General features: G+C 60.5%; 113 protein-coding genes and 4 tRNA genes (1 of these 117 running past the window's edge). 34 read left to right on the forward strand and 83 right to left on the reverse strand.

The genetic code is table 11. The features are described 5' to 3' along the window. Positions 1–303, reverse strand: a 303-nt coding sequence (locus HMPREF9463_RS08070; RefSeq protein WP_035138444.1) for a helix-turn-helix domain-containing protein, incomplete at its 3' end; no start/stop codon positions are given. A gap of 211 nt (positions 304–514) precedes the next feature. On the opposite strand from HMPREF9463_RS08070, the gene HMPREF9463_RS08075 reads away from it, so the two are divergent. After that, positions 515–587, forward strand: a tRNA-Ala gene (locus HMPREF9463_RS08075). A gap of 210 nt (positions 588–797) precedes the next feature. Here HMPREF9463_RS08075 and HMPREF9463_RS08080 read toward each other — a convergent pair. Then, a tRNA-Ile gene (locus HMPREF9463_RS08080) sits at positions 798–873 on the reverse strand. 628 nt (positions 874–1,501) lie between these two features. On the opposite strand from HMPREF9463_RS08080, the gene HMPREF9463_RS08085 reads away from it, so the two are divergent. The 26 genes from HMPREF9463_RS08085 (at position 1,502) to HMPREF9463_RS08210 (ending at position 24,017) form a co-directional block, all read left to right on the forward strand. Then, positions 1,502–1,574: transfer RNA gene (locus tag HMPREF9463_RS08085), tRNA-Ala, on the forward strand. Positions 1,575–1,649: 75 nt separating this feature from the next. Next, positions 1,650–3,677, forward strand: coding sequence for an ABC-F family ATP-binding cassette domain-containing protein (locus tag HMPREF9463_RS08090; protein WP_035138445.1), 2,028 nt, complete (start codon positions 1,650–1,652; stop codon positions 3,675–3,677). Beyond that, positions 3,664–3,960 (forward strand): hypothetical protein, encoded by a 297-nt coding sequence (locus HMPREF9463_RS08095; RefSeq protein ID WP_035138446.1) that lies wholly within the window; start codon positions 3,664–3,666, stop codon positions 3,958–3,960. Before HMPREF9463_RS08090 ends, HMPREF9463_RS08095 begins: the two co-directional genes overlap by 14 nt. 9 nt (positions 3,961–3,969) lie before the next feature. Beyond that, a complete protein-coding gene (locus HMPREF9463_RS08100; RefSeq protein ID WP_035138448.1) occupies positions 3,970–4,653 on the forward strand; it encodes a site-2 protease family protein in 684 nt (227 codons plus the stop codon). Positions 4,654–4,737: 84 nt separating this feature from the next. Continuing rightward, positions 4,738–5,550, forward strand: a complete 813-nt coding sequence (locus tag HMPREF9463_RS08105) for a segregation and condensation protein A (protein WP_035138450.1) — start codon at positions 4,738–4,740, stop codon at positions 5,548–5,550. 11 nt (positions 5,551–5,561) lie between these two features. Next, the gene (gene scpB / locus HMPREF9463_RS08110) at positions 5,562–6,281 is read left to right on the forward strand and encodes an SMC-Scp complex subunit ScpB (RefSeq protein WP_035138451.1); all 720 of its coding nucleotides are present in this window, start codon (positions 5,562–5,564) and stop codon (positions 6,279–6,281) included. Continuing rightward, entirely contained in the window at positions 6,268–7,242 is a 975-nt protein-coding gene (locus tag HMPREF9463_RS08115) for a pseudouridine synthase (RefSeq protein ID WP_052044179.1), read from the forward strand. The genes scpB and HMPREF9463_RS08115 overlap by 14 nt, the downstream gene beginning before the upstream one ends. 66 nt (positions 7,243–7,308) lie before the next feature. Continuing rightward, the gene (cmk, locus tag HMPREF9463_RS08120; RefSeq protein WP_035138453.1) at positions 7,309–7,995 is read left to right on the forward strand and encodes a (d)CMP kinase; all 687 of its coding nucleotides are present in this window, start codon (positions 7,309–7,311) and stop codon (positions 7,993–7,995) included. A gap of 3 nt (positions 7,996–7,998) precedes the next feature. Further along, positions 7,999–8,727 carry a lysophospholipid acyltransferase family protein gene (locus HMPREF9463_RS08125; RefSeq protein WP_035138454.1) on the forward strand — a complete coding sequence of 243 codons (729 nt, stop codon included), beginning with the start codon at positions 7,999–8,001 and terminating at the stop codon, positions 8,725–8,727. A 2-nt stretch (positions 8,728–8,729) separates the two neighbouring features. After that, positions 8,730–9,629 carry a 4-hydroxy-3-methylbut-2-enyl diphosphate reductase gene (locus HMPREF9463_RS08130; RefSeq protein WP_052044180.1) on the forward strand — a complete coding sequence of 300 codons (900 nt, stop codon included), beginning with the start codon at positions 8,730–8,732 and terminating at the stop codon, positions 9,627–9,629. Positions 9,630–9,631: 2 nt separating this feature from the next. Next, on the forward strand, positions 9,632–11,074 hold the full coding sequence (locus HMPREF9463_RS08135) for a DUF512 domain-containing protein (RefSeq protein WP_035138457.1): 1,443 nt from the start codon (positions 9,632–9,634) through the stop codon (positions 11,072–11,074). A gap of 10 nt (positions 11,075–11,084) precedes the next feature. Continuing rightward, the gene (gene der, locus HMPREF9463_RS08140) at positions 11,085–12,419 is read left to right on the forward strand and encodes a ribosome biogenesis GTPase Der (protein ID WP_035138458.1); all 1,335 of its coding nucleotides are present in this window, start codon (positions 11,085–11,087) and stop codon (positions 12,417–12,419) included. Then, positions 12,412–13,095 carry a glycerol-3-phosphate 1-O-acyltransferase PlsY gene (gene plsY, locus HMPREF9463_RS08145; protein ID WP_052044181.1) on the forward strand — a complete coding sequence of 228 codons (684 nt, stop codon included), beginning with the start codon at positions 12,412–12,414 and terminating at the stop codon, positions 13,093–13,095. Before der ends, plsY begins: the two co-directional genes overlap by 8 nt. A 9-nt stretch (positions 13,096–13,104) precedes the next feature. Beyond that, positions 13,105–14,112 carry an NAD(P)H-dependent glycerol-3-phosphate dehydrogenase gene (locus HMPREF9463_RS08150; RefSeq protein ID WP_035138461.1) on the forward strand — a complete coding sequence of 336 codons (1,008 nt, stop codon included), beginning with the start codon at positions 13,105–13,107 and terminating at the stop codon, positions 14,110–14,112. Positions 14,113–14,130: 18 nt separating this feature from the next. Continuing rightward, a complete protein-coding gene (gene rpe / locus HMPREF9463_RS08155; protein WP_035138464.1) occupies positions 14,131–14,802 on the forward strand; it encodes a ribulose-phosphate 3-epimerase in 672 nt (223 codons plus the stop codon). Positions 14,803–14,808: 6 nt separating this feature from the next. Beyond that, positions 14,809–15,987: a cysteine desulfurase family protein gene (locus HMPREF9463_RS08160; RefSeq protein ID WP_035138467.1), complete on the forward strand. Its 1,179-nt coding sequence runs from the start codon at positions 14,809–14,811 to the stop codon at positions 15,985–15,987. Beyond that, on the forward strand, positions 15,984–16,793 hold the full coding sequence (locus HMPREF9463_RS08165) for a Nif3-like dinuclear metal center hexameric protein (RefSeq protein WP_035138468.1): 810 nt from the start codon (positions 15,984–15,986) through the stop codon (positions 16,791–16,793). The genes HMPREF9463_RS08160 and HMPREF9463_RS08165 overlap by 4 nt, the downstream gene beginning before the upstream one ends. After that, entirely contained in the window at positions 16,790–17,509 is a 720-nt protein-coding gene (locus HMPREF9463_RS08170) for a zinc ribbon domain-containing protein (protein WP_035138469.1), read from the forward strand. The genes HMPREF9463_RS08165 and HMPREF9463_RS08170 overlap by 4 nt, the downstream gene beginning before the upstream one ends. Positions 17,510–17,512: 3 nt before the next feature. Then, on the forward strand, positions 17,513–18,724 hold the full coding sequence (gene coaBC / locus HMPREF9463_RS08175) for a bifunctional phosphopantothenoylcysteine decarboxylase/phosphopantothenate--cysteine ligase CoaBC (RefSeq protein WP_232219784.1): 1,212 nt from the start codon (positions 17,513–17,515) through the stop codon (positions 18,722–18,724). 81 nt (positions 18,725–18,805) lie between these two features. Continuing rightward, a tRNA-Pro gene (locus HMPREF9463_RS08180) sits at positions 18,806–18,882 on the forward strand. A 285-nt stretch (positions 18,883–19,167) separates the two neighbouring features. Further along, positions 19,168–19,872: a CDP-alcohol phosphatidyltransferase family protein gene (locus HMPREF9463_RS08185; protein ID WP_035138471.1), complete on the forward strand. Its 705-nt coding sequence runs from the start codon at positions 19,168–19,170 to the stop codon at positions 19,870–19,872. A gap of 66 nt (positions 19,873–19,938) precedes the next feature. Next, on the forward strand, positions 19,939–20,373 hold the full coding sequence (locus HMPREF9463_RS08190) for an FHA domain-containing protein (protein WP_084591850.1): 435 nt from the start codon (positions 19,939–19,941) through the stop codon (positions 20,371–20,373). A gap of 3 nt (positions 20,374–20,376) precedes the next feature. Continuing rightward, the gene (locus HMPREF9463_RS08195) at positions 20,377–21,255 is read left to right on the forward strand and encodes a transcriptional regulator FtsR (RefSeq protein WP_035138472.1); all 879 of its coding nucleotides are present in this window, start codon (positions 20,377–20,379) and stop codon (positions 21,253–21,255) included. A 40-nt stretch (positions 21,256–21,295) separates the two neighbouring features. Continuing rightward, positions 21,296–21,826, forward strand: a complete 531-nt coding sequence (locus tag HMPREF9463_RS08200) for an adenine phosphoribosyltransferase (RefSeq protein WP_035138474.1) — start codon at positions 21,296–21,298, stop codon at positions 21,824–21,826. 32 nt (positions 21,827–21,858) lie between these two features. Next, positions 21,859–22,986, forward strand: coding sequence for a coiled-coil domain-containing protein (locus HMPREF9463_RS08205; RefSeq protein ID WP_084591851.1), 1,128 nt, complete (start codon positions 21,859–21,861; stop codon positions 22,984–22,986). A gap of 164 nt (positions 22,987–23,150) precedes the next feature. Further along, positions 23,151–24,017: a DegV family protein gene (locus HMPREF9463_RS08210; RefSeq protein ID WP_035138476.1), complete on the forward strand. Its 867-nt coding sequence runs from the start codon at positions 23,151–23,153 to the stop codon at positions 24,015–24,017. A 73-nt stretch (positions 24,018–24,090) separates the two neighbouring features. Here HMPREF9463_RS08210 and HMPREF9463_RS08215 read toward each other — a convergent pair whose 3' ends face one another. Together HMPREF9463_RS08215 and HMPREF9463_RS08220 are read right to left on the reverse strand one after the other, a co-directional pair. Next, on the reverse strand, positions 24,091–24,702 hold the full coding sequence (locus HMPREF9463_RS08215) for a DUF1836 domain-containing protein (RefSeq protein ID WP_171021459.1): 612 nt from the start codon (positions 24,700–24,702) through the stop codon (positions 24,091–24,093). Positions 24,703–24,857: 155 nt separating this feature from the next. Beyond that, on the reverse strand, positions 24,858–25,796 hold the full coding sequence (locus tag HMPREF9463_RS08220; RefSeq protein WP_035138479.1) for an NAD(P)/FAD-dependent oxidoreductase: 939 nt from the start codon (positions 25,794–25,796) through the stop codon (positions 24,858–24,860). 117 nt (positions 25,797–25,913) lie between these two features. Here HMPREF9463_RS08220 and HMPREF9463_RS08225 point away from each other — a divergent pair, with 117 nt between their 5' ends. Beyond that, positions 25,914–27,215, forward strand: coding sequence for an MGDG synthase family glycosyltransferase (locus tag HMPREF9463_RS08225; protein ID WP_232219785.1), 1,302 nt, complete (start codon positions 25,914–25,916; stop codon positions 27,213–27,215). Between the two features lie 392 nt (positions 27,216–27,607). Here the strand turns inward: HMPREF9463_RS08225 and dut are convergent, their stop codons facing one another. From dut to HMPREF9463_RS08240, 3 genes are read right to left on the reverse strand one after another with little or no spacing between them, the layout of a single operon-like run. After that, positions 27,608–28,051 carry a dUTP diphosphatase gene (gene dut, locus HMPREF9463_RS08230; RefSeq protein ID WP_035138481.1) on the reverse strand — a complete coding sequence of 148 codons (444 nt, stop codon included), beginning with the start codon at positions 28,049–28,051 and terminating at the stop codon, positions 27,608–27,610. Between the two features lie 4 nt (positions 28,052–28,055). Continuing rightward, the gene (gene nrdR, locus HMPREF9463_RS08235) at positions 28,056–28,499 is read right to left on the reverse strand and encodes a transcriptional regulator NrdR (RefSeq protein ID WP_022093781.1); all 444 of its coding nucleotides are present in this window, start codon (positions 28,497–28,499) and stop codon (positions 28,056–28,058) included. A gap of 51 nt (positions 28,500–28,550) precedes the next feature. Beyond that, positions 28,551–29,000, reverse strand: coding sequence for a LysM peptidoglycan-binding domain-containing protein (locus HMPREF9463_RS08240; RefSeq protein WP_035138484.1), 450 nt, complete (start codon positions 28,998–29,000; stop codon positions 28,551–28,553). Positions 29,001–29,163: 163 nt separating this feature from the next. Between HMPREF9463_RS08240 and lexA the strand changes: the two genes are divergently transcribed. Beyond that, positions 29,164–29,808 carry a transcriptional repressor LexA gene (gene lexA, locus HMPREF9463_RS08245; protein WP_035138488.1) on the forward strand — a complete coding sequence of 215 codons (645 nt, stop codon included), beginning with the start codon at positions 29,164–29,166 and terminating at the stop codon, positions 29,806–29,808. Beyond that, positions 29,808–30,512, forward strand: a complete 705-nt coding sequence (locus HMPREF9463_RS08250; RefSeq protein ID WP_035138489.1) for a heparan-alpha-glucosaminide N-acetyltransferase — start codon at positions 29,808–29,810, stop codon at positions 30,510–30,512. The genes lexA and HMPREF9463_RS08250 overlap by 1 nt, the downstream gene beginning before the upstream one ends. Here HMPREF9463_RS08250 and hflX read toward each other — a convergent pair. The 42 genes from hflX to pyrR all read right to left on the reverse strand — a co-directional run bounded on the left by hflX (position 30,497) and on the right by pyrR (position 76,278). Then, positions 30,497–31,786, reverse strand: coding sequence for a GTPase HflX (gene hflX / locus HMPREF9463_RS08255; protein WP_035138491.1), 1,290 nt, complete (start codon positions 31,784–31,786; stop codon positions 30,497–30,499). The genes HMPREF9463_RS08250 and hflX overlap by 16 nt on opposite strands. Beyond that, positions 31,786–32,724, reverse strand: a complete 939-nt coding sequence (gene miaA, locus HMPREF9463_RS08260) for a tRNA (adenosine(37)-N6)-dimethylallyltransferase MiaA (RefSeq protein WP_035138493.1) — start codon at positions 32,722–32,724, stop codon at positions 31,786–31,788. The genes hflX and miaA overlap by 1 nt, the downstream gene beginning before the upstream one ends. After that, positions 32,724–34,094, reverse strand: coding sequence for a tRNA (N6-isopentenyl adenosine(37)-C2)-methylthiotransferase MiaB (miaB, locus tag HMPREF9463_RS08265; protein WP_035138495.1), 1,371 nt, complete (start codon positions 34,092–34,094; stop codon positions 32,724–32,726). The genes miaA and miaB overlap by 1 nt, the downstream gene beginning before the upstream one ends. Positions 34,095–34,139: 45 nt before the next feature. Next, positions 34,140–34,457 carry a stage V sporulation protein S gene (locus HMPREF9463_RS08270; RefSeq protein ID WP_006235982.1) on the reverse strand — a complete coding sequence of 106 codons (318 nt, stop codon included), beginning with the start codon at positions 34,455–34,457 and terminating at the stop codon, positions 34,140–34,142. Positions 34,458–34,531: 74 nt separating this feature from the next. After that, on the reverse strand, positions 34,532–35,617 hold the full coding sequence (locus HMPREF9463_RS08275) for an ATP-binding protein (RefSeq protein ID WP_035138498.1): 1,086 nt from the start codon (positions 35,615–35,617) through the stop codon (positions 34,532–34,534). 1 nt (position 35,618) lies between these two features. Continuing rightward, positions 35,619–37,169: a ribonuclease Y gene (rny, locus tag HMPREF9463_RS08280; protein ID WP_035138500.1), complete on the reverse strand. Its 1,551-nt coding sequence runs from the start codon at positions 37,167–37,169 to the stop codon at positions 35,619–35,621. 257 nt (positions 37,170–37,426) lie between these two features. After that, positions 37,427–38,119, reverse strand: coding sequence for a regulatory protein RecX (locus tag HMPREF9463_RS08285; protein WP_082437769.1), 693 nt, complete (start codon positions 38,117–38,119; stop codon positions 37,427–37,429). 11 nt (positions 38,120–38,130) lie between these two features. Next, positions 38,131–39,279: a recombinase RecA gene (recA, locus tag HMPREF9463_RS08290; RefSeq protein WP_022094695.1), complete on the reverse strand. Its 1,149-nt coding sequence runs from the start codon at positions 39,277–39,279 to the stop codon at positions 38,131–38,133. Positions 39,280–39,536: 257 nt separating this feature from the next. Further along, on the reverse strand, positions 39,537–40,067 hold the full coding sequence (locus tag HMPREF9463_RS08295) for a CinA family protein (protein ID WP_035138501.1): 531 nt from the start codon (positions 40,065–40,067) through the stop codon (positions 39,537–39,539). Positions 40,068–40,079: 12 nt separating this feature from the next. Next, positions 40,080–40,628, reverse strand: coding sequence for a CDP-diacylglycerol--glycerol-3-phosphate 3-phosphatidyltransferase (pgsA, locus tag HMPREF9463_RS08300; RefSeq protein ID WP_232219795.1), 549 nt, complete (start codon positions 40,626–40,628; stop codon positions 40,080–40,082). Between the two features lie 99 nt (positions 40,629–40,727). Beyond that, on the reverse strand, positions 40,728–42,077 hold the full coding sequence (rimO, locus tag HMPREF9463_RS08305) for a 30S ribosomal protein S12 methylthiotransferase RimO (protein WP_035138503.1): 1,350 nt from the start codon (positions 42,075–42,077) through the stop codon (positions 40,728–40,730). A gap of 27 nt (positions 42,078–42,104) precedes the next feature. After that, positions 42,105–42,602, reverse strand: a complete 498-nt coding sequence (locus HMPREF9463_RS08310) for a YajQ family cyclic di-GMP-binding protein (protein WP_035138505.1) — start codon at positions 42,600–42,602, stop codon at positions 42,105–42,107. Positions 42,603–42,628: 26 nt separating this feature from the next. Next, complete coding sequence (locus tag HMPREF9463_RS08315) at positions 42,629–44,140, reverse strand: helix-turn-helix domain-containing protein (RefSeq protein WP_052044183.1); 1,512 nt, start codon at positions 44,138–44,140, stop codon at positions 42,629–42,631. Continuing rightward, positions 44,140–46,920 carry an FtsK/SpoIIIE family DNA translocase gene (locus tag HMPREF9463_RS08320; protein WP_232219786.1) on the reverse strand — a complete coding sequence of 927 codons (2,781 nt, stop codon included), beginning with the start codon at positions 46,918–46,920 and terminating at the stop codon, positions 44,140–44,142. The genes HMPREF9463_RS08315 and HMPREF9463_RS08320 overlap by 1 nt, the downstream gene beginning before the upstream one ends. Position 46,921: 1 nt before the next feature. Continuing rightward, positions 46,922–48,592 (reverse strand): ribonuclease J, encoded by a 1,671-nt coding sequence (locus tag HMPREF9463_RS08325; protein WP_006235967.1) that lies wholly within the window; start codon positions 48,590–48,592, stop codon positions 46,922–46,924. A 640-nt stretch (positions 48,593–49,232) separates the two neighbouring features. Beyond that, the gene (locus tag HMPREF9463_RS08330) at positions 49,233–51,479 is read right to left on the reverse strand and encodes a polyribonucleotide nucleotidyltransferase (protein ID WP_035138507.1); all 2,247 of its coding nucleotides are present in this window, start codon (positions 51,477–51,479) and stop codon (positions 49,233–49,235) included. A gap of 149 nt (positions 51,480–51,628) precedes the next feature. Continuing rightward, entirely contained in the window at positions 51,629–51,907 is a 279-nt protein-coding gene (rpsO, locus tag HMPREF9463_RS08335; protein WP_035138510.1) for a 30S ribosomal protein S15, read from the reverse strand. 138 nt (positions 51,908–52,045) lie between these two features. Continuing rightward, the gene (gene recO, locus HMPREF9463_RS08340) at positions 52,046–52,795 is read right to left on the reverse strand and encodes a DNA repair protein RecO (RefSeq protein ID WP_035138511.1); all 750 of its coding nucleotides are present in this window, start codon (positions 52,793–52,795) and stop codon (positions 52,046–52,048) included. A 15-nt stretch (positions 52,796–52,810) separates the two neighbouring features. Then, positions 52,811–53,878 (reverse strand): GTPase Era, encoded by a 1,068-nt coding sequence (era, locus tag HMPREF9463_RS08345; protein WP_198019964.1) that lies wholly within the window; start codon positions 53,876–53,878, stop codon positions 52,811–52,813. Positions 53,879–53,890: 12 nt separating this feature from the next. Beyond that, complete coding sequence (locus HMPREF9463_RS08350) at positions 53,891–54,268, reverse strand: diacylglycerol kinase family protein (protein ID WP_035138512.1); 378 nt, start codon at positions 54,266–54,268, stop codon at positions 53,891–53,893. Between the two features lie 9 nt (positions 54,269–54,277). Further along, positions 54,278–54,787 (reverse strand): rRNA maturation RNase YbeY, encoded by a 510-nt coding sequence (gene ybeY, locus HMPREF9463_RS08355; RefSeq protein ID WP_035138513.1) that lies wholly within the window; start codon positions 54,785–54,787, stop codon positions 54,278–54,280. Then, a complete protein-coding gene (locus HMPREF9463_RS08360; protein WP_035138514.1) occupies positions 54,784–55,770 on the reverse strand; it encodes a PhoH family protein in 987 nt (328 codons plus the stop codon). The genes ybeY and HMPREF9463_RS08360 overlap by 4 nt, the downstream gene beginning before the upstream one ends. Then, positions 55,751–57,043 (reverse strand): MiaB/RimO family radical SAM methylthiotransferase, encoded by a 1,293-nt coding sequence (locus HMPREF9463_RS08365; protein ID WP_035138515.1) that lies wholly within the window; start codon positions 57,041–57,043, stop codon positions 55,751–55,753. Before HMPREF9463_RS08365 ends, HMPREF9463_RS08360 begins: the two co-directional genes overlap by 20 nt. Positions 57,044–57,052: 9 nt before the next feature. After that, a complete protein-coding gene (gene dnaJ / locus HMPREF9463_RS08370) occupies positions 57,053–58,201 on the reverse strand; it encodes a molecular chaperone DnaJ (protein WP_035138517.1) in 1,149 nt (382 codons plus the stop codon). 81 nt (positions 58,202–58,282) lie between these two features. Next, positions 58,283–59,386 carry a DnaJ domain-containing protein gene (locus tag HMPREF9463_RS08375; RefSeq protein WP_198019965.1) on the reverse strand — a complete coding sequence of 368 codons (1,104 nt, stop codon included), beginning with the start codon at positions 59,384–59,386 and terminating at the stop codon, positions 58,283–58,285. Between the two features lie 58 nt (positions 59,387–59,444). Beyond that, entirely contained in the window at positions 59,445–60,677 is a 1,233-nt protein-coding gene (gene hemW, locus HMPREF9463_RS08380) for a radical SAM family heme chaperone HemW (protein ID WP_035138519.1), read from the reverse strand. 2 nt (positions 60,678–60,679) lie between these two features. Further along, the gene (gene dusB, locus HMPREF9463_RS08385; RefSeq protein ID WP_052044184.1) at positions 60,680–61,723 is read right to left on the reverse strand and encodes a tRNA dihydrouridine synthase DusB; all 1,044 of its coding nucleotides are present in this window, start codon (positions 61,721–61,723) and stop codon (positions 60,680–60,682) included. Positions 61,724–61,727: 4 nt separating this feature from the next. Beyond that, positions 61,728–63,539 (reverse strand): translation elongation factor 4, encoded by a 1,812-nt coding sequence (gene lepA / locus HMPREF9463_RS08390; RefSeq protein ID WP_035138522.1) that lies wholly within the window; start codon positions 63,537–63,539, stop codon positions 61,728–61,730. A 96-nt stretch (positions 63,540–63,635) separates the two neighbouring features. Next, positions 63,636–63,902 (reverse strand): 30S ribosomal protein S20, encoded by a 267-nt coding sequence (rpsT, locus tag HMPREF9463_RS08395; protein WP_022094714.1) that lies wholly within the window; start codon positions 63,900–63,902, stop codon positions 63,636–63,638. 134 nt (positions 63,903–64,036) lie between these two features. After that, on the reverse strand, positions 64,037–64,999 hold the full coding sequence (holA, locus tag HMPREF9463_RS08400; RefSeq protein ID WP_035138526.1) for a DNA polymerase III subunit delta: 963 nt from the start codon (positions 64,997–64,999) through the stop codon (positions 64,037–64,039). Between the two features lie 78 nt (positions 65,000–65,077). Further along, positions 65,078–67,324: a DNA internalization-related competence protein ComEC/Rec2 gene (locus tag HMPREF9463_RS08405; protein WP_198019966.1), complete on the reverse strand. Its 2,247-nt coding sequence runs from the start codon at positions 67,322–67,324 to the stop codon at positions 65,078–65,080. A gap of 53 nt (positions 67,325–67,377) precedes the next feature. Continuing rightward, the gene (locus HMPREF9463_RS08410; protein ID WP_232219787.1) at positions 67,378–68,010 is read right to left on the reverse strand and encodes a ComEA family DNA-binding protein; all 633 of its coding nucleotides are present in this window, start codon (positions 68,008–68,010) and stop codon (positions 67,378–67,380) included. A 294-nt stretch (positions 68,011–68,304) separates the two neighbouring features. Further along, a complete protein-coding gene (thiI, locus tag HMPREF9463_RS08415; RefSeq protein WP_006235944.1) occupies positions 68,305–69,549 on the reverse strand; it encodes a tRNA uracil 4-sulfurtransferase ThiI in 1,245 nt (414 codons plus the stop codon). Further along, positions 69,550–69,831, reverse strand: coding sequence for a DNA-directed RNA polymerase subunit omega (locus tag HMPREF9463_RS08420; RefSeq protein ID WP_035138532.1), 282 nt, complete (start codon positions 69,829–69,831; stop codon positions 69,550–69,552). Between the two features lie 5 nt (positions 69,832–69,836). Next, the gene (gene gmk, locus HMPREF9463_RS08425; RefSeq protein ID WP_006236131.1) at positions 69,837–70,406 is read right to left on the reverse strand and encodes a guanylate kinase; all 570 of its coding nucleotides are present in this window, start codon (positions 70,404–70,406) and stop codon (positions 69,837–69,839) included. Continuing rightward, positions 70,407–70,715 carry an integration host factor, actinobacterial type gene (gene mihF / locus HMPREF9463_RS08430; protein WP_006236130.1) on the reverse strand — a complete coding sequence of 103 codons (309 nt, stop codon included), beginning with the start codon at positions 70,713–70,715 and terminating at the stop codon, positions 70,407–70,409. A 239-nt stretch (positions 70,716–70,954) separates the two neighbouring features. Beyond that, on the reverse strand, positions 70,955–71,671 hold the full coding sequence (gene pyrF, locus HMPREF9463_RS08435) for an orotidine-5'-phosphate decarboxylase (RefSeq protein ID WP_035138533.1): 717 nt from the start codon (positions 71,669–71,671) through the stop codon (positions 70,955–70,957). Beyond that, entirely contained in the window at positions 71,665–72,573 is a 909-nt protein-coding gene (locus HMPREF9463_RS08440; RefSeq protein ID WP_006236128.1) for a dihydroorotate dehydrogenase, read from the reverse strand. The genes pyrF and HMPREF9463_RS08440 overlap by 7 nt, the downstream gene beginning before the upstream one ends. Before the next feature lie 14 nt (positions 72,574–72,587). Next, complete coding sequence (locus HMPREF9463_RS08445; protein ID WP_035138534.1) at positions 72,588–73,355, reverse strand: dihydroorotate dehydrogenase electron transfer subunit; 768 nt, start codon at positions 73,353–73,355, stop codon at positions 72,588–72,590. A gap of 116 nt (positions 73,356–73,471) precedes the next feature. Further along, a complete protein-coding gene (locus HMPREF9463_RS08450; RefSeq protein ID WP_035138535.1) occupies positions 73,472–74,761 on the reverse strand; it encodes a dihydroorotase in 1,290 nt (429 codons plus the stop codon). After that, positions 74,745–75,689: an aspartate carbamoyltransferase catalytic subunit gene (locus tag HMPREF9463_RS08455; RefSeq protein WP_035138537.1), complete on the reverse strand. Its 945-nt coding sequence runs from the start codon at positions 75,687–75,689 to the stop codon at positions 74,745–74,747. Before HMPREF9463_RS08455 ends, HMPREF9463_RS08450 begins: the two co-directional genes overlap by 17 nt. A 4-nt stretch (positions 75,690–75,693) precedes the next feature. After that, complete coding sequence (gene pyrR / locus HMPREF9463_RS08460) at positions 75,694–76,278, reverse strand: bifunctional pyr operon transcriptional regulator/uracil phosphoribosyltransferase PyrR (RefSeq protein WP_006236123.1); 585 nt, start codon at positions 76,276–76,278, stop codon at positions 75,694–75,696. A gap of 452 nt (positions 76,279–76,730) precedes the next feature. Between pyrR and rpmB the strand changes: the two genes are divergently transcribed. From rpmB to HMPREF9463_RS08475, 3 genes are all read left to right on the forward strand, one after another. Further along, the gene (rpmB, locus tag HMPREF9463_RS08465) at positions 76,731–76,919 is read left to right on the forward strand and encodes a 50S ribosomal protein L28 (protein ID WP_022094725.1); all 189 of its coding nucleotides are present in this window, start codon (positions 76,731–76,733) and stop codon (positions 76,917–76,919) included. Between the two features lie 503 nt (positions 76,920–77,422). Further along, positions 77,423–80,071 (forward strand): bifunctional acetaldehyde-CoA/alcohol dehydrogenase, encoded by a 2,649-nt coding sequence (adhE, locus tag HMPREF9463_RS08470; RefSeq protein WP_035138541.1) that lies wholly within the window; start codon positions 77,423–77,425, stop codon positions 80,069–80,071. Positions 80,072–80,159: 88 nt separating this feature from the next. Next, a complete protein-coding gene (locus HMPREF9463_RS08475) occupies positions 80,160–80,924 on the forward strand; it encodes an aminoglycoside phosphotransferase family protein (RefSeq protein ID WP_035138543.1) in 765 nt (254 codons plus the stop codon). A 178-nt stretch (positions 80,925–81,102) separates the two neighbouring features. On the opposite strand, the gene HMPREF9463_RS08480 is transcribed toward HMPREF9463_RS08475, so the two are convergent. The 26 genes from HMPREF9463_RS08480 to rpsP form a co-directional block, all read right to left on the reverse strand. After that, on the reverse strand, positions 81,103–82,824 hold the full coding sequence (locus HMPREF9463_RS08480) for a proline--tRNA ligase (RefSeq protein WP_035138545.1): 1,722 nt from the start codon (positions 82,822–82,824) through the stop codon (positions 81,103–81,105). Continuing rightward, positions 82,825–83,907 carry a flavodoxin-dependent (E)-4-hydroxy-3-methylbut-2-enyl-diphosphate synthase gene (ispG, locus tag HMPREF9463_RS08485; RefSeq protein WP_148334217.1) on the reverse strand — a complete coding sequence of 361 codons (1,083 nt, stop codon included), beginning with the start codon at positions 83,905–83,907 and terminating at the stop codon, positions 82,825–82,827. 13 nt (positions 83,908–83,920) lie between these two features. Continuing rightward, entirely contained in the window at positions 83,921–85,282 is a 1,362-nt protein-coding gene (locus HMPREF9463_RS08490; RefSeq protein WP_035138549.1) for a M50 family metallopeptidase, read from the reverse strand. 25 nt (positions 85,283–85,307) lie between these two features. Continuing rightward, entirely contained in the window at positions 85,308–86,495 is a 1,188-nt protein-coding gene (dxr, locus tag HMPREF9463_RS08495) for a 1-deoxy-D-xylulose-5-phosphate reductoisomerase (protein WP_052044185.1), read from the reverse strand. Then, positions 86,495–87,394, reverse strand: a complete 900-nt coding sequence (locus HMPREF9463_RS08500; protein ID WP_232219788.1) for a phosphatidate cytidylyltransferase — start codon at positions 87,392–87,394, stop codon at positions 86,495–86,497. The genes dxr and HMPREF9463_RS08500 overlap by 1 nt, the downstream gene beginning before the upstream one ends. A gap of 2 nt (positions 87,395–87,396) precedes the next feature. After that, positions 87,397–88,191: an isoprenyl transferase gene (locus HMPREF9463_RS08505; RefSeq protein ID WP_035138554.1), complete on the reverse strand. Its 795-nt coding sequence runs from the start codon at positions 88,189–88,191 to the stop codon at positions 87,397–87,399. Position 88,192: 1 nt separating this feature from the next. After that, the gene (frr, locus tag HMPREF9463_RS08510) at positions 88,193–88,729 is read right to left on the reverse strand and encodes a ribosome recycling factor (RefSeq protein WP_006236112.1); all 537 of its coding nucleotides are present in this window, start codon (positions 88,727–88,729) and stop codon (positions 88,193–88,195) included. A 2-nt stretch (positions 88,730–88,731) separates the two neighbouring features. Beyond that, entirely contained in the window at positions 88,732–89,454 is a 723-nt protein-coding gene (gene pyrH, locus HMPREF9463_RS08515) for a UMP kinase (protein WP_035138557.1), read from the reverse strand. A 118-nt stretch (positions 89,455–89,572) separates the two neighbouring features. After that, entirely contained in the window at positions 89,573–90,442 is an 870-nt protein-coding gene (gene tsf, locus HMPREF9463_RS08520) for a translation elongation factor Ts (RefSeq protein WP_035138559.1), read from the reverse strand. Between the two features lie 45 nt (positions 90,443–90,487). Further along, positions 90,488–91,216, reverse strand: a complete 729-nt coding sequence (gene rpsB / locus HMPREF9463_RS08525) for a 30S ribosomal protein S2 (RefSeq protein ID WP_006236109.1) — start codon at positions 91,214–91,216, stop codon at positions 90,488–90,490. A gap of 219 nt (positions 91,217–91,435) precedes the next feature. Then, positions 91,436–92,356, reverse strand: coding sequence for a tyrosine recombinase (locus HMPREF9463_RS08530; protein WP_035138562.1), 921 nt, complete (start codon positions 92,354–92,356; stop codon positions 91,436–91,438). Further along, positions 92,353–93,690 (reverse strand): methylenetetrahydrofolate--tRNA-(uracil(54)-C(5))-methyltransferase (FADH(2)-oxidizing) TrmFO, encoded by a 1,338-nt coding sequence (trmFO, locus tag HMPREF9463_RS08535; protein WP_035138564.1) that lies wholly within the window; start codon positions 93,688–93,690, stop codon positions 92,353–92,355. The genes HMPREF9463_RS08530 and trmFO overlap by 4 nt, the downstream gene beginning before the upstream one ends. Before the next feature lie 14 nt (positions 93,691–93,704). Next, complete coding sequence (locus HMPREF9463_RS08540; RefSeq protein ID WP_035138565.1) at positions 93,705–94,640, reverse strand: DNA-processing protein DprA; 936 nt, start codon at positions 94,638–94,640, stop codon at positions 93,705–93,707. Next, entirely contained in the window at positions 94,637–96,160 is a 1,524-nt protein-coding gene (locus tag HMPREF9463_RS08545) for a YifB family Mg chelatase-like AAA ATPase (protein ID WP_035138568.1), read from the reverse strand. Before HMPREF9463_RS08545 ends, HMPREF9463_RS08540 begins: the two co-directional genes overlap by 4 nt. Further along, positions 96,160–96,645, reverse strand: coding sequence for a YraN family protein (locus tag HMPREF9463_RS08550; protein ID WP_035138570.1), 486 nt, complete (start codon positions 96,643–96,645; stop codon positions 96,160–96,162). Before HMPREF9463_RS08550 ends, HMPREF9463_RS08545 begins: the two co-directional genes overlap by 1 nt. A 189-nt stretch (positions 96,646–96,834) precedes the next feature. Next, entirely contained in the window at positions 96,835–97,623 is a 789-nt protein-coding gene (locus HMPREF9463_RS08555; RefSeq protein WP_035138573.1) for a ribonuclease HII, read from the reverse strand. Positions 97,624–97,716: 93 nt separating this feature from the next. Further along, positions 97,717–98,058 (reverse strand): 50S ribosomal protein L19, encoded by a 342-nt coding sequence (gene rplS / locus HMPREF9463_RS08560; protein WP_006236098.1) that lies wholly within the window; start codon positions 98,056–98,058, stop codon positions 97,717–97,719. 212 nt (positions 98,059–98,270) lie between these two features. Beyond that, on the reverse strand, positions 98,271–101,021 hold the full coding sequence (gene ppdK / locus HMPREF9463_RS08565; protein ID WP_035138574.1) for a pyruvate, phosphate dikinase: 2,751 nt from the start codon (positions 101,019–101,021) through the stop codon (positions 98,271–98,273). Positions 101,022–101,270: 249 nt separating this feature from the next. Then, complete coding sequence (locus HMPREF9463_RS08570; protein WP_035138575.1) at positions 101,271–102,137, reverse strand: pyruvate, water dikinase regulatory protein; 867 nt, start codon at positions 102,135–102,137, stop codon at positions 101,271–101,273. 34 nt (positions 102,138–102,171) lie between these two features. Continuing rightward, positions 102,172–104,268 (reverse strand): glycine--tRNA ligase subunit beta, encoded by a 2,097-nt coding sequence (gene glyS, locus HMPREF9463_RS08575; protein WP_035138577.1) that lies wholly within the window; start codon positions 104,266–104,268, stop codon positions 102,172–102,174. A 3-nt stretch (positions 104,269–104,271) separates the two neighbouring features. Next, complete coding sequence (locus HMPREF9463_RS08580; protein WP_006236091.1) at positions 104,272–105,183, reverse strand: glycine--tRNA ligase subunit alpha; 912 nt, start codon at positions 105,181–105,183, stop codon at positions 104,272–104,274. Positions 105,184–105,242: 59 nt separating this feature from the next. Further along, positions 105,243–105,806, reverse strand: coding sequence for a signal peptidase I (gene lepB, locus HMPREF9463_RS08585; RefSeq protein ID WP_035138578.1), 564 nt, complete (start codon positions 105,804–105,806; stop codon positions 105,243–105,245). Between the two features lie 2 nt (positions 105,807–105,808). Next, positions 105,809–106,567, reverse strand: a complete 759-nt coding sequence (gene trmD / locus HMPREF9463_RS08590) for a tRNA (guanosine(37)-N1)-methyltransferase TrmD (protein WP_035138579.1) — start codon at positions 106,565–106,567, stop codon at positions 105,809–105,811. Positions 106,568–106,577: 10 nt separating this feature from the next. After that, positions 106,578–107,099 (reverse strand): ribosome maturation factor RimM, encoded by a 522-nt coding sequence (gene rimM / locus HMPREF9463_RS08595; protein ID WP_052044186.1) that lies wholly within the window; start codon positions 107,097–107,099, stop codon positions 106,578–106,580. Between the two features lie 4 nt (positions 107,100–107,103). Beyond that, complete coding sequence (locus HMPREF9463_RS08600; protein ID WP_171021534.1) at positions 107,104–107,349, reverse strand: KH domain-containing protein; 246 nt, start codon at positions 107,347–107,349, stop codon at positions 107,104–107,106. Positions 107,350–107,391: 42 nt separating this feature from the next. After that, positions 107,392–107,733, reverse strand: coding sequence for a 30S ribosomal protein S16 (rpsP, locus tag HMPREF9463_RS08605; protein ID WP_022094749.1), 342 nt, complete (start codon positions 107,731–107,733; stop codon positions 107,392–107,394). Positions 107,734–107,934: 201 nt separating this feature from the next. Between rpsP and dinB the strand changes: the two genes are divergently transcribed. After that, positions 107,935–109,188 (forward strand): DNA polymerase IV, encoded by a 1,254-nt coding sequence (gene dinB, locus HMPREF9463_RS08610; RefSeq protein WP_084591853.1) that lies wholly within the window; start codon positions 107,935–107,937, stop codon positions 109,186–109,188. Positions 109,189–109,284: 96 nt separating this feature from the next. Here the strand turns inward: dinB and rsfS are convergent, their stop codons facing one another. From rsfS to HMPREF9463_RS08650, 8 genes are all read right to left on the reverse strand, one after another. Then, on the reverse strand, positions 109,285–109,740 hold the full coding sequence (gene rsfS / locus HMPREF9463_RS08615) for a ribosome silencing factor (RefSeq protein ID WP_035138582.1): 456 nt from the start codon (positions 109,738–109,740) through the stop codon (positions 109,285–109,287). Between the two features lie 27 nt (positions 109,741–109,767). Next, the gene (yqeK, locus tag HMPREF9463_RS08620) at positions 109,768–110,301 is read right to left on the reverse strand and encodes a bis(5'-nucleosyl)-tetraphosphatase (symmetrical) YqeK (protein ID WP_196025487.1); all 534 of its coding nucleotides are present in this window, start codon (positions 110,299–110,301) and stop codon (positions 109,768–109,770) included. Between the two features lie 87 nt (positions 110,302–110,388). Further along, the gene (gene nadD, locus HMPREF9463_RS08625) at positions 110,389–111,066 is read right to left on the reverse strand and encodes a nicotinate-nucleotide adenylyltransferase (protein WP_035138584.1); all 678 of its coding nucleotides are present in this window, start codon (positions 111,064–111,066) and stop codon (positions 110,389–110,391) included. A 3-nt stretch (positions 111,067–111,069) separates the two neighbouring features. Further along, a complete protein-coding gene (gene obgE / locus HMPREF9463_RS08630; RefSeq protein ID WP_198019967.1) occupies positions 111,070–112,536 on the reverse strand; it encodes a GTPase ObgE in 1,467 nt (488 codons plus the stop codon). A gap of 84 nt (positions 112,537–112,620) precedes the next feature. Then, on the reverse strand, positions 112,621–112,878 hold the full coding sequence (gene rpmA / locus HMPREF9463_RS08635) for a 50S ribosomal protein L27 (RefSeq protein WP_006236075.1): 258 nt from the start codon (positions 112,876–112,878) through the stop codon (positions 112,621–112,623). Positions 112,879–112,911: 33 nt separating this feature from the next. Further along, the gene (rplU, locus tag HMPREF9463_RS08640; protein WP_035138585.1) at positions 112,912–113,286 is read right to left on the reverse strand and encodes a 50S ribosomal protein L21; all 375 of its coding nucleotides are present in this window, start codon (positions 113,284–113,286) and stop codon (positions 112,912–112,914) included. Positions 113,287–113,353: 67 nt separating this feature from the next. After that, positions 113,354–114,166, reverse strand: coding sequence for a TIGR03936 family radical SAM-associated protein (locus HMPREF9463_RS08645; protein ID WP_035138586.1), 813 nt, complete (start codon positions 114,164–114,166; stop codon positions 113,354–113,356). Further along, a protein-coding gene (locus HMPREF9463_RS08650; protein WP_035138587.1) for a TIGR03960 family B12-binding radical SAM protein crosses the window boundary here: on the reverse strand, positions 114,163–115,343 show its 3' portion. Its footprint extends 697 nt past the window's final position; only the last 1,181 of its 1,878 coding nucleotides appear in the window; the start codon falls outside the window, past its right edge — the gene reads right to left on this strand; its stop codon occupies positions 114,163–114,165. The genes HMPREF9463_RS08645 and HMPREF9463_RS08650 overlap by 4 nt, the downstream gene beginning before the upstream one ends.

The raw sequence follows: 115,343 nt of genomic DNA on the forward strand, positions 1-115,343 counted from the left end.
CCTGGGCCTCCTCGAGCAGCCGTAGCCCCTCCTGTGCGAGCAGCCGTTGCAGCACCTCGGCCACGCGGAGAGCCTGGGGCAGGCCCCCGACAGGTCCGCGGGCGCGGGCTCGCCGTAGCGCGAGCGCGGCGCGGTGACGTAGCGGTGCGCCGCCACCTCCCTGGTCACGGTCGAGGGCGACCTGCCGAGCTCCGCGGCGATCTCGCGGGCGCTGCGGTTGCGGTCGAGCATCCTCTCGACCGTGTTCCTCTCGTGCCTCGTGAGCCTCCCGTACGACCTTCCGGACGGCTTGGGTCTGGACATGCCGGCCTCCCTCCATCGCGGGCCGGGGGATTCCGGCCCCTCTGGGGTTGCCTACCCGGATTCGCGCCTCAGGACTCAGCGCAACGCGTTGCGCTGAGTCCTGAGGCTGTTGCGTTGAGATTGAAAATCAACCCTTTCCACGCACCGTAAAATCTTTTCCAAAATTGTCCTTGCATCGGCGGGGGAGTTCCCGTATAGTACTTTCTCGCACGGGGGCGTAGCTCAGCTGGGAGAGCGCTTGACTGGCAGTCAAGAGGTCAGGGGTTCGATCCCCCTCGTCTCCACCCGAGCATTGAATGAGGCTCCAACGCAAGTTGGGGCCTTTTTTCATATCTATCGATTTACACCATGTGTTGACTGGGCAGCATCTTGGCGACATACCCATTGTTAATTACGAATATGAATGTTAATAACTTTACGTTTCTGGATAGCAAACCTAGTCTGCAGCGCCAATAACAAAGAGGCCGGGCGTAATGCCCGGCCTCGAAATACTCTGGTGGGCCCTCCGGGATTCGAACCCAGAACCCAGGGATTATGAGTCCCCTGCGCTAACCGTTGCGCCAAGAGCCCTTATGAACGGTGAATGCAATTCTAGCAAAGGCAACTCAGGCCTAATTTCTTCGCTTCACGTCGTGAAATACTACCATGCACGAGCAAGTCGCACAACGCAAGATCAAGTTCGATGCTAAACAACAGCTAATCTAGGCCCGTCGCAGATAAGAAGTGTTTTATAAAAAGTTAAGGCCTTAAAATCAGGGCTTCAAGACATTTCAGCGTGAAATCAACCTGATGCCATTTCAAAACCATGCTGGTTTACTACGACGGATTGGCGACCTTCAACCACCGCGTGTTCTCAGTTTGCAAAACCGCAGGTAGAGAGTCCGACGGTTACACGAAAAGGCGTGCGTGGTCGAACATTCAAGATACATCGTAGTAAACCGGCATAGTTCTGAGGCGCAGATGAGGGACGGCTCGCAATCGGACCCGATAATGGGACTGGCGACGCATAGGAAATCCGGTTGCGCGGAGAGGGTCGCGTTCCGCGCGCCAAGTCGGCCGGCGTAGGGGCCGTGCGGGGGCCAGGCGCTCCGCAGGCTGGCCCGGCCCCGCGGGACTCCGGCGCCCGCCCCCCCCGGAAAGTTTTTCCAAAATTGTCCTTGCATCGCCGTCCGAGTTCCCGTATAGTACTTCTTCGCACGGGGGCGTAGCTCAGCTGGGAGAGCGCTTGACTGGCAGTCAAGAGGTCAGGGGTTCGATCCCCCTCGTCTCCACCCGAGCATTGAATGAGGCTCCAACGCAAGTTGGGGCCTTTTTTCATATAGGAACACAAGGTCAAAGGCGGCAGCATGATCCTCCTGGTCGACAAGATCGAAAAAAGCTTCGGCGCGCGCGTCCTCTTTAGCGGCGCGTCCTTCCAGATCAACCCCGGCGAGCGCTTCGCGCTCGTGGGCCCTAACGGCGCCGGCAAAACAACCATGCTCAAAATCATCATGGGCATCGACAGCCCAGACGCCGGCCAGGTCCAGTACGCCAAGGACTGCCAGGTGGGCTACCTAGAGCAGGAAACCAACCTGGAGCAAAAGGACACCACCATTCTCGCCGAGGTCATGGCCGCCGCCAAGGAAATCCGCCGCATGGGAGAGCGCGCCAACGAGCTGCAGGCTCAGATCACCGAGCTCTCCGAACAGGGCAAAGACGTCGACGCACTCCTCAACGAGTACGGCATGGTCCAGGACCGCTTTGAACACCTGGGCGGCTACGAGCTCGAGAGCAACGCCCGCAAGATCCTGTCCGGCCTGGGATTTAAGGTCACCGACTTTGAGCGCCCGTGCTCCGAGTTCTCGGGCGGCTGGCAGATGCGCATCGCGCTCGCCAAGCTCTTCCTGCGCCACCCCGACCTGCTGCTTCTGGACGAGCCCACCAACCACCTGGATCTCGAAAGCGTCCAGTGGTTGCGCGGCTTTATCGCCAACTACGACGGCGCCGTGCTCATCGTCAGCCACGACCGCGCCTTCATGGACGCCTGCGTCGACCACGTCGCCGCGCTCGAAAACCGTCGCGTGACCACCTACACCGGCAACTACAGCAGCTACCTCAAACAACGCGAGGACAACCTGGAGCAGATGCGCGCCAAGCGCGCCGCCCAGGAGCGCGACATCGCCCACATGCAGGTCTTCGTCGACAAGTTCCGCTATAAGCCCACCAAGGCCGCCCAGGCGCAGGAGCGCATCCGCAAGATCGAGCAGATCAAAAAGGAGCTCGTCATCCTGCCCGAGGGCCACAAGCACATCGACTTTAAGTTCCCTGACCCGCCGCGCTCCGGCGACATGGTCGTGGGGCTCGAGGGCGTCTCCAAGTCCTACGGCGAAAAGCACATCTACAGCGACATCGACCTCAAGCTCTACCGCGGCGAGCACGTGGCACTCGTCGGCCCCAACGGCGCCGGCAAGTCCACGCTCATGAAGATTATCGCCGGACTGGAGCCGCCCACCACCGGAACCCGGGACCTGGGAACCAACGTGGGCGTGGCCTATTACGCCCAGCACGCGCTCGAGGGCATGACCGAGTCCAATACCGTCCTGCAAGAGATCGACACCGTTATGCCCAAGTGGACCGTGCCGCAGCAGCGCAGCCTGCTGGGCGCCTTCCTGTTTAGCGACAACGATTCCATCGAGAAGCAGGTTCGCGTCCTCTCCGGTGGCGAAAAGGCGCGTCTGGCCCTGGCAAAGATGCTCGTGGCCCCCGAGGCACTCCTGTGCCTGGACGAGCCCACCAACCACCTAGACATCGACTCGGTGGACATGCTCGAGAATGCCCTGCAAAGCTTCCCCGGCACCATCGTGCTGATCAGCCACGACGAGCACCTGGTACGTGCCGTGGCCAATCGCGTAATCGACATCCGCGATGGTAACGTCACGGTCTACGACGGCGACTACGACTACTACCTCTACAAGCGCGAGGACCTCGCGGCCCGCGCCGCCGCCGAGGCGGCAGGGGAGAGTGCGCCAGCGGCGGGCAAGCCCGCCTGCGCCGCCCAGGCCAACACCCCCGTCGTAGCACCCAAGCCCGCCGAGGGCAAAAAGACCAAGGAGCAAAAGCGTGCCGAGGCTCAGGCCCGTGCCGCGCTCAACAAAAAGCTCAAGGGCGTGCGCAACCAGCTCAAGAAGATCGAGACGGAGCTCGATAAAAAGCGAGCCCGCTATGACGAGCTTATGGAATTGATGGCAAGCGAAGAGCTTTATGCCGATCAGGACAAGTTCAACGCCGCGCTGGGGGAATATAACGGCCTTAAGCAAGAGCTGCCCAAGCTCGAGGACGAATGGCTGGAGCTTTCCACCCAGATCGAAGAGGAGACCGCACGTGAACTCTCGTAAGGCCGCTGCCGTGGCGATGAGCATCATCGCCATCGCCTGTCGCATCTGCGGCATTTTTATGAGTGCGATGACCGTGCTGTTGTGCTTTAGCGGCCTCACCGCCAAGCTGCAGATCGTGGGCTTTATCGTTGAGCTTTCGCGCGCGCTGCCGAACGCCATCGCCGGCTACGGCGTCATCACGTCGCCCTTTGGCGGTGTGTTCCGCCTGGATTATGCTATCGTCGCCGTCATTCTGTTTGTAATTGACCACCTGCTCACGCGCGCTTCGCGCCACGTCCGCTAGGGGAGCGCCATGTCCAGCAGCTACATCATGAACCTGCTCGCCAGCGCCGTCGCCGTCATTGTGGGCATCGTCATCCACGAGAGCGCGCACGCCGCCGCGGCCTGGGCACTCGGCGATAAGACGGCCCGTTCGCGCGGTCGTGTCTCGCTCAACCCGCTCAACCATATCGACCCATTCGGTACCATTCTCCTGCCGCTGCTGATGCTCGCCGCCGGAGGCCCGGTGTTCGCCTTTGCCAAGCCGGTGCCTGTCTACCTCAACAACCTCAAGCACCCCAAGCGCGACGAGGTCCTGGTGAGCGTTGCCGGCCCCGCATCGAACATCGCGCTCGCCTGTCTTGCCGCGGTCCTCATGCGCCTAGCCTATGGCAGCCTCTACACCAGCATGTCCTTTGCCCTGGCGTCACAGATCATGAACTTCGGAGCCACCTTTATCGTGGTCAACCTGTCGCTCGCGTTCTTCAACCTCATCCCGATCCCGCCGCTCGATGGCTCATCGATCATCGTGCCCTTCCTCAAGGGCAAGGCGCTCAACAACTATTACCGTCTGCAGCAATACGCTATGCCCATCCTCATCCTGGTGCTGTACCTGCTGCCCATGTGGACCGGCATCGATGTAATCGACCGCTATTTCGACGTTACCGTGTATCCGCTCGCTGAGCAGCTGCTCAACTTCGCAATCGCCGGCATCTAAGGTAAACTTACAGGTCGACCGTGCAAAACGGTCGTAACATGCACTCAAACCGCGCCGCGAAGGCGCCGTCAAAGGAGGTCGAAGATGTCGTATCGCGTGTCGACGCAGGTCTACAGCGGACCGTTCGACCTGCTGCTGCAGCTGGTAACCCGCCAAAAAGTTGATATCGGCGCCATCTCGATCAGCGAGGTGGCCGAGCAATACCTGGCCGAGGCCGAGCGCATCGAGGCGCTGGACCTGGACGTGGCGAGCGACTTTTTGCTGGTCGCGGCAACCCTTTTGGATATCAAGGCCGCCTCTCTGGTGCCGCAGGAGGCCCCGCGCAAAGTCGATGACGACGATGACGAGTTCGACGAAGACCTTGAGGAGCTCAGCACGCTTGACGGCGACGCGCTGCGTGAGGTCCTGATCCAGCGCCTGATTGCCTACAAGCAGTTTAAAGGCGCGGCTGCGGCCCTCGGTGCGCGCATGCAGGCCGAAAGCCGCATGCATCCGCGCGTGGCCGGCCCCGACCCCGAGTTCCTAGGCCTTATGCCCGACTATCTTGCCGGCATCACGCTGCGCGGTCTCGCCGTCATCTGTGCCGACCTGGATGGCAAGCGACAGACCTTCCTGCTCGAGGCCGAGCACGTGGCGCCGCATCGCGTACCGCTCGACTTGACCGTGGCCTCAGTCGACCGCTTTACCATGACGCACCAAACCTGCACCTTCCGCGAGCTACTGGACGGCGATGCCACCACCGAGCAGCTCGTCGTCACCTTCCTAGCTATGCTTGAGCTCGCCAAGCGCGGCTCGCTCACGCTGAGCCAGGACGAGATCTTTGGAACCATCCGCATCAACCGCGTCGAGGGCGCCGAGGCCTATGTGCCCGGCGAGGGCCCCGAGCTCACCGAATAGGAGCCGCAACCATGTCAACCCTTTCCACGCTGGAGGCAAACAGCCTCAAAGGCGCCCTCGAGGCGCTGCTGCTGGTGTCGAGCGACCCCGTGAGCGCACCCGCGCTGGCAGGTGCGTTGGATATCGCCCCGGGCGAATGCGCGTCGCTGCTCGCCGAGCTCAAGGTTGAGTATGAGGAGGCCAACCGCGGCTTTCAGCTGCGCGAGGTCGCCGGCGGCTGGCGCCTGTTTACTCACCCCGCCTACCACGACGTGGTCGAGGCCTACGTGCTGAGCTGGGACACGCAAAAGCTGTCGCAAGCGGCGCTCGAAACCCTGGCCGTCATCGCATACCACCAGCCTGTGACGCGCGAGGTGGTCAAGGGCATCCGTGGCGTCAATTCCGACGGCGTCATTGCGTCACTCGTCGACAAGGGCCTGGTGCGTGAGCTCGGCCGCGACCCCCAGCGCGGTCAAGCCATCATCTACGGCACGACCAACGCCTTCTTGGAAAAATTCGGCCTGCGCTCCACCCGTGATCTGCCCGATCTGGAGCAGTTTGCCCCCGACGAGCAGTCGCGTCAGTTTATCCGCGAGCGCCTGAGCGGCCGCAGTATTCAGTCCACGCTCGAGGAGCAGGCCGAAGACCTGGACGAAGAGCGCGAACTGCTCGATACCGATGTTGAGGACACCGATGAAGAGGAGCTTCTGCTCACAGGTGCTACCTCGGAGGATATACATGACGAGGACTAACGAAGCAGGGGAGACGCGCGTCGCAAGCGCCACGGACACCGCAGCGCCCGTAGGCGACGCGGTGTCCGTCTACCCGCACACCATGCGCCTGCAGCGCTTTTTGGCGCGCGCGGGCGTGGCGAGCCGCCGCGGCTCGGAGGACCTGATGACCGCCGGTCGCGTGACCGTCAACGGCCAGGTCGCGACCGAGCTGGGCACCAAGGTCGACGTCGACCGCGACCACATCGAGGTCGACGGCATGGTCGTCAAGCTCAACCAGGGCGCCGTGTACTTGATGCTCTACAAGCCGACCGGCTACCTCACCACCATGAGCGACCCGCAGGAGCGCCCTTGTGTGGCCGACCTGGTCCCCCGCGACCGCTTTCCGGGACTTTTCCCGGTGGGTCGCCTGGACCGCGACACCACGGGCCTTTTGCTCTTTACCACCGACGGCGACCTATCGCAGGACCTGCTGCACCCCAGCAAACACGTCTACAAGACCTACCAGGCGCTCGTGGACGGGCGACTGACCGACCGCGATCTAGAACCGCTCCGCCGTGGCATCGAGCTCGACGACGGCCTGTGCCAGCCGGCAATCTGCCGTGTCATTAACGCGCGCGAGGCCGAGGCAGTGGCGCCGCAAGGCGTCAAGCCCGGCACCACTGCCGTCGAGGTCATCATCCGCGAGGGACGCAAGAATCAGGTCAAGCGCATGCTGAGCAAGATTCATCATCCGGTGATCCGTCTGCACCGCTGCAACTTTGCCGGCCTGGAGCTCAAGGACGTGGCCAAGGGCTCGTGGCGCGAGCTCACCGACCGCGAGGTGCAGATCCTCAAAAGCGGTGGCATCCCGCCCAAACAGGCGAGCGCAAAGCGCAACGGCGACAAGCCCCAAGACACGCCCGCCAGCCGCACGCGTCACCACGGCAGCCACGGCTCCACACCCAAGCGCAACACCTACCGCGAGCGATACACGGGCTAGGCAACCCGCCGCGCCCCAACGCCCGCGAACCATACCAGCACGTCAATCATCGAAAGGAAGCATTGCATGATCGTCGCCATCGACGGCCCCGCCGGATCCGGCAAGTCCACCATCGCCAAGGAGATCGCCCGCCAGCTGGGCTTTAACAAGCTCGACACGGGCGCTATGTACCGCGCCGTCACCTTCGCCGCGCTCGACCGCGGCATCGACCTGGACGACGAGGCGGCCATCGACGCCCTCGCCGAGCAGATCGAGATCCGCTTTACCAACGGCACCGGCGAGGACACGCGCCTGACCATTGACGGCCAGGACGCTTCGGCCGCCATCCGCACCCCGCAGGTCGACGCCAACGTGTCCAAGGTCTCGGCCTACCCGGGCGTGCGCGCCGCCATGCTCATCCACCAGCGCCGCGCCGCCGAGGACCGCGATATCGTCGCCGAGGGTCGCGACATTGGAACCGTCGTGTTCCCTAACGCGCAGGTCAAGGTCTTCCTGACCGCCAACCCGCGCGAGCGCGCCCGCCGCCGCGTGCTGCAGCGTCACCAAAACGATGCTCAGCCGCTCACGTCCGAGCAGCTCGAAGCCGAGGTCGACGAGACCCTCGACGCCCTTAAGCAGCGCGACAAGCTTGACAGCAGCCGCGAGGTCGCCCCGCTCGTGCCCGCCGAGGACGCCGTGCACGTCGACTCCACCGCCCACACCATCGACGAGGTCGTCTCGATAATCGAGGACCTTATCAACCAAAGGAGGTAGCCCATGCGCCTGTTTCAGCAGACGCCCGAGGACTATTACAACGCCCCCTACGCCGAGTTTCCAGCGCTCATCCGCGGCACCGTCGTCGTAGTCATGGCCATCCTTTGGGCCTTCTCCAAGCTCATGTGGCGCTGGAAGGTCGAGGACGCCGATCTTCTGTTTGAGCGCCAGGAAGGCCGCGGCAGCGTGGTCATCTGCAACCACACCTCGATGGCCGAGCTCTTGGGCGTGGAGACGGCGCTGTTCTTTGGGGGCCGCCGCATTCGTCCCATCTTTAAGTCCGAGTTCGCCAAGAGCAAGATTGTGCGCTGGGCCTTTAGCCGCGTTGGCGGCATCCCCGTCGAGCGTGGAACTGCCGATATGAAGTGCCTGCGCGCCGCCCAGCATGCGCTGCAGCGCGGCGAGGACGTCCTGATCTTCCCCGAGGGCACACGCATCCGCTCGCGCGAGATCAAGCCCGAGGTCCACGGCGGCTTTGCGCTCATCGCCCAGATGGGCAAGGCGCCCGTCAACCCGCTCGCCATCTGCGGCTGGTCCGACATCACGCCCGCAGGCAAAAAGCTCATGCGTCCCAAGAAGTGCTGGATCCGCGCCGGCAAGGCCGTCTCGCTTTCCGACGCACCGGCTGGGCTTAAGCGCACGGAGCGCCTGGAATGGTTTGAGTCCGAGGCCATGAACCGCGTCTACGCTATGCGAGACGAGCTGTGCGCCGAGCATCCGGGCAGGTTCTAGCCATGAGCGAGAACGTTACGAACACTGCCGCGACCGCGTCCGACCAGGCAACAGCGACTACCATCGAGATTGCAGCCCACGCCGGCACTTGCTACGGCGTACAGCGCGCGCTCGACATGGCGCTGGCCGCCGCGCCGCAGGCAGGGGAGAGCACTCAGGTCCATACCTTGGGTCCGCTCATCCATAACCCCATCGTGGTGCGCGAGCTTGCTGAGGCAGGCGTTGGCCTGGCCGAGACCCTGGACGACGCAGCATCGGGTACCGTGATCATCCGCGCACACGGCGTAGTGCCGCAGGTGATCGATGCTGCCCGCAAGCGCGGCCTCAACGTGGTCGATGCCACCTGCCCCTACGTGAAGAAGGTCCATGTGGCGGCCGAGCGCCTGGTGCGCAAGGGCTACCGTGTGATCGTCGTGGGCGAGCCGGGGCACCCCGAGGTCGAGGGCATTCTAGGCCACGCAGGCGACGATGCGCAGGTCGTGAGCTGTGCCGCTGACGCCAACGCCTTGTCGCTCAAGGGCAAGGTAGGCCTCGTCGTGCAGACCACCCAGACCGCGCAGAACCTCGCCGAGGTCGTGGCGGCTATCACCCCGCGCGTGCAGGAGCTGCGTGTGATCAACACCATCTGCGCCGCCACGAGTGAGCGTCAACAGGCAGCAGCCACACTTGCCAACCGCTGCGACTGCATGGTCGTCGTGGGCGGCAAGAACTCGGGCAACACCCGCCGCCTGGCTCAAATTTGCGCAGACGCCTGCGAGCACACGCATCACATCGAGGAAGCTTCCGAGCTCCAGGGCGCGTGGTTTACCGACGCTCACCACATCGGCATCACCGCCGGAGCCTCCACCCCGCAAGAACACATCGAGCGCGCCGTCGAGCGCATCAAGGAGCTTTACCGCTAACCATGGACCAGACCGTACCCGCATACGCCGCCGAGGTGGCCGATTACGGGCGCAGCCGCGACCCCGAACCGGGTGAGGGCGCGCTCGTAAAGAACGTGCGTCCCGAATCGCCCGCATGGGATGTGGGTATCGAGCCGGGCATGCGCGTGCTCACGGTCAACGGCGAGCAGCTCACCGACATGATCGTGTGGCTCTGGGAGGCAGACGACGACACCGTCGACCTCGAGGTTTTCGACCCGCGCGACAACAGCGTCACCCCCGTCGAGCTCGACCGCTTCCCGGGAGAGGACTGGGGCCTTGAGTTCGATGGCCCCATCTTCGACGGCATGCGCACCTGTGTAAACGCCTGCGTGTTCTGTTTTATGACGATGCTGCCCAAGGGCGGCCGCTCCACGCTCTACATTCGCGACGACGACTACCGCCTGAGCTTTTTGCAGGGCAACTTTGTCACGCTCACGAACCTTACCGACGAGGACGTGCAAAACGTCATCCAACGCAACATGAGCCCCATGAACGTGTCGGTCCACGCCGTGAGCCCCGATGTCCGCCGACGCATGATGGGCCGCAACGCCCAGCGCGGCATGGATGTGCTCGAGGCCATCATGGCCGCCGGCATCGAGATTCACGCGCAGATCGTGTTGTGCCCCGGCATGAACGACGGCGAGGAGCTGGAAAAGACCCTGCGCTTTTGCGAGGAGCACGAGCAAATCACAAGCCTGGGCATTGTGCCGCTCGGTTTTACCAAGCATCAGAACCGTTTTAGCTGGTCCTACAGCGACAAGCCCGAGCTAGCACGCGAGACCATTGCCATGATCCGTCCCTACCAGGATCGTGCCTACGAACGCTTTGGCCGCCACACCTTCCAGATGAGCGACGAGTTCTATCTGGACGCCGGCATCGATCCTCCCGAGGCAGACTTTTACGACGGTTACCCGCAGTACTACGACGGCATCGGCATGATCCGCTCGTATCTGGACGAGACCGACGACGTGCTGACTACCGACGCCGAGCGTCTGGCCCGCGTCCGCGAGGCCGTCGCCGCCCGCAACCAGCGGCTTCTATGTCTCTCAGGCGCCAGCGCACGCGACACCGTGGCGCGCTTTGTGGAGTCGCCGTATGGTCTCGCCGGCACCGTCACAGCCATCAAGAACCGCTACTTTGGCGGCAATGTGGACGTGACCGGCCTCATCGTCGCGTGTGACATCTTGGAGCAGCTGCCCCAAGACCTGTCGGGGGTTATGCTCTTTGTGCCTAAGCTCATGTTCAACGCTGACGGCATGACGCTTGACGAGTATCATCGTGACGATTTACTCGCAAGCCTTACCAGTCGCGGCGCCGAGGTTCATGTGGTGTCGACCATGCCGCATGAGCTGCTCGATACCCTGGAACACATCCTTGGCATTGTGCCCGCAGACTCTAACACTTCCACTGACCCTACCCATTAAAGGAGAGCAGATGAAACCTATCGTCGCCGTCGTCGGACGCCCCAACGTGGGCAAGTCCACGCTCGTTAACCGCCTGGCCCAGACCTCGGACGCCATCGTCCACGAGTCCCGCGGCGTCACGCGCGACCGCTCGTATCACACGGCCGATTGGAACGGCCGCGAGTTCACCATCGTCGACACGGGCGGTATCGAGCCGCTCAAGAGCGATGACGTCTTCGCCACGTCCATTCGCGACCAGGCCCTCGCCGCCGCCGAGGAAGCCGCCGTCATCCTGTTTGTGGTCGACGGCCGCACCGGCGTTACCGAGGAGGACGAGTCGGTCGCTCGCATGCTCAAGCGCTGCGACAAGCCGGTCTTTCTGCTGGTGAACAAGCTCGACAACCCCGATCGCGAGAACGACAGCATCTGGGAGTTCTATTCGCTCGGCATCGGCGAGCCCACGCCGCTCTCGGCCCTGCACGGCCACGGCACGGGCGACCTGCTCGACGACATCGTGGCCCTGCTTCCCGAGGAAGAGGACGAAGTCGCCGACGAGTTCCCCGACGCGCTGAACGTCGCCATCATCGGCCGCCCCAACGCCGGTAAGTCTTCGCTGTTCAACCGCATCCTGGGCGCCGACCGCTCCATCGTGTCCAACATTGCCGGCACCACGCGCGACGCCATCGACACGGTCGTCGAGCGCAACGGCAAGCACTACCGCATGGTCGACACCGCGGGCATTCGCAAGAAGAGCACCGTGTACGAGAACATCGAGTACTACTCCATGGTTCGCGGCCTGCGCGCCATCGACCGCGCCGACGTGGCGCTGCTCGTCGTCGACGCCTCCGTGGGCGTTACCGAGCAGGACCAGAAGGTCATGGGTCTTGCCATCGAGCGCGGCTGCGCCATCGTTGTGCTGCTCAACAAGTGGGATCTGCTCGACGATGACCGTAAGCGCGAGGCCTGCATGGAGACCATCGACCGCCGTCTGGGCGTCATGGCTCCCTGGGCCCAGTACCTGCGCATCTCTGCCCTCACTGGCCGCAGCGTCGAGAAGATCTGGGCGATGGTCGACGCCGCCGAAAAGACGCGCTCGCAAAAGATCAGCACCTCGCGCCTCAACACGTTCCTCACCGATCTGCGCGAGTTCGGTCATACCGTGGTGGACGGCAAGCGCCGCCTGCGCATGCACTACGTGACCCAGACGGGCGTCAACCCGCCGACGTTCACGTTCTTCGTCAACCACAGCGATCTGGTCAACGACACCTATCAGCGCTACATCGAGAACCGCATGCGCTCGACCTTCGATTTTGCCGGCACGCCCATTCGACTCTTCTTTAGGAAGAAGGAGCAAAAGGATGCATAATCCGATTCTGCTGACCGCCATCTGCGCCGTGGTCTCGTTCTTTATCGGGGCGATTCCGTTTGGCCTGATTCTGGGCCGCGTGTTCAACCACACCGACATTCGCAAGGCGGGCTCCGGTAACATCGGCACCACCAACGCCCTGCGTGTGGCCGGCCCCAAGGTGGCCGCGCTCACGCTGCTGCTCGACTGCCTTAAGGGCGCCATCTGCGTCCTTATCGCGCGTCCGCTCATTGCCGACTTGGGCTATGGCTTCCCCGTGAGCATTATGGCCCCCGGCGCCGCCGGCGACTGGATGCTCGGCGTCATCTGCCTGGCAGCCGTGTGGGGCCATATCTTCTCGCCCTATCTCAACTTCCACGGCGGCAAGGGTATCGCGGTTGGTCTGGGCGTCATCCTCGCTTGGTACTGGCCTATTGGCCTGTCGCTGCTGGGCATGTTTATCGTGGCCGTCGCCATCACCAAGTTCGTGTCGGTGGGCTCGCTCGCCGCGGCCATCGGTCTTCCCATTGCCGTCTGCGCGGTCTTTCCGTACAGCAGCCTGGGACTTAAGTTTTGCATGGCGCTGATCGGCATCACCGTGGTGTGGGCCCATCGTGCGAACATCAAAAAACTCATGACGGGTAAGGAGTCCAAGCTCTCGTTTACCAAGCGCGTCACCGAGCCCGACGATAAGTAGGAGAGAGTCATGAATGTTGCGCTGATTGGCTCCGGCTCCTGGGGAACCGCCGTCGCCGGCCTTGCCGCCGCGCGAGCCGAGCGCGTGACCATGTGGGCCCATAGCGAGCAGACGGCCGCCGGCATCAATGGCGAGCACCGCAACCCCCGCTACCTTGTGGGCTACGAGCTGCCCGGCAACGTCGTCGCCACGACCGAGCTCGTGCAGGCGCTCGACGGCGCCGAGGCCATCATCTTTGCCGTTCCTTCGACGCACCTTCGCAGCGTGTGCCACCAGGCCGCGCCCTTTATCGCCGCCGATACCCCGGTGCTCTGCCTCACCAAGGGCATTGAGCCCGAGTCCGGCCTGCTCATGAGCGAGGTCATCGCCAGCGAGATCGGCAACGAGGCGCGCGTGGCGACCCTCTCGGGCCCCAACCATGCCGAGGAGATTTGCCGCGGCGGACTTTCTGCCGCCGTCATCGCCAGCGAAGACCCACAGGTAGGGGAGACCTTTAAGGACCTGCTCCTATCCACGGCCTTCCGCATCTACCTGTCGCAGGACATGACCGGCGTCGAGGTTTGCGGCGCCATGAAAAACGTCATCGCCATCGTGTGTGGCATTTCCGCCGGTTCCGGCGCGGGCGACAACACGCTCGCCCTCATCATGACGCGTGGTCTGGCCGAGATCAGCCGTCTGGTACACGCCCGCGGCGGTCAAGCTATGACCTGCATGGGACTTGCCGGCATGGGCGACCTCATCGCCACCTGCACCTCGGAGCATTCGCGCAACCGCACCTTTGGCTACGAGTTTGCCCACGGCGTGTCGCTCGACGAGTACCAGACGCGCACGCATATGGTTGTCGAGGGCGCCGTCGCGGCCCGCAGCGTGAGCGAGCTTGCCCGTTCACTGGGCGTAGACATTCCGCTCACCTTTGCCGTGGAGCAAACGCTCTACAACGGTGTTACTTTGGATAGGGCGCTCGAGATTCTTACCGATCGCGTCCCTTCTCAAGAGTTCTACGGACTCACCGACTAGCGCAGAAAGGCTTCTACCATGGGTTCCATCAAAATCGCTCCGTCTGTCCTTTCGGCCGACATGGCCAACCTCAAGGGCGAACTCGACAAGATCGCCGGTGCCGACTACGTGCACTTCGACGTCATGGACGGCCACTTTACCGGCAACCTCACCTTTGGCGTCGACATCCTTAAGGCCGTCAAGCGCTCCACCGATGTACCGGTCGACGCACACCTGATGGTGTCGAACCCCGACGAGACGGTCGATTGGTACGCCGACGCCGGTGCCGACATGATCACCGTGCACTACGAGGCCTCCACGCACCTGCACCGCACGCTCACGCACCTGCAGCAGCGCGGCGTCAAGGCCGGCGTGGTGCTCAACCCCGCCACCCCCGTGTGCGTACTCGAGAGCATCATCGACGTTGTCGACATGGTGCTGCTGATGAGCGTGAACCCCGGCTTTGGCGGCCAGAGCTTTATCCCGGGCACTCTGCCTAAGCTGCACGAGCTCAAAGCCATGTGCGAGCGCCACGGCGTGTCGCCCCTGATCGAGGTCGATGGCGGTATCTCTTCCAAGAACATCGCCGAGGTCGTCAAGGCCGGCGCCAACGTGCTCGTAGCCGGCTCCGCCGTATTTAAGTCCGAAGATCCCGCCGCCGAGGTTGCGCTGCTGCAGAAGCTGGGCAACGAGGCTGCACAGGAGGCATAAACCCTTATGACCGCAGGTCAAAACCGCATACCCGTGAATCTTGACTATGCCGCCTCGACGCCCATGCGCGCCGAGGCGCTCCTTGCGCAGCGCGAATATGACGACAGCGAGCTTGCCGGCGTCAACCCCAACTCGCTGCATTCGCTCGGCCGCAAGGCCGCCGCGCGCCTGGAGGTGGCACGTCGCGAGATTGCCCGTAGCTTTGGCGCGCGCGTTCGCCCGTCCGAGATCATCCTTACCAACGGCGGCACCGAGGCCAACCAGCTGGCGCTCCTCGGTCTTGCCGAGGGCGCTCGTCAGCGCGACCGCAAGCGTAACCGCGTTATCGTATCCGCCATCGAGCACGATTCGATCCTGGACAACCTGCCGCTGCTGCGCGCCGCCGGCTTTACCGTCGACCTAGTGCAGCCCTGCCGTGCGGGCTACATCGAGCTTGCCGCGCTGAGCGACTTGCTCGGCGACGACGTCGCGCTCGTGAGTATCATGGTCGCCAACAACGAGACCGGCGTGGTGCAGCCTATCCGCGAGCTTGCCGCGGCTGCGCACACCGCAGGCGCCCTGTTCCACACCGATGCCATCCAGGGCTATCTGCATATTCCGCTCGATGCCGCCGAGCTGGGTGTCGACGCCATGTCCGTCGCCGCCCACAAGATTGGCGGTCCCGTTGCCTCCGGCGCGCTCTACGTTAAGACTCGCACGCCGCTGCGCCCCCGCATCTTTGGCGGCGGACAGGAAGCCGGACGTCGCGCCGGTACGCAGGACCTGCGCACGCAGCTGGCCTTTGCTGCTGCCGCCCGTACGCTGGTGCCCCATGTGGCCCATGAGCGCGAGAAGCTGCAAGCCCTTTCTGACAAGCTCTACGCCACGCTTACGGCCCATCCGCGCATTCACGCCACCATGGGCGACTACGCGCAGGCAGATCGTCTGCCGGGTATGGTTTCGATCTACGTCGACGGCATAGACTCCGAGGAGCTCATCATCAAGCTCGACGCCGCCGGTTTTGAGGTGTCGGCCGGATCGGCTTGCTCGAGCGGCAGCATGGACCCGAGTCACGTGCTCAGCGCCATGGGCATTGGTCGCGAGCAGGCGCTGGGCGCACTGCGTATTTCCTTCGATGACCGCGTGAACCCGAGCGATCTGGACGAGTTCGCCCGGACGCTGCTCTCGATCGTGTGTGCCGCATGATCGTCGCCGAGCTTGAGCGCGCGCTGCTGGCACGCTATCCCAAAGCGGACGCCGAGGGCTGGGATCACGTAGGACTCTCCGTTGGCGATCCGGCCGCGGAGATCACCGGCGTTGCCTGCGCACTCGATGCGACCGTGGCTAACGCTCGCCGCGCCCAAGAAGCCGGCGCCAACGTGCTGCTGACGCATCATCCCATATACATCAAGGCACCCGAGGCCTTTTGTCCGGCGGATGCCACACGACCCCAGTGCAGCGCGGCCCTCTACGAGGCTGCCCGCTGCGGCGTGAGCATTATTTCGCTCCACACCAATCTGGACCGCTCGCACGAGGCGCGTGCCTGCCTAAGTGAGCTGCTGGACGCCGTGCCCGTGAGCTCGCTGGAGCACGTAGACGACCCCGAGTCGACCGGCCTTGGCGCGCTTGCGACGCTCAACGACCCGTGCACGCTGCGCGATCTTGCCGCCCGTGCTGCCACGGCCTTCGGAAGCGACCCGCGTGTATGGGGCGATGCCGAGCGCTCGTGCCGCACCGTCGCCATTCTGGGCGGCTCCCTCGGTGACTTTGGCGAACTTGCCATCGCCGCCGGTGCGGATGTTGTCGTGACGGGCGAGGCAGGCTATCACGTGGCGCAGGACCTTGCCTTGCGTGGGCTACCGGTGATCTTGCTCGGCCACGACCGCTCCGAGGAGCCGTTCGTTGATATATTGATGAACTCTGCAGTTGACGCCGGGGTCGACCCCCGTCATGCGATTAAAATACTGAACCCTTGCCAATGGTGGACTGTGACAAAAGGAGAGAACTTATGAGCGCCGGCGCTACGCTACTCAAGCTGCAACAGATCGATTTGGAGCTCGCCCGCAACAAGAGTGAACTTGCCAATATGCCGGAGCTCAAGGAGCTCGCTTCCAAGCGTAAGACCTACGTTAAGCTCAAAGCCGAGATGACCAAGCTCTACGCCCAGCGCAAGGACCTGGACATTGAGCTCGACGATCTCAACACCACCGAGATTCAGACCAACAACGCCATTGAGGCTGCCAAGAAGCGCCACGTCGACGGTTCCGACTACCGTGAGGTTCAGGACCTGGAGAATGAACTCGCAACCCTGGCCAAGCGTCTGGACAAGATTGAGCACACCCGCAAGGACGTCGTTGTCGCCCATAAGGAGGCGCTCGACCGCGAGGCCCGCGCACAGGCAATTATCGCCAAGTTCGAGGAGGGCGTGAAGGCCGATACCAAGGCCGCCCGCGCTAAGGCTGCCGACCTGCAGGCTCAGATTGACGCCGCCACTAAGGAACGCACCGCGCTTGCCGCCACGCTGCCGGCCGACGTGCTCACCGACTACGAGCGTCTGCTCAAGCAGTTCCGCGGCCTGGCCGTCGAGACCATCCAGGGCAACATCCCCACAGTCTGCCACACCGCGCTGCAGGCATCGTCCATGAGCGACCTCAACCACGACGGTAGCGAGATTACGCACTGCCCGTACTGCCACCGCCTCCTGGTACTCCCGAGCAAGGAAGCTTAAACGATGGCGGCATCCAACAATTCAATGCAACTTGAGGGAAAAACGATCCTGCTGGGCATTACCGGCGGGATCGCCGCCTATAAGTCGTGCAATATCGTGCGCCTGCTGCAAAAGCGCGGCGCGCGCGTCAAGGTCGTTATGAGCGAGCATGCCACGGAGTTCGTGGGGCCGCTAACCTTCCGTGCACTCACAAACGAGCCCGTTGCCGTGGGCCTATTCGACGATCCCTCCGACCCCATCCACCACATTTCGCTGGCGCAGGAGCCCGATCTGGTGGTCGTGACGCCCGCGACGGCCAATATCATCGCCAAGATGGCCAATGGCATCGCCGATGACCTTATCTCCACCACGCTGCTAGCGACGCCGCGACCCATCGTGATCGCACCCGCTATGAACAACGGCATGTGGAAGGCGCCGGCGACACAGGCCAACATGTCCACGCTGCGCGAGCGCGGTGTCCATGTGGTGGGACCCGGCAGCGGCTACCTTGCCTGCGGCGACGTGGACACGGGACGCATGAGCGAGCCCGAGGACATCGTCGAGGCTGTCTGTGAGGTGCTCAACCCGGCACCTCAGGACCTAGCAGGCAAAAGCATCATCATTACCGCCGGCCCCACGCACGAGCCGATCGACCCCGTGCGTTTTATCGGCAACCGTTCATCGGGCAAGATGGGTATCGCCCTGGCGGGGGAGGCCGCACGCCGCGGTGCCGCCGTCACGCTCGTGTTGGGCCCGACATCACTCGATGTGCCCCGCGGCGTGGCGTGCGTACGCGTGCAGACCGCCGCAGAGATGCTCCAGGCGGCCCTGAGCGCCTTCCAGACGGCCGATGCGGCCATTTGCGCGGCCGCCGTCGCCGACTACACCCCCGCGGCCCCTGCCGACCATAAACTCAAAAAGTCCAACGAACGCTTGGATCGCATCAAGCTTGTCGAAACGGTCGATATTTTGGCCGAGCTCTCGCGCCAGAAGGGCGAGCGGTGTGTGATCGGATTTGCGGCCGAGACCGATAACGTTGTCGAGTACGCCGAGCGCAAATTGGCCCGCAAGGGCTGCGATGCCATTATCGCCAACGATGTCTCGCGCGCCGATTCGGGCTTTGGAACCGACACTAACAAGGCCTGGATTGTGAGCACAACGGGTACGCAAGAGCTTCCCGTGCTAACAAAACCCCAGCTCGCAGATACAATTTTGGACTTGCTTCAAAATTTGTAAAAAAAGTTCTTGCACAAGTCTAAAGTTTCGGGTTAATATACTTCCTGTTGTGAGCGAGAGCAGAGCAACAAACAAAAGCTTCGGGACGTGGCGCAGCTTGGTAGCGCACTTGACTGGGGGTCAAGGGGTCGCTGGTTCGAATCCAGTCGTCCCGACCAGAAGTTTGTAGGTCAGGCACCTAATGCCTGACCTTTTTTGTTTTTAATCACCATGATTATTTTGCTTAAAGCAACAACGTTCCCGCTCGATGTAATCACAGAATCAAAACGTGTACATCAGCCACCAAAATCGACATGTTTGGAGGCTGATGTACACGAACGCGAAATCCCCCGCCGCCTAAAAGCACCTTCCACATGTCTGGACTCTCTATGGCTGCGCTGGATAGACATCGCCGGAACGGGTATAGTATCGACAGTTTTGTCGTTTACCAGCGGGGGAGTCCTGTGGGCATCAAAAAGAAGATCAAAAAGGAGCTTATCGGCACTTCCGATTACCCGTCGAATAAGATCTTTACGATCTCCAATTTCATCACCTTTACGCGCCTGATCCTCACCCTGGTATTTCTGTACCTGTTTGTGACGGATAACAACCGCGTCATCGCCATCGTTATCTACGCCGTTGCCGCCTCCACCGACTGGATGGACGGTCAGATCGCCCGCATGACTAAGACGGTCTCATGGCTCGGCAAGGTCATGGATCCCATCTGCGACCGTGCGCTGCTGTTCACCGGCGTGCTGGGACTGGTGGTTCGCGGAGAGCTGCCCATCTGGGTCTGCGTGCTCATTATTGGCCGCGACATCTATCTGGGCATCGGCACGCTTATCGTGCGTCATTATCACCGTCGCCCCATCGATGTCGTCTTCCCCGGAAAGATTGCCACAGCGCTGCTCATGACCGGATTCTCGCTCATGCTGCTCGGGTTCCCCGTTGTTGACGGCCTGCAACTTTTACCTTCAACCCTTACGGCCTTCCCGGGCCTCAACGGAAGCTCGGTGCCCCTCGGCATCTTCTTTGTGTACGGCGGCGTGATCTTCTCCATGCTCACGGCTGTCATCTACTCCATTAAGGGCGGAGTGGCCATTAAACAGGCTCTCGCGCATCCCGAGGACGAGGACATCGACTTTCTGAACCCTGAAATCGAAGACTGATTCGTTGGGGTATGATTACGTACGGTTCATTATTTGCGGCACGTCCGCGATAAGTTAGGGGTTGTCATGGACAACATGGTTAACAATATGCCTCAGAATGATAAGACTGCTGACGCTACCTGCGTATTCCGCGTGCCTTCAAGCGACGTCACCGTTCCCGACCTCATGGCCAACGTGCGCATCACCGCCCCCGTTCTGTCCATCGTCAAGGGTCCGCAGACTGGTGCCGCCTTTGAGCTCGAGGACGAAGTGACCACCATCGGTCGCGATCCTGCAAACGGCATCTTCCTCAATGACATGACCGTTTCGCGCAGCCATGCGCGCATTATTCGCGAGGGCCTCGGCGCTCGCATCGAGGACTTAGGCTCGCTCAATGGCACCTGGGTCGACGGTGCCATCGTCAATGCAGCCCCGCTGCACGACGGTTCTTCCGTCCAGATTGGTACGTTTACGCTCATCTACCACGAGAGCACGCCGGAGCGCATCGAAACCGGTGAGTAGGGCATGGCCGAACGCAACTATCTGAGTATCGGCCAAGTCGTCAACCTACTTCGAGGCGCATACCCCGATCTTTCGAACTCAAAAATTAGATTTCTAGAGGATGAGGGGCTCATTACCCCTCATCGTACGCCTAAGGGATACCGTCAGTACTCCAAGGAGGACGTTGATCGCCTGGAGGTCATTCTGCACTTGCAGAAGACTCGCTATATGCCGCTCAACGTAATTAAGCAGCGCTTGGAAAACGCCACGGACCTGTCGACGCTCGCCTACGAGGTGGGCTTGCTGTCCGATGTTCCGCTCAAGACGGAGCCCAAGGAGACTAAGCAAAAGTTGCATCCCATCGAGACCATTCCCGATATGCTGGGCGTCGAGATTTCGTTTATCCGCTCGCTCGCCGAGAACGACCTCATTCGCATCATCAAGAGTCCGCAAAATCGTGAGCTCGTCGATGGTCGCGATTTCCCGATCATCCGCTACTGCTCCGAGCTGTCACGCTTCCATATCGAGCCGCGCAACCTGCGTCAGTACGTGTCTTCCGCCAACCGCGAGTCCTCGATGTTTGAGCAGGTGCTCGTGAGCATGCTCGGAATGGATACCTCCGATGACGAGCGCGACGCCAAACTCGAGCGTGCGTTTAAGAAGCTTCACGACCTGACAGAAGGTGTGCACACTGCGCTGCTCAAGAACCGCGTTTTTGAGTCGCTCAACGCCGTGGTCGAGGACGCCGACATCGATGCACTCGATGAGGAAATCACTCGCTCCGAGTCCACCAAGGCCAAAAACGAAGAGACAGCCGCGCCGGCTTCGCACGAGGATTCTCTCGTAAAGCCGCTCAAGGTCGTCGCCCCTTCGCAATCCGGCACCGCCACCGCGGGCATATAACCGCTGCTGAAATTTCGGCAACCCATTGAAAGGTCATGCAATGTACGACTTCGAATCTCAAATCGTCGATATCCCCGACTATCCCGAGCCCGGAGTCATCTTTAAGGACATCACGCCGCTCTTTGGCAATCCCGAGGCGCTCAAAGCCATGACCGATGCCCTCGTCGAGCACTTTGCCGGCATGGGAATCACCAAGGTCGTGGGTCCCGAGGCTCGCGGCTTTATGGTTGGCGTACCGGTGGCTGTAGCCCTTGGCGCCGGCTTTGTTCCCGCACGTAAACCTGGCAAGCTACCGCGCGAGACCGTAAGTCAGAGCTACGAGCTCGAATACGGCACCGATTCAATTGAGATCCATGCCGACGCTATCAGCTCTAAAGATACCGTGTTGATTCTGGACGACTTGGTCGCGACGGGCGGAACCGTCGAGGCAACAGGTAAACTGGTGCGAGATATGGGCGCAAAGCTTGTCGGTTATGGTTGTATCCTTGAGCTTGCGTTTCTCAACCCGCGCGAGAAGCTCACGCCGTCTGATGACGATGTGGAGCTCTTTAGCCTGGTGACGGTGGACTAGCCGTTACCCTTAGTTACTGGAAAGGAAGCTACATGCGCACAGCAAACACGCATAGAAACATGGCACGCTGCGCTGCTACGGCAACCCTCGCTTGTGTTTTGGGCTTGGGCCTCGCGGCTCCTGCCTACGCCGATACCGCATCCGACCTTGCCGCTGCTCGTACGAAGCTCGAGCAGATCGGTACCCAAACCCAGCAGATTTACGATGAACTCGCCACGCAGACGCAGGCGCTCGATCAGACTGCTGGCGAGATCACGCAAAAGCAGCAGGAGATCGCCGATGGTCAGGCCAAGCTCTCGACCTATGTCGCCGGCGAGTACAAAACCGGCGGTCTGAGCCTGCTTCAGGTTCTGACGGGCGTCGATGACCTGAGCGATATGCTCAACCGTCTGTTCTACTACGGCAAAGTTTCCGATAAGCAGGCTCAGACCATTCAAGAGGTCAAGGAGCTCAAACAGCAGCTCACCGATAAGCAGGCCGAGCAGGAAAAGAACGTCGCCACCACGCAAAAGAAGGTCGACGAGCTTAACGCCCAGCAGGCTGAAGCACAGAACGTCGTAAACTCTCTGGATTCACAGCTGCAGGCTGAGCTTGCCGCTGAGGCCGAGGCCAACGCCGCGCTGCAGGCCGGCATCAACGCCAGTACCGCCGAGAAGGCCACGGTGAGCAACGAGACTGCCGGTGCGACCGAGAACACCAACAACGGTGGCCAGACCAGCAATAACAACAACCAGGGCGGCAACACTCCGGCTCCTACGCCGGCACCTGCTCCGACACCGCAGCCCTCCACGCCTGCCCCGGCTCCGACGCCTTCTGCTCCGAGCCAGTCCGTCGATGGCGGTTCTGTTGTCTCGCGTGCATACAGCAAGCTTGGTTGCGCCTATTCCTGGGGCGGAATTGGCCCGAACAGTTTCGACTGCTCTGGTTTTGTTAGCTATTGCCTCACTGGTCGCTATTGCCGCCTGGGCACCACGGGCACCTTTATGGGCTGGACGCGTGTGTCCGATCCGCAGCCCGGTGACGTTGTGGTCAACTCGTACCACACCGGCATTTACATCGGTGGTGGTCAGATGATTCATGCTTCCGACTACAACACGGGTGTTATCATCAGCTCCGTTGCCGCCGGCATGAACAACAACTACATTTTCGTGCGCTACTAAGTATTCAGATAAAGCAAACGGATATGGACCTCGTGGCTTTGAGTCATGGGGTCCATTCTTTTGCCTTTAGTGCAGTCCGCTATCTAGTTTTGAATACTAGATAGCGGCCCAATCGGTCTGCAAGATGGCTATAATTGAATGGGAACGATTAGAAAGGACCCTCTATGAGCTGGGCACTTATCTCCGATTCAAGCTGCAACCTCCGCGATTGGCAACCGATCGCACCCCATACCACCTTTGCATTTGCTCCCCTCAAAATTCGAGTGGGGGAGCGTGAATTCGTCGATGACCTTTCGCTCGATGTTCATGAGCTCAACTGCGCTGTTCAGGCGGAGACGAATGCCTCTTCGAGCGCTTGTCCCAGCGTGGGGGAGTGGGCCGAGCTCTTCAAATTGGCAGACAAGACCATCTGCATGCCGATCTCTGAGGGCGTGTCGGGCAGCTACAACGCGGCAGCCACGGCTCGCGATATGGTTCTTGCCGAGGAGCCCGACCGACAGATTCATCTAGTCAATTCACGCGCAGCTGGCGGCAAAATGGACCTCATTTTCTTGCTGTTCGACCGCTATCTTGCAAGCAATCCGAATGTCTCATTCGAGGATGCTTGCGCATACTTCGATAGCCTTGAACAGAACAGCAAAATCCTCTTCAGTTTGTGCAATTACGAAAACCTCGCCAAAGCCGGACGTATCCCTAAGGCAGCCGGCGTCATTGCCAACAAGTTCAATATCCGCATTTTGGGCACGGCGAGTGAGGCCGGTAAAATCGAACTCGTCGGGCACACGCGTGGCGAAAAGAAGATGCTCAACAAGATCATCGACACTATGGAAGCCGAGGGCTTTACGGGCGGTGAGGTCATCATCGATCACGTTGAGAACGAAGCTGGAGCCCAGGCGCTTACTGATCGCATAGTCGAACATTGGCCCGGCTCCAAGACCATCATCATGCCCTGCAACGGCCTGGATTCCTATTACGCCGAGATGCACGGCCTGATCATCGGCTACGGCATGGGCGTAGCTTCGGGCAAATAAAGTCCAACCAAGCAAAAAAACGGGCGGGACAAAGCGACAGATGGCTCTTTGTCCCGCCCGTTTTATACGTCGGCTAGCTATTAAACCCGTTGAACTTGAGATAGCTCATCAAGTAAGCCTTCGAAACAAAGGATGAAACCGCGCTGCGCACAAGCAGCGACTCACGCGTTACCTGATGCGCCGTATCGGGAACCGGCGTCTGCTCGACGGAAAACGCCGAACGAATCGATGCCTCGAGCTGATCGACCACATAATCAAAGGCCGTCGGGGCATCGTAGCTCAAACGCTGAATGTTAAAGAGTGCCTGCACCGCAGCAATAGGTAGCACCTGCTTAAAGATGCAGATAGCGATCAGGCGGGCAATCTGCTCGCGGCCATATTGCTTTTTGACCGGAGCAGGCACCAGGCCGACCTTCACGTAGTTATTGATCATCGATGGCGTAATGACAGGCTGCTCAACGCAAATGGACAGCGGCTCCATCCACAGCGCAACATACTCAATAACCTGGTCGCGGTAGAGCGTCACATTGGGCAACTGGTTATAGCGCGGCAGACTCAACGTATTAAGTTTGCGCACGATATCGGACTGAATAAATGCATCGGGCAGCACAGTGGGCTGAATATCCTCAGGCTTAATGCTGACCGATGTATCGGACATCGGGATAACGCGTTTGGCGTGGTTCATAAGGATCCTCCGTTCATTAGCTATATTGTATTCTAGGTTATCTAGTTTTGCATACCATATAGCCGGCAAGTAAAAGTGGTTGGACAGCACATTGATGCACCGTCCAACCACTTTGTTTTAAAGATAGCAACCTTACATAAGATATATTATCGTACTTATCCGCGGAGAAACGCGTATGCGCTCGTTGCTGCTATGGCTCCGTCAGAAACGGCGGTCACAACCTGACGTAAGCGCTTGGAACGGATATCGCCAGCAGCAAATAGACCTGGCGTGCGGGTCGCCATGGATTCATCAGTCAGAATGCCGCCATCAGGCGCCAGGTCGACAAGATGCTCAACAAGCTCGGTATGGGGTTGCGTCCCGGTAAAGACAAAGATGCCAAACGAGCCAGGCTCAAAGGTCTCAGCATGCGTCTTGCCGCTTGCATTGTCCTTGAACGTAATTGTCGTGGGCATCGCTTCACCAGAAAGCTCAACAATACTAGTTTGGTACCTAACTGTAATATTGTCCTTTTTGAGTACTTTCTGAACAACACCATCAGGCGCACGGAACTGGTCGCGGCGCAGCACGATGGTCACACTGCTGGCAATGTCTGACAGGAACAGTGCCTCTTCGCATGCCGAATTGCCACCACCGATTACAAAGACCTGTTTGCCGCGGAAGAACATGCCGTCACATGTTGCGCAATATGAAACGCCACGACCGCGATAGGTATCCTCGCCAGCGAAACCTGCCGGACGCGGCGTGGCACCCATGCAAGCGATAACGCTCGAGGCAAGCGTATCGCCCATATCGTGATGCACCGTAAACAGCGCTGCATCGGCATCGTAATCGATACCCGTAACCATGCTCCATGTAACCTGCGCTCCCAGCCCCTCTGCATGTTGCTGAAAACGCTCGCCGAGTTCGGCGCCACTCAAGAGCGGAATGCCCGGATAGTTCTCGACCTCATTGGTCGTGGCGATCTGTCCACCCGACATGCCCTGCTCAATCACGGTCGTCGTCAGGTTGGCACGCGCAGCGTAAATGGCGGCAGCATAGCCCGCGGGGCCTCCACCGATAATCGCAACATCAATCGGCTGATCGGTAGTCATGAAGAATCCTCTCGTCGAAACGTTGTCGTTCTTTGCGCTCATACCCAAATTTACGTGAACATGACACTCATGCACTACAATGATAAATCGCGTAACAAAGCTGAAGGGGAGTTATCGATGGATCAAACGCAGACGAGCAATAGCGCTCCCCTGCCCATGCAAGCCACTCCCCAACCGGAGCAAATGACCGTTTTACCTGCACAAAAACCCCTGGTAACCATTGTGCACGCATCAGTTGGATCGGGCCACAAAGCCGCCGCCAACGCGATTGCACAAGCATTTGACCTTATCCGCGGCACCAAGGGAATCCCTGAGGATATTGAAATTGAAGTGCTCGATATCCTTGATTTTGGACGTATTAAATTCGACGGCAATAAGACCGCGGCTTCTTTTACGGGAGCCACACGCCCCATTTACGACCTGACCTGGCGATATACGCTTACGGGGCATCTTCTCTGGGGTGGCGGCACGGCATGGTCGCGAATTATGTTCCCCGCCTTCAACGAATATATTCGTCGCCGCAGGCCTATAGCCGTGGTCGCAACGCACATCACAGCAGCCAATGTTGCCGTGGGTGCCCGCGTTATTACGGGTATCGATTATCCGGTCATCTGCGTACCAACAGACTATGAAGTCGAAGGCTTTTGGCCCCACAAGGACACCGACCTGTTCTGCGTGGCCAACGAGTTTATGGCCGAAACGCTGCGCCCCCGCAAAGTTCCCGAGTCAAAGATCCGCATAACGGGCATCCCCATCCGAGCCGGTTTCGATTCAAATTACGATCGCGAGGAAGAGCTGAGCAAGTTCAATCTCCCCGTAGACAAAACCGTCGTATTGGTGATGGCCGGCGCCAGTTTGCCCCAACCATACGTGCGTTTCCGTGCCGCGATGGACCACACGCTCCCCTTCTTACGCAGCTTTGAGGACATGCACTTTGTCTTTTTACCGGGCAAGGATAAGGAATACGCCGCCCGACTCAAGACGCTCTTCGACGCCATGAAGCTCGACAACGTCACGGTTCTGGACTACGTGGACGACATGGCGGCCCTCATGCACGGCTGCGACCTGGCAATCCTCAAATCGGGCGGACTCACGGTCACCGAGTGCCTGTGCGCTCATCTGCCGATGATCCTGCTGGGCAAATCATACGGTCAGGAAAAGGCCAACACCACGATGCTTACCGGCATGGGCGCCAGCATGCACGTCACCACCGCACGTGAACTCATCGTAACCCTACGTCACTTGCACGACCATCCCGAATCACTCAAAGCCCTACTCATCAACGGCGAAGTACTACGCCGCCCCCACGCAGCCGAAGACATAGCCATCGCCACCATGGAGCTCGTAGGCAAACCCCAAAAGCGCAAACGAGCCTTCTGCCGCTTCTACTGGGGAGGAAAGCCCGCGCATATCCGCTAGTCGAATGTCCGCCGCTCTGCCGGAGCCGCCCTTATATCATTCCATGCTCAAACATTCTCGCTTCGCTGCGAAACTGCGCGTGGAACGATATAAGGGCGGCTCCGGCAGAGCGGCTGCGTTTACTTACTAGCAGCTACTTCGGTATCCCCTCCATTAGAACCTGCAAAGGTAAAACAGGAAAATATAAATACAGTAAGCCGATGCGACAAAGGGACAGCCCCTTTGTCGCATCGGCTTACTAGAAAAGTAAATATTGTTTCAAGCGAGTAGCCGCCCGCCCGGGGCTTACCTATATCGTTCCACGCGCAGTTTCGCAGCGAGCGAAGCGACGCGAGAATGTTTGAGCATGGAATGATATAGGTAAGCCCCGGGCGGGAGGGATACGAGCGCCCCTAGGCGACGCCGCTGGAGCCGAAGCCTCCGTTGCCTCGGTCGGTTTCGTCTAGTTCTTCTACTTCTATGAGGTTGACCGTGGGGACTTCTTGGATGACGAGTTGGGCTATGCGGTCGCCTTTGTTGATTTGGATGTTGTTGGAGGGATCCAGGTTGATGAGGATAACCTTGAGTTCTCCTCGGTAGTGGGCGTCGATGAGGCCCGGCGTATTGACTATAGACAGGCCCTGCTTGATGGCCAAGCCGCTGCGGGGCTGGACGAAGCCGGCGTAGCCATCGGGCAGGGCGATGGCCAGCCCGGTAGAGACCAGACGACGTTCGAAGGGCTTCAGGACGCAGTCCTCGTTGGAGCGCAGATCCAAGCCGGCATCGGTGGGATGGGCGTATTTGGGAAGCTCGACGGTGGGGTCGAGACGCTTTATGTTGACGGTAATGCAGGACATGGAATCACCTTAGCTTGTCGAGCTCTTGCAGAAACTCATCGACGTCTTTGAAATCGCGGTAGACCGAGGCAAAGCGGATGTACGCCACCTTATCGATCTTGGCCAAGCGCTTGAGCACCATGTCACCCAACTCATGCGACGTGACGGCCGTCAGCGTGCGAGAGCGCAGCTCGACCTCGATATCGTCGATAATCTCATTGAGCTTCTTAGTGTCGATATCGCGCTTGATGGTGGCACGCATCAAGCCGACGAGCAGCTTATTGCGATCGAACCGCTGCTTAGTTCCGTCCGACTTAATGACCTCAATTGGGTCTTCGCATCGCTCGAACGTTGTAAAGCGGTAGTTACACGAGCAACATTCGCGACGGCGCTTAATGGTGTTATTTGACTCCTGCATACGGGAATCAACGACGCGGGTATGTGCCTTGCCGCATTTAGGACAGCGCATGGTACCTCCTCTTAAACGATAACAAGAGTACCATGCGCAGCGCGATAATGATTACGAACGAGCAGGAACCTTAAGATGCGCACTGGCGGCGAGCGAACCATGCTCCAGATGATTGACGTTACGGATCATGTCGGAAGTCTCTTGCGTGGAAAGGCCTTCGATTGGATATTCCTCGGCAAGCGACCAAAGAGAATCACCAGGCTGAACGCGAATGGTCTCGTAGGTAACGTTGGAAACGGACTCGGCATACGCGGCGTGACGAGCGCTAAAGACCGACGTAGCGAGGACAAAAAAGAGCGTGAGCGCAACGGCGACGGCAACAATCGTCGAGACCTTCAGGGCAGCGGGAGTCGGCGCGGCAACAGCATACTGAGTGCGAGCAGACTTTACGGGCAAAGGCTGATAACCGGAACGTCCACCCTTGACAACAGTAAAAGCGGGCGCGGCAGGCGTCTCGAGCTTAAGGGCGAGGTTTCCCTGGACCATATTCGTTGCGTTCATCATGTTCTCCTCTCGCGTGTTTTGCTGAGAACAGTTTTATCAAGCCGCGCGGACAAAAATGTCTAGCGCGAGAACGAATGTTCGGTTATTATTATCTTCGAACAGTTGTTCCTGTCAAGCAAAATTCGAACATTTGTTTGACATGGGTAGAGAGGATGCCCTGATGGCTCGCAAAATTACCAAGCGTCAGCAGCAAATTTACGACTTCATCAAGGAATATCAGCAGGAGAAGGGTTATCCGCCCAGCGTGCGCGAGATGGCTTCTGCCGTGGGCCTATCCTCTCCCAGCACCGTGCACGCCCATCTCTCTGCCCTGGAGGCGCGCGGGCTACTCAAGCGCGATGCCACCAAACCGCGCGCCCTGGAACTCTTTAACGAGGACGGTTCCTCTGTCTCAATTTCTAAATCTGACGAGCCCACCGCACCTCGCGGAACGGTCTCGCTACCGCTCGTTGGTCGCGTCGCGGCTGGGATTCCCATTCTGGCCGAGCAGAATATCGAAGACACTTTTACTATCCCGACCGAAATCGCCACTGATCAGGGTTCCTTTATCCTTGAGGTGCATGGGAGCTCAATGATCAATGTCGGCATCTTCAATGGCGATTACATCATCGTCCGTGAACAAAAGAGTGCCATGAACGGCGAAATTGTCGTGGCCATGATTGATGGTTCAGCGACCGTCAAGACGTTCTACAAGGAGCAGGGACGCGTACGCCTGCAGCCCGAGAATGACACCATGGAGCCTATCTATGCAACGAATCCCATCATCTTGGGCAAAGTCGTCGGCTTAATGCGCCGGTTCTCGTAATGCAAAAACGCATCACCATCTTTGATACCGTCCGCGGGTTTACGATGATTTCAATGGCAGGTTTTCACGCTTGCTACGATCTCGCCTACCTGTACGACTGGGATATGCCCTGGTTTACCCAGACCGTCTTTCAAGACATCTGGCGCGCCAGCATCAGCTGGGTATTTTTGTTTATCGCGGGTTGGATGTGCACCCTTTCGCGCAACAATATCAAACGTGCCGCCAAATACGCCTTAGCAGCACTCGTCGTCTGGCTGGCAACAACACTTGTCTCAGTCGACGATTCGGTTAATTTTGGCATCATCTACTGCATGGCCGCATGTACCGGCATCGTGGCGTTGACCGATCCCGTCCTTAAGAAGATATCGGCGAGATGGGGCATGTCGCTATGCCTTGTGTTGTTCGCCCTCACCTGGAGTATCCCCAAAACGATCTACCCTGTCCCCTACCTGGCGTGGCTGGGATTTCCGAGCCTTGGGTTTGTTTCAGGTGATTACTACCCCATCATCCCGTTCATCTTTATGTATCTTGCAGGATACTTCGCCGCACATATAGCGCAGGGAATCGATAAGACCGCCCTAAGCTGGGCCTACGCCAACCCCCTGCCGGCGCTCGCCAGCCTTGGACGTCATGCACTCCCCTTTTATCTGCTGCATCAACCCATTATTCTGGGCTTTTTGGAGCTCGTCTACTCGGTGCGATAACGCTTGAGCCGCGGCGCGATACGGGCCGGCAGCTTCGCCACAATACGAACGCCGTCCACAAGATATTCCTCGTGCAAAAGGGTTCCCTGCTCATGCACCAGCGTGATGAGGGCGCCCTCGCGATACGGGATATCAGCAGAGAGCAACACATCGGTAGCAGCCGCCTCACGAGCAATACGGTCGACGAAATCGTCGAGTCCCTCGCCCGTCTGGGCCGAGAACAGCACGGCCTCGGGATAGCGACGACGGAAGCTCAGACGATCAACGCTATCGAGAAGATCGATTTTATTGAATACGGTCAGCGTTAAACGCTCTCCAGCGCCGATCTCATCAAGAACGCGGTCGACAGCCTCAAGCTGCCGCTCATAGTCCTCGTCAGACGCATCTACGACTTTGAGAATTAGATCGGCACCCAACACCTCGGACAGCGTCGATTTAAAGGCATCGACCAGACCATGCGGCAGCTTTTGAATAAAGCCGACGGTATCAGTAATCGTCATGCCGCGACCGCCGGGCAGGCGATACGAACGCGTCGTCGGGTCGAGCGTAGCAAACAGCTTGTCCTGCGAAAGTACCGTAGAGCCGGTCAGGCGATTGAGCAACGTCGATTTACCGGCATTGGTATAACCGGCTAACGCGACGCGAAACGCCGGTGACTCAATGCGGCTCTTGGACTGGACATCGCGACGCTGTTCAACCTGCTTGAGCTCACGACGAAGCGCGGCAATCTTATTGCGAATCAAGCGACGGTCAACCTCGAGCTGGCTTTCACCCTGGCCAAAGCGCGAACCGATGCCGCCGCGCGTCTGCTCCTTGGCAAGATGGCTCCACATGCCACGCAGACGAGGCAACAGATATTGAAGCTGCGCCAGCTGCACCTGTAGACGACCCTCGCGCGTCTGGGCATGCAGGCCGAAAATATCAAGAATGAGCGCCGTGCGATCGATGATCTTAACCGGTTCGCCCACGGCCTTCTCCAGATAGGACTGCTGTGAAGGCGTCAGATCGTCGTCAAAAATAACGACATCGGCATCCATGCGATGCACTAAGCCGCACAGCTCTTCAACCTTGCCGGAACCGATAAACGATTTAGGATAGGGTTTAACCAGTCGCTGCGACAAACGAGCAACACACCGGGCGCCAGCCGTGTGCGCCAGGCGCTCAAGCTCATCGAGCGAGCGATCGAGCGGCCACGCATTGTCGCGCCACTCGACGCCGACAAGAATGGCACGCTCAGGCTCGGGTGCTGTGGGAACGAGGGGAAACCGGGCCATCAGGCAGCCTCGATGCGATGCAAGATATCCTCAACGACCTCATCGACCGTATATTCGTCCATATCGAACCACACAATACGATCGTCGCGCTTAAACCACGAAAGCTGACGCTTGGCATAGCGACGCGAACGCATCTTAATGAGTTCACGAGCCTCATCCATAGTCATCACACCGTTAAAAGCATCAATGATTTCTTTGTAGCCAATCGCCTGCATCGAAGTGAGCGCATCTTCAAGCCCCTGGTCCATAAGGCCACGGACCTCATCAACAAGACCCTGCTCAAACATGAGGTCAACGCGCAGGTTAATGCGCTCGTAAAGCAGCTCACGATTGCGTGTCAAGCCAAACCACAAGGCATGATAATGCTCACATGGAACACTAAACTGTGACTTTTGCTGTGCGTAGGAAACGCCGTCATCATGCATTTCGAGCGCACGAATCACGCGGCGCACATTATGAGGATGAATGACCGCGGCAGACTCAGGATCGCGCTCGGCAAGCAGCTTATGCAGCGCTTCCTCACCAATGCGCTCGGCAAGTTCCTGATAACCCGCACGGCGATCGTCCTCAAGTTCTCCCGAGGGAAAATCCATCTCATCGAGGGCGGCCTTGAGATACAGGCCCGTACCCCCGCAAAACACCGGAAGACGTCCAGACCCGAGCAGGCGCTCAACATGCGCGCGAGCGTCTGCCTGGTAAAGCGCCGCAGAGTACGCGACGCCCGGCTCTACGATGTCAACGAGACGCAGAGGCGCCGTACACTCATCGGGCGTCATCTTTGCGGTGCCGATATCCATACCGCGATAGATTTGCATCGCATCGCACGACAGCACTTCAGACGAAAGGCGAGCGGCCAAACGGTCAGCGACGTCACTTTTACCAACCGCCGTCGGACCGACGATCGAAACGGCGGAAAGACCTGCCCCGGGAGAAATCATTAGCGCGGCTCACCCACAACGGAGCCTGACAAATACCACGTCTTAGCAACGTCGACGTCAACATCAACGATCTTACCGACAAGCTGGTCGATGCTATATCCCTCGGGAATGGGCGCATGAACGGTCTGATTCTTGGGGCTCTTGCCCAGCAGCACCGCATCGTTCTTTTTACTCGTACCCTCAATGAGCGCCGGCACCACGGTATGGAGCTCACCCTGGTTGTACTCGTGCGCTGTCGTCTCGATAACCTTGACCAGACGGTTAAAGCGCTCAAGGATGACCTTGTGCGGTGTGGGATCATCAATCTCGGCGGCCGGGGTACCAGCGCGCTTGGAGTAGATGAAGGTATAGGCCTGGGCATAGCGGACCGTCTCGGCAAGCGAGAGCGTCTGCTCAAAGTCTTCTTCAGTCTCGCCTGGGAAGCCAACGATAATGTCGGTCGAGAGCGCGATATCGGGCATACGGTTGCGAATGCGATCGACCAGGCCCAAATAGTCCTCACGTGTATAACGGCGATTCATCTCTTTGAGGATCCGCGTCGAACCTGACTGGACGGCCAAGTGCAGCTGCGGCATAACGGCAGGCGTCTCGGCCATGGCGTCGATGGTCTCGGGCAACAGGTCCTTGGGATGCGAAGACGTAAAGAAGATGCGCTCCACACCCGTATCGCCCACGGCACGCAGCAGATCGGCAAAACGCGACTTGCCAAACAGATCACGACCATATGAGTTAACGTTTTGGCCCAGCAGCGTAATCTCACGCACGCCCTGGCGCACCAAACCGGTCACCTCGTCGACAATCTCCTCGAAGGGGCGGCTCTTTTCGCGACCGCGCACGTACGGCACGATGCAATAGGTGCAGAAATTATTGCAGCCCGTCATGATGGGCACCCAAGCGTGATACTGGGTCTCTCGATGCCACGGCATGCTCATGGCATCCGTATCCTCATGCTCATTGGTGCGGATATGACGCTTGCCGTCAAGGAACGCCTCGGCAATGAGCTCGGCCACATGTGCGATAGAATGCGTGCCAAAGATGACATTGACGTTATCGACGTTGGTGAGCAGTCCCTCGCCATCACGCTGCGCGATGCAGCCGCCCACGGCAACCACACGCTTGCCCGAAGGCGAAGGCGGCAGGCTTTTGCAGGAATTGCACTGACCGTACAGGCGAGTATCGGCGGCCTCGCGCACGCAGCATGTCATGAAGACAACGATATCGGCATGCTCAAGATCGAGCGCCATGAGGCAACCATACGAATCGAGCAGACCGCTCACGCGCTCAGAGTCGTGCTGATTCATCTGGCAGCCAAAGGTGCGGATAAAGTAGGTTTTACCGGCAAGAATATCGCGTACGGAACGCTGATCCATGTGCATAAGTCCTAACGTTGGGGAGCGAAACGAGGCTAGCAGAAGCTATGCCACAGGCTTAACATCATCCATGACGACGTTATCCATAGCAGCTCGATTGATCTGGTGAACGTAGATAGAAAGGCGGATGGCCGTGCGCGACTCCCCGTTAATGAGAATGTCGGAGAACACGGGCGCGCAGGAAATATCAAAACCGGTTGGGATCAAAAAACCGCGCGCGATGGCAACGGCCTTAATGGCCTGGTTGACAGCACCGGCGCCGACACACTGGATGTTGACGGGTACACCATCCTTGACCATGCCGGCGATGGCGCCGGCAACGGACGCGGGCGATGATTTGCTTGATACCTTCAGGCAATCCATGAAGAAACTCCTGCGTTTAAAAGTACGTTTTAACTGCAATAACTGTATCGTACCGAGAGGACTCGGTAAAGGCACTATTCCTCTTTGGCAAGATCGAAGGTCACAGTGATTCGATCACGCGAAACACGAATCTTTGGGTCGCCGCAAAGGTTGAGATAGTACCTGGCGGCAAGGTCATTGAAGTCCCGCTCCACAGCACGCGAAAACTGTGCCATGTCATCCTTGGCAATACGTAGCCCGCGACGATCCTTCGCGAGATCGACAGGAGCCGGCGCATGCGAGGACGAATCACGCTCGCGCAGCAGACGCGCGGTCACACCGCGAACGGGCTTAATCTGCCCTGCCAAAATGCGATGTGCCGTGCGCTCGGACATCCCAAGACCCAAACCCGAGCAGATACGGATAAAGTCCTCGGCATCAGAGGCAAGGCCTAAACGATCGACAACCGGAAGCTCGCTCTCGTCATCAATAAACAGGAGACGAGACGTATCGAGCCGACTTGACGCCTGAGCATAAAGGGTCGCGGCAATCTCAGACGGAGAACCAAGATAGACATCGCAACCACGCAGCTCCTCGAGCGCAAACTCACAGGCAGCGCGAATAATATTATGCGGGCCGCGAGCACAGACATAACGTCCGTCCTCATCCTTGACGGCCTGGGGCCAGCTGGACTGATCGGCACGCTCACTGAGGCGGTCGGCTGCAACGCTCACCTTAAAGGCTGAACCAAGATCGACGCCGGACGTGACCACACGGGCCTCGTCGGTGTTCTGCTTGATCGAAAACAATGCCATGCCACGACCGTGAACGCCCCAACGGTCCATCTTCATGCTCTCGAGCTTGGAGGTAACGCGGGCATCGAAGATTCGCTCTTGCATATCCTGCGGAACGCCCGAACCGTTATCCAGAAAGACAAGCGTGCGGACGCCATCTTCCTTGGTCGTGGCGAGATAGACCTTGTCGGCGCCGGCATCGCGAGCATTACGGAGCATTTCGATGACGATATCCTCGACATGCTGAATGTCGTGTTTTGCCTGGCGCCGCTCGGCCTCCGAAACGCGGAGGCGGACATACCCCTCGCCAAGGTTCTCCTCGACGCGAAGGTTGCCCTCCCCCGACATCGACGCGATAAATGAGATGAGCTCGTTCGCGTCGCTCATGTTATTTAGCGATATCGACAGCGCGGCTCTCGCGAATCACGACGACGCGCACCTGACCGGGATACTCCATCTCTTCCTCGATCTGATGGGCGATATCGTGAGCCAGGACCGTGGACTGGGCATCGGAGATCTTGTCCGGCTGAACCATGACGTGGACCTCGCGACCAGCCTGCATGGCATAGGTACGCTCGACGCCTTCATGGGAGTTGGCAATCTCCTCGAGCTTCTCGAGACGCTTGATGTAGTTCTCGGCAGACTCGCGACGGGCACCGGGGCGAGAGGCGGAGACGGCATCGGCGGCCTGTACCAGGACATCGAGCACCGTGTTGGGGTCGACATCGGCATGGTGAGCCTCGATAGCGTGGACGATAACGGGCTTCTCACCATAACGGCGGGCAAGCTCGGCGCCGATGACGGCATGCGGGCCCTCGACGTCGTGGTCGATTGCCTTGCCAAGGTCGTGCAGCAGGCCGGCGCGCTTGGCGGTCACAACGTCCAGGCCAAGCTCGGAAGCCATCACGCCGCACAGGTCAGAGACTTCGAGGGAGTGCTGAAGCACGTTCTGACCAAACGAAGTACGGTAGCGCAGGGCACCAAGGGTCTTGACGATCTCGGGATGCAGGTCGTGAATGCCGGTATCGAAGGCAGCCTGCTCGCCAGCCTCGCGCACGCGCTGCTGAACCAGGTCGGCAGCCTTGTGATACATCTCCTCGATGCGAGCGGGGTGAATGCGGCCGTCGGCGATGAGGTTCTCGAGGGCAACACGAGCGGTCTCACGACGGACCGGGTCGAAGCTCGAAAGAACGACGGTCTCGGGCGTATCGTCGATCACGAGGTTGACACCGGAAACCTGCTCGAAGGTCCGGATGTTGCGACCCTCGCGACCGATGATACGGCCCTTGAGGTCATCAGAGGGAATGTGCACGGAGGTAACGGTGACCTCGGCTGTGTGGTCGGCAGCGCAGCGCTGAATCGCCAGGGACAGAATCTCCTGGGCGGTCTTGTGGCACTCGGCGCGAACCTGCTGCTCGGACTCGCGAATGATCGTGGCGGCCTCGTGGGTGACCTCGCCGCGAACCTTATCGAGGAGCTCCTTGTGGGCGTCCTCGCGGGTAAGGTCGGCAATACGCTCGAGCTCGGAGGTCTGCTTAGTGCAGAGCTCCTCAAGCTCGCGGGAGCGCTTCTCGACCTGACCGGCCTGGCTGGACAGCTGGTGCTCACGCTTGTCGAGAGCGTCGTTTCGGCGATCAAGGGACTCCTCGCGCTGCATCACGCGGTTCTCAAGCGTACGAATCTCGCTCTTACGCTGCTTGTCCTCGGCCTCGGCGGCCTGCTTGTTCTTGATGATCTCCTCTTTAGCCTCGAACAGAGCCTCTTTTTTGAGGGTCTCGGCCTGACGCTTAGCATCACCGATCAGGGACTCAGCCTGTGCGTGTGCCGACTGGATCTTTTCGTCGGCCTCGTGAAGACTACCCTGCTTGGCGGTGCGCATGTAGGCAATGGCGGCGATGGCACCCAAAACGATGCCAACGAGCGCTGCGATGATAGGCATGCTCACTCCTTTTTATGGATTCGTTACACAACAAAGCGAACCGTCCTTACGAACGGCTCGCGACATTTGAGTAATATGGGCGCAGCTTATGCGGGTCGGATACAGATAAACATATAAACAAACTCATCACAGATGAGCACATATCACAAAGCAAATGACAGTGTTTATCGTACGTTGAACCACAACAACTGTCAAATAAATGGCCCCAGCACGGCGGCTAAAACGCGGTGAACGGCAGGGCAACAAAGCGCATACGCCTAAACTGCACATTCCTCGCGTTCGGCATCGAGACGTGCCTTAACGGCATCGGCGGCGATGTGATACGAGAAGCCCTTGCCCATCAAAAACCGAACCAGTTTTTCGAATCCGCGCGTCTCTGGAACACGACGCTTGGCGAGCAGGGCTGACGCACGCGTCAAATCGTCTTCGACGGCAAAATAATCCTCGGGATAACCGGGAATGTCATCGAGCACGACATGACGGCGCTTGAGCTCGGTCTCGATTTTGCGCTGTCCCCAACCGCGCCGCTTGCGCTCCTCGATAAAGTACGAGCAAAAGCGGCTCTCGTCTAAAAAGCGATACTCGGTGGCGCGCTCGACGGCGAAATCGATCGCAGGCTGGTGAAAGCCGTAGCGAGCCAGCTTGTCACGGACCTCACCCGTTGCATGGTCGCGGCGCGATAACATCTCGGTCACCATGGTAAGTGCACATTTACGCTCAATGAGCTGCACCGCCTCACGGAAGTTGTCCCAATCACAGGGAAGATCGGGGCGGTTTTTGACATACAGCCGCGCGACCCGCACGGGAATCCAAATGGACCGCTCAAAACCGCCCTCAAGCTCACAATCGATATGTGCGCAAGGCTTTTTGGACGCATACCCGCTCGAGAACGAGGAGGCCGCCTTCTTATCGGGAAAGACGACCGTGGCCTCGGTCACCGTATACGACATGAGCGTAACCGCTACTCGTCGTCATCATCGAGCATGGCGGAACCATCGATGGCGTAAAGCTCGTCAAACTCCTCAGGCGCAGGCTGATCGGTCAGCTCGACCTCGGACGGAGCATCGTCATCAAACTCAAGTCCGCAGGCAAGGCGGACCTTATGCTCAATCTCGTCAGCGCAATCGGGGTGTTCGCGCAGGAACGCCTTGGCGGCCTCGCGACCGTTGCCGAGCTTGTCCTCGCCATAGGCAAACCAGGAGCCCATCTTCTTGCAGATGCCGCACTCGACAGCCATGTCCAGAATCGAGCCCTCCTTAGAGATGCCCGTACCGTACATGATGTCGAACTCAGCAGAACGGAACGGAGCTGCCACCTTGTTCTTAACGACCTTGGCGCGCACGCGGTTACCGATAACCTCGTCCTTAAGCTTAATGCTGTCGATACGGCGAATGTCGATACGCACCGAAGAGAAAAACTTAAGGGCGCGGCCGCCCGTCGTAGTCTCGGGGTTGCCGAACATGACGCCGATCTTCTCACGCAGCTGATTAATGAAGATGCACGTCGTGTTGGACTTAGAAAGCGAGCCGGCGAGCTTACGGAGCGCCTGGCTCATCAGGCGAGCCTGAAGACCGACCGTAGTGTCGCCGATTTCTCCCTCGATCTCGGCACGCGGGGTCAGCGCGGCGACAGAGTCGACGACGATGGCATCGATGGCGCCGGAACGCACGAGCATGTCAACGATCTCGAGCGCCTGCTCACCCGTATCGGGCTGGGAAATCAGTACCTCGTCGATATCCACGCCAATGCGCGCGGCATACGTGGGATCGAGCGCATGCTCGGCATCGATAAATGCCACAACGCCACCCATTGCCTGGGCCTCTGCCAAAATCTCGAGCGAAAGCGTCGTCTTACCGGAGGACTCAGGACCGTAAATCTCGACGATACGGCCGCGCGGCACGCCGCCGATACCCAGCGCGGCATCGAGGGCCAGGGCGCCCGTGGGAATGGCCTCGACCTCGAGCTCGGGACCACCGTCGCCGTACCTCATGATGGAACCCTGGCCGAATTTCTTCTCGATCTCGGCCTTGGTGGTGGCGATCATCTCATCGCGCTCTTTACCCGTCGTGCGAGCATGAACGGTACGTACGGGACCTGAATTCTTGGCCATGAATAGCCCTCCTCTTAACAACCTGCATCGATAATAAACGAACGGCTGTTCGTGGTCAACCGTTCAGGCCAATCATATGCAGGCGGTCTTTCCAAAACCCAACCAAACGCCGACCAAACACTGACCAAATGCTTGACCACAAAGGACCAAATATGAACAAGGCAGGCAAAAATACATCTACAACCAGCACAAACGCCAAATGAGCCTAAGGTCCCTATCTCCACAATTAAGGGGCTCGAAGGCCCCTTAAAACACGTCTATACCATAGAGTTGAGCACAAGGGCAATGCGACCCAATGCCTCCGTGACCGCATGGGCACGAACACACGAACGGTCGCCCTCATAGTGGCAGCGCACAGAGTCCACAACCGGCACGCCCCCATCGGCGGAACGATGCGCCCAGCCAATATAGAAAGTGCCCGCCGGATCGTCCTCAGTGCCACCGCCGGGGCCGGCATAACCCGTTGCGCTCACTGCAATATCGCTCTGGTACAGCTCCAGCGAACCCACCGCCATCTCGCGCGCGGTCTGATGCGACACCGCGGTATAGCGGTCAAGCGTCTCCTGCTCAACACCAAGAACGCGATGCTTAATCTCATCGCAATAGGTCACCGCACCGCCACGCAGCACCGCCGAGGCGCCCGGGATATCGGCAATCGTCGAGGCGATCATACCCGCCGTCAGCGACTCAGCCGTCGAAACCGTCACGCCCCGAGCGCTCGCGCGCTCGACAATATCACGCGCCAGCTCCTCGTTATGTGCGGAAATCTGCTCAAAAGAGTCCGTCATACCCACCAGGACCTAGACCGAAAAGACGATCTTGCGGCAGTTCCAGAAGTACTGGGCGCCCGAGATAACGGTCAGGACAACGGCAACGGCGTACAGGAAGCGCGAAACCGAGTAGATGCCGAGCGTTAGCGCCACCGGGCCAAGGTGCAAGCCGGCCATAGCAAAAACGCACAGGTAACCGCAAATGGAGACCATCGTGGTTGCCGTCTTGTACTTGCCGAGCTTATCGGCCGCAACGACCACACCGGCCGCACTCGCGACCATGCGAAGGGCGCTCACCAGAAGCTCACGGAACAGGATAATGAACACGGACCACACGGTCACTACGCCAAAATCCAAGAACAGCAGCAGGGCCGAGAACACGAGCAGCTTATCGGCGATGGGGTCCAAGAATTTACCGAAGTCGGTGATCTCGTTGCGCGAACGCGCCAGATAACCGTCGACCTTATCGGTGCACGACAGGATCACATACAGAATGAAGGCAGCGGCGGCGAGCGGGCCGTCGAAGGTGCTCCAATCCGTACCGGCAACACTCGTTTGAGAAAGCGCCGACACGATCATGAACACCGGGATAAAGACGATGCGAACGCACGTCACGATGTTGGCGGGCGTCCAGACACTCGTCAGTTCCTTATTACTCTCGTTAGCCACGACGCTCTCCTACTCCACAACATGACCGATAAGCTCGTAGCAGAAGCTATCGGTAAACTCGACGGTCAGAATATCGCCCACGGACGCCTCGCTGGCGTCCAGATGCACCGCGCCATCGGAATCGGGCGCCTGGAACCAGGCATGGCCGATCAGCTCGGCGCCATCCTCGGTCTCTTCGATACCGTCGACGATTACCTGGGCTCGCTCGCCCACATGGGCGGCGGTGGCGGCAAAACCGAGCGACTCGGCCAGGTCCATGGCCTCCTGGGCGCGCTCGAGCTTAACCTCCTCATCGACCTGGCCCTCCATCTTGGCGGCCAGGCTACCTTCCTCACGCGAGTAGGCAAAGACACTCGTGTAGTCAAAGCCGACGGTGTCCATAAAGTCGATAAGGTCGCGGAACTCGTCGTCGGTCTCGGTCGGGAAGCCGACCATGGCCGTGGAACGAATCACGATGCCGGGGATGCGCTCGCGAAGGTCGCGGAACAGATCCTCGAGCTCCTGGCGCGAACCGGAGCGACGCATGGCCTTAAGAATGCGCGCGTCGCAGTGCTGCACGGGGATATCGATATAGGGCAGCACCTCGGGCGTATCGCGAATCGTCTCGATGAGTTCGTCAGTCATGCCCTCGGGCTGCAGATAGAGCACGCGGACCCAGACGTTGTGCGGGTGTACGGCCTCGGCGACGGCACGCAGCAGCTGCGCCAGATTGCGCGGCGAGCCATCGGCGACGTCCTCGTCGGCAAAGTCGGTACCCCAGATGCCCGTGTCCTGGCCGATCAGCACGATCTCGCGCACACCGCCGGCAACCAGGTCGCGCACCTCGGAGATGATGCTCTCGGCATTGCGCGAATGATAGCGGCCGCGGATGTAGGGAATCATGCAGAAGCTGCAGAAGCGGTTGCAGCCATCGGAAATCTTGACGTAGGCGACAGCACCCTCGACGGTACGTTTGACCTGCGGGATATAGGCTGCAATCTCACGCTCGACACCCAGCACGCCATCGATGACCGCCACGATGCCATCTTCCTCGTCGGCCTTCACAAAGGCAGCGACCTCGGGCAGCTCGTCAGGCAGGTCATCGCCATAGCGCGACGGCACGCAGCCGCACATGACGATGGGGCAAGAACGAACGCCGTCCTGAACCTCGTTGGCGAGCTCGAGCGTGGTCTCGATGCTCTCGGACGTTGCGGAGGCGAGGAACGAGCAAGTATTGACGATGGCGATATCGGCATCCTGCGGGTCGAATGCCTCCTCGTAGCCCGCGGCGGTCAAAAGAGAACGCATGCGGTCGGTGTCAACCTCGTTCTTAGCGCACCCGAGGGTGATGTAGAGCACGGAGCCCAACGGTGTATCCATGTTGGAGAGCAGTCCTTTCGATTGATATTAGCGGTAGTTGGTGAACTGCAGCGGCTGGCCGTAGTCCTGGTCGCGCAGGAACTGAATCACGGTCTGCAACGCGTCCTTCGAAGCAGAGGAAACACGCAGCTTGTCGGCCTCGATGGTCACCTTGACCTTGAGCTTTTGATCCTTGATGTCCTTGTTGATCTTTTTGGCGGTCGCCTGGTCGATACCCTCGACGATATGGCCGAGCACGCGCACGGTGCCGCCCGATGCCGCCTGCGGAGCATCCCACGAGACAGCCTTGAGGTCGATGCCGCGCTTGATGAGCTTGGAGCTCAGCACGTCGACAATCTGTTTGGAGACAAAGTCGGCCGGGGCGTTGATCATAAAGAGCTTGTCGCCCTTCGAAAGCTCGATCGTGGCGCCGGAATCCTTAAGGTCATAGCGCTGGGAAATCTCGCGCGTGGTCTGCTGGAAGGCGTTGTCGACCTCTTGCATGTTGACCTCGGACACGACGTCGAAGCTGGAATCTTTAGCCATAATGTTTCCTTTCGCGTACGAGCGGCTTAGTAGCTATCGTACGAATAGTCGGTAGAATCGCTGGGCGTCTGACCGTCAGTTGCGGTATCGGCGCCATCCGTGGACTGGGCATCGGTACCGTCGGTGGTATCGGTACCATCGGTGGTGTCGGTACCATCAGAACTTTCACCATTCTCGGAATCAGACGTCTCCTTCTTGGGAACGGTGATCGTCACACGCGCCACGCCCGAGGTCTTGGTATCGTAGCGGACCTTTTCACCGTTCTTGGTAACGGTGACATCGGAAGGCTTGGACGTGGTGATCTCGATCGAAGACTCGGGCGTGTACTCCTGCTCAAAGGGGCCAGTCGCCTGGGCGCCATAGACCGACTTGCCGTCAACCTTGACCTCAATCCACGCGGTCTTTCCCTTGGCAACGGAGACTTTGACCTTCGTGACCTCGTTCTCTTCCTTCTTGGCCGTCGTCTTGGTAGCGTCCGAATCAGTCGACTCATCCGTCGCCTCATCGGTGTCTTCGTCCTCGTCGACCGTTTCGGTCTTCTTAGAAGACTTCTTGGTCGTCGTCTTGGTAGCAGTGGGCGTCTCGGGCATGTTCTCGGGCGCCGAAGATGCGCAACCGCGCAGAAGCACCACGATGAGCACAATCAACAGCAGCGCAACGGCGCCGATGCCGGCGTAGACGATACGCGGATCGAGCCCGTTGTTTTGAAGAGTACGTGATCCGCCGCGTCCACGACCGGAACTGCTGCGGCCGCATCCCTGAGGCATACGACCGCGATTGCTATCGGAACGGCCGCGATAGCCGCCCTGGCCCTGAAGGCTGCGCTGACCCGAGCGGGGTGCAAGTTCACCGCGGCCTTGATAGCCACGCTGGCCCGAACGCGGAGCCGAAGAGCGCTGGCCATACGGCTGTGATTGAGAGCGAAGACGCGGCGTCACCTGCGTGGTATCGGCATCCGCATAGCCACCGCGAGAGCGTCCCATAGAGGCACCACGGTAACCGCGATCGGAATAGCCGCCGTCGCCATAGCCGACACGAGGGTCACGCGCCACACCGCGGGCAGCGGGAAGTGCACGGTCCTCGGGCATCGGCGTACTGCGGAACCGGTCACGCTGCGAGCGAATCTCCTCGCCCGAACCCGTCTCGGTAATATAACCGGCCTGCTGAGGACGCTGTCCATAGCGGGTCGAACGACCGCCCTGAACCATCAGGAAGCGCCCGTTATCGACCGAGGAGCGCGAATTGACGTAGCCGGCGGCGTCCTGAAAACGACCGCCCTGCTGGGACGTTTCGCGTTCGTATGCCATCAGGTCGTCAAAATAGGCATTGACGACCTCGCGCGGATTGAGGCCCAAAAAACGAGCATAGCTCGAAATCATGCCCTGTGCATAGCCGCGCGGCGGCATCGAAGCAAAGTTACCGGTCTCGAAAAACTCGATGATCTGCGGCCTGATTTTGATGGTGTTGGCGACCTGCTGAATGGAAAGGCCCATTCGGCGACGCTGCTCGAGCAGCATGTCACCAAAGCGTGCAGCCATCAGAATCCTCCAAACTCACGATCTTCACGTGCCATCTCGGCGTCGACAGACTCCAGCGCGGCAAGCCCCTCCTCGTCCAACAGGACCTCGCGCGGCTTGGAACCGTCGGGCGGGCCGACGACACCCTTTTCTTCCAGCATGTCCATAATACGCCCGGCACGCGCATAGCCAACCTTCAGACGACGTTGCAGGCCAGATGTGGAGCCAAGCTGCGATTCCACCACAATATGGGCGGCTTCCCAAATGAGCGGATCATCGTCTTGCGGCTCGGCGACTCCGGTGCGGACAATGCCACCGCCACCCGCCATGGACATGGAAGCGGGCGTCACGGCAGACAGGATCTCCTCGTGGTAGTCGGGCTCGCTCTGCGACTTGACGAAATCGACAATCTCGTTGATTTCATCATCCGAGACAAAGCAGCCCTGGATACGGCGGGGCTTGCCCCAGTCGACCTTGGAGAACAGCATGTCGCCCAAACCGGTGAGCTTTTCGGCGCCCATCTGGTCGATGATGACGCGCGAGTCGATGCCCGTGGCGACGTTAAAGGCGATGCGGTTGGTGATGTTGGCCTTGATGAGGCCCGTCACCACGTTGGAGCTGGGGCGCTGCGTGGCCACGATAAGATGAATGCCAGCGGCACGGCCCAGCTGTGCAATACGTACGATCGAGGCCTCGACATCCTTACCGGCGACCATCATCAGGTCCGAGAGCTCGTCAATGATGATGACCAGGTAGGGCATCTTTTGCGGCGGATTGTCGTAATGCTCAAACTCGCCGGCGGCCTGCTTTTCGTTGTAGGTCGAGATCTTACGCACGTTAAGACGCTCGAAGACCTTCAGGCGACGCTCCATCTCGGACACGGCCCATTGCAGAGCGCTCGCGGCCTGCTTGGGCTCGGTCACTACAGGCACGTAAAGATGCGGCAGACCGTTATAGCCCGCAAGCTCGACGCGCTTGGGGTCGACCATGATCAGGCGAACGTCCTCGGGAAGAGCGCGCATGAGCAGAGTCGTGATGATGGAGTTGATCATGACCGACTTACCGGAACCCGTGGTACCGGCGATCAGCAGGTGGGGCATCTTGGCAAGGTCGGCGACGACCGGCGTGCCCTCGGCATCGCGCCCGATTGCGAGCTCAAGCGGACCGCCCTTCACATAGGGCAGCACGTCGCCCAGGTTGACGTTCTGGCGCTTGCGATTGGGAATCTCGATGCCCACGAGCGAGGTGCCGGGGATCGGAGCAAAGATACGTACCGACTGGGCAGCGAGCGAAAGCGCGATATCGTCCTCGAGGCTCGAAATCTTGCTCACGCGCTCGCCCTCACCAGGCTGCAGCTTAAAGGTCGTCACCGTGGGGCCGGCGATCCAGCCGACCACGCGGGCACTGCGGCCAAACTCAAGCAAGGTGGATTGCAGTGACTCAGCGGTCTGCTCCAGCTCCTTGTCCGAAGACGCGGCGGACGCCGACTGCGGGTTGGCGTGCAGGATCTCGAGCGGCGGAAGCTTGAGGCCGTCCTCTTCTTCGCCCTCGTTATCTGCGGCGCCGCCGTCCGCTCCCCCATCGCTAGCCGCAGCCGATTCGACAGCACTCGAGGCAGACGCATCGGCAACCTTGGGATGCTTCAAGAAGTCGGGGATCTGAGGTGCTGCCGAAACAGGATTCACGGCAAACGGCGGCTCGGACTCGTCGATCTTATCGGGGTCGTCTTCCATCGAAAGCTGACCGGTTACCTGGTCGCGCTTTGTATGGCGGCGCGGCAGCAAAGTTGTCTTTGCGGTCTCAATCGGAGCCTCGTCATCCTCGTCATCGCCCTCGGTGAGCTCAATCTCGCTATCGGACCAAGACGGGTCGGGCTCGCTTGTATTGAGCTTAGGCGCAGCCTTGCCCTTCTTGGCATGGCGGCGCGGCAGCAGCGTCGTCTTAGCGCGCTCAACCTCAACCGACTCGGACACGTCGACAAACGGATTCTCGTCCTCGTCGTCATCGTCCAAAACCGGGTCCACATCGTTGCCCATAACCGTGGTCACGGCAGCATCGGAGCCCTTTTGACGAAGAATGCTCAAGTGCGGACGGGCAACGCCGGGCACCGACAGGGCTTCGTCGTCACCCCACGGGCTCGCGTTGACGTCGGCACGACGGCGCTCGGCAAAATCGGCCGCACGGTCGCGAGCAGAGCGCAGCACGCCACCCACAGAAAAGCCGATGATGACAAAACCAACGACGGCCAGACCCAACAGGACCACCATCGCGATAGGCTTACCCAGGGCATTCTGCAGCGCACTCGCAATAAACGCACCGATGTAGCCACCCGAGGCGGACAGATTTTGCGGCGTAAACATAAGGTCACACGAGTCGCTCGTACCCGGCACCATCAGCGAAAGAATAGAGACGACGGCGATAAAGACCAAGGCTCCGCCCGCGACCGAGCGAATGTTGAGCGGCGAGTCCTCACCTAAAAAGAGCGTGGCGGCAAACAGCAAAATGACGATCGGCAGCACGTAGGCGCCCAGGCCAAAGCCCAGGTGGTAGAAACCGGCAACCGCAGCCGTAACGGGTGCAGTCGCCGGCGAAATCACGGCAATGAAGGACGCAATCGCCAAAACGGCGATGACCACGCCGGCGATATCGCGGTTGGCCGAAGGCTCGACTAGGGGCTCGAAATCGTCGAAGTCGGCCTCATGGCCCTTATTGGCACGCAGATGGGAACCGGCACCCTTAGCAGATGCCGGTTGGTTGTTGGCTTTATTGCCTTTGGCGTTTTGTGCAGATCCGCGCGCCAAACTAAACCTCCATGACGACCGGGATGATCATCGGACGAGTGCGCGTACGGCTCCAGATAAAGTTGGAGAGCGAGTCGCGCACGGCCTTGCGAATGGCATCGGAACCGCTGCTCGTAAAGCTAAACTTGCCCTTCTCGATCGTCTTCATAATGGACGCGGAGGCATCCTCGGAGAACTGGTCGTCGATGGCAAACGAGACGCCGCGGCCCGAGAACTCGATGGCCTCGATCTTCTTGTGCTTGAGCGAGACGATAGCAACGGCCGTGACCATACCGTCGTTGGCGAGCTTCTGGCGATCGCGCAGGACGATGGGGTCGGTATCGCCGATACGCAGGCCGTCGACGTAGACGACACCGGACTCGACGGGCGTACCGCGCTTGACGATACCGCCGCGCATCTCGAGCGTATCGCCGTTATCGAGGATAAAGATGTGATCGTCCTTGATGCCCATCTTGCGGGCCAGCTGGGCATGGGCGCGCAGATGCACGGCCTCACCGTGAACCGGCATAAAGTACGTGGGCTTGGCCATGGCCATCAGGAGCTTGAGTTCCTCCTGGCTACCGTGACCGGAGACGTGGACGAGAGCGCGGTTCTTATCCCACACGTCGCAGCCGAGCTTGGCCAGGCTGTTGACGACCTGCTGGACGGCCTTCTCGTTGCCAGGAACGGGAGTTGCCGAGAGGATGACGGTATCGCCCTCGTGAATAGAGAGCGTCTTGTGCTCACCGTTGGCCATGCGGGACAAGGCCGACAGCGGCTCGCCCTGCGAACCGGTGCACATGACGACGATCTTGTCGTCGGGCAGGTTATCGATATCGAAGGCATCGATGATATCGGCATCGTCGATGTTGAGGTAGCCCAGCTCGCGCGCGACGCGGGTGTTCGTGAGCATGGAGCGACCGGTCACAACGACCTTACGGCCGCACTTGCGGGCGGCATCGCAGATCTGCTGCAGGCGATGGATATGGCTCGAGAACGACGCGACGAACACGCGACCCGGGGCGTTCTTGATGGCGTGCAGCAAGTTGGGACCAACCTCGGCCTCGGACTTGGTAAAGCCGGGAACCGTAGCATTGGTGGAGTCGGAAAGCAGCAGATCGATGCCCTGCTTGGCAAAGCGGCTGATAGCGGCATAGTCGGGCGTGACGCCGTCGATGGGCGTCTGGTCGAGCTTAAAGTCGCCGGTGTGCATAACGGTGCCCTGATTGGTGCGGATGAACACGCCCAGAGCGCCGGGGATGGAGTGCGTCATCGAGAAGAAGTCGAGCGAAATGCCGCCGAGGTTGACATGGCTGCCGCCCTTGACCTCACGGAACTTGGGTGCGCGGATGCGGAACTCGGAAAGCTTGCCCTCGATAAAGCCAAGCGTCAGCTTGCTCGAGAAGATGGGCACCTTGTTGTTGAGGTCCTGCAGCAGGTACGGAAGCGAACCGGTGTGGTCCTCGTGGCCGTGGGTGACGACGATACCGCGGAGCTTCTCCTCGTTCTCCAGAACATAGGTGTAGTCGGGAAGCACCAGATCGATACCAGGCTGGGAGTCATCCGGGAACATGAGACCGGCGTCGACGAGCACCATGTCGTCGCCACACTCGAAGACCGTCATGTTCTTGCCGATGCCGTCAAGACCGCCGAGCGGAATGATCTTCAAGGGAGATGATTTTTTAGCTGCCATAGGTTAGTGTGGTTTCCTTTCTTCGAAACGGGTCTGGAACAACCGACGGGGCGCTTCTGGCAAACCGACCGCCGGGAACGTACAAACATGCATCACAGAGTCGACGCAGTAACCACAGTATGATACCCATTTGCCCACCAACAGACCACCCATGCATCAAAGCCCCATCTGAACTGGTCCATCCCGCCGGTTTCCCGTGGGGCGGGCACTGATGAAGTTTCCTGCTCTACAGTCCTGCTCACGACGGAGGCCACATTAAGTGGCCTCCTGTTCGTGCGGAACTCGCGATAAACTTCATCAGTGCCCGCCCCACGGGAAACCGGCCAAATAGAGACAGATTTATTTTGGTCGGTTTTATCTGGGAAGATGCTGCTGCGGCTATCTACAGATCTGTAATCTGACTACTGAATAGACTGTCTAACTAAATAGCGAGCGGCATTAACCAGCCCTTTTGCTTGCGCCCGGGAGGGACGCATATGAAGTTTATCGCGAGTTCCGCACGCAAAGGAAAGCACTTAATGTGCTTTCCGTCTTGCGCAGGACTGTAGAGCAGGAAACTTCATATGCGTCCCTCCCGGGCGCAAGCAAAAGGGCGACCCCATTGCGGAGTCGCCCTTGTTGAACTGCTTATGTGGAGCTGCTACTCGGCGTCGTGGTGACGGCGGGGCTTGCGGCCTCCGTTGTCGCCGGGACGACGCGGACGGTCGCTGCGCTCGGAGCGCTCGCGACGCGGACGCTCACGGCGCTGGAAGTGCTCGCCGTCGCCCTCGGAGGCACCCTCGGCGCGAGCCGGGGCCTCGGGCTTGTCAAGACGATCGAGCGAGATCTTGCCACGATCGTCGACCTCGATGACGACGACCTTGACCTCGTCGCCAACGTTGAGGACGTCCTCGACCTTCTCCACACGGCCCTTGGCGACGCGGGAGATGTGCAGCAGGCCATCCTTGCCGGGCAGCAGGTTGACGAAGGCGCCGAAGGGCTGGATGGAGACCACGCGACCGGTGTACTCCTCGCCCGGCTCGGGAACCTTGATGATGAGCTTGATACGCTCGACGGCCTGGTCGACGGACTCGCCGGTGCCGCCGACAAAGACGGTGCCGTCCTCCTGGATGTCGACCGAGGCGCCGGTCTCGTCCTGGATACCGCGGATGACCTTACCGCCGGAACCGATGACGTCGCGGATCTTGTCGGTCGGAACCTGGATGGAGACGATGCGCGGGGCGGTGCTGCGCGTGGAGTGGCGCGGCTCGGGGATCACATCGAGCATCTTCTGCAGGATGAAGGCGCGACCCTCCTTGGCCTGCTGCAGGGCGCGGGCCAGGATGTCGAAGGTGAGGCCGGTAGCCTTGTTGTCCATCTGCAGGGCGGTGATGCCCTCGGTGGTGCCGGTGACCTTAAAGTCCATGTCGCCCAGGAAGTCCTCGAGACCCTGGATGTCGGACAGGACCACGGTCTTGCCCTCCTCCTGGATCAGGCCCATGGCGATACCGGAGACCGGGCGCTTAATGGGCACGCCGCCGTCCATAAGGGCGAGCGTGGAGCCGCAGGTCGAAGCCATCGAAGAGGAGCCGTTGGACTCCATGACCTCGGAGACGACGCGGATGGCGTAGGGGAACTCGTTCTCGTCGGGAAGCACCGGAAGCAGAGCGCGCTCTGCCAGGTTACCGTGACCAATCTCGCGGCGCTTGGGGCTACCCATGCGGCCGGTCTCGCCGGTGCAGAACGGCGGGAAGTTGTAGTGGTGCATGTAGCGTTTGCCCTCGGTGGGCTCGATGGTATCCAGACGCTGGCCCTCGTTGAGCATGCCGAGCGAAAGAACCGAGAGCACCTGGGTCTGGCCGCGCTGGAACAGGCCGGAGCCGTGAACGAGCGGCAGGTAGTTGTCCTTCACCATGATGGGACGGATCTCATCGGCGGCACGACCGTCGACGCGCTCACCGGTCTCGACGACCATGGTGCGCATGGCCTTCTTCTCGAGCTTCTTGAGCGCCACGGGGATCTCGCGCTCCCAAGCGGCCTGCTCCTCCTCGGTGAACTCGGCACGGATGGACTCCTTCAGAGCCTCGACCTTGCCGATACGGGAGAGCTTGTCGGCGTCACGAAGGGCGGCTGCCATCTCGTCGTAGTGGGCGAAGATGCGCTCCTGGACCTCCTCGACGGGCTGGTCGAGCGGGTACTCCTTCTTGACGATGGGGCCGTTGACCTGCTCCCACTCGGCAACGAACTCGTCCTGAGCCTGGCAGAAAGCAGCAAGGGCCTCCTGGCCAAACTTCATGGCGGCGAGCATGTCGTCCTCGGAGATCTCCTCGGCGCCGGCCTCGACCATCGAGATGAAGTCGGCAGAGCCGCCCAGCTCCAGGTCCAGATCGGAGTTCTCGCGCTCCTCGTAGGTGGGGTTGACGATAAACTCGCCGGTCTCCACGTTACGGCCGATGCGCACGCAGGCAAGCGGACCCTCGAAGGGCACGCCGCCGAGCGTCATGGCCAGAGAAGCACCCATGACGTTGATGACGTCGAAGGGGTTGACCTGGTCGGCGACGAGCGAGGTGGCGACGATGTGCACCTCGTTGCGGAAGCCATCCGGGAAGCTCGGGCGAATCGGACGGTCGATCATGCGCGCGGTGAGCGTAGCCTTCTCACTGGGACGGCCCTCACGCTTGAGGTAGCCACCCGGAATGCGGCCGGCGGCGTACATCTTCTCGTTGAAGTCGACGGTCAGCGGGAAGAAGTCGTAGTTCTTACGCTCCTTGGAGACGACCACGGTGTCGAGCATCGTGGTGTCACCCTGCTTGACCAGGCAGGCGCCGGTGGCCTGCTTGGCAAGCTCGCCCGACTCAAAGGTGTAGGTCTTGCCGTACAGCTCAAAGGTCTTGGATACGAGTGTCATTGTTCTCCTTTACCCCGCAGACCCCTTGCCTGCGGGCTTCTCATGTGACGCGGGCCCCCTGCCCCCGCCACGCTTCAGAGCGTGATTGTTCGCGCCCTTACACAAAAAGAGCTCCCCGCTGCGCAGGACGCTCTTAGCATGTACAAATCCTACTGGATGTTGTCGCGGATGCCCAGAGCCTTGATGAGCTCACGGTACTCGACGATGTCGTTCTTCTTGATGTAGGAGAGAAGACGACGACGACGGCCGACGAGCATGAGCAGGCCACGACGGGTGTGGAAGTCCTTCTGGTGGGACTTCATGTGCTCGGTCAGCTCCTTGATGCGCTCGGACAGAATGGCGACCTGAACCTTGGGGTTGCCGGTGTCGACCGGGGTGTTACCGAACTGTGCAGTCAGCTCCGCCTTGCGCTCTTTGGAAACAGTCATTGTTTCACCTTTCGTTTTACGTCGCCCACGGGCGACTCGATTCGCCTCGGACTGGGAAGCCGCCGGTGGAGCGAGCAACCAAGGTCGAGGTACCAACAGGCCGATATGTTACCACAAGCAGCCCGCCCTTGTGCATCATCACCGACCCAACATGAATTCCATCGCACGGAGGCGCTGATCGGTGTGCGTCGCAGCCCAAACATGCGAAAGCCCCAACAAAAAGGCTGCGGTATGGGGGTCGACCCTCTCGGCCATGAGCGCATCGAAGGTCATGGACATGAGGGCGCGCAGCCACGCGACCTCACCGGTCGACACCAGCTCGGCACCCGGAACGCTCGAAGCGCACGACCCGCACATGAGACCGCCCGCCTGGGGCGAAAAATACGACAACATGGGGTCTCCGCACAGCACGCAGGCCGAAAAATCGGGACGATACCCGATATGCGACAGCAGCTTAAAGACATATGCCGCCACAAGTAGATCCATATGTGCCGAGTCGAGCCCGCTGCCGACAAGCTTGAGCGCCCGCTGCGTGATGGCAAAGGTAAACGGGTCCTCGGCGTCCTCGAATGAGCACACGCGCGCGACCTCGGCAATCGCGCTTGCGGCGCAAGTCGTCTCGTAATCGGGTGCAACGCCGAGCGGCGCCTCCATAAGCTCGGCCTGGGAAACCACGTCGAGCGACCGTCCATGCGCAAGCAGCATATCGACGGTGCAGAACAGCTCGCAGCGCGCAGCCAGACGCCCACCGGGTTTGCGGGCACCCTTTGCCACGGCACGAACCTGCCGACCCCGTTCGTCAAGCATCGTCAGGATCAGGTCCGTCTCTTTGAGCTTCGTCTTATCGAGGACGAGCACCTTCGTACGATATGTCCGGGAACCTGCCATGCGCGCCGCGTGTCCTTAGTCCTCGGCGTTGTAGCCAAAGCGACGAATCTGGGCCTCGTCGTCACGCCAGCCGGCCTTGACCTTCACGTCCAGCTCCAAAAAGACCTGCGTGCCAAAAATGCGCTCAAGATCGCGACGGGCGTCGATACCGATATGCTTGATCATCTCGCCGCCCTTACCGATGATGATCCCCTTTTGCCCCTCACGCTCGACGTAAATGGTGGCGTGCACGCGCAGTACCTTCTTGGTCTGCTCGAGCGCATCGCAGATCACGCCAACGGAGTGCGGGATCTCATCACGGGTGCGGCGCAAGACCTTCTCGCGCACAAACTCGGCAACGAGCGTCTCATCGGAAGCGTCGGTACCCATGTCCTCGGGGAACCAACGCGGACCCTCGGGCAAAAAGTGCGCAACGGTCTCGATAAAGGCATCGACGTTGAAGTTCTTGACCGACGACGTCACGATCTCGTCGTCATATTCCATGAGCTCGTGGGCAGCCTTAAGCTGTTCCATGACCTGTGCGGGGTCGGCCTCATCGGCCTTGGTGAGCACCAGGACCTTCTTGCAACGGGCGCATCTGACGCGCTCGGCAACCCAAGCGTCTCCCCTGCCGATCGGCTTGGTGGCATCAATCAAAAACGCGACGACATCGACATCGTTCAGCTCGAACAACGCGCTCTTGTTGAGCTCGGATCCCAGACCGTCCTTGGGCTTATGAATACCCGGGGTATCGACAAAGACTAGCTGGTAGCCGGGACGGTTGACGACGGCGCGCATGCGGCGACGGGTCGTCTGAGCCACCGGCGAGGTGATGGCGACCTTTTTGCCATAGCAGGCATTAAGCAGCGTGGACTTGCCGGCGTTGGGGCGTCCGACCAGGGCCACAAAGCCGCTGCGGAAACCGGGCTCCACGTCACCAAAGCCCGCGAGGCTGTCGCCCTCGTCGCACAGGGCGTCGAGCTCCTCGTCGCTCATGCCCTCAAACGGGTCGAACTCCTCGACATCCTCGAGCTCCTCGGTATCCACCGCGTCCAGGGACTCGTCGTCCAAAATCTCATCGGTAGGCTGCATATTGTCGGACATGGGAATCCCTTTCTAAATAAAGCCGAGCGCGTGGGCAAATACCAGCACGCCCACAATCGCGGCGGTGATGGAAAGAATGTAAACAGAGGCAGCGGCGATATCCTTCGCGCGCTTGGCCAGTGGATGCAGCTCCTGGGTCGCGAGGTCGACAATCGCCTCCATGGCGGTATTGCACAGCTCGCCGTGAATCACCAGGCCACAACAGATGATAATCGTGGCCCACTCGGCAATGTCGAGGCCCACGATACAGCCGGCAATGACGGTGCACACGCCCGCCACGAGCATGACCTTAATGTTGCGCTCGGTCTTGACGGCGGTAACGAAGCCCTCCATGGCATAGGAGAACGACTTTAAGAAGGACGGATGGTCCTTGTTAGATCCGGGAATCATAGACGGCTCCTAGTCGTGGGCGTGGTTGGTGATGGGGCCGACATGGACTAGCTTGGGGTCCTCGCCGCGCTCGAGCGCCAGATCGCGCAGGGTGGCGTCCTCGCGGGCCTCCATGACCTCGGCCTCGTCGTCATCAATATGGTCATAGCCCAGCAGGTGCAGCATGCCGTGAACGAGCATCAGACGGCACTCGTCAGCGGGGCTATTGCCAAAACCGGGGGCCTGACGGGCAATGACCTCCGGGGCCAAGATGATATCGCCGAGCTCGAGCGTCTCATCGGCGGGAATGTCATCGTCAAAGGCCGAGTCGCATTCAAACGAGAGCACATCGGTGGTGCGGTCGATGCCGCGCCACTCGTGGTTGAGCTCGTGCATCTCGTCCTCGTCGACATACGAAAGGGAAATCTCGACTTCACGCTCAACGCTCTCGGCGGCAAGCACAACCTCGCAGATGTGCTCCACCTCCTGCGCGTCGAGCAGCGTATCGAGCTCGGCATCGTTGCTGATCAATACACTCAACGGGACTCCTTCCGGTCACGTGCGCGTTTCTCGCGCACATCATCATAAGTATCGTATGCCTCGACGATACGTCCCACCAAGGCATGGCGCACCACGTCGGCACGCTCGAGGTGCGAAAATGCGACATCGTCGACACGGCCCAAAATCTGCTCAACGTCAGCAAGACCGCCGCGACGACCAACCAGGTCGCGCTGACTCAGGTCGCCGGTAATCACAAACTTGGAGTTGAAGCCCAGGCGCGTCAGGAACATCTTCATCTGCTCGGGCGTGGTATTTTGCGCCTCGTCGAGCACCACGAAGGCATCACTCAGCGTGCGGCCGCGCATGTAGGCAAGCGGGGCGATCTCGATCACGCCGCGCTCCATAAGCTCATCGGTTCGCTCGCGATCCATCATGTCAAAAAGGGCGTCGTAGAGCGGACGCATGTAGGGATCGATCTTTTCCTCAAGGGTACCGGGCAAAAAGCCCAGATTCTCCCCCGCCTCGACAACCGGACGCGTCAAGATCAGACGACCCACCTCGTGACGCTTGAGCGCGGCAACGGCGAGCGCCATAGCCAGATAGGTCTTACCGGTACCGGCAGGACCCAAGCCAAACGTGATGGTATGCGAGCGGATGGCATCCACATAGCGCTTTTGCCCGAGCGTCTTGGGGCGAATGACGCGGCCGCGATACGAAAGCAGCACGTCATCGCGAAGCGACGTAGTCTCGTGCTCACCGTCGCGCAAGACGGCCAGACAGCGAGAAACATCGTCGGCAGACAGCGTGCGCCCGGCGGCCGCCTCGCGAAAAGCATGCTCGAAAAAGCGCGCCACGAGTTCGACCTCGTTCGGGTCGCCGCTCACGGAGATGCTATCGCCACGGGCGACCACATGAGCGCGAACCAAGCTCTCGAGCGCACGAAGGACGCCGTCGCCGGCGCCCAAAACGCGCGAGGGATCAATCCCCTCGGGAACGGTAAGTCTAATCTTCGAGGCTTCCATGAACCTCCCTGCGTGCATGGACCAAGCCGGAATCATCGACTCCGATGATAGCAACATCGAGCAGGCACGGGGCTGTAAGTCCACAGGTATCGTCAAGACGGGCATGATGGAACGAGCCGAGCGTCAGGTTGTCACCATACTCGAGCACGGCACGCTCGACCGTGCCCACGCGACGACGAGCGTCGGCAATAGCGAGCTCCTGTGCGGCGGCCCGCATACGGCGGCTGCGCTCGGCCATAACCTCGGGTGGCACCTGGTCGGGCATGTCGGCAGCAAGGGTACCGGGACGCTTGCTGTAGCGGAACACGTGCATACGCGAGAAACCCACACGGCGGCACAGCGCCAGCGATTCCTCGAACTCCTCGTCCGTCTCACCAGGAAAACCGACGATGACATCGCACGAAAGGGACGCCTGGGGCAAGATGGCACGAATCATACGCACCGTGTCCTCAAAGGCCTCGGCGCTATAGGGACGGCCCATGCGATGCAGGGTCGCCGTGCAGCCGGACTGCACGGGCAGGTGCAAAAACGGGGCGATACGCTGCGGGTAGCGCGCCATAACCTTAAGCAGGCGCTCGGAGATATCCATGGGCTCGACCGAGGAAATGCGCACATGCGGAATAGACGTGCGCTCCATGATGGCCTCGAGCAGCTCATCGATTTCGACGTGCTCGTCGGTCGCGCTCTTGCCATCGTAGGCACCCAGGTTCACACCGGTCAGCACCACCTCGGGCACGCCGGCCTCCTGGGCCTCGCGAACTTGCTCGAGCACGGACTCGACGGGCACGGAGCGCTCGGGGCCGCGCGCCTTCCACACAATGCAATAGGTGCAGCGATGGTTGCAGCCATCCTGAATCTTCACGCCCAGGCGAGAGCGACCGAGCGCATCGACCACCTCGCCATCGCTGCAGGCGGGAACGCTATCGGACTCAACACCCAGCACCTCGCAAACACGTTCGGCGACATCTATCTTGGACGGCTCGGCAATCACGCGATCCGAAAGCTCCGACAGCTCCTCGGGATGCAAATTGACCACGCATCCGGTCACGACCACATAGGGCTCGTTTGGATGGGCCAGCGCATGACGGACGGCCTTACGGGTCTTAGCCTCGGCCTCGCCCGTAACGGCACAGGTGTTAATGACGATCAGATCGGCATCCTGGGGATCCACAATAGCAAAGCCCAGGCGCATAAGATCGGCAGTGATACGGTCAGACTCAACCCGGTTGACGCGGCAGCCGAGGTTGACGACGGAAATATGGGGTGCGAGCACGCGGGCTCCTTAATCGAGGATATCGTCGAGGGCACTCTTGATACGGTCGGTCACCGACTTCTTACCGGAAGCGACGTCATCGCCCATCTCATCGGCAAAAGCACGGAGCAGCTCGTGTTGCTTATTGGAAAGATTGGTGGGAACGACCACGCGCAGTTGCACGATCAGGCGACCACGCGAACCGCCACCGCCAATGCGCGGCATGCCGTAATTATTGACGCTCACGGTGTCGCCGTACTGTGTACCAGCAGGGACCGTCACCTTGACGACCTCATCGGGCATAATGCCCTCGACCTCGATCTCGCAGCCGAGCGCTGCCTGCGCAATCGAAATATCGCTCACGAGGTACAGGTCGTCACCGTTGCGCTTAAAACGCTCGTGGTCGGCGACGCGCACGTTGACAATCAGGTCGCCCGAGGGCTCGCCGCGAAGGCCAGCCTCGCCAAAGCCGCTCACGCGCAGCTGGCGACCGGTCGAAACGCCGGCGGGGATATCGATGTCGATCTTTTCATGCGAAGGCGTGCGGCCCTGACCGTCGCAGGTCTCGCAGGGATGATCGATGACCGTGCCCTCGCCGTGGCAGTCGGGACAAGGCGAAGAGGACTGAACCTGGCCCAGGAACGAACGCTGGACCGTCGTGACATAGCCCGTGCCGTGGCAGCGGCTGCACTGCTTTTCCTGCGCGCCCTCGGCCCTACCGGTGCCATTGCAATCCTCACAGGGAGCAAGGCGGTCATAGCTGATCGTCTTTTTGCACCCGAGTGCCGCCTCCTCGAGCGTCACCGAAAGAGAGATGGCCATGTCGCGGCCGCGACGACGCTCACGGCGATTTCGGGCGCCACCGCCGGCACCGCCGCCAAAGAACGACGAGAAGAGGTCGTCCATGCCCATGCCGCCAAAGATATCGTTAATGTCGACGTAGCCCGAACCACCAGGGCCGTCGGCAATGCCGTAACGGTCGTAGTTAGCACGCTTCTGCTCATCGGAAAGAACGGAATATGCCTCGTTGAGCTCTTTGAACTTGGCCTCGGCCTCGGGGTCGTCCGAAACGTCCGGGTGTACGGTACGGGCCTTCTTTAGAAACGCGCGCTTAATCGTCCGCGCGTCGGCATCCTTGTCGACGCCAAGCACCTCGTAGTAATCCCTATTTTCCGACACGACCGAATCCTTCCGACTTTCATTATTGTCACAGTGCGTCCTATACCCAAGCTGGGCCGGCCGCAAACAGAGGGTTTGATGTTATTGCATTGCGTAGGGTGAAAGCATGGCACGTTGCGAGCAGCTCGCAAACCAAACCGACACGAGCGCAAACATAAATCCGTTGGCAAAACCGTTGGCAAACTGCATCGCGCCGCGCTTCCACCACAGCAGGCTGCGGTGCAGCACGCCGTCCGAGAGCACCATGAACAGGCCCATGGCAAACGGAATAAAGCACATCACGGCAAAGGCCGAGAACACGCCCGAGATGGCCGATAGCACCAAAAACGGCGCCACGATGCCCATCAGGTAAAAACCGGTACGGGCCTTGCCTTCCAGGCGCTCGGCCTCAACATGGGCGCGACCGACCAGATCACCGCCAGAGGCGCCGTTGGTGCCGGCGTGACCCATGCCGCCAATACGGACCTCGTCGCCATCGTGCGTGCCGGCGGGAAACTCAATCGTCTGCTCGGAGGTCACACGGGTCCGCCCGCTGCCGCCGCAATCGGGACAGGGGTCGGCGACGACCTTACCGGAGCCACCGCACTCAGGGCAGACCGACTGGAACGTGCCGGCACCAAACAGAAAGGACAGGTCGACATCGATGTGACCGCGACCGCCGCAGCTTGGGCAGGTATGGGCATGCTCGGACGAAACAGAGCCCGAACCACCGCAGTGACCACAGGTATCGAAGCGCGTATAGCGGACGGTCTTGCGGGCACCGCCCTTGGCCTCCTTGGCGTCGAGTTTGATATCGACGACCACATTGGCGCCGTTCTCGGGATTGTAAGCAGCCTGCCCACGACGCTGCTGGCCCCAAGCGCCGCCAAAGGGAAAACCGCCCTCAAAGGGATTGCCATAGCCTGTGTTGCCGGCGTAGCCGCCACCATAGGGCGAAGCCGTAGGAGCACCGGCAAAGGGATTGCCCGAGCGCATGGCGTCGTAGCGCGCACGTTTTTGCTCATCCGAAAGCACGGCGTAGGCCTCGGAAACCTCTTTAAACTTTTCCTCGGCATCCGGCTCTTTGTTGACGTCCGGATGGAGCTTGCGGGCCTTTTGCTGAAAGGCCTTTTGAATATCACGCGAGGTGGCGTCCTTGGAGACACCCAGAATCTCGTAGTAATCTTTTTCGTTCATCGTCGCCATGCGCGGCAACCTCCTGCTCACAGCAGCGTATATATTCCGGTAATTCTACACGAGCGGCCTAAGCTAGATCCCAAAACAGCTCGAACAGAACATTTCCATCGAGCCAGCCCAAGTGCGTCGGCGCCAGACGAGCTCGAACATAGCCCGCGACGACATCTGCCGAAGTGAAAGGTCCCTCATGGACCCCGAGCGTCTCGGGCACCCAAGTGGCAAGACCCAATTCGAGCGCGCGATCGCAGGCAGCTGCCAGCTCATCGGCCGGGATGACGCAAGCTGCACGAACCAACAGGTCGGACGCGACACCGCCCGTCATGCGACAAGACAGCATCAGGTCTTCAGCCGCAGCCTCACGCTGCGACAGATATTCGGCCTCAAACGCCGTCGCGTCATCGTCACGTTGCACCAGACGCACGCGGTACGAATCGCCTCGAGAAGACACGCCGGGGAACAAACCTGCAATACGGTCGAAATCCTCGGCGTCGAGCATGCCCGCGGCAGAGCGACCCAGGCCCAGGTAGCCCAGTCCGGTCCAGTAGGCAATGTTATGGGCGCACTCATGGCCGTCGAGCGCATAGCTCGCCACCTCATACGGGTGATAGCCGGCGGCACCCAGGAGCTCGCGTGCCACGTCCATGCATGCGGCCTGAAAATCCTCATCAGGCTCGAGCGACTCGTCGCGGCACGCCATGTGATAAAGGGGCGTCCCTTCCTCGAGCGTGAGCGGATAGACCGACACATGATGCGGAGCCGCCGCCAGCACGCCATCGAGCGTGCGCTGCCAACTCGCCGCCGTCTGCCCGGGAAGGCCACACATAAGATCGCACGACACGTCAAGCCCAGCGTTCTTGACCGTTTCGATGGCGGCGAGCGCCCGATCGGCATCGTGAATACGGCCGATGGCGGTAAGTTCGGTGTTATCGAGCGTTTGCGCGCCCAGAGAGACGCGTGTGACACCAACCTTGGCAAGCGCAGTGGCAAGCTCGGCGGTCAGCGACTCGGGATTAGCCTCGCAGGTAAACTCAACGGGGGCGCACCACGCACGAATACGCCGCGTCAGCTCCACCAGGCGCTCCCCCGCCAGCGACGGCGTGCCGCCACCAACATAGACGGTGCGGATCTGGTCAAGGGCCCCAGCCCTGCCAAAAGCATCGAGGCGCGCATACAGCTGCTCAAAATAGGCATCGAGTGCAGCGTCCAGGTCGCACGGGGAAAAGCTGCGCGAGTCAAAGTCGCAATAGCGGCATTTTTGAGCGCAAAACGGCACGTGCACGTACAGCGCGGTAACGGCCACCCTTAAGCCTCCAGCGGATGAGCGGGCACCGACTCACCGGCGGCAAGAGCGGCCTCGCAGGTCACCACATCGCGCTCGATATCATCGACCAGTGCCATAAACTCCTCGTACGTGGAGCAGCGCACCACCTGAGCGCGCCAGGCGGCGGCATGGGGCATGCCCTTTAAATACCAACTCGCGTACGTACGGGCGCGCGACATGAGCGGCAGGAGCTCATGCGTCAGCGTTAGGTGCTCACGCAGGGCGTCTAAGCGCTCGACGGAGCTGCGCGCCGGCGCCGGCGTGCCATCGAGCGCAAGGGCGCGAGCATCACCAAAAACCCAGGGATTACCGTAGATGCCGCGCGCGATAAACACCGCGCTGGCACCCGAGCCTTGCAGATGCTCAGCAGCGTCCTCGGCCGAGAACACATCACCCGAACCAATCACGGGAATCTCGACAGCGTCGGCGACCTCATCAACGACCGACCAATCGGCCTGGCCCGTATAGAGCTGCGTGGCACAGCGACCATGCACCGCCACCGCAGCGGCCCCTGCCCCCTCGAGCATCTGGGCAAACGTCGCGGCATTGCGGTCTTCGGCATAAAAGCCCTTGCGGATCTTGACGGTCACGGGCACATGCGCCGCGCCCACCGCGGCCTCGACAATCTTCTCGGCCAGGTCGGGCGTGCGCATGAGCGCCGAGCCCTCGCCCTTGGTAACGACCTTGCGAGCCGGGCAGGCCATGTTGATATCGATCAACGACAGGCGATCGCCCACGCGCTCCTCGACGGCAGCGACGGCGCTCGCAAACTGATCGGGCTTAGAGCCAAAGAGCTGCACGCAGATCTGCTGCTCCTCGTCGGCCGGCAGCACCAGACGCCACGTCTTGTTACTGGCGTAGGCAAGGCCAGCGACACTCACCATCTCGCTATAAGCAAGCTGAGCACCGCGGCGGCGGCACATGATGCGGTAGGCAGGATCGGTCACGCCCGCCATGGGGGCCATAAGGAACGGCTGCTCGGCATAGGCGCCCAGCAGCCGCAGACTATATTCGGAAAGCGCCATAGACCTACTCGTCCACCTTGAGGATCGCCATAAAGGCCTCCTGCGGGACCTCGACCGATCCGATGGCCTTCATGCGCTTCTTGCCCTCTTTCTGCTTCTCGAGCAGCTTGCGCTTACGCGAGATATCGCCGCCGTAGCACTTGGCAAGCACGTCCTTGCGACGCGCCTTGACGGTGGAGCGGGCAATGATCTTGTTGCCGATAGCACCCTGGATGGGCACCTCGAACAGCTGACGCGGGATGATCTCCTTAAGCTTGTCGCATAGGCCACGGGCCAGACCATAGGCCTTGTCCTTGTGGACGATAAACGACAGCGCGTCCACCTCGTCGCCCGAAAGCAAGATGTCGAGCTTCACAAGCTCGGATGGACGATACTCATTGAACTCGTAGTCGAGCGAGGCATAGCCCTTGGTGCGACTCTTGAGCTGGTCAAAGAAGTCCAAGATGAGCTCGGCAAGCGGCATATCGAAGCGCATCTCGACCGATTTGCTCGTCAGGTGGATCATGTCGGTCGTGACGCCGCGGTGATCGATGGCGAGCTGCATGACGGCGCCCGTGTACTCAGGCGGGCAGATGATCTTTGCCTTAAGGTAGGGTTCCTCGATACGCTCGATGCGCGTGGCCTCGGGAAGGTCCTGCGGGCTGCGGACATCGATCATTTCGCCGTCAGTCTTGTAGACGTGATAGTCGACCGAGGGACTCGTGGCAATGAGGTCCAAGTTGAACTCGCGCTCCAGACGTTCCTTGACGACTTCCATGTGCAGCAGGCCCAGGAAGCCAACGCGGAAGCCAAAGCCGAGCGCCACCGAGGTCTCGGGCTCCCACACCAACGACGGGTCGTTGACATGCAGCTTATCAAGCGCGTCACGCAGGTTCTCGTAGTCCTTGTTATCGATCGGGAACAGGCCCGTATAGACCATGGGCTTGGCCTCGCGGTAACCGGGAAGCGGCTCGGGGCAGGGATTCGACGCCCACGTGAGGGTATCGCCCACGCGAACGGCCTCGGGATCCTTCAGGCCCGTGACCACGTATCCGACCTCGCCGACCGTCAGCGCATCGACCGGAGTCTCGGCGGGACGCTTGACGCCCACGCCATCGACCAAAAAGTCGCCCTTTGCCTGCATCATGCGCAGGGTATCACCCTTTTTGATGGAGCCGTCAAAGATGCGCACCGTGGCGACGACACCACGATACTCGTCGAAGTACGAATCCAGGATGAGTGCCTTGAGCGGCGCGTTCGCATCGCCCTTGGGCGGAGAGATCAAAAAGACAATGGACTCCAGCAGATCGTGAATGCCCTCGCCGGTCTTGCCCGAGACACACACGGCATCATCGGCAGGAATCGCCAGGTCATCCTCGATCTCGGTCTTAACCTCATCGGGATGGGCCGAGGGCAGGTCGATCTTGTTGATGGCCGGCACAATGTCCAGATTGGCGTTCATGGCAAGCGTCGCGTTGGAGACGGTCTGCGCCTCGACGCCCTGCGTGGCGTCGACAACGAGCACCGCGCCCTCACAGGCTGCCAGCGAGCGCGAGACCTCATAGGTAAAGTCCACGTGGCCCGGCGTATCGATCAGATTGAACTGATACGTCTCGCCATCGTCGGCGTCATAGGACACGCGAACGGCATTGGACTTGATCGTGATGCCGCGCTCGCGCTCGATATCCATGGTGTCGAGCAGCTGCGACTCCATGTCGCGTTCGTCGACGGTATGGGTGAGCTCGAGGATGCGGTCGCTGATCGTGGACTTGCCATGGTCGATGTGCGCAACGATCGAGAAGTTGCGGATGTGGGAAATGTCAATTGAAGTATTCATGCGGACTATCTTACCCGAGCGGTACAAAAAATGGAGCCTGTTCCATAAAACAGGCTCCATTTATGCGCGTAATCTGTGTGGTGTGAAATTTACAACTTAGGCGTTGATGCTGTTCACGAGCTTGGCAAGACCGGACTTGCGGTTGGAAGCCTGGTTCTTGTGGATAACATGCTTGGCGGCAGCCATGTCGAGACGCTTGGTGACGGTCTTGAGGGCAGCCTGGGCCTTCTCGGCGTCGCCCTCGGCGACGGCAGACTGGACGTGCTTGGTCAGCGTCTTGAGCTCGGACTTGACAGCCTTGTTACGCATGCGAGCTGCCTCATTGGTGCGGATACGCTTCTTCTGAGACTTGATGTTTGCCACTTCTGGAGTTCCTTTCGAGTTCCTTGAAAAAAAATGTATGACACCTCTGAGACACGGTGAGGTCATGCAAGCGCCTACTATAGCACGCTCCCCCTCAAAGGGATAGAACGAATTTGTCAAATAGGCAGGTATCATCACGATTTTCTCAAGATGTTCGTAATCCAGAGCAAAAGCGCGGTCTCAGAATCGGCCGAACCCTTGAGCGCGAGCTCCACATCGACCGCTCCCTCGAGCGCTGCGACGAGCTCTGCCATCGAAAAGCGGCGAGCCCAGGTCAGGTGATTCTTGACCTGCCAGGACTGAAGCTTAAGCGTTGCGGCCAGCTCACGACCCTGTCCGCGCGCATCGAGCGCCTTGGCAACGATAAGCTCGCGAATACGGCCGCACAGCAATGTGTAAGTCCACACGTAGCTCTTGGCGGGCAGTAGATTGAAGAGCTCGAGCGAGCGGCGCATGTCACGGGCCGAGACCGCATTGAGAAAGTCCCAAGGCTGAACCTCGGCCGTACGTACAATCCAGCGCTCAACGTCGGCAAGCTCAATCTGGGGCGCCTCGACCATCTGGGCAAGCTTAGCCAAGTCGTTATCGAGCATGCGAGTGTTTTCACCCGAACGCGAGACGAGTTCCTCGGCTGCCGCCGTCGAGATCGACTTGCCATGCTGCGTCGCCATCTGCTGAACGCGACGCGGTAGCTCCCAGCGCTTGGTGCCGGAGCAATCGATCACGGCCTTCTTGTCGATCTTGGCGATCGCCTTATACAGGCGCGTGTTCTTGGCAAGCGAGTCGGCGATGATGAGGCAGACCGTTGTGGGGCTGGGACTTGCGAGGTACTCGACGAGCGGCTCCGAGACAGCTTTAGCGAGCTTTGAGCAGCCATCAAGGATTACCAGGCGAAACTCGCTGCCCATCGGAAAGGTGTTAAGCGATCCGATAATGGACTCGATATCGGGGTCCTTAGTCATGTCGCGCTCGTCGAGGTTAAACTCGACCATACCCGACTTTTCCAGACGCGCTTTCATACGCGAGACGGCGTGATCGCGCTTGACTCCGTCGGTACCGACGATCAGATATGCCGGCAGCAGACCGGTTTCGGACATTGCGCTCCCCTCCCGCAGGCCTTCGTATTCGTTCCGTGCCATTCTAGCCCAGGGGCCCACCACACGCCAACGACGTCGTCACGGTCGCTGGCATCGCATCGCAAAGCCATTCGCAGTTGGCGTGACGGTAATGTCGCCGTGTTCGATGGTGCACGCGAACACGCCGCCCGCTTCCTTAACGGCATCGATGCAGGCATCGGACGGATGGCCGTATCGATTCCCCTCGCCCGCGCTCGCGAGGGAAAGCTCGGGCTTCAGGACGTCCAGCAACTCACCATCGACTGAAACCTTAGAGCCGTGATGCCCGAGTTTAAGGACATCGATATCTCCCACTTCCTGCACGAATTCCCGTTCTTGATCGAGCTCGGCATCACCGGTGAGGAGCATGCGCAGGCTCTTGCCTTCCTGAGCATAAGAGAGCAGCAGGACAAGCGAGTCCTCATTTCCCTCGCCATCCACGGACTCGAATGGCCACATCACGCGGGCGCAAAATGAGCCGATGTCGACCGTATCCCCACGGCGCACCTGCCGATACTCCACGCCAGGTCTGTTCAATACCTCGACAGGAGCATCCTCCAGCGCATCCGCCGCCACGGCAATCGTTCCGACCGAAAACTGTTCGAGCACGGCAGGCAGACCACCCCAGTGGTCCTCATCCCAATGCGTAACAAAGACGGCATCGATATGGTGCACGTTATTGCGAACCAACGCCGCTACCACGCGTTCGTCGAGCCCGCAGTCGACGAGCGCTACTGCGCCGCCCTCGCGGATAAGAATCGCATCGGCCTGGCCCACATCGAGCACCGTCACCGAAGGCGGAGCGAACCAATCCCAGTAGGCGTACGGAATCGCAGCCAAGAACACCAGGCACGTAAGCCCCACCGCCATAGGACGTGCACGGGGACGCGGCCACCAGACCAGCAGAACCGCCAGCAAACACGGCACTAGGTAAATCCACATGCTATCGGGCGGCACACTCACGGATGCACCCGGCACGGCGGCAAACAGCTGCTCGAAGAACAACGCGCAACGGGCGGCAACCATGGGCACAATGAGCGCCCAAATCCGCAATGGTGCCACGAGCGAATAGGGAACCAGTACGATCGACACAGCGAGCAGTACGCTCACCACCGGACCGATGACCGCATTTGCCAGCGGAGCAATGAGCGAGAACGTACCGAAGGCAGGAATGGTAATGGGGAGCGTCGCCAACTGCGAGCACAGCGTGACGGAAAGCATGCTGGCAACGCCCGACGGCACACCCAACTCACCCAAAGCGTAGGTCGCATAGGGGCAAAAGCACAGAATGGCTAAGACGCTGGCACATGAAAGCTGAAAGCCCATCTCGAACAGCACCGTCGGCCGCAGTAGCACAAAGATGGACATGGTTACGAAGAGCGCCGATGCGCCGTGCCGGCGACGCCCTGCGCCGTTTACGACAAGCGTCGCGAACACCATGCAGCACGCGCGCACGGCCGAGGGAGACGCGCCCGTAAAGGCAGCGTAGCCCACAAGCGTTATCGCCAATATCACCCGCCGAAGACCACGTGAACACCGAGTCTTTTGCAATACGCCCTCAATTACAAACCCCACGATAGACAAATGGCTGCCGGAGACGGCGATAAGATGCGCCGTACCCGTCACCGAAAACCAGTCGCCCGCCTGCTGGGCGCGCAGCTCGGCCGAACGACCGCAGACGACACCGGCTATGAGCGCACGCGCCGGGTCGGTCGCAGGCGCAATGGACGCAAGCAGCTCATTTCGCAGCCGAAGCAGCGGCCCCGGAGAGCCCTCATCGACCGACAAAATCCGAACGGCTTTAACCTTGCGCACCTCGCCTCGGAGCGCTCGCGATCGTCCATACGCATCGTTCTCAAAACGTGAAACGCGACCGATAACACGCACGTGCGCCCCAAACTTGAGCTCGCGGTCACACGTTAGGCGAACCGTTGCCAAGTTCTTACCGTCCGCGCGTGCCTCGCAGGTATAGGAATACACGTCGTCGTTTATGGATGGATCGCCCTGCACGACAAACTCGAGGCCGCTTGCCGCTCGACCGTCGAGCGCCTTCGAGGCGCTGAGCGCACCCACAGCCCACCACGCCGAGACGACCGCTCCCGCCACGAGACCGACGGACGCGGCATACAGCCACCGCTTCAAAGGGGCAAGCCGCGCACAAGATTGAGCCGGCACAACGAATACCGCCGCCGCAAATGGAATGGCCCATAGCAGCCCGACCGCCGGCGTCCGCTCTCTCAGCAGCGCATCTGCGGCCACGTTGAGCACCAAGGCGCAGCTCACGCACATGCCGACACACAGGGTCATCGTCCATGGCATCAGGGGCCGCGGAGGCATCACATGTTCGCGCTCGGTCGCACTCATACGCAGATGCAATCTTTGATTTTGGCAAGCTTCTTCTCGCCGATTCCCGACACACGCATCAGATCGTCAACCGAGGCAAAAGCACCGTTCTTTGTCCGCTCATCGATGATCGACTGTGCCATGGAGGGACCGATACCCGAGAGCGTCTGCAGCTCTGCCGCGCTTGCCGTATTGATGTTTACCAGTCCTGTTGCGCCACTCACGCCCGATGATGCGGAAGTCCCACCATCAACACCGGCTTCCGCAATGGGCGCCTGCTGCTCCCCTACCGTTGGAACGTGAATCTTCTGCCCATCGACGACCTTAGATGCCCGATTAAGCCCCGTAACGTCTGCCTCGGGCGCCAGCCCGCCGGCGGCATCGATCGCCTGAGCCACCCGGGCGCCGTCCTTGAGGCGATATACACCGGGCGACACAACGGCGCCATCGACATCGACATAGACCTCTGCGGCAGCAGAAGCCTTAGATGAAGAGCCTTCGGATGTCTTTCCGCTCGAAGCATCGCCGGATCCCGGCTCCACCAACGAGCCCGAACCATCAGTCCGCTCAAAAGACACGCCGCTGGCACCGCCGCCAAGGTTCGCCATCGCCAAGCCGCTCGCCATCGCAATGACAACCAGTATCGCCATCACCACTGCCTTATGACCGAGCAGCTTGTCCGCCAAGCGGTCCATCCGTTTGACCCGTTCGTGTTGTTCGCGCTGCGCCATAGCAAAACCTCCCAACAACATCGTGTCAGGAAAAGAGCCCTGCAACAGCCACGCTCCAAAACCGGTTTTAGCGGTCAAACCAAAAGCTGACCAAAACCTTGCACAAATCTGTCCATTTATTCAAGCACACGTCAGCAAATGAACACTTAGCCGCAAAATGCCCAGATAGCAAAAGACCGACGATGCAGACGCATCGTCGGTCTATGCACAAAATTACTCGTGATCTTGGTAAATCTCACGCGGAGCAAGCTCCGAATGTTTGCGCTTTAAGGTCTTAGGGGCCTTATACGTGTTGCTCTCGAAGTCGATGTACTCGGTCTGCTTGAGCAGGCGCTCGATCATCTCCTCGTGATCGAACAACTCCCAGGCCTCATGCACAGCATCGAGTTTAGCGTGCGTCTCGGGACGGCGCGGCATAAATAGCGTGCAGCAGTCGGGAGCGGCCTCAGTCGAGATATCGAACGTACCGATCTCCTCGGCGCGCGCGATGATCTCCTGCTTGTCCGAACCGATGAGAGGGCGGAACACGGGGATCTTCACGGCCTCGTTGACGGCCATGATGTTCTCAAGCGTTTGGGAGGCAACCTGCCCAAGCGATTCGCCCGTAACGATGGCCTTGGCGCCCTCGATGTGTGCAATGCGCTCGGCAACCGAATACATAATGCGGCGATACATGATCACGCGCAGATTGCTGGGACAGGTAACCGAAATCTCACGCTGGCAGTCGCCAAACGGCACCACGTACAGGCGGCCGATCTGGACACCCGGCTCAAGCGCACGGATGATGTCCTGCACCAAATACTCGCTCGTATCGGGCGTCTGCGGACGACCAGAGAAATGTACCGGCACGCACACCGCGCCGCGACGCGCGAGCATCCAGGTCGCCACCGGAGAATCGATACCCGAGGAAAGCAGCGTCACGACCTTGCCGGCAGAACCCACCGGCAGACCGCCCACGCCGCGCTCGGAGCGCGCGTACACATAAACGCTACCCTGGACCACCAGTACGTGCACCATCGCATCGGGGTCGTGCATCTGAACCTTTTTATCAGGAAACGCCTCGCACAGCACCTCGCCCACCTGACGATTGATGTCAATCGAGGTGAGCTCATAGTCAGTATTGGAGCGCTTGGCGTGCACCTTAAACGAATCGAAGGAACCAAACTCGCGCAGCGCCTTCACGGCGGCGGCGCAGTACTCCTGCGGGTCGCGGTTAGTGTGATACGCCAAAGACACACGAGCAACGCCGGGAACGGTGCGAATGACACGCGCCGCCTCATCGGCCTGATGCTCGTTAAAGGTCACGAGGATATAACCGGAAATTCGAGACACGGCATTCACGGAAAAGGCGGCCAAGGCCGCCTTGATGTTATCCATGAGGATATGCTCAAAATGTGCGCGGTTCTTGCCCTTCAGTCCAACCTCGTGATAGTGGACCAGACAGACGCGAGCTGCCATTTAGGCTTCAGCAACCTTGTGGCCGAGCGCCTTCTCGTAACGGGCCTCGTCGTAAGAGATGTCGCCGTCGACAATCTCGTCCATAGCCATCGAAATGGTATCGGCACCGGAAAGCCCGATGGTGATGTCATCGACATCCTGGACGGCAAGCACGCGGTTGTGCTGGCCACGCAGCATGCTGTTAATGTCGCAGGCGCGCTTGGAGGCAAGCGAAGCGAGCAGGAAGCGGTTGTGATCGGTCTTCTCCAGAAGATCGTCAATGCAAGGCTTTACAACGGACACGGACCTCAGATCCTTTCATGCATATCGAGAACGCGAACGAGCTCATCGGTCGCGCGGTCGAGATCGTCATTAACCACGACGTCGTCGTAGCGGTCGGCAAGGGCAAGCTCATCGGCGGCGTTTGCCATACGCAGCTCAATCGTCTCGGGCGTCTCGGTACCGCGACCGACCAGGCGCTCGCGGAGTACCTCAAGCGAAGGCGGCTTGATAAAGATCAACACGGCCTCGGGGAAACGCTCCTTCACCTGCAGGGCGCCCTGGACATCGATCTCCAAAATCAGAGATGCGCCAGAGGCGAGCTTGGATGTGACCTCGCTCACCAACGTGCCGTAGCAGTTACCGTGGACCTCGGCCCACTCAACAAACTCACCGTTTGCCACGCGGCGGTCGAACTCCTCGCGCGTCAGAAAAAAGTAGTTGACGCCGTCGACCTCACCTTTGCGTGGTGCTCGCGTGGTAGCCGAAACCGTCAGGCCCAGGTTCGAGCGGCGCTCGCGCACACGAGTGACGAGCGTACCCTTCCCTGCGCCTGACGGTCCAGAAATCACAAAGAGCTTGGAATCCTGAGCGCTCACTTATTTGGTCAGCTGCTCGAGGAGCTGCTCGCGCTGACGGACGCCGAGGCCCTGGACGCGACGGGTAGCGGAGATACCAAGCTCCTCCATGATCTTGGCGGCCTTGGCCTTGCCATAACCAGGAAGAGACTCGATGAGGGTGGAAACCTTCATGCGGGAAGCGATGGGGTCATCGGAGTTGAGCACGGACTCGAGGGACTTCTCGCCCTTCTTGATCTGCTCGCGAAGCTCAGCGCGGGCGTGACGTGCGGCAGCAGCCTTCTCAAGAGCCTGCTTACGCTGCTCATCGGTAAGCTGAGGGAGTGCCATTCGTACCTCCAAATAGTTGGGTTATATCTGATTCAATAATTGGCATTTTAGCACGTAGAACGTACAAAATGCCCAATCGCGGCTCCATAGGTTAGACGATACCCGCAAAAAGTGCAATATACTGCGCCCAAAGTTAAGCCCCTGACCTGCGATTCCACACAAAGGATGGGAAAGTTTACGCAGGCACAGGGGCTATTTTGTGCTAATGAGACCCAAAAGTGGTGACTTAGGGGAATCTTTTAGGCGACGTTTTCGACCAGCTCGGCGACGATGGCGTCAAAGGCGGCAACCGGATCGTCGGCGCCGGTGATGGGACGGCCCACCACAATGTGGCTCGCACCGCGCTCGATAGCCTGGGAAGGCGTCGCCACGCGGGACTGGTCACCAAGGGCGGCACCCACCGGACGCACACCCGGAGTCACGATCAGGGCATCAGGGCCCAGCAGCTCACGCATGTCGTGAGCCTCCATCGGCGAGCACACAATGCCATCGATGCCGTTGGCCTGAGCGAGCTTTGCCAGGCGGGCGGCCTCCTCGGCCACGGGCGACTCGACGCCGATCTCGCTCAAGGCATCCTGATTCATGCTCGTGAGCACGGTGATGGCGACGAGCTTGGCGCGGTCCTCGCGCGCCTCCTCGGCACCCTCGCGGCAGGCAGCGAGCATGGCGCCCGAACCCAAGCCGTGAACCGAGAGCAGGTCGGCACCGGCAAGCGAGGCCGAACGGGCGGCACCGCGAACCTGATGCGGAATATCATGGAACTTAAGATCAAGGAAGACCTTAAAGCCCAGGTCCTTAAAGGTCTTGACGATCTCGGGGCCCTCAGCGTAATAGAGCGTCATACCAACCTTAAGCCAGGCGGCATGGCCCGAAAGCTCGTGGGCGAGCTCGAGCGCACGCTCACGATCGCAGTCGAGGGCGACGATTACGCGGTCGCGGGCATCGGTCTCTAGCATTCGAAAGCACCTACCAGCTCGTTGATGTCCTTTACGCCCTGGGACTCGGCCCAGGCCTCGAGCTCATGCGCGATCTTGAGCGAAGCGCACGGATCGACGAAGTTGGCCATGCCAACCGACACGCAGGTGGCACCGGCCAGGATAAACTCGGCCGCATCCTCGCCGGTCATGACACCGCCGACACCGTTGATGGGGATATCGACGGCCTGGGCGACCTCCCAGACCATGCGCACGGCGATGTGGTGGCACAGCGGGCCCGAAAGGCCGCCCTTGGGCTTTGCCACGCGGGACTTGCGGGTATGGACGTCGATGGCCATGCCCTGGATGGAGTTAATGACCGAAAGGCCGTCGGCGCCGGCGGCTTCGAGGGCCTTGGCGATCTCGGCGACGTTGACCGGCGCCATCTTCACGAACAGCGGCTTATCGGTCACCTTGCGGCAGGCAGCCATAACGGAAGAGGCGCCCTCGGGCGTAGAGCCCATGGCGGCACCGCCGGCGGCGATGTTGGGGCAGCTCACGTTGATCTCGTAGCCGGCAGCCCAGGGGCATAGCTCGACATACATCTCGAGCGCGCGCACAAACTCGTCAACGGAGTGGCCGGCAACCTGACAGATGACCTGGCAACCGTCCTTGGACAGTTGCTCGAGCCACGGGCCGGACTCGCGGGCAAAGGCGGCCACGCCGGGGTTCTGAAGGCCCACGGAGTTGATCATACCGCCGGGGATCTCGGCCATGCGGGGCGCGGGATTGCCGGGCCAGGGCTCGGCTGCGCAACCCTTGGTGGTGATGGCGCCCAGCTGGGAAACATCAAAGAAGTTCTGGAACTGCCAACCGTAGCCAAAGGTACCGGCTGCGGTGTTGATGGGGTTCTGCATCTTGACGCCGCCGAAATCGACGGCCATGTTCACGGTACCCACTAGAAGACCACCACCTTGGAAGCATCGAACACGGGGCCGCACATGCAGGCGCCCTTCATACCGTCAACCGTCTCGACATTGCAGGTGTTGCAGGCGCCAAAGCCACAGCTCATCATGCGCTCGAGCGACACCTCACAGTACACACTGGCCTCAGCGGCAGCGGCGGCGACTTTCTTCATCATGACGGCGGGACCGCAGCTGGCTACGTAGTCGTAGCCGCCCTCGCCGAGCAGCTCGGCTGCCGGGTCGGTGCAAAAACCGTGCGTGCCGAGCGAGCCGTCGTCGGTGCAAACGTTGACCGTGGCGCCCAGCGCGCGGAACTCATCGACACCCACGGCCTTGGACGCGGTGCCAAAGCCCAGGCACACGTCGACGGCCACACCCTGCTCGGCAAGCTTGTCGGCAAGGCACAGCACGGGCGGAACACCGATGCCACCGGCGACGAGCAGGGCCTTCCTGGTGCCCTCGGGTACCATCCAGCCACGGCCACCGGGGCCCAGCAGGTTAGAGGTGGAGCCAGGGCCCATCTGGGACAAACGACGGGTATCGTCGCCCACGACGGCGTACCACAGCTCGACGGTGCCGGCCTCGGCGTCGGCGCGGTAGTAGCTCAGGGGCACGCGAAGCAGCGAGGACGCATCGCCGGGTACGGCGATGTTCACAAACTGACCGGGCTTGAGCGCACTTGCAAGCTTGGGGGCCGAGATGACGAGCGAGAAGATGCCATCGGCGATCTCCTGGTTCGAGACGACCTCGAAGTCGTGCATGCGTGCAGTGGAAGGTGTGGGCATAGACGCTCCAATCCCCCATGCGGTTGCATGGTCAAAACGAACAGAAAGCGCGGCACCGCAAGGGCACCGCGCACAAAAGCGATAAGGCTATGCTAGCAGATGCAGCCGTCGGCGAGCGTCTGCTTACCGCCGACAAACACATCGGTGGCACGACCGGTAAGCGTGCGGCCGGCAAAACCGGAGTTCTCGGCGCGCGACTCGTAACCGTCCTCGCCAACCGTCCAGGTGGCGGACGCGTCGAACACGGTCAGGTCGGCAACGGAGCCCGCCTTGACCTGAACCTGGTCGAGGCCCAGGATCTCACGCGGCTTGATGGCCATGAGCTCGACCATACGGCCCATGCTCATCTTGCCCGTGTTGACCAGCTCGGTGAGTACGAGCGACAGCGAGGTCTCGAGGCCGATCATGCCAAAGGGCGCAAGCTCGAACTCGCGGGCCTTCTCCCACGGGGTGTGGGGAGCGTGATCGGTGACGATAACGTCGACGGTGCCGTCGATGACGCCCTGACGGATGGCCTCGGCATCCTCCTCGGTACGCAGCGGCGGGTTGACCTTGAGCGAAGTGTTGTAGGTCTCGTCCAGGTCGTTCTCGGTCAGGAACATGTGGTGCGGGGTGGCCTCGCAGGTAACCTGAACGCCAGCGGCCTTACCGTCACGCACGATCTCCAGACCATGGGCGGTGGAGATGTGCTGGATGTGCAGCTTGGCACCAGTCAGCTTGGCGATCTCGATGTCGCGGGCGATCTGGAGCTCCTCGCCGGCAGCCGGCCAACCCTCGAGAGCCAGACGGGTCGAGACCTTGCCCTCGTTGATCTGGCCGTGGCCGACCAGATCCTCGTCCTGGCAGTGGCTCATAAAGACCTTGCCGAACATCTTGCCGTAGTCCATGCAGCGACGGAGCATGCCCGCACCCTGCACGCCGCGACCGTCGTCGGTGAAGGCGACGGCGCCGTGGGCGACCATATCGCCCATCTCGGACATGGCCTCGCCCTTAAGACCGCGGGTCATGGCGCCCGACGGATAGACGCGGCAGTGACCGACCTCGGCAGCACGGGACTTGACGAACTCCACGACAGTGCCGTTATCGGTGACGGGATCGGTGTTGGGCATGGAGCACACGCCGGTAAAGCCGCCCTTGGCAGCTGCGCGGGTACCGCTCTCGATGTCCTCTTTGACCTCGTAGCCGGGCTCGCGAAGGTGAACGTGCATATCCACCAGGCCGGGGACGAGGTACTTGCCGGAAAGGTCGCGGACCTCGGCTCCCTCGACGGCGAGATTCTCGCCGACCTCGGCGATCTTGTCGCCGTCAATCAGGACGTCAACGACACCGTCAAGCTCGACGGACGGGTCGACGACGTGGGCATTCTTAAGAAGCAAGGCCATTATCGGCACCTCCAAGCAGCAGATACAGGATAGCCATACGCACGCAGATACCGGCGTAGACCTGCTCCAGGATGACGGAGCGTTGCGGGTGGTCGGCCATATAGGAGTCGAACTCGACGCCGCGGTTGATGGGGCCCGGGTGGCAGATGATCGCGTCGGGCTTCATGAGCTTCTCGCGGTCCTTAGTCAGGCCGAAGAGCTTGTGGTACTCGCGAATGGTCGGGAACGGGGCACCCTCGAGGCGCTCCTGCTGCACGCGCAGCATGTAGACGACGTCCAGCTCGGGCAGGACGGAATCGAGGTCGCTCGTCACGTGGTCGCAGCCCAGGACCTCGGGCGCCGGCGGCAGCAGCGTGCCGGGGGCGACGGCGTAGGTCTCGCAGCCCATGATCTTAAGGGCGGGGATCAGCGAGCCGCAAACGCGAGAGTGGGCGATATCGCCGACGACGGCGACCTTCAGACCGTGGAAGTCACCCTTGTGCTCCCAGATGGTGTACAGGTCGAGCAGGGCCTGCGTGGGATGGTTGTGCTTGCCGTCACCGGCGCAGATGACGCTCGCGGGCGAGTTCTGGGTGACGATGTAGGGAGCACCGGCGTGCTTATCGCGTACGACGATGCAGTCGATCTTATAGGCGTTGAGGGTCTCGACGGTGTCGACAAGGCTCTCGCCCTTGACCGTGGAGGTCGAGGAGCCGCCAAAGTTAAGGCTGTCGGCCGAAAGACGCTTCTCGGCGAGCTCGAAAGAGCTGCGGGTGCGCGTCGAGGGCTCGTTGAACATGTTGACGATGGTCTTGCCCTTGAGCGTGGGGACCTTCTTGATGGCACGCTCGTTGACCTCGGAGAACGCCTTGGCGGTCTCGAGGATGAGCTTGATGTCCTCTTCGGAGTACTCGGTAATGTCGATCAGGTGCTTATGGTTGAACGCCACGGTACTACTCACCTCCCAGCGGCGCGGAGCCCACGTGGGAACCCGGCGCGACGTCGTTAATCTCGACGGCGGTGTGGCCGTCGACTTCCTTCATATATAGGTGCACGTTCTCCTCATGCGACGAGGGAACGTTCTTGCCGACAAAGTCCGGCGAGATGGGGAGCTCGCGGTGGCCGCGGTCAACGAGGACTGCCAGCTCAATGCGGCTCGGACGGCCCAGGTCCATGACGGCGTCGAGAGCGGCGCGAATGGTACGGCCCGTATACAGGATGTCGTCCACCAGCACGACGCGCTTGCCGTCGACGCTAAAGGGAATGTTGGTGGCGTGGATCGCGGGAGCGAAATTGGTAGCGTAGTCATCGCGGTAGAAGCTGATGTCCAGGCTGCCGAGCGGAACGTCGACGCCCTCGATCTCCTTGATCTCCTCGGCGAGCTTCTTTGCCAGAAGGTCGCCGCGCGTGACGATGCCGACCAGAGCGAGGTCTTCACAGCCCTCGTTGCGCTCGAGAATCTCGTGCGCGATGCGGGTCATCGCTCGATTGACGGCGGTCTCGTCCATGATGACCGCCTTGGGGGAAGTCGTGCCCATCGATCTCCTTCCTCACATGTCTTGACTGCTGACACAGTCAAAAAAATAGATGCCCGACCGCTTAAAGCGGACCAGACACCCACAGGAAAGGCTGCTCGCATGGCAGCTATGTAATTCCATGTGGGCATCTCGTACCCCTTTAATGGTCAAGGGATAGTGTAGCCAACCTCGAGCTTAATTGCGAGCATAAATACAGAGCAATCCGTAAACGGAGCCCAATGCTCCATAAACCTATATATATTTGTGGGACGAGCTTGAAAACGCACGCACGAGCTGGCATAATCCCCTCTGCTGCACGCAAATCGGATCTACGTCCAGGGCCGTGGCGTGGGCACTATCGCCAAAAGAGGAATATCTCTGTGTAGATAGCGCACAGGGAGCGACTTCTGTGCTATAGTTCAGGCTTGTTTGTTAACGCGACATGTTCGTTTGTCGCCCAAGGAGGGTCAGTTATGTCCAAAGTTTGCGAAGTTTGCGGTAAGCACCCCGTTGCCGGTCGCTCCATCAGCCACTCTCACCGCGTCACCAACCGTAAGTTCCGCCCCAACATCCAACGCGTCTACGTCGTCGTCGATGGTCACCGTCGCAAGATGAACGTTTGCTCCACCTGCCTCAAGTCTGGCAAGGTTGCGCGCTCCTAAATAAGGTCTTACCAACAAGTACCTCGGACTCTCCGGGTCAAAGACCTCGCGTTCACATAGAACTTACCAAAGGCGCTCTCCCCTACGGAGGGCGCCTTTTTGCACTCATTGGGGACAGACTTACATGAGGGTTTGCAGATATCAAAGGGATCATAGCCCAGCTGATATGCCTTATAACTAACGGTACGCCTCGAGCGAGTCGAGCGCACCTTTCACGGGATTAAGATGAATATAGTCGAGCAGCTGCACCACCTGTGTGTCCGACTCAACAGCGACCCGCGAATAGCGATTATCAAACAGATGCCCCGTTTTCCCATTGAAATACTCATGTAAGTCTGTCCCCAATGAGCAAGGCGATGCAGCAGGCCGATAGTTATTTGTTAAAACGCTTCAGTTTATTGAAGCGTTTTAGTTTGTCTTTTACGGGAATCTGACCGTTCACCGAATTATTTCTTGCTATCATGCAAGGCGTAGGGTAAATCTCCGATCGCAAGGAGACACAAATGGTGAAAAAGTCACCGGAAAACACTACTCCCGCAATTGTGGACAACGTAGAGGCGCTTGAGGCCAAGCTCGCTCAGATGCGAGAGGCCCAGGCGCTTTTTGCTACGTACACGCAGGAGCAGGTCGACAAGATCTTCTATGAGGCCGCCATGGCCGCCAACAAGGCTCGTATCCCGTTGGCGAAGATGGCCATCGAGGAGACCGGCCGCGGCGTTCTTGAGGACAAGGTCATCAAGAACCACTACGCCGCAGAGTACATCTACAACGCTTACAAGAACACCAAGACCTGTGGTGTCCTGGAGCGCGACGAGGCTTACGGCATCACCAAGATCGCCGAGCCCATCGGCATCGTGGGCGCCGTCATCCCGACGACCAACCCCACCTCCACCGCGATCTTCAAGACGCTGATCTGCCTGAAGACCCGCAACGCCATCATCATCTCCCCGCACCCGGCTGCCGCCAAGTGCACCATCGCCGCCGCCAAGCTCGTGCTTGACGCCGCCGTCAAGGCCGGCGCCCCCGAGGGCATCATCGGCTGGGTCGATGTCCCCTCCATCGAGCTGACTAACATGGTCATGCGCGACGTCGACATCATCCTCGCCACCGGTGGCCCGGGCATGGTCAAGGCCGCTTACTCCTCGGGCAAGCCCGCCCTGGGCGTTGGCGCCGGTAACACCCCGGTCGTCATCGACGACACCGCCGACGTGCTGCTCGCCGTCAACTCCATCATCCACTCCAAGACCTTCGACAACGGCATGATCTGCGCTTCCGAGCAGTCCGTGACCGTAATCGACAGCATCTATGACCAGGTTAAGGCCGAGTTCCAGAAGCGCGGCTGCTACTTCGTCAAGCAGGGTGCCGAGATGGAGGCCCTGCGTGCCGCCATGTTCAAGAACGGCGCTCTCGATCACCGCATCCCCGGCATGGCCGCTGCCAAGATCGCCGAGCTCGCCGGCATCGAGGTTCCCGCCAAGACCAAGATCCTGATCGCCGAGGTCACCTCCACCGACCCCGCCAAGGAGGAGTTCTCCCACGAGAAGCTCTCCCCGGTCCTGGCCATGTACCACGCCAAGGACTTCCAGGAGGCCGTCGACAAGGCCGAGCACCTCGTGCTCGCCGGTGGCCCGGGCCACACCGCCTCTCTGTACGTGCACCCCGCCCAGGCCGAGAAGATCAGCCTGTTCGAGCACGTCATGAAGGCCTGCCGTATCGTCATCAACACCCCGTCCTCGCACGGCGGCATCGGTGACCTGTACAACTTTGGCATGAAGCCGTCTCTGACCCTGGGCTGCGGCTCCTGGGGCGGCAACTCCGTCTCCGAGAACGTTGGGGTGAAGCACTTGATCAACGTTAAGACTGTGGCCGAGCGCCGTGAGAACATGCTGTGGTTCCGCGCTCCCGAGAAGGTCTACTTCAAGAAGGGTTCCACGCCCGTCGCCCTCGACGAGCTGGGCAACGTCATGGGCAAGAAGCGCGCCTTCATCGTCACCGACCAGTTCCTCTTCAAGAATGGCAACACCCGCGCCATCGAGGCCAAGCTCGACGAGATGGGCATCGCCCACGACTGCTTCTACGACGTCGAGCCCGATCCGTCGCTGCAGTGCGCACGTCGCGGCGCCAAGCAGATGGCTCTCTTTGAGCCGGACGTCATCATCGCCGTCGGCGGTGGCTCCGCTATGGACGCCGGCAAGATCATGTGGATGATGTACGAGCACCCCGAGTGCAAGTTTGAGGACATGGCCATGGACTTCATGGACATCCGCAAGCGTATCTTCACCTTCCCCGAGATGGGCAAGAAGGCCTACTTCGTCGCCGTCCCGACCTCCTCGGGTACCGGCTCCGAGTGCACGCCGTTCGCCATCATCACCGACAAGGAGACCGGCATCAAGTGGCCGCTCGCCGACTACGCGCTGCTCCCCAACATGGCTATCGTCGACGCCGACAACTGCATGACCGCCCCGCGCGGCCTGACCGCTGCCTCCGGCATCGACGTCATGACCCACGCCATCGAGTCCTACGTCTCCATCATGGCTTCCGACTACACCAAGGGCCTCTCCGAGCGCGCTGCCAAGCTCGTCTTCGTGAACCTGCCCTCCAGCTTCACGAACGGCGCCAAGGACCCGCACGCCCGCGAGGAGATGCACAACGCCTCCTGCATGGCCGGTATGGCCTTCGCCAACGCCTTCCTGGGCCTCAACCACTCCATGGCCCACAAGCTCGGCGCTTTCCATCACCTGCCCCACGGCCTCGCAAACGCTGTCATCCTGACCCGCGTCATGCGCTACAACGCCGCCGAGGCTCCCGTCAAGATGGGTACCTTCTCCCAGTATCCTTACCCCAACGCGCTGCACAACTACGCCGAGATGGCCAAGTACTGCGGCATCGAGGGCAAGGACGACAAGGAGGTCTTCGAGAACTTCATCACGAAGCTCGAAGAGCTCAAGGACTTCATCGGCGTCAAGAAGACCATCGCTGACTACGGTGTTGACGAGCAGTACTTCCTCGACACCCTCGACGAAATGACCGAGCAGGCATTCAACGACCAGTGCACCGGCGCCAACCCGCGCTACCCGCTCATGAGCGAGATCAAGGAGCTCTACCTGGACGCCTACTACGGCCGCGAGCCCCAGGATTACGCCGTCTGCTAGTTTTAGCACGGTTTTTAACGGCGGGGGTGCACGGGTGTTTCACACACCCCCGCCGTCGCTTCTATCGCATCGTTGAAAGGATGCAACCATGCTGCTACCCGATTCCAAGACCGAGCTCGTCCGCCGTGGCAACAAGGTCGTTTACGACCTGGGCGACAAGATTGTCAAGGTCTTTAACGAGACCAAGCCTGTCTCCGACGTGTTCAACGAGGCTTTGAATCTTGCCCGCATCAATGAGTGCGGCATCCGCAGCCCCAAGGCGCTCGAGGTTTCCCAGCTCGAGAACGCCAACGGCTGGGCGCTCGTGACCGAGAAGGTTCCGGGCACCACCCTTGCCGAGAAGATGACTGCCGAGCCCCAGCGCTTTGGTGAGTACCTCGAGATGTTCGTCGACCTCCAGATCGAGATCCACGGCTACACCTCCCCGCTGCTCAATCGTCAGCGCGACAAGTACGCCCGCATGATCGACAGCCTTGATCAGCTCAATGCCACCACGCGCTACAACCTTCAGGAGCGTCTGGACGGCATGACCAAGGAGTTCAAGGTCTGCCACGGCGACTTCAACCCCTCCAACGTCATCGTCGGCGACGACGGCCAGCTCTATGTGTGCGACTGGGCACACGCCACCCAGGGCTCCCCTGCTGCCGACGTTGCCACCACCTACCTGCTCTTTGCCCTCAACAGCAAGGATCAGGCTGAGGCCTACCTGGAGCTCTACTGCGACCGCGCCGACATGCCCATGCAGGTCGTGCGTCAGTGGACGAGCATCGTCGCCGCTTCCGAGCTCGCTCGTAAGCGCAACGTGAACGATGAGTTCCTGAAGAACTGGATCGACGTCGTCGATTATCAGTAATATCTGAGCGATTTATTTCGCATCGGAGGCACAAGGAAAACCCCGAAGCTCATATGGGCTGCGGGGTTTTCCTTTTTAGATATCGAGGATGCCACAAGATAAAAGGACGGCCCGCATCTCCCCGATCTGGAGAAATGCGGGGCCGTCCCGTATATCGAACTAAAAGCGAAATCGTCGATTAACGGCGTGCTGCCTTCACAAGCTCGGCGACCTTGGCGACGACCTCGTCGATCGCCACATCCTCGCGCTCACCCGTGGCACGGTCCTTGAGCTCAACGGTGCCATTCTTAAGGCCACGCTTACCCAGAACGACCTGATACGGGAAGCCCATAAGGTCGTTGTCGGCAAACTTAAAGCCGGGACGCTCGTCGCGGTCGTCGACGACAACCTCGATACCCTCGGCGCACAGGCCATCAACGATCTGCTCGCAGACGGTAGCGCACTCCTCCTTCTTGGGATCGAGCGGAATCACCGCGACCTCGTACGGGGCAACGGAGACCGGCCAGACGATACCGTGCTCGTCGTTGTGCTGCTCCACGACGGCAGCGAGCGAGCGGGACACACCAACGCCGTAGCAGCCCATGATGAGCGGCTTCTCCTTGCCGTCCTCGTCCATAAAGGTGGCACCCATGGCCTCGGAATACTTGGTGCCCAGCTGGAAGACCTGAGAGACCTCGATGCCGCGGGCAGCGGAGAGCGGCTTGCCGCAGTGCGGGCAGGGGTCGCCGGCGACAACGGTGACCAGATCGGCCCACTCATCGACGGTAAAGTCGCGCTCGGGGCAGGCACCGGTAAAGTGATAATCGACCTCGTTGGCACCGCAGGCCCACTGCTTGGAATCGAGCAGGCTCTCGTCGCACACCAGACGAATGCCATCGGGCAGGTTAACCGGTCCGATAAAGCCCTTGTGCAGACCGTTCGCCTGAAGCTCCTCGTCGGTCATCATGCGATAGCCCTTGCCAAAGACGTGCTCGGCCTTGCAATCGTTGAGCTCGTGATCGCCCGGAACAATGGCCACGACAGGCTTGCCCTCGGCGTCGATGAGTGCCAGCGACTTGCGCGTGCCGTTCTCGGGGAACCCAAAGAACTTAGCAACAGCCTCAATGGTGCCCATGCCCGGAGTCTCAACCTTGGTGAGCGTACCGTCACCAGGACCCTCGGTCACGACGACCTTGGTGCTTGCCGCCTCGTCATCGGCAGCAAAGCCGCAATCGTCGCAGTAGACGAGCGAAGCCTCGCCGGCGTCGGCCAAAGCCATGTACTCGACGGAGGTATCGCCACCGATCTCACCGGAGTCGGCAACAACGGGCAGGGCCTTGATATAGCAGCGCTCGCAGATGTTAGCGTAGGCCTGCTTCATCTTGTCATACTCCTCCTGCAGGCTCTCCTGCGTGGCGGAGAAGCTGTAGGCGTCCTTCATGATGAACTCGCGACCGCGCATCAGGCCAAAGCGGGGGCGGAACTCGTCGCGGAACTTGTCCTGAATGTGGTACAGGTTGACGGGCAGCTGCTTGTAGGAGCGCAGCTCGTTGCGCACCAGGGCCGTGACGGTCTCCTCGTGCGTGGGGCCCAGGACGAACTCGCGACCATGACGGTCGTCAAAGCGCACAAGCTCCTTGCCATAGGCGTCGATGCGCCCGGACTCGCGCCACAACTCGGCGTCGACCATGATAGGCATCATAAGCTCCTGGGCGCCGGCAGCGTCCATCTCATCGCGCACGATATTCTCGATCTTACGGATCGAGCGCCAAGCAAGCGGCAGGTAGGAATACAGGCCGGCGGCCTCCTTGCGGATCATGCCGGCACGGAGCAGCAGGCGGTGACTGGCGAGCTCAGCGTCCGCCGGATCCTCTTTAAGCGTCGGCGCATAGAGCTTAGACATATACATTGCTCGGGTCATTTATTTCTCCTCAATAAGCTTGTCGACCTCTGCCATAAGCGCGTCGACAATTTGGTCCTCAGCTACTTTACCAATGATCTGGCCATGCGAAAAGAGCAGAGCCTGACCACGTCCGCAGGCAACGCCCAGGTCGGCATCAGAAGCCTCACCGGGGCCATTAACGGCACATCCCATGACGGCAATCGAAAGCGGCGCGGCATAGTTCTTAAGCCGCTCGGTGACCTCCTCGGCGATGGGAATCAGGTTAACCTGGCAGCGGGCGCACGTGGGGCACGAGACAATCTCGGGACCACGGCGACGCAGGCCCAGCGACTGCAAAATTCCCCAGGCGACCGGCGGCTCCTCAACCGGATCGGCTGTGAGCGACACACGCATGGTGTCGCCAATGCCTTCGGAAAGCAAGATACCCAAGCCTACAGAGCTCTTGATGGTGCCCTGGAGCTTGGTCCCCGCCTCCGTCACGCCCAGGTGAAGCGGAACGTGTGGAATCTCACGCGACAGGGCTCGATAGGTATCGAGCGTCGTTTGCACGCTATGGGCCTTGGCCGAAAGCACAATGTTCTTAAAGCCGCGGTCCTCAAAGTGCTTGACGAAACGCTCGCTCGACATCACGAGCTTTTCGGGCTGCGTGAAGTCGTCGCGCTCAGCGATATCCTGCTCAAGCGAACCGGCATTGACGCCGATACGAATCGCACAGCCCGCGGCACCCGCGGCATCGATCACCGCGTCAACCTTGGCCCAATCGCCGATATTGCCGGGATTGATGCGCAGCTTGGAGGCGCCGGCCTTGACAGCGCCAATGGCGAGCTTATGGTTAAAGTGAATATCAGCGACAATCGGCACCGGAGACTCGGCACAAATCGTGCGAAAGCCCTCGAGCGCAGCCTCGGTAGGCACGCTCACGCGCACGATATCGCAGCCAGCCTGCGCCAACGCGCACACTTGCGCAAGCGTTGCCTGGGCATCAGCGGTATCGGTGCAGGTCATGGACTGAACCACGACCGGAGCGCCACCACCGATCTGCACGCCGCCCACATGCACGGGGCGCGTCAACTCGCGAGGCAAAGGATGGGATAAAGACAATCCAAACACTCCCCTACAGAATAAATCGAAGGATGTCGGAACGAAGCATATAGACAAACAGCAGCACAAAGAGCGCGATGCCCACATAGCTCACAATCGTCTGGACCTTGAGCGGAAGCTCGCGGCCAGCAATCTTTTGAATGATCTCGATGACCAGCTTGCCGCCATCGAGTGGTGGGATGGGCAGCAGGTTCATAAAGCCAAGCGAGAACGAAATGAGGGCGGCAAACGAAAGGAACGTGGCAGGGCCGGCAGCAGCAGCCTGTGAGGACATAACGCTAATGCCCACGATCGAAGAAGACTGATCGAGAATCTCCATCGTATGCTGCGGCTGGAGCAGGCGCATCACGCCCTCCGCTGTCTGCACGACATAGGAGAACGAAAGGCGAGCCGACGTGATGGGGTCTAAACGGACCACCTGCGTAGAGGCATACACACCTAGGCGCTCGTCCTCTTTGAGCGCAACCGAGGTCGAATGCTGCTTGCCGTCGCGCTCATACTCAATGGCGATATCGTCCTTACCGGCGGCCTTGCCGATGGCATCGTAAACGTCCATCCAGGTAGAGCACGATACTCCGTCAACCGAAAGGATCGCGTCGCCGCCCTCGATACCCGCCTTGGCGGCAATAGACCCCTCGTCAACCTGACCGATCACGTTGGTATCCATCGGCACGGTGACACCCGCAATAGAGTAGATGCTCATAAGCAGCAAAAAGCCCGTCAGGATATTGACGAGAATGCCCGCGAGCAGCATAAAGGCGCGCTTGAGAAAACCCTGGCCCAGATAGGTATGCGAACGCTCTTGCGCAAGGAACTCGGCTTCACCGCACGGCAGCTCCCACACATCGCCCTCGGTAGTCGCATGCTCTCGATCGAAACGGCGGCCGTCAAAGGTGGTGTAACCCGCCGCATCTCGTGGCAGCGTCTGATACTTGGTGGGATAGTAGCTCGGCGAGGGCTTCTCCCCTTCCTCATACCAAGGCGCGATAGAGCCCCAACCCAAGAGCAAGGCGCATGCCTCGAGCACAACCTCCTCGGATAGCTCGAGCTCGGCGGCAAGGTCGGCCACGGTCACGCGACCATGACGATAGATAGCCGCGAGCACGCGATCGGCGCACGAGACGTCGGTCGGATCCATACCGCAGATGGCAGCGTAGCCACCCAGCAGCAGCGGGGTCACGCCAAACTTGGTTCCAATGCGACGTGACGTGTAATGGATGTCAAAGCGACACGGCAGGCCCAAAAAGAACTCGGTCACACGGACGCCGCAGGCACGCGCCGCCAAAAAGTGGCCGCCCTCGTGCAAAAACACAAGGACGGAAAGCATCAGCAGGCCCCAAAAGACCGATGAGAGAACGCTCAGAACAGTATCCATAAAACGAAAAAGCAATCCTTATGGGTTAGGAACGGGTTGCGGCGAGCACCTGCGCAGCCTTTTCACGCGCCCATGCATCGATGTCGCGAAGCTGCTCAAACGAATCGACCGCCTGCATATCGTGGGCATCCATGCAGGATTCCACAATGTGATCGATATCGGTAAAGCTGCAGCCATCGTGCAGGAAGGCATCGACGGCGACCTCGTTGGCGGCATTGAGCACGCACGGCATGGTGCCACCCGTCTTGCCGGCACGTTCGGCCAGTGCCAGACAGCGGAAGGTATCCATGTCGGCAGCATCAAACGTGAGCTGCCCCAGCTCGCGGAAATCGATACGAGGCGCCGGGGTATCCCAACGCTCGGGATACGAGAACGCGAACTGGATGGGAATACGCATGTCGGAAGCACCGAGATGCGCCATCACGGAGCCGTCGGCGAACTCGACCATAGAGTGAATCTTGGACTGACGCTGCACGACCACGTTAATGAAATCGAGGTCGCAGTTAAACAGATGCATGGCCTCAATGCGCTCCAGGCCCTTGTTCATGAGGGTGGCGGAGTCGATGGTGATCTTGGCACCCATGGCCCACGTGGGATGTGCGAGGGCATCGGCACGCGTCACGCGGTCGAGCTCGTCGCGGGTGCGGCCAAAGAACGGACCGCCCGAGCAGGTGAGCCAAATACAATGAGCCTCGCGTGGGTTCTCCCCCAGATAGCACTGGTAGATGGCGGAGTGCTCAGAGTCGACTGGAATAAGCTGGCCCGGTTGCGCCAACGGCATAAGCAAGTCGCCGCCGACGACGAGGGACTCCTTGTTGGCAAGGGCAAGACGCTTATTCGAGGTCAAGGCCGCATGGCTCGCCTCGAGACCGGCGGCGCCCACAATAGCGACGAGCACGCAGTCGACATCGTCGCGACGCGCGAGCTCGCAAACCGCCTGCGCGCCAACGCCGAGCTTCGTTCCCTCGGGCAACTCCTGCAGCACGGCGTCATCGCCATGAGCAACATCGGCCACGGCAACCGCCGGAACCGAGAACTCGCGGGCAGCGGCAACGAGCTCGGAGGTACTGGAGTTAACGGACAGCGCCGTCACCTGCAGGCGATCGGCATGCTGGCGGCACACATCGAGCGCCTGGGTGCCGATAGAGCCCGTACAACCCAGGATGGCAACACAGAGACGTCCATCGGGGCCATACGTCGTCTGGAAGGACATTACAGCACGCCTCCGATCATCAAAAGCAGCTGCGCGGTAATGCAGCCAAAGATAAGCGAATCGCTACGATCGAGCATGCCGCCGTGGCCCGGGATAAGGTTACCGGAATCCTTAACGCCCACACCGCGCTTGATGCGCGACTCGATGAGGTCTCCGATAACGCCCAGGACGGACACGACCACGCCGCACAGCAGCGCATAGGGCAGGCTGAGCTTGTAGAAGTGCGTCGCCCACAGGATGAGCCAAATCAAAACCGAGCCCAGGATGCCGCCGACAAACCCCTCCCAGCTCTTTTTGGGAGAGATCTTGGGAACCATCTTGTGCTTGCCGATACGGCTACCCACGATGTAGGCAAACGAATCGGAGACCCAAAGGGACGCGCAAACGCCCACCGAAAGCAGGGCGCCGGCAAAACCGGGCACGGCATCGCGCAGCAGCACGATAGCCGACAGCATAAAGCCAGTGTAGATGGGACCCATGAGCGTCACGGCCACATCAGAGATGCGGGTACGCGGCGACCAAACATACCAAATGCCCACAGCGAGCATCAGGGCAAAAAGCAGGGCATTCAGCAACATCGAATCGCCCAACGCCGACAGCGGAAAGAGTACGGCGGCAGCGATACCCATGCGCTCGTTAGCCATCTTGCCATCGAGCCTCGTCATACGGAAAAACTCATAGCAGCACAGACCGCTCATGACAGAAACAAAGATGGCAGTGGGCACGATACCCAAAACCAGACACAGGATAAAGACAACGGCGTAGACGATACCCGCGGCGGCACGGGTAATAAAGCCCGCCAGCCACGAACCGGTGCCGCTCTTCGCTGTAGGCGCTCCCGCAGCGGTAGCTTTGCGCGCAGGCGTCTTGGGAGCAGATGCCTTGGGACGATCGGACACGATTAAGCCTCCTCGGTCTTGCTCAGTCCACCAAACCTACGGTCACGGCCCTGATAGGCCAAAATGGCGTCGACAAGGCCCCAACGATCAAAGTCGGGCCAATAGGTATCGGTGGCATAGAACTCGGAATAAGCCACCTGCCACAGCAGATAGTTCGAAAGGCGCAGCTCACCAGAGGTGCGAATCACAAGCTCAGGATCGGGAAGGCCGGCGGTATAGAGGTGGGAAGCCACCATGTCGTCATCAATTGCGGCAGGATCAATCTTACCGGCGGCAACGTCGAGCGCGATCTGACGGACAGCGCGGGTAATCTCGGCACGCGCGCCGTAGTTGACGGCAAGCGCCAGCGTCATACCGGTGTGATCGGCGCACTCGGCAAGACCGCGTTCAAAAACGTCGCGGGTCTTCTTGGGCAGCGCGGAAATATCACCCAAAAAGACAACGCGCACGTTTTCGCGCTTCAGAAGCGGCAACTCGTCGATGAACGTCTTGGCAAACAAGTGCATCAAGACGTTGACCTCATGCTGCGGGCGGTTCCAGTTTTCGGTAGAAAACGCATAGGCAGAAAGCACGTCGACGCCCAGGCGCACGCAGGCGGTAATGATCTCGCGCAGCGAGACGATACCCGCCTTGTGGCCCTCAGTGCGTGCAAGACCGCGCGACGTGGCCCAACGACCGTTGCCGTCCATGATGCACGAGATATGGTGCGGAATGTTATTGAGGTCAAGGTCGGAAAAACCGACGCCCGCAGGGGCGTCGGCAAAGTACTCGACCAGTTTATGCTCGTCGTATTGCACCTTAGATCTCCATGACCTCGGCTTCTTTTTCCTTCAGAAGCTCCTCGACCTTGGCGACATACTCATCAGTGTGCTTCTGGACCTTGGCCTGCTCGCGACGGACATCGTCCTCGGTGAGCTCCTCATCGCGCTCGAGCTTGTTGTTGAAGTCGCGACGGATGTTACGGATAGACACCTTGGCCTGCTCGGCGTACTCGCGGCACTCCTTGACGAGCTCGCGACGGCGCTCCTCGGTGGGAGCCGGGAACGGAAGACGAACGACGGTGCCATCGGAGTTGGGGGTAATACCCAGATCGGAAGCGCCGATGGCCTTGACGATAGCATTGATGAGTGCCTTGTCCCACGGCTCGATGAGCAGCATGTGGGCCTCGGGGGTCTTGACGGCGGCAACCTGCGTGACCGGCGTGGGAACACCGTAATAATCGACGGTGATGTCGGACAGAATGTTGGCATTGGCGCGGCCGGTACGGACCTTGGAGAAGTTATGCTTGAGGGACTCGAGCGACTTGTCCATATGGGCGGTGATGTTCTCTGCCATGCTTAATCCTCCTGATAGACGAGCGTGCCGACGGGCTCACCCGAAAGCGCGCGCTTGACGGTGTCCTCGCCATCGATGTTGAGGACCAAAATCGGCATACGGTTGTCCTGGCACAGTGCCGTAGCCGTGGAATCCATAACCTGCAGACCGCGGACGAGAACCTCGTGATAGGTAATCTTGTCAAAACGGACGGCATCAGCGCACTTGACGGGATCCTTATCGTAGATGCCGTCAACCTTGGTGGCTTTAATCAGAATCTCGGCGCCGATCTCACACGCACGAAGAGCCGCGGCGGTGTCGGTCGTAAAGTACGGATTGCCCGAACCGGCGGCAAAAATAACGACGTTGCCCTTGGAAAGGTGGTTGATGGCGCGACGGCGAATATAGGGCTCGCAGATCTCGTTCATCTGGATAGCGCTCATCACGCGGCAGGGTACATCGTTATGCTCGAAGGCATCCTGCAGGGCGAGCGCGTTCATAACGGTTGCCAGCATGCCCATGTAGTCGGCCTGAGCACGCTCCATGCCACCGGCAGCGCCTGCCATGCCGCGGAAAATATTGCCGCCGCCGACAACGACGCCGACCTCATGGCCAACGGCGAGCAGCTCCTTGACCTGCTTAGCAAGATGGTCGGTAACCTTGGGGTCGATGCCATATTGGCCGTCGCCCATCAGCGCTTCGCCGGAAAGCTTAAGAAGCACGCGTTTATATCGGATGTCGGACAAAGCGATCCTCCTTTAGATTGAACTCTCAACATTCTATCAAAGGCTCTAAGAAGAGCCATGAAAAAGCAGGCTGTGAGTAAAACCCACAGCCTGCTCATTACCAGCTACAAGAGCTTATTTACTCGCCACGGACCAGACGGTCAAAGGCAACGACGGTAATGGTGTCGCCGAGCTCCTTGGAGACCTGCTCAGCGTACTTCTTGATGGTGAGGGAGCTGTCCTTGATGAACTCCTGCTCGGTGAGCACGGACTGCTTGTAGAACTTCTCCAGACGGCCGACAGCCATCTTCTCCTGGATAGCCTCGGGCTTGCCGGACTCGGCAGCCTGGGCCATGTAGATCTGCTTCTCGTGCTCGACGGTCTCGGCCGGAACCTGATCGCGGGTAGCGCAGATCGGGGCGACGGCGGCAACCTGAAGGGCAACGTCGTGAGCGAAGGTCTTGAAGGATTCAGCCTGAGCGGTCTCAGCCTTCTCGAAGGCGAACTCGACGAGGACGCCGATCTTACCACCCATGTGGATGTAAGAAGCGAGCGCGCCGTTCTCAGCCTTGCGGGCAGCGAAGCGGGAGATCTTCATGTTCTCGCCCATGATGTGAATCATCTCGGTGAGCTCGGAGGAAACGGTCTCCTCGCCCATCGACTTCTCGAGCAGAGCGTCGACGTCAGCAGGCTCGGTGGTAGCGACAACCTCAGCGACCTTGGAAGCAAAGCCGGTGAACTTGGCGTTAGAGCCAACGAAGTCAGTCTCGCAGGAGAGCTCGAGCAGAGCGCCGGTCTTGCCATCCTCGGAGACGAACGCGGCGACAGCGCCCTCGTTGGTCTCACGGCCAGCCTTCTTGGCAGCCTTGGCAAGGCCGTTCTTACGCAGAACGTCGACAGCGGCGTCCATGTCGCCGTCAGCCTCGACGAGAGCCTTCTTGCACTCCATCATCGGGGAGTCGGTCATCTCGCGGAGCTGCTTGACCATAGCGGCGGTAATCTGGGCCATTGTGGTTCCTTTCAAAGAGATGAAAAAGAATTAACTAAGACTGATTTACTCGGCCTTGGGCTCAGCGGCCATCTCGGCCTCGGAGACCTGCTCCTTGCCGGAGCCAGCGAGGCAGGCGTCAGCCATGAGCTCGCACATAAGGGTGACAGCGGAGATAGCGTCATCGTTGCAGGGGATGCCGTACTCGACCTCGTCGGGATCGGAGTTGGTGTCGATCAGAGCGACGACGGGGATGTTCAGGCGCTGGGCCTCCTTGATGGCGTTCTCCTCGCGCTTGGTGTCGATGACGAAGAGAGCCTGGGGCAGACCCTTCATGTCGCGGGCGCCACCGAGGTTGGTCTGGAGCTTGGTGAGCTCCTTGCCGAGAACAGCCTGCTCCTTCTTAGGCAGAACAGCCATGCGTCCGTCCTCGACCATGGCCTCGAGCTCCTCCATGCGGTTGATGCGGGAGCGGATGGTGACGAAGTTGGTCAGCATACCGCCGAGCCAACGCTGGTTGATGTAAGGCATGTTGGCGCGCTCAGCAGCGTTCTTGACGGCCTCCTGAGCCTGCTTCTTGGTGCCGACGAACAGCACGTTGCCACCCTTGGCGACGTTCTTGACGAAGGTGTAGGCCTGGTCGGCGTCGAGGATGGTCTGCTTGAGGTCGAGGATGTAGATGCCGTTGCGCTCACCGAAGATGAACGGCTTCATCTTGGGGTTCCAGCGACGGGTCTGGTGACCGAAGTGACAGCCGGCCTCGAGCAGGGTGCGGATATTAATCTTGGTAGCCATGTTAAACCTCCTGTGGTTTGCCTCCGCGCGGGGTCATCCTCCAAAACCAACCCGGACATGTGCTACCAAAGCCCGGGCACCACGGTATGAAGTAGCCGCGCGTGCGTGATAAAAACATGTTGCCGTGAAGCAACCCGATGAATGATAGCAGGAATGCATCTTCCTGCCAACCCGCAATCAAAACCACACACCTGAGTGCGGCGCGGGACGTCCCAGCCACTATTCGCCGCGGGGATGGGCTTGAGCCACGGCACGTTTGAGCCGATCGGGCGTGAGGTGCGTGTAAATCTGCGTCGTGGACAGGCTCGCATGACCCAGCAGCTCTTGAACCGAGCGCAGGTCCGCACCGCCCTCGAGCAAGTCGGTCGCAAAGGTATGGCGCATCGCATGCGGGGCAATGTCGGCCGGAATGCCGGCGAGCGTCGCCAGCATATGGAACCGCCGCCTGAGCATGGCGGCACTCATGCGATTGCCGCGCGCCGATATAAGCAGCGGATGCGGTCCGGTAGCGGGGTCACGGCGCTTTGCCTGAGCGAGCAACTCCGGCCTCCCCTCCTCAATATAGAGACGCGTCGCCTCGAGCGCACGACGATACAGAGGGACGATACGCTCCTTGCTCCCCTTGCCCCAAAGTCGCAGCGTTCGCTCGGACCAACCAATAGACTCCACGTTGAGCGCCGCGAGCTCCGAGATTCGCGCGCCGGAGGCATAGAGCAACTCAAGCATCGCCGCATCGCGCAGTCCCGCGGGCGTCGAGGTATCAGGCGTCTTGAGCAGCGCCTCAACCTGCTGGATCGTAAGGACGCCCGGCAGGTCACGCGGCAGCTTGGGCGATGCGATCGCCGAGACCGCATCGCCCTCGACAATCCCCTCGGCAGCCATCCAGCGATAGAGTGAGCGAATGGCAGACAGGTGTGCCGCAAGGGTCCGAGCCGCCGCCTGGCCACGCGACAGCTCGGCCAAATAGGAACGAACGGTCCGTACGTCGGCGGCGCGAGCGTCGATGCCCTCGCGCTCGCACCAGGCAGCAAAGCGCTCCAGCCTCGAGCCATAGGCCGTCACCGTGTTGGGAGAAAGACCCTCGACGCGTGCGATATAGGCGATAAACGAGTCGACGGTGTCGTACAGGTCAAAGACTATGACCGGTCGCCTCCAAACAAGTCGGAACGCGTGGCCAAGTAGGCATCGAGGGCCTCGAGCGCACGGTCCGCATAGGCCTGGTAGCGGTCGCGCTTGCTGCGGCGCTTACCATCCTCGAGTGGCGGCACCAGGCCAAAGTTGACATGCATGGGCTGATAGCCCACGGTGGCAGGATCGGTCGCATAGCCCACGAGCGCACCCAGGGCACCCACACGCGGCAACTCGACGCCCGCGGCACCGATAGCCTCGGCATAGGTGTTGAGCGCCGCGAGCAGACCTGTCGCCACGGCTTCCATGTATCCCTCGGTACCGGTGATCTGACCGGCCAGACGCACGCCGGTACCGGGCACGGCAAAGGTGCCATCGAGCACGTGCGGGGCGTCGACAAAGGTATTGCGGTGCATGACACCGTAGCGGAAGAACTCAGCGTTCTCCAGGCCCGGCACCATATGGAAGACGCGCTTCTGCTCGCCAAAGGTCAAGTTGGTCTGGAAGCCCACCAGGTTATAGGCGGTCTTCTCCTTGTTCTCGGCACGCAGCTGAATCGCCGCCCAGGGGCGACGTCCGGTACGCGGGTCGGTGAGGCCGACGGGCTTCATGGCGCCAAAGCGAATGGCGTCCTTGCCGGTGCGCGCAACTTCCTCGGCAGGCTGGCAAGCCTGGAACAGATCGCCGCCCTCAAAGTCTTTGAGCACCACGCGGTCGGCCGTGGTAAGCACCTCGATAAAGGCCTCGTACTCCTCCTTATTGAGCGGAGCGTTGAGATAGTCGCCGCCCCCCTGCTCCTCGTAGCGCGACTGCGAGAACAGCACGTCCATATCGAGCGTGGAGGCATCGACGATCGGCGCCGCCGCATCAAAGAATGCCAGGGCATCGCCACCGACGAGCTTCATAACCTCTTCGCTCAGCGCCGGTGAACACAGCGGGCCCGCGGCAATGACCACGTGACCCTCGGGAATCTGCGTGACCTCGCCGCGCACGACCTCGATATTGGGACGAGCGGCAACCTCGGCCTCGACAAGCTCGGAAAACTTGACGCGGTCGACCGCCAGGGCACCGCCGGCGGGAACAGCTGCGCGATGGGCGCAATCGAGCAGGACTGAACCCATGCGCTCAAGCTCGGCCTTCAGCAAACCAGCCGCGGAATCCGGACGGGTCGACTTAAACGAATTCGAGCAGACGAGCTCTGCCAGGTGATCGGTATGGTGAGCCGGGGAGCTCACCTGGGGGCGCATCTCGCACAGCTTTACGGCAAAACCGCGATCTGCCAGCTGGATCGCGCACTCCGAACCCGCCAGACCGCCACCGATAACTGTCACCTGATCGAACTGCATCTGCAAACACCTTTCTAATTGACACGTTTTCCATTGTGACCGAAGGGTGTCTGGGCGTGAAGGGCAAACTTGGAGGGCGCATACCTTCCATCCATCATGCGCTCGATAAGACCCTCGAGTTCAAGCGAACCCAAGAGTTTGAGTACGCCGACAGCATCGAGCGAGACGAGCGCCGCGATGTCGTCGACCTTGAGCGGAGAGGCGATGAGCGCATGCATCACGGTCTGCTGCGTTGGATCCAGGTCGGCAATACCGGGAGCATCGGGGCGCGAGTAGCGCAGGGTTCCGTAGATGCGTGAGATAGCCATCTCGATAGATTCCTCGTCGACGATGCAGCAGGCACCGTTCGCAATGAGGTAATTCGTGCCACGCGACTCGGGCGATAGGATCGACCCCGGCACGGCAAGAAGTTCGCGCCCCAAATCCATAGCAGCCTCGGCTGTAGAAAACGTCCCAGAAGGCATACCCGCCTCGGATACAAAGAGGGCTTGCGACAGGGCCGCGATCACGCGATTGCGGCGCGGAAAGGCGAACTTGCGCGGACCCATGCCCCACGGAGAGATCGACACGACCGCGCCGCCCGTATCAAGCGTGCGAGTAATAAGCCCCGCGCTCGAACGCGGGTAGACCACGTCGGCGCCCGTCCCCAGCACCGCGACGTGTTTGCCGCCGGCGTTGACCGCAGCCCAACCCGAGGCCTGGTCACAACCGACCGCGCCGCCCGAAACAACCGTCACCCCCGCATCAACCGCTACTTTTGCCGCAAGCTCTGCCACGGCAAGACCATACGGCGAGGCCTTGCGCGCGCCGATGATGGAGAGCGCGGGCGTCGAAAGCACCTCGGGGTTGCCGCGCACATAAAGCGTCTGGGGTACATCAGAAAGCTCCAAAACGGTCTCGGGATACAACGCATCACCTGGATGCAGCTCGAAGGTCCCCTCGGCCATCATTGGTCCCTCCTTCCCTGGTACATCGCCGCCTCGAGCACGTGGTCCTGCGTCACTTGCTCGCTCTCGGCGACATCTGCGATCGTACGCGCAATGCGAACCAGGCGCACGATGCCACGCCCTGTGAGATGCGTGCGTTTGGATAGGCCGAGTACGCATTTCTCGGCAGCATCATCAAGCTCAAAGGTCGAAACGACGCCGTCAATGGACCGCGTCTCGTCATCCTCGGCCTCGGCATCTGCATCGTCCATACGGGATTCGCGCCAAGCGCGAAAAGCGCGACCGCGCACAACGTAGTCACGTAACTCGGCCGACGACATACCCTCTGCGCCCTCGATAATCACTTGAGGGTCGGGACGGGTCACATCGATCATCATGTCGATACGGTCGGCCAAAGGACCGCGCAGTTTAGACCGATAGCGCTCGACCATCGCCGCCGAGCAGCGACACGGTACCTCGCGATCGCCCAAAAAGCCGCAGGGGCAGGGATTGCTCGCAGCCAGCAGCTGAAAGCGCGACGGGAAGGTAAAAGCCCCATCGACGCGTACGATCCTCACGTAGCCGCGCTCGATGGGCTGACGCAGCGTCTGCAGCACGCCAGTGGGAAACTCGGCAAGCTCGTCCAAAAAGAGCACGCCGCCATGAGCAAGGCTGATCTCACCTGGGTGCACCGGGCGTCCTCCGCCAATGAGGCCCGCCGTTGAAATACTGTGATGGGGACTGCGGAAGGGCCGGTGCCCCGCCAACAAGCCATCAATGTTCTCACCCAAAACCGAATGGATGCACAGCGCCTCCTGTTGATCCTCAACGGAAAGCTCGGGCAGGATGCCGGTCATACGACGCGCGAGCATCGTCTTGCCCGATCCCGGGGACCCGATCATGAGCAAGCCGAGTTCTCCTGCCGCCGCAAGCGCCATGCCGCGTTTAGCGACTTCCTGCCCCAGTACGTCGGCATAGTCGAGCTCAGGCTCAAAGGTCGCCTCGACGCCCTCAGAATCCAGGTAGTGCCGCGCGGCATCGCCCATACCATGAGCAAGCTGAGACAAATGATCGATAAATCCGCAGTCAACGCCAGCAAGCGGCACATGCTGGTCGGACCTGCCGGCGATAAAAGACAGCCCCATGTCGCGAGCCAGCAGCTGAAACGCCACCTCGCCCTTGACGGGAAGCACCGTACCGTCCAGACCAAGCTCACCTGCGATAAGGCAGCGATCGAGGTTGTCACGGGGAATCTGCCCATCGGCCGCTAGAACCGCGATGGCGATGGGCAGGTCAAAGCCGCTACCGGTCTTGCGGATATCGCCGGGTGCCAGGTTAACGGTAATGCCCGAGCGCGGGATCTCGAACCCGGCGGAGCGCATCGCGCAGCGAATACGACCGCGTGACTCCATCACCTCCATACTCGGAATGCCGAGCATCTGGATGCCCGGAACGCCACCGGCAAGCGAGACCTCGACCGTGACGTGAATCGCCTCGACGCCGCGGATGCAGGCCGCGTGAACGGCAAACGTCTCGAACGCCATCACGACACCTGCCAATCGAACGCGTTGTACTGGTGCTCGATCTCGGCGATATGTCCGCCGCGAATGGTGACGCCCACGGCATCGAAGCGAATCGCCTTGAGCGGATAATGCTCCATGAGATAGCAACTTGCGATGCGGCGGTAGCGGCGTTGCTTTTGGGCGTCCACGGCCTCCTCGGGAAAGACCCGCGTGCTGCAATCCAGTGCGACGCGTCTGGTCTTGACCTCGGCCATCACCACGACATCGTCAAGCTCATCGAGCAGCACCAGATCGGCTTCGCCCTCGGTGCAACGATAACCCTGCTCCAGCAAGGTGTAGCCGCGCTCGTTAAAGTAGTCGATGGTGATCAGCTCGCCCAGCATGCCCAGCTCACGGGGACTGAGTCCCTTGATAAACTCGGGCGTCATCGCCCCGCAGTCGAGCTCGCCGTTTTCCCAACGCTCCTTGAGCTGCTGCGTCTTGCTCTTTTTGCTTGCGGCACTCATGGGGTCTCCTTTCCCGCACACTGCATTGCCCCGATGATGAGGGCACCTTTCATGCGGGTAAGTACAGGAAGCAAACCAAAAGCTGACCAAATGCCGTCAAAAAACGGGCCGTACGCAGCAATGGTGTTGCATACGGCCCGCTACCAGCAGGTTTATAAAACCCCAGAGGTCCCTGTCTCCACAATTGGCCTAGAAAAGGCGCTCAGTCTGCAGAAAGTTTCCGCAAAAGCTCACGCGGTGCAGCGGACAAAGTCCATGTTTGCGAATGGCCTCGATATGCTCGGGGCTTGCATAGCCCTTCGACTCGGCCAGATGGTACTCGGGGTACTCGGCGTCGTACTCGACCATCATCTCGTCACGCGTGACCTTGGCCATGATGGACGCCGCGGCGATACAGGCGATCTTGGCATCGCCCTTCACCACGTCGCGCTCATTGGGAACGGCGCCCAAGGGGTTGCCATCCATGAGGACGCAGTCGGGTTCAAGTCCCGTATCGGCCACGGCGCCCGCGACGGCAACGCGGATGGCGCGGGCCATACCCATCTCATCGATATCCTTAGGCGCGATATGGCAAAAACCAATCGCCGTCGCCACCTCGGCAATCTTCACAGAGAGCAGCTCGCGGCGCGCCGGCGTGAGCTTTTTGGAATCGTTGATGCCCCAGACGCGCGGCTCCATGGGAAGGCACACGGCACACACGGTTAAGGGACCCGCTACCGAGCCACGGCCCACCTCGTCGACACCAACGACCACCCCATCGCCGCCAAGCTCATGCATAAGCTCGTACATGCCATTGACGCGCTCGCGCTCGGCAACCTCTTTGGCATGGCGTTTGAGGGCGCGTTCACAAGCCTTGATCACCTGCTGGCGCGGGTCCTCGCGATAATGCTCCACGAGGGCGGGGATCTCCTCAAACGTTGCGCTCGCCAGCTCTCCGGCAACCTGCGATGCCGAAACCGAGCTCGTCATATTGGCCATACCAGGCCCTCCTTGCATGCAAATCAGATAAAAAGAAGGGCCACCCGAAGGTGACCCTTACGTCCAAACGAGTGGACAGACGCTGCGATCTTCTTAGCGCTTCTCGGGGATGCGAGCAGCCTTGCCCACCTTGTCGCGGAGGTAGTACAGCTTGGCGCGACGGACGCGACCATGACGAACGACCTCGAGCTTGGCGATCTTGGGGCTGTGAAGCGGGAAGGTACGCTCAACACCGACACCGAAGGACATCTTGCGGACGGTGAAGGTCTCGCGGGCACCGGCGCCGGCCATGCGGATGACGTCGCCCTGGAAGACCTGGATGCGCTCGCGGTCGCCTTCCTTAATGCGGTAGTGAACCTTGACGTTGTCGGCGACGCGAACCTGAGGAATATCCTCGCGGATCTGCTGACGCTCGATTGCGCGGATGTAATCCATGTGCAATTCCTTACTCTTCTAGAGGTGCCGTACCACTCTGGCCGGCACGTAGTTGAACAAACGTATTCGAGTATACACGCGCGGGTTTCTGCTGCAAGAACAATTTTTTACGCAGACAAAAAGACAAAACCCGCACATGATAACCGTCCGCCTCACGAATGAGACGGACGGCATGAAGGGGGGGGCTACGTTAGGCGTCTGAACCCAAAACGTTAGGCGGAGCGCTTCGCCTCGAGCTTGGCCTGGGCGGCAGCCAGGCGTGCGAGGGGCACGCGGTAGGGCGAGCAGGACACGTAGTCCACGTCGGCCACATTAAACAGACCCTTGATGGACTTGGGGTCGCCGCCGTGCTCGCCGCACACGCCAAAGTGCATGTCGGGGTTGGTGGCGCGGCCCTTCTCGACGGCCATGCGCACCAGCTCGAGCACCGCCGTGTCAATGGTCTCGAAGGGGTTGTCCTTCAAGATCTTCTTGTGCATGTACAGCGGGATGAACTTAGCCTCGGCATCGTCACGAGAGAAGCCGAAGGTGGTCTGGGTGAGGTCGTTGGTGCCAAAGCAGGAGAAGTCGGCATGATGCGCGATCTCGTCAGCGACCATGCAGGCGCGTGGCAGCTCGAGCATCGTGCCCACGGGAATATTGAGCTCGACGCCCTCTTCGTCGGAAACCTCGGCGATCACGCGCTCGATAACCTCGCGGGTCTGAACATGCTCGGCCGTAATGGAAACGAGCGGGACCATAATCTCGGGACGCGGATCGACGCCCTCCTTGATGAGGCGAGCGGCAGCCGTGGCGACGGAGCGGACCTGCATGAGCGGCAGATCGCTAAAGACGATGGACAGGCGCACGCCGCGTAGGCCGAGCATCGGGTTGGACTCGACCATGCCGTCGATACGACGCAGGCGGGCGCGCAGGACGGCAAGCTCTTCCTCGCTGGCGCCAGCGGCTTCCTTCTTGGTGATGGCGACCTCGAGCTCGCGAGGATTATCCAGGAACTCATGAAGCGGCGGATCGAGCAGGCGGACGACCACATCGCGACCGGACATGGTCTTGAACATCGCCAGGAAGTCCTCGGTCTGAACCTTGAGCAGGTCGGCCAGGGCCTGCTGCTTCACGGCCTCATCGTCAGACAGGATAAAGCTCTGGATGATGTTCTTGCGGTCGCCCAGGAACATGTGCTCGGTGCGGCACAGGCCGATGGCCTCGGCGCCAAACTCGAGCGCGAGCGCGGCATCCTCGGGGTTGTCGGCATTAACGCGCACATGGTTGGCATGGCCACCGGTCTCGTCCAGGCGAATCTCGTCGGCCCAGGATAGGATGGTGTCCAGATCGCCGGTGAGCTCGGCGGAGACCAGGTCAACGGCGCCGTCGACGACGATACCCTGGGTGCCGTCGATGGAGATAACGTCGCCCTCGTGCAGCACGCGGTCGCTGCCCTCGATGCGCACGACCTTCTCGGCGGCGTCGATATGGAAGCGTTCAACGCCACAGACGCAGGGCGTACCCATGCCGCGGGCGATAACGGCGGCATGGCTCGTCTTGCCACCGTGGCTGGTCAGGATGCCCTCGGCGGCTACCATGCCCTTCAGGTCATCGGGGTTGGTCTCCCAGCGAACCAGAATGACCTTGTGGCCCTCGTTGGCGCGCGCGACGGCGTCGTCGCTCGAGAACACGACCTCGCCCACGGCGGCACCGGGGCTGGCGTTCAGACCGCTGGCCAGCGTCTCGTACTTCTTGGAGGCGTCAAACTGCGGGTGCAGGAGTTGGTCGAGCTGCGCGGGATCGATGCGGCTCACGGCCTCCTCGCGGGTGATCAGGCCCTCCTCGACCATTTCGATAGCGATGCGCAGGGCGGCGGTGGCGGTGCGCTTGCCCACGCGGGTCTGGAGCATCCAGAGCTTGCCCTGCTCGATGGTGAACTCGATATCGCACATATCGCGATAATGATCCTCGAGCGTCAGGAACACGCGCTCGAGCTCCTCACCTGCGGACTCGAGGCCCGGGGTGGTCTTGAGGTCGGCGATAGGCTCGGTGTTGCGGATACCGGCGACGACGTCCTCGCCCTGAGCATTAACCAAAAAGTCACCGTAGAACTCCTTGGTGCCGTCGGCCGGATTACGCGTAAAGGCGACGCCTGTCGCAGAGGTCTCGCCCTTGTTGCCAAAGGCCATGGCCTGCACGTTGACGGCGGTGCCGAGGTCGTCGGAAATGCCATGCTGCTTGCGGTAGATGCAGGCACGCTCGTTCATCCAGCTGCCAAAGACGGCCTGAATTGCAAGGCGTAGCTGAAGCTCCGGGTCGTGCGGGAAAACGGGCTTGCCGTCAGCGACCTCGAGCTCGGGATACAGGGAGGCATCGACGTTCTCGGAGAAGATGCCCTTAAAGGTCTCGACGAGTTCCTGCAGGTCCTCGGCCGAAAGCTCGGAATCGATGCGAACGCCGGCGACCAGACGGGCCTGGGTCAGGGCGTTCTCGAACAGGTCGGCGTCAACGCCCATGACGACATTGGAAAACATCTGGATAAAGCGGCGGTAGCTATCCCAGGCAAAACGCGGGTTCTGCGTCTGCGCGATGAGGCCCTGGACGGAATCGTTATTGAGGCCCAAGTTGAGGACCGTGTCCATCATGCCGGGCATGGAGAACGGAGCGCCCGAACGAACCGACACGAGCAGCGGGTCGTTGGCGTCACCGAGCTTCTTGCCGCAGCGGGCCTCGAGGTCCGCCTCGGCAGCAACGATCTCATCGAGTGCGTCTTCGGGCCAGACGTTGCCGGCACCGGAGTACTCGACACAGGTCTGGCAGGTAATGGTAAAGCCACCGGGAACCGGCAGGCCGATACGACTCATCTCGGCAAGGTTAGCGCCCTTGCCACCAAGCACGAAGTTCATGGACTTGTCTCCCTCGGTGACACAGGTGCCCTGGGCGTCGGTTCCAAAACGGTAAACCCTCTTGCAATCGCTCACGATACTTCCCCTTCCATGCACTTACGCGCACGACCGTGGTAACGAATCGACCCGCCAGATGCGGGCCGTGAGGGAACTATACGGCGGGTTTTGAGCAGGCTTAAGCAGAGGATGCGCGGTTTGGTAAACGTGCTAAAACTGGCGGTAAACGGTAGGTAAAGGTGGTTACATTATGAAGATACCACTGTAAGAACGTGCAGGTCAGATGCGATATTTTTGCTAAATCGCTTTATCAAAATGCTGCTACTATTAGGCTCGACGGGCGGCGCGGCGGGCACGGGCTTCTTGGATTTCCTCCAAGTGGCTAATGATCTCGGCAGCGCTTTCTTCGATGGCCCTGCCGTCGGTACGCACCACAAAGCAGCCTAGGCGCTTCATGAGCGCACGGGCTTCCTCGAGCTCGCTGTGCACGCTCTCGGGCTCGGCATAGGAGCCGGCAACGGCACGAGCGTAGTCATCGCCCAAGCGGCTATCGCGAATTTCGGAAATCACATCGACGGTCGAAATCAGGCCGAACAGGCGCATCGGGTCGACCTCGTAAATCGACTTGGGCGGCTCCATGCCATGCGCCAGTGGGACATTGGCGACCTTGTAGCCCTGATAGGCCAAATACATCGACAGCGGCGTCTTGGACGTACGCGATACGCCCAGCAGCACGATATCGGCTCCCGACAGATCGTCGCAGCCGCGCCCGTCATCGTGCTCAACGAAATACTCCATGGCCTCGATGCGATGGAAATAGCGGTCATCGGTCTTGTGAATCACACCCGCGACGCCCTTGGGCGGCACACCGATGAGCGACGACAGCACGGCAAGCGTCGGGCCAATCAGGTCGACCGAACGAATATGCAGCATGCCCAGGTAATCGAGCACGCGGGCGCGAAGCGCCGGATCGACAATGGTGTGGAACACGGCAATATCGCGATGGTCGGCATCGACGCGCGGGCCCACAAACGACTCCACCTGCTCCACCGAGGTCACCTTGGGCAGGCGCAAGAGAAGAAAAGCCCCTTCATCAAATTGCCCGGACGCCGCAAGCACCACCTCACAAGCGGTATCACCGAGCGAGTCGGAGATAACGATAACGGTGGGACGAGCGGTGACCGGGCAATCCATGCGGGGCTCCTTTAGCGCTTATGCGCAGGCTGGCTTACTTTTTGCGGGCAAGCTCACCGATGTTGGCGATGCCGGAGAAAACGGCCTCGAAGCGGTTGAGCAGCTTAAGGCGATTATCGCGGAGCTGCTCGTCCTTGTCCATGACCATGACCTCATCGAAGAAGCGGTCGATGGGCGCGCGCAGGGCGGCAAGGGCGGCAAATGCGGCCGGGTAATCCTCGGCAGCAAGGGCGGCATCGACAGCGGTCTGAGCAGCCTCGGAGGCATCGGCAAGCGCGAGCTCGACCTCGCCCATCAGGCCGCGGTCGTACTCCGCACCCAGCTCGGGCTTGGAGATGTGTGCGGCGCGGGCATAGGCGGTCGCAAGGTTGTCGAACGTCTCGGCGTCGTTCTTGCGGGCCTCGTCGAGGGCGGCGCAGCGGGCGAAGAAGACGGACGGGGCGATGATGTGCACCGCGGAGACGGCGGCAACGGTATCGGCCGGGATCTTTTCGTCGCGGGCCATGCTCACCAGGCGGCCATGGAAGAAGTCGCGAACCTGCTGGGCGACCTTGGCGGCGTCGAACTCAATGCCCTGCTCGCTATAGAGCTCGAGGGCGAAGTCGATGAGCGACGTGGGGTCGATCGGCAGACGGTCGCGCAGGATGTTGATGATGCCGATAGCGGCACGACGCAGCGCGTAGGGGTCGGAGGAGCCGGTCGGGGGCTCGCCAATGGCAAAGATACCGGCGATGGTATCGAGCTTGTCGGCGCAGGCCACGATGCAGCCAGCGGTGCCCTCGGGCAGCTCGTCACCGGCAAAGCGGGGACGATAATGATCGCGAATGGCGTGGGCAACCTCGTCGTTCTCCCCCATCGCGGTGGCGTAGTAACCGCCCATCACGCCCTGCTGGCTCGTGAACTCGACGACGGCGTTGGATACCAAGTCGGCCTTGCACAGGTGCGCGGCGCGAGCGGCATCGGCGGCCAGGTGGGCGCCCAGATGGGCCTCGCGAGCGATGGCAAGCGCGAGTTGCTCAATGCGCTCGGACTTGGCGAGCACGCTACCGAGCTTCTCCTGGAAGGCAACCTTGGCCAGACGCTCACGGAACTCGTCGAGGGAGATCTTCAGGTCCTCCTCGTAGAAGAACTTTGCGTCGTCCAGACGGGCGCGCACGACGCGCTCGTTGCCGTCGATCACGCGCTCGGCGTTCTCGGGCTTGCTGTTGGAGACGACCACGAACTCACGCGTGAGCTTGCCCTCGCCGTCATAGATCGGGAAGTAACGCTGGTTGGTGAGCATGGACTCGCAGATGATCTCGTGCGGGACCTTGAGGAACTCCTCATCGAAGGTACCGACGAGCACCGTCGGCCACTCGCAGAGGTTAATGACCTCCTCGAAGACCTTCTTGGGCGTGTCGACATGACAGCCGGGGCGAGCGGCCTCGACCTCGGCGATGCCGGCAAGGATGGCCTCGCGACGACGCTCGGCAGAAAGCACGCCGGCGTCCTCGAGCACCTGCTCATAAACAGCGGGGCTGGCAACAACATGGTCGCCAGGGCCAAGTACGCGATGACCGCGCGTGGTGTTGCCGCTCGTCACGTCGGCAAACGACACGGGCACAACATCCTCGCCCAAAAGGCAGCAGATCCAGCGGACCGGACGAACAAAGGTCGCATGCTCGTGACCCCAGCGCTGGCTGCGGTAGTTGGGCCACTGCAGGCCGGCGATGGTCTTCTCGCACAGAGCGGTCAGAATCGGCGTAGCCGGTGCGGAGGGAATGTTCTTCTCGGCGAACACATACTCGCGACCGTCAGTGTCCTCGCGACGGACCAGGTCCTCGGCAGCCACACCGCACTTGCGGGCAAAGCCCTGGGCGGCCTTGGTGGCGTTACCGTCAGCGTCGAAGGCAATGTTGGCCGCGGGGCCACGCTTGACCTCATGGACTTCATCGGTCGCGGTGGCGACGTTAGCCACGAGCGCAGCCAGGCGGCGCGGGCTCGAGATCACACGGACCTCGCCGTGGGCCAGACCGGCCTCGTCGAGACCCTTGGCAATCATGGAGCCAAGCTGCTTGACGGCATTGTTCAGCGGCGCGGAGGGCATCTCCTCCGTACCGATCTCAAACAGGAAATCCTTAGCGTCTGCCATGGCTTACGCCACCTCGCCTTCCTGGTCGGCATTCTCGTTGACTCCGGCGACCTCGGCCATGTAGGCCTCGCAGCACGCCTTGGCGACGGCGCGGACGCGCAGGATGTAGTTGGCACGCTCGACCGCGGACAGGGCGCCGCGAGCATCGAGCAGGTTGAAAGCGTGGCTGCACTTCATGACGCAGTCATATGCCGGCAGCGGCAGCTTGCGCTCCAGGCAGGAATGGCACTCGGCCTCGTAGTCGTCAAACTTCTGACGCATCATCTCGACGTTGGCGACCTCAAAGTTATAGGCACTGAACTCGCGCTCGTTCTCGAGGAACACGTCGCCGTAGGTCATGGGCGTGCCGTCGGGCAGGTAGCTCCACACCAGGTCGTAGACCGAGTTGACGCCCTGGGCGTACATGGCGATACGCTCCAGGCCGTAGGTAATCTCAACGGGCACGGGGTCGACCTCGATGCCTCCCACCTGCTGGAAGTACGTAAACTGCGTGACCTCCATGCCATTGAGCCAGACCTCCCAGCCAAGGCCCCAGGCGCCAAGGGTCGGGCTCTCCCAGTCATCCTCGACAAAGCGGACGTCATGGTCGTTGGGATCCAGACCGATAGCGGCAAGAGACCCCAGGTAGAGCTCCTGGGCGTTAACCGGAGAAGGCTTGATGAGCACCTGGAACTGATAGTAGTGCTGCATGCGGTTGGGGTTCTCGCCGTAGCGGCCGTCGGCGGGACGGCGGCAGGGCTGCGCATAGCAGGTGCGCCACTCGGCGGGACCGAGCGAGCGCAGCGTGGTCGCGGTATGGAAGGTACCGGCACCGACCTCGGAGTCATAGGGCTGCATAATGACGCAGCCCTGCTCGCCCCAGTACTGCTGGAGGCGCAGGATGATGTCTTGGAAGGAAAGCGATGAAGCGTTCATGCCTCTAATATCCCCTCGTCGAAACGATTACACGGTTAGGTACTGTACTATAGCGGTTTTTAGTCGATAGCGCCGATGCGGTTGAGCGGCCAGTAGCGCACAAGCGCCACAGCGATCAAATCAGAGCGATCGACGGGACCAAAGTAGCGGGAGTCAGCAGAGTTCTCGCGGTTGTCGCCCATCACCCACACGCACCCGTCGGGAACGGTGTAGGGATAGCTTACCTGAGCGCCGGGCGCTTGGACCGAAAGTGGCCAGCTCATGCCCGTCGTATAGTCCTCGTCGAGCGCTTGGCCGTCAACGACCACCTTGCCATCCTGCAGGTCGACCGTCTGCCCGGCCGTGGCAATAACACGCTTGACAAGAACATCATGCTCGGAGGTGCCATCGGGGTTGTGAAACACCACGATATCGCCCTGCTTGACGGGCTGACCGAGCTCGAGGCTCACCTTTTGTGCCAGGATCTGGTCGCCAATCTCGATCGTGGACTCCATGGAACCGGTGGGTACCACAAAGGGTTCGACCACAAACGAGCGAATCAAGAAGGTAGCGACCAGTGCGATCGCGATGACCGCGATCCACTCAAAAGCGCCCCTCAACGCGGAATGCTGCGATGGAACCATTCTCACTCCTCGCTCTGCGAATACGAAGCGTCCAGAATCTCCTGCGCGTACGCACGCTCCTGTGGCGTAAGGCGCGCCGTCTCGATCAGGTCGGGACGCCAGCGGCAGGTGCGCTCGATGGCATTCTTACGGCGCCAGGCGTCAACCTTGGCATGGTCACCGCTCACGAGCACCGGCGGCACGCCCTCGCCGTTGAACTCGGCAGGACGGGTGTACTGCGCGTACTCGAGCAGTCCTCCGTCCTCGGCGGTCGAGAATGACTCGTCGACGTTGCTCATTTCGTCACCAAGGGCGCCGGGAATCAGGCGTACGACGGCATCGGCAACGACCATAGCGGGAAGCTCGCCGCCCGTGAGCACATAGTCGCCGATCGACAGACGCTCATCGGCATACGCATACGCACGCTCGTCGACACCCTCGTAGCGACTGCACACAAACAACAGGCGCTCACTTTTGAGCAGGCGCTCGGCCACATGCTGCGTAAAGGGCTCGCCACAGGGGGTAAAGAACACCACAGTGGGCTTGGGACCCCCTGCGCTAATGGCCTCGATGGCCTCGGCGATAGGCTCGACCTTCATGAGCATGCCCTGCCCGTCGCCGTACGGCTCGTCATCGACGGTACGATGGCGGTCGTGCGTCCAGTCGCGCAGGTTATACGCCTTAAAATCAAAAAGGCCGGCCTTGCGAGCGCGGCCCAAGATCGATGTGGACATGACGGGCTCAAACATCTCGGGAAAGACCGAAAGGGTCTCGATCAGCATGTTGTCCTCCCTACTTGTCCATATCGATCAGGCCGTCCATAACGTGGACGGAAATTGTTCCTGTGTCGGGAAGATCGAGCACGACCTGCTCGATCACGGGAATCAGTACCTCGCCGTACCGATCGCCCTCAACAACCCAGACATCGTTAGCGGGCGTCGACATGATCTCGACGATCGTGCCGAGTAAACCGAAGCGCTCGTCGACCACCTCGCGACCCATCAGGTCGGTATAGGCAGCGTCGAGCGAATCGAACTCAAAATCGTCACGATTTGCCAGCACGTAGCATCCCGTGATGCCCTCGGCGGCCGTCAAGTCGTCAATGCCCTCAAACGAGACCAGATCGCCATCGCCCGTATCGGTGACGGACACGACCGTGCAAAAGCGGTCGCGCTTGAGCGCCGGCGGCGTCAGGGCGACGCGCATACCCGGCTCTAATACAGAAGGAAGCCCCCGCAGCGGCTGCGCGAGGACCTCCCCCTTCCTTCCGTGCGGCTTGACAACACGGGCGATGTTTTTGTACTGGGACCTCAAGGTCCTAGCCCAGAACCTCTACCTCGACAGCAGTGTCGAGGCGAGCGGCCAGTGCACGGGCGAGCGTGCGAATGGCCTTGATGGTACGGCCACGACGGCCGATAACCTTAGCGACGTCATCCTCGGCGACCGAAACCTCAATTGTAGAGGCGTCGTCACCATCGATGACCTCAAGGCTCACGGAATCCGGGTCGTCGACGATCTGAACAACGAGATATTCGACGAGATCGGCGATGCGATCTGAGAGCATTGCCTCACCCTCGAGCTGTGCAGCGTCAACCTCAGGCACGATTTACTCCTCGGCGCCCTCAGCGGCCTCAGCGGCAGCCTTAGCGGCCTCGGCCTCTTTGGCGAGCTGCTTCTTGGACTTCTTGACGACGGTCTCGGTCTTCTCGCCCTCATTGGCGGCCTTGACCAGAGCGGCGACGGCGTCGGTGAGCTGAGCGCCCTTGGACTGCCAGTCGGCGATCTTCTCGAGGTCGAGGTTGATGGTCTTGGGGGCGGTCATCGGGTTGTAGCGGCCAACCTCCTCGATGATACGACCGTCACGCGGGGCGCGGGAATCGGCGACGACGACACGGTAGTACGGACGCTTCTTAGCGCCGTGACGAGCAAGGCGAATCTTGACTGCCAAAGGAAACTCCTCCAACCAAGCAGCTTTAGGCTGCAACTACAAACAAACAGTTGAACATAATACGCCATCGACACGGGCAGGTGAAGTCCGTGAGACCAACTTCTTCGGTGTAGTCGAGGGCAAATCCATATCTTAGACAAGAATTCGGGATTTGCAAGCACATCCACGCACCCCACATGAGCTGCGCGGTATACTCATAACATGGAAAGACGCGAACATACATACGGTTATGAGGATGCCATGGGCGTCACGCCGCCTCCCTGGACGGGTCCGGCGGTGGGTCTGATGGACCTCGATGCGTTTTTTGCGAGCGTGGAAATGCTCGATCATCCCGAATGGCGCGGAAAGCCGCTCATCGTGGGCGGAGACGCCGATTCGCGTGGCGTCGTGTCCACGTGTTCGTATGAGGCACGTCGCTTTGGCGTGCACTCTGCCATGGCCTCGGCCGAGGCGCGGCGCTTGTGCCCGCAAGCCATTTGGACGCATGGGCATTTTGATCGCTATCGTGAGGTCAGCGCGCAGGTCATGGCGATTCTTGCCGAGGAGACGCCGCGCGTGGAGCGCGTATCCATCGACGAAGCCTTTATCGATATCACACCGGGTCGCTTTGCGCCCGAAGACCCGCTGCTGGTTGCGCGGCGTATAAGCGACCGCGTGGCAACGCTGGGAGTAACGTGCTCCATTGGCGTGGGCTGCAACAAGACGGTCGCAAAGATCGCAAGCGAGCGGGATAAGCCGTTTGGACTGACCATCGTGCGCCCCGGAACCGAGCAGCGCTTTTTGGCCGCGCTGCCGGTATCTGCCATGAGCGGCATCGGACGCTCGGCCGAGGAACGGCTGCGCCGCATGCGCATCTACACGCTTGGCGAGCTGTCACGCGCACCGGAATCCACCTTGTCCTCTATTTTTGGTGTCAACGGCGAACGCATGCGCCAGCGTGCGCTGGGACTCGAAATCTCCGAAGTCACGAGTCTCGATGAAGAGCGCGAGGTCAAGTCGGTCAGCAATGAACGCACCTTTGCTAAAGATTTGACTGAGCGTGGGGATATTGAGGCGGCGATTGCGCTGTTGGGAGAGTCAGTGGGACGCCGTCTGCGCCGTCAGGGGCTGACGGGTGCCACGGTAACGCTCAAACTCAAGTATTCGTATGGCAGCGGGCGTACGGCACAGCGCCGGCTGCCTCATCCGACCGACGATGAGAACATCTTCGTGGCGGTTGCGCTCGAACTGCTCGACAACATCTGGCAGGAAGGCATGCATGTTCGCTTAGCGGGCATCGGCATGAGCGACTTCGACCACCAAGGCGGCATCCAGACCGACCTGTTCTGCGAGATCGATGACCGCGGAGCCCAATCCAGCGACCGCCGCGACCTCTCCGTCGCCATCGACGCCGTCCGAGACAAATTCGGCGACAGCGCCCTTTCCTTCGGCCGCCAATCCCGCTTCAACGATTAACCGCCTTTGGGCAAAAAGAAAGCCGGGCAGGTGCGGAAAACCGCAACTGCCCGGCGATATGCGTGAGGCTAGCTAAACCCCGTCTCAAATGAGCTACTACAGGAGGTTGAGGGGGAGCTGGGGAGCGTCACCCCAGAGCTTTTCGAGACGGTAGAAGTCGCGCGCCTCGGGAGTGAAGACGTGGACGACAACCGAACCATAGTCCATGAGCATCCAGGTCTTCTGCTCGCGACCCTCGATGGAGAACGGGTGCTCGCCGCAAGCCTCGGCGACCTTCTCCTCGATCTCGTCGACGATAGAATCGACCTGGCGGTTGTTGGTACCGGTGGCAAGCACAAAGTAGTCGCATACGTCGGAAAGCTCGGTCAGGTCGAGCACCTGAACGTCCTCGCCCTTCTTGTCGTAGGCGGCCTGCGCGGCGGCGCGGGCGACATCCTCGGCGGCGACACCGCTCGCGGACAGCGAGGCGGCGGTGCGGTCGGACGTGGCGACGAAGCTCTTGTGCTCCACACCTTCAAGAATCTGCTCGTCGGTCATGGTCTCGTCGGCCATGGAATACCTCTTTCTAGACAGCCCGAGCTAGCGCAGCTGGGCGTAATGGTTGTAAATCGAAATAGCCGTGGGATAAAGATAGCGCCCGGACTGGATCACATAGACCAGACCCTGCGCAAAACAGGAGAAGAACAACTCATCGAGCGTCGACTCCCCCACCATCTTGCGCAACGCATGGGCATAGTCGCCGTGGCGGTTGGGCTCGATGGCATCGGCCACAAAGACCACCATATCGAGCGGCGTCATGTCGCAGGCACCCACGGTGTGACGGTCGACAGCCTGGAAAACGGCCAACGACAACTCAGGGAAAAGCTGCGGAAGCTCATAGGCGGCAACAGGGCCATGCAAAAGCGGCGTCGCGGCGGAGGGAGAGCCGGCAATCTTAATGCCGTAGTGCAGAGCGCGCGTGACCAGCTCGTCGTCGGAAAGCACCTTGTCCCAGTCATGGATCAGGCCGGCGGCAGCGGCATCAAAGCGGTCAACGCCGTAGACCTCGGCCAGATGAAGTGCGGTCTCGGCAACACCCAGCGAATGCACATAGCGCTTGCGCTTATCCTTCATGCGAACATCGAGCAGCTCTTGAATGCGCTTGAGCAGCGCGCGCTCATCGCCCTCAAACTGATCCTCTACCGACAACGTAGACCCCCATCACTCAAAATCTTCTTGGCCCAAATCGGCATATAGCCTGCGTTTGCGAATGTAGCCGAGCACGGACTCGCTCGTAAGATAGCGCACGCTCATGCCGCGGGCAACTCGCTTACGAATGTTCGTCGAGCTGATCGCCAGCGCCGGAATCTGAATATAGCGCACGTCGAACGGCAGCCCCGACTCTTTGATTCGGGCACGCGCCGTATCGATATCAAAGCCCGGTCGCGTCGCCGCAATAAAGGTAGCAAGCTCAGCGATTCGTTCGGCATCATGCCAGGTCACAATATCGATAATCGCATCGGCGCCCGTAATAAAGTAGAGCTTTACCTGCGGCGGGTAAAAGTCGCGAAGGGCATGAAGCGTATCGGCCGTATAGGTTACGCCCGGACGGTCGATCTCGAACCGGCTCGCCAAAAAGGCCGGGTTCGCGGCGGTGGCGAGGACCGTCATGGCATAACGGTCCTCGGCAGGCGTAACCGGCTTGTCAAGCTTAAAGGCAGGAGAACCCGCCGGCATAAAGAGCACAGCGTCCAAGTCGAGCGACTCGCGCGCCTGCTCGGCGGTCACCAGGTGCCCGTAATGGATGGGATCAAAGGTGCCACCCATAATGCCGAGCCTAAACTCCCGCCCGTCCTCTAGAGGAAGCTCGGGCAGACCGATTCCACCGCGCAGCGACATGGCTTACTCGCCCTCCGAGGTCTCGGCATCGCCCGCGGCATCCGCCGCATCGACAACCTCAACGCCCTCATCCGCAACATCGGCCACGTCAATGGCTTCAACGGCAACGTCCTCGCCAGCATCCTCGAGCTCCTCGTACTCCGAGAAGTCCTCGGCGCCCTCAAAGTCAAAGGCGCGCTGGCAAATACGGACCTCGTCGCCCGCACGGCAGCCGGCCTTCTCGAGCGCATCGTCAACACCCATACGCGCAAACTTATGCTGCAGGTAAATGACGGCTTCTTCGTTTTCCCAGTCTGTCTGGATGACCATGCGCTCGATGGCACGACCGACCACGCGGAAGGCACCGGGCTCTTCCTGGACAATGCGGAAACGCTTCTCACGCTGCAGGCGGCGGCGCTCCCACTCATCGTCGCGCAGAACGACCGGCTCATCGGAGACAGCCAACTCGGCGCGCAGCTTAGCCACCTGCTCGCCCACGGCAAGCATCAGCGTGTTGAGGCCGGCGCCCGTCACAGCAGACACGGCAAAGAACATATGTCCATCGTCGAGCGCAGCGCGTTTGAGGTCGGCAATCTTGTCAGCCGTGCCCGGTGCATCGCACTTGTTAGCGACGACGATCTGCGGACGCTCCGAAAGCTCGGCGCCATACTGCTCGAGCTCGCGGTTGATGATGCGATAGTCCTCGACCGGATCGCGATCCTCAAAACCACCCGTCATATCGACGACGTGCATGATGAGTGCCGTGCGCTCGATGTGGCGCAGGAACTGATGGCCCAGGCCCTTGCCCTCGCTCGCACCCTCGATGAGGCCGGGGACGTCGGCAACGACATAGGAGTACTCGCCGGCACGCACCATGCCCAGATTGGGCACGAGCGTGGTAAACGGGTAGTCGGCAATCTTAGGACGGGCGGCGCTCATGCGCGCGATGAGCGATGACTTACCCACCGAGGGGAAGCCCACGAGCGCGGCATCGGCCATAAGCTTCATCTCGAGCTCAATCCAGTGCTCCTCGGCCGGTTCGCCCAGCTGAGCAAACGCGGGCGCGCGGCGCACCGACGTCACAAAGTGCGTGTTGCCCAGGCCACCGGCACCGCCGGGCGCCACGACGACGCGCTCGCCATCGTGCACCAGATCGGCAATCTCGAACATCGGGGTCTGCGTCTCGGGGTCGAGCTCGCGCACCACGGTACCCATAGGGACCTTGAGAATCAGGTCCTCGCCGCTCTTGCCGTTACGGCGGGCACCCTGCCCGTGCGTGCCGCGCTCGGCGCGGAAGTGATGCTTAAAGCGGTAATCGATCAGCGAAGACAGCTGAGCATCGGCCTGGATAACGACATTGCCGCCACGACCGCCGTCGCCGCCATCGGGGCCGCCTTTGGGGACAAATGCCTCGCGCCTAAACGACATGCATCCGGCTCCGCCGTCGCCGCCGCACACGTTAATGCGGCTGATATCGGTGAACTGTGACAACAGAATCGCCTCCTACAAAAAGAGGGAGACCCTTGAATCCTAAAACTCAAGTGCCTCCCACATATGTGCTCTATGAAGGGTGAATTACGCGTTCGCGAGCGGGCGTACGCTGACCCTGTGCTTGATACCCTTGTGGAACTCAACGGTACCGTCGACCAGCGCGAACAGCGTGTCGTCCTTACCACGGCCAACGTTCTCACCCGGGTGGATGTGCGTGCCGTGCTGACGGACGAGAATCGTGCCCGTGGTTACCGTCTGGCCGGCATAGCGCTTCGTGCCAAGGCGCTGACCGCGGGAGTCACGGCCATTACGGGAGGAACCGAGTCCTTTTTTGTGTGCCATTGTGTATACCTACTCTTTCGTTACGAGTGTAATCTACTCGGCGACGGGAGCCTCGGCAACAGCCTCAGCCTCTGCCTTGACAGCCTTCTTGGCGCGGGAGGTAGCCTGAACCTTCACGATCTTCAGCTTGGTGAGCTGCTGACGGTGACCCTTCAGACGACGATAGCGCTTGCGCTTGTGGAACTTGAAGACCAGCTGCTTCTCGCCCTTGAACTGCTCAACGATCTGAGCGGTAACCTTGGCCTTGGCCAGCTTGTCGGGATCGGTGACGATCTTCTTACCATCGTTGAGGAAGATGACCGGCAGGGTGACCTTGTCGCCCTCATTGCCCTCGATCTTCTCGACGGTGATGACATCGTCGGTGGCGACCTTGTACTGCTTGCCGCCCGTGTTAACGATTGCGTACATGTTTACTTGCCCTTCATGCATCAGTTAGTGCAACAGCCGAATATAGTAGCAGGCGATAATACCCCCGTCAACGAGTATGTGGAGCAAATCCACAAGTTCGCACAGGTATGGGGCTGACGAGTCGGCCCTCGTCGTCCTCGCATGCTTGATTCTGACGCTCGACATCGTAGGAGCAGATGGTCACGAGGTCTTGCATACCGGTGGAAACAATAGGTGCATCCACGCCCGGGGTCAAGCCCTGCAACAAAACATCAGCCGCAGAAAGCAAAATTTCCGGACGCATGGAGCCCTCGTTGTCGGCATGGGTGTCGAGCATGAGCACCAAATGGTCCGGGCGCTCCCCCGCCGTGAGCTCATAGCCCACGAGCGTGTGATCCAAATCCAAGCGCTTGCTCTTTTTGCCGCGCGCGTAGTCGATGCCATGGCCCGCGCGCAGCGTGTCGATCGCACGACGCACCTCCTCGGCGCTTACGGGCGCCTCGGGATCCAAGTGCAGGTCGATGCGATACGACAGGCGCGTGAGCTGCGCCGTCAACGCCGGCGTGCGCACGTCGATGTACGCCGCCTCGATGGGCGCCAGATCGGCCGGAGACGCCGCAGCCAGGCGCCCAAACGCCTCGTCGAGCGCTACGAACTCGGTCATAAACAGGTCATACCACTCGCAGATCGACGACGTACCCACCGGTAGCGCCGAAGAGAAGCCCACGCGCATGTGCGGGGAGAAGCCCTGCGTGACGGCATAGGGAAGTCCCGCACGGCGCACGATGCGCTCAATGGTATGGATTACTTCGAGATGGCCCAGATACTTAAGGCGATCGCGCTTGCCATAGCGAACACGAAGCCTAAAGAGCGTGGGGTTGTCGGTCAGGCGCTCACTCATGCGCGATCACCCATCAATACATTCTTGGCGTGGAGCGTGGGGCAGATCCCGCAGCCGGTGCACGACGTGCGGGTGCAGTCGGGAGTCGTGACGCCCTCGAGCGAGCGACGGTACTCGCGCTCGAGGAAGCCACGCGTGCAGCCGGGGCTCACGTGCTCCCACGGCAGGCGCCAGTCCAACTCGTAGGGCAGGTGCACGAGCTCATTGAGGTCGATGCCGTTTTTGGCAGCAGCCTCCTTCCAGTTATCAAGCGAGAAATGCTCTACCCAGGCGTCAAAGCGAGAGCCCGAGCGCCAAGCATCGATGATGACGGGCGTCATGTCACGACCGGCGCGGGAAAGCGCGGCCTCGATGAGCGAGGTCTCGGCATCGTGGTAATGCACGCGGACGGCACGGTTGCGAACGCTCGTGATAAGCAACTTCTGGCGACACTTGACGTCGTCGTAGTCGAGCTGCGGGCACCACTGGAACGGCGTGGCAGCCTTGGGGATAAAGACCGAAACCGAGATCGACACCGAGATCGAGCCGCGACGAGCCTTGGGCACCACGGAACGACCGAGCTCCAGCACGTGATCGGCCAGATTGGCGATGGCCACGATGTCCTCGTCGCGCTCGCCGGGAAGGCCCATCATAAAGTAGAGCTTCATGCGGTTCCAGCCGGCCTCGAAGGCCGCCTTGGCCGCACGGTCCAAGTCCTCCTCGGTCACGTTCTTGTTAATGATGTCGCGCATGCGCTGGCTGCCGGCCTCGGGCGCGAACGTCAGGCCGCCCTTCTTTTCGCCAGCAACCGACTCGGCCATATCCACGCCAAACGAATCCAGGCGCTGCGACGGAATAGACACGCGAATACCCGTATCCTCCAGGCGACGGTTGAGCCTGCCGAGCACGTCGCGAATGCAGGAGTGGTCGGTCGTGGAGAGCGAGGTCAGCGACACCTCGTCATAGCCGGTCTTTTCCAGACCCTGAATCACCGACGAGACGATCTGGTCGGCCGAGCGCTCGCGCACCGGGCGATACGTCATGCCGGCCTGGCAAAAACGACAGCCGCGGGCGCAGCCGCGCAGGATCTCGATAGACAGGCGGTCGTGGACCAGCTGCGCATAGGGCACGCACGACTGCGACAGCGGATTCGTGGCGCCGAAATCCTCGACGACGCGCTTGTAGACCACGGTCGGCG

This window comes from Collinsella sp. 4_8_47FAA, assembly GCF_000763055.1.
Taxonomy (GTDB): domain Bacteria; phylum Actinomycetota; class Coriobacteriia; order Coriobacteriales; family Coriobacteriaceae; genus Collinsella.

Excerpts from the sequence above, each read along its gene's own strand:
- yqeK (WP_196025487.1), bottom strand. The coding sequence starts at position 110,301 with ATGAAGGATAAGCGCAAGCGCTATGTGCATTCGCTGGGTGTTGCCGAG.
- rny (WP_035138500.1), bottom strand. The coding sequence starts at position 37,169 with ATGCCTATCATCGCAGCGCTCGTTGGCATCGTTTTGGGTGCCATCGCC.
- HMPREF9463_RS08450 (WP_035138535.1), bottom strand. The coding sequence starts at position 74,761 with ATGGCCTTGCTTCTTAAGAATGCCCACGTCGTCGACCCGTCCGTCGAG.
- HMPREF9463_RS08310 (WP_035138505.1), bottom strand. The coding sequence starts at position 42,602 with ATGGCTAAAGATTCCAGCTTCGACGTCGTGTCCGAGGTCAACATGCAA.
- HMPREF9463_RS08475 (WP_035138543.1), top strand. The coding sequence starts at position 80,160 with ATGCTGCTACCCGATTCCAAGACCGAGCTCGTCCGCCGTGGCAACAAG.
- hflX (WP_035138491.1), bottom strand. The coding sequence starts at position 31,786 with ATGGCCCGGTTTCCCCTCGTTCCCACAGCACCCGAGCCTGAGCGTGCC.
- nrdR (WP_022093781.1), bottom strand. The coding sequence starts at position 28,499 with ATGCGCTGTCCTAAATGCGGCAAGGCACATACCCGCGTCGTTGATTCC.
- frr (WP_006236112.1), bottom strand. The coding sequence starts at position 88,729 with ATGGCAGAGAACATCACCGCCCATATGGACAAGTCGCTCGAGTCCCTC.
- HMPREF9463_RS08190 (WP_084591850.1), top strand. The coding sequence starts at position 19,939 with ATGGACAACATGGTTAACAATATGCCTCAGAATGATAAGACTGCTGAC.
- rplU (WP_035138585.1), bottom strand. The coding sequence starts at position 113,286 with ATGTACGCAATCGTTAACACGGGCGGCAAGCAGTACAAGGTCGCCACC.
- HMPREF9463_RS08295 (WP_035138501.1), bottom strand. The coding sequence starts at position 40,067 with ATGACGGACTCTTTTGAGCAGATTTCCGCACATAACGAGGAGCTGGCG.
- HMPREF9463_RS08225 (WP_232219785.1), top strand. The coding sequence starts at position 25,914 with ATGGATCAAACGCAGACGAGCAATAGCGCTCCCCTGCCCATGCAAGCC.
- scpB (WP_035138451.1), top strand. The coding sequence starts at position 5,562 with ATGTCAACCCTTTCCACGCTGGAGGCAAACAGCCTCAAAGGCGCCCTC.
- HMPREF9463_RS08350 (WP_035138512.1), bottom strand. The coding sequence starts at position 54,268 with ATGATTCCCGGATCTAACAAGGACCATCCGTCCTTCTTAAAGTCGTTC.
- miaA (WP_035138493.1), bottom strand. The coding sequence starts at position 32,724 with ATGATTTCTCCCGGGGCAGGTCTTTCCGCCGTTTCGATCGTCGGTCCG.
- plsY (WP_052044181.1), top strand. The coding sequence starts at position 12,412 with ATGCATAATCCGATTCTGCTGACCGCCATCTGCGCCGTGGTCTCGTTC.
- tsf (WP_035138559.1), bottom strand. The coding sequence starts at position 90,442 with ATGGCCCAGATTACCGCCGCTATGGTCAAGCAGCTCCGCGAGATGACC.
- HMPREF9463_RS08195 (WP_035138472.1), top strand. The coding sequence starts at position 20,377 with ATGGCCGAACGCAACTATCTGAGTATCGGCCAAGTCGTCAACCTACTT.
- coaBC (WP_232219784.1), top strand. The coding sequence starts at position 17,513 with ATGGCGGCATCCAACAATTCAATGCAACTTGAGGGAAAAACGATCCTG.
- HMPREF9463_RS08200 (WP_035138474.1), top strand. The coding sequence starts at position 21,296 with ATGTACGACTTCGAATCTCAAATCGTCGATATCCCCGACTATCCCGAG.
- HMPREF9463_RS08480 (WP_035138545.1), bottom strand. The coding sequence starts at position 82,824 with ATGACCCGAGCAATGTATATGTCTAAGCTCTATGCGCCGACGCTTAAA.
- dusB (WP_052044184.1), bottom strand. The coding sequence starts at position 61,723 with ATGGCGCTTTCCGAATATAGTCTGCGGCTGCTGGGCGCCTATGCCGAG.
- HMPREF9463_RS08410 (WP_232219787.1), bottom strand. The coding sequence starts at position 68,010 with ATGGCGATACTGGTTGTCATTGCGATGGCGAGCGGCTTGGCGATGGCG.
- HMPREF9463_RS08250 (WP_035138489.1), top strand. The coding sequence starts at position 29,808 with ATGCAAAAACGCATCACCATCTTTGATACCGTCCGCGGGTTTACGATG.
- HMPREF9463_RS08090 (WP_035138445.1), top strand. The coding sequence starts at position 1,650 with ATGATCCTCCTGGTCGACAAGATCGAAAAAAGCTTCGGCGCGCGCGTC.
- HMPREF9463_RS08205 (WP_084591851.1), top strand. The coding sequence starts at position 21,859 with ATGCGCACAGCAAACACGCATAGAAACATGGCACGCTGCGCTGCTACG.
- HMPREF9463_RS08330 (WP_035138507.1), bottom strand. The coding sequence starts at position 51,479 with ATGACACTCGTATCCAAGACCTTTGAGCTGTACGGCAAGACCTACACC.
- dut (WP_035138481.1), bottom strand. The coding sequence starts at position 28,051 with ATGTCCTGCATTACCGTCAACATAAAGCGTCTCGACCCCACCGTCGAG.
- recA (WP_022094695.1), bottom strand. The coding sequence starts at position 39,279 with ATGGCCAAGAATTCAGGTCCCGTACGTACCGTTCATGCTCGCACGACG.
- dinB (WP_084591853.1), top strand. The coding sequence starts at position 107,935 with ATGGAAAGACGCGAACATACATACGGTTATGAGGATGCCATGGGCGTC.
- HMPREF9463_RS08240 (WP_035138484.1), bottom strand. The coding sequence starts at position 29,000 with ATGAACGCAACGAATATGGTCCAGGGAAACCTCGCCCTTAAGCTCGAG.
- pyrR (WP_006236123.1), bottom strand. The coding sequence starts at position 76,278 with ATGGGCACGACTTCCCCCAAGGCGGTCATCATGGACGAGACCGCCGTC.
- HMPREF9463_RS08275 (WP_035138498.1), bottom strand. The coding sequence starts at position 35,617 with ATGAGCGACGCGAACGAGCTCATCTCATTTATCGCGTCGATGTCGGGG.
- HMPREF9463_RS08570 (WP_035138575.1), bottom strand. The coding sequence starts at position 102,137 with ATGGATTGCCCGGTCACCGCTCGTCCCACCGTTATCGTTATCTCCGAC.
- trmFO (WP_035138564.1), bottom strand. The coding sequence starts at position 93,690 with ATGCAGTTCGATCAGGTGACAGTTATCGGTGGCGGTCTGGCGGGTTCG.
- HMPREF9463_RS08405 (WP_198019966.1), bottom strand. The coding sequence starts at position 67,324 with ATGACCCTGTGTGTCGGCATGTGCGTGAGCTGCGCCTTGGTGCTCAAC.
- lepA (WP_035138522.1), bottom strand. The coding sequence starts at position 63,539 with ATGAATACTTCAATTGACATTTCCCACATCCGCAACTTCTCGATCGTT.
- HMPREF9463_RS08215 (WP_171021459.1), bottom strand. The coding sequence starts at position 24,702 with ATGAACCACGCCAAACGCGTTATCCCGATGTCCGATACATCGGTCAGC.
- HMPREF9463_RS08645 (WP_035138586.1), bottom strand. The coding sequence starts at position 114,166 with ATGAGTGAGCGCCTGACCGACAACCCCACGCTCTTTAGGCTTCGTGTT.
- der (WP_035138458.1), top strand. The coding sequence starts at position 11,085 with ATGAAACCTATCGTCGCCGTCGTCGGACGCCCCAACGTGGGCAAGTCC.
- HMPREF9463_RS08445 (WP_035138534.1), bottom strand. The coding sequence starts at position 73,355 with ATGCACGACTTCGAGGTCGTCTCGAACCAGGAGATCGCCGATGGCATC.
- rpsB (WP_006236109.1), bottom strand. The coding sequence starts at position 91,216 with ATGGCTACCAAGATTAATATCCGCACCCTGCTCGAGGCCGGCTGTCAC.
- HMPREF9463_RS08325 (WP_006235967.1), bottom strand. The coding sequence starts at position 48,592 with ATGGCAGCTAAAAAATCATCTCCCTTGAAGATCATTCCGCTCGGCGGT.
- rimO (WP_035138503.1), bottom strand. The coding sequence starts at position 42,077 with ATGGATACACCGTTGGGCTCCGTGCTCTACATCACCCTCGGGTGCGCT.
- HMPREF9463_RS08160 (WP_035138467.1), top strand. The coding sequence starts at position 14,809 with ATGACCGCAGGTCAAAACCGCATACCCGTGAATCTTGACTATGCCGCC.
- HMPREF9463_RS08210 (WP_035138476.1), top strand. The coding sequence starts at position 23,151 with ATGAGCTGGGCACTTATCTCCGATTCAAGCTGCAACCTCCGCGATTGG.
- HMPREF9463_RS08360 (WP_035138514.1), bottom strand. The coding sequence starts at position 55,770 with ATGGAAGCCTCGAAGATTAGACTTACCGTTCCCGAGGGGATTGATCCC.
- adhE (WP_035138541.1), top strand. The coding sequence starts at position 77,423 with ATGGTGAAAAAGTCACCGGAAAACACTACTCCCGCAATTGTGGACAAC.
- HMPREF9463_RS08165 (WP_035138468.1), top strand. The coding sequence starts at position 15,984 with ATGATCGTCGCCGAGCTTGAGCGCGCGCTGCTGGCACGCTATCCCAAA.
- HMPREF9463_RS08600 (WP_171021534.1), bottom strand. The coding sequence starts at position 107,349 with ATGCTCTCAGATCGCATCGCCGATCTCGTCGAATATCTCGTTGTTCAG.
- HMPREF9463_RS08375 (WP_198019965.1), bottom strand. The coding sequence starts at position 59,386 with ATGGCGACGATGAACGAAAAAGATTACTACGAGATTCTGGGTGTCTCC.
- HMPREF9463_RS08545 (WP_035138568.1), bottom strand. The coding sequence starts at position 96,160 with ATGGCGTTCGAGACGTTTGCCGTTCACGCGGCCTGCATCCGCGGCGTC.
- lexA (WP_035138488.1), top strand. The coding sequence starts at position 29,164 with ATGGCTCGCAAAATTACCAAGCGTCAGCAGCAAATTTACGACTTCATC.
- rpe (WP_035138464.1), top strand. The coding sequence starts at position 14,131 with ATGGGTTCCATCAAAATCGCTCCGTCTGTCCTTTCGGCCGACATGGCC.
- lepB (WP_035138578.1), bottom strand. The coding sequence starts at position 105,806 with ATGGTTCCATCGCAGCATTCCGCGTTGAGGGGCGCTTTTGAGTGGATC.
- holA (WP_035138526.1), bottom strand. The coding sequence starts at position 64,999 with ATGTCCGAAACCGGTCTGCTGCCGGCATATCTGATCGTCGGTACCGAC.
- HMPREF9463_RS08555 (WP_035138573.1), bottom strand. The coding sequence starts at position 97,623 with ATGGCCAATATGACGAGCTCGGTTTCGGCATCGCAGGTTGCCGGAGAG.
- HMPREF9463_RS08270 (WP_006235982.1), bottom strand. The coding sequence starts at position 34,457 with ATGGATTGCCTGAAGGTATCAAGCAAATCATCGCCCGCGTCCGTTGCC.
- pyrF (WP_035138533.1), bottom strand. The coding sequence starts at position 71,671 with ATGCTAGAGACCGATGCCCGCGACCGCGTAATCGTCGCCCTCGACTGC.
- HMPREF9463_RS08580 (WP_006236091.1), bottom strand. The coding sequence starts at position 105,183 with ATGAACGCTTCATCGCTTTCCTTCCAAGACATCATCCTGCGCCTCCAG.
- rpsO (WP_035138510.1), bottom strand. The coding sequence starts at position 51,907 with ATGACTGTTTCCAAAGAGCGCAAGGCGGAGCTGACTGCACAGTTCGGT.
- rpmA (WP_006236075.1), bottom strand. The coding sequence starts at position 112,878 with ATGGCACACAAAAAAGGACTCGGTTCCTCCCGTAATGGCCGTGACTCC.
- miaB (WP_035138495.1), bottom strand. The coding sequence starts at position 34,094 with ATGGATCAGCGTTCCGTACGCGATATTCTTGCCGGTAAAACCTACTTT.
- rsfS (WP_035138582.1), bottom strand. The coding sequence starts at position 109,740 with ATGGCCGACGAGACCATGACCGACGAGCAGATTCTTGAAGGTGTGGAG.
- thiI (WP_006235944.1), bottom strand. The coding sequence starts at position 69,549 with ATGGCAGCTCGCGTCTGTCTGGTCCACTATCACGAGGTTGGACTGAAG.
- HMPREF9463_RS08135 (WP_035138457.1), top strand. The coding sequence starts at position 9,632 with ATGGACCAGACCGTACCCGCATACGCCGCCGAGGTGGCCGATTACGGG.
- dxr (WP_052044185.1), bottom strand. The coding sequence starts at position 86,495 with ATGTCCTTCCAGACGACGTATGGCCCCGATGGACGTCTCTGTGTTGCC.
- HMPREF9463_RS08150 (WP_035138461.1), top strand. The coding sequence starts at position 13,105 with ATGAATGTTGCGCTGATTGGCTCCGGCTCCTGGGGAACCGCCGTCGCC.
- nadD (WP_035138584.1), bottom strand. The coding sequence starts at position 111,066 with ATGTCGCTGCGCGGTGGAATCGGTCTGCCCGAGCTTCCTCTAGAGGAC.
- rplS (WP_006236098.1), bottom strand. The coding sequence starts at position 98,058 with ATGGATTACATCCGCGCAATCGAGCGTCAGCAGATCCGCGAGGATATT.
- HMPREF9463_RS08550 (WP_035138570.1), bottom strand. The coding sequence starts at position 96,645 with ATGAGTGCCGCAAGCAAAAAGAGCAAGACGCAGCAGCTCAAGGAGCGT.
- glyS (WP_035138577.1), bottom strand. The coding sequence starts at position 104,268 with ATGGCAGACGCTAAGGATTTCCTGTTTGAGATCGGTACGGAGGAGATG.
- HMPREF9463_RS08105 (WP_035138450.1), top strand. The coding sequence starts at position 4,738 with ATGTCGTATCGCGTGTCGACGCAGGTCTACAGCGGACCGTTCGACCTG.
- era (WP_198019964.1), bottom strand. The coding sequence starts at position 53,878 with ATGTCCGACAATATGCAGCCTACCGATGAGATTTTGGACGACGAGTCC.
- HMPREF9463_RS08115 (WP_052044179.1), top strand. The coding sequence starts at position 6,268 with ATGACGAGGACTAACGAAGCAGGGGAGACGCGCGTCGCAAGCGCCACG.
- pgsA (WP_232219795.1), bottom strand. The coding sequence starts at position 40,628 with ATGATCGTGTCGGCGCTTTCTCAAACGAGTGTTGCCGGTACGGATTGG.
- HMPREF9463_RS08540 (WP_035138565.1), bottom strand. The coding sequence starts at position 94,640 with ATGATGGCCGAGGGGACCTTCGAGCTGCATCCAGGTGATGCGTTGTAT.
- HMPREF9463_RS08285 (WP_082437769.1), bottom strand. The coding sequence starts at position 38,119 with ATGTCGTATACGGTGACCGAGGCCACGGTCGTCTTTCCCGATAAGAAG.
- HMPREF9463_RS08490 (WP_035138549.1), bottom strand. The coding sequence starts at position 85,282 with ATGGATACTGTTCTGAGCGTTCTCTCATCGGTCTTTTGGGGCCTGCTG.
- mihF (WP_006236130.1), bottom strand. The coding sequence starts at position 70,715 with ATGGCACTCCCTCAGCTTACCGATGAGCAGCGTAAGCAGGCTCTTGAG.
- HMPREF9463_RS08125 (WP_035138454.1), top strand. The coding sequence starts at position 7,999 with ATGCGCCTGTTTCAGCAGACGCCCGAGGACTATTACAACGCCCCCTAC.
- HMPREF9463_RS08220 (WP_035138479.1), bottom strand. The coding sequence starts at position 25,796 with ATGACTACCGATCAGCCGATTGATGTTGCGATTATCGGTGGAGGCCCC.
- cmk (WP_035138453.1), top strand. The coding sequence starts at position 7,309 with ATGATCGTCGCCATCGACGGCCCCGCCGGATCCGGCAAGTCCACCATC.
- HMPREF9463_RS08315 (WP_052044183.1), bottom strand. The coding sequence starts at position 44,140 with ATGGCTGCACGCTTTGGTGACATGCTGCTCGAGCAGCGTCGCCGAATG.
- rpmB (WP_022094725.1), top strand. The coding sequence starts at position 76,731 with ATGTCCAAAGTTTGCGAAGTTTGCGGTAAGCACCCCGTTGCCGGTCGC.
- HMPREF9463_RS08100 (WP_035138448.1), top strand. The coding sequence starts at position 3,970 with ATGTCCAGCAGCTACATCATGAACCTGCTCGCCAGCGCCGTCGCCGTC.
- HMPREF9463_RS08170 (WP_035138469.1), top strand. The coding sequence starts at position 16,790 with ATGAGCGCCGGCGCTACGCTACTCAAGCTGCAACAGATCGATTTGGAG.
- HMPREF9463_RS08130 (WP_052044180.1), top strand. The coding sequence starts at position 8,730 with ATGAGCGAGAACGTTACGAACACTGCCGCGACCGCGTCCGACCAGGCA.
- trmD (WP_035138579.1), bottom strand. The coding sequence starts at position 106,567 with ATGCTGATCGAGACCCTTTCGGTCTTTCCCGAGATGTTTGAGCCCGTC.
- recO (WP_035138511.1), bottom strand. The coding sequence starts at position 52,795 with ATGGCAGGTTCCCGGACATATCGTACGAAGGTGCTCGTCCTCGATAAG.
- HMPREF9463_RS08440 (WP_006236128.1), bottom strand. The coding sequence starts at position 72,573 with ATGGCCGTCGATTTCGGCGGCGTCAAGATGCAGAACCCCATCAACACC.